The organism is Thiobacter sp. AK1 (assembly GCF_039822265.1).
Taxonomy (GTDB): Bacteria; Pseudomonadota; Gammaproteobacteria; order Burkholderiales; family Thiobacteraceae; genus Thiobacter; species Thiobacter aerophilum.
Window position 1 is genome coordinate 335,992 of sequence record NZ_JBAJEX010000001.1, and the last position, 112,311, is coordinate 448,302.

General features: G+C 63.5%; 111 protein-coding genes, 6 tRNA genes and 3 pseudogenes (1 of these 120 only partly in view). 52 read left to right on the forward strand and 68 right to left on the reverse strand.

Features of this window, described 5'->3' with window-relative positions:
* The 7 genes and pseudogenes from V6E02_RS01760 to V6E02_RS01790 all read left to right on the forward strand — a co-directional run.
* On the forward strand, nt 1-595 hold the 3' portion of the coding sequence (locus V6E02_RS01760) for a DegT/DnrJ/EryC1/StrS family aminotransferase (protein ID WP_347306547.1). 530 nt of this gene lie to the left of the window's left edge; only the last 595 of its 1,125 coding nucleotides appear in the window; its start codon lies off the left edge, out of view; the stop codon is at nt 593-595.
* Nucleotides 592-1,533 (forward strand): glycosyltransferase, encoded by a 942-nt coding sequence (locus tag V6E02_RS01765; RefSeq protein WP_347306549.1) that lies wholly within the window; start codon nt 592-594, stop codon nt 1,531-1,533. The genes V6E02_RS01760 and V6E02_RS01765 overlap by 4 nt, the downstream gene beginning before the upstream one ends.
* A complete protein-coding gene (locus V6E02_RS01770) occupies nt 1,530-2,450 on the forward strand; it encodes a formyltransferase (protein WP_347306550.1) in 921 nt (306 codons plus the stop codon). The genes V6E02_RS01765 and V6E02_RS01770 overlap by 4 nt, the downstream gene beginning before the upstream one ends.
* A 39-nt stretch (nt 2,451-2,489) precedes the next feature.
* Nucleotides 2,490-3,533 carry a bifunctional UDP-4-keto-pentose/UDP-xylose synthase gene (locus tag V6E02_RS01775; RefSeq protein ID WP_347306551.1) on the forward strand — a complete coding sequence of 348 codons (1,044 nt, stop codon included), beginning with the start codon at nt 2,490-2,492 and terminating at the stop codon, nt 3,531-3,533.
* 67 nt (nt 3,534-3,600) lie between these two features.
* On the forward strand, nt 3,601-4,515 hold the full coding sequence (locus tag V6E02_RS01780; RefSeq protein WP_347306553.1) for a polysaccharide deacetylase family protein: 915 nt from the start codon (nt 3,601-3,603) through the stop codon (nt 4,513-4,515).
* A gap of 84 nt (nt 4,516-4,599) precedes the next feature.
* Nucleotides 4,600-4,947: pseudogene (locus V6E02_RS01785) on the forward strand (peroxiredoxin); the annotation flags it as partial.
* Nucleotides 4,896-6,536 carry a PhoH family protein gene (locus V6E02_RS01790; RefSeq protein ID WP_430626758.1) on the forward strand — a complete coding sequence of 547 codons (1,641 nt, stop codon included), beginning with the start codon at nt 4,896-4,898 and terminating at the stop codon, nt 6,534-6,536. The pseudogene V6E02_RS01785 and the gene V6E02_RS01790, both read left to right, overlap by 52 nt.
* Before the next feature lie 178 nt (nt 6,537-6,714).
* Here the strand turns inward: V6E02_RS01790 and V6E02_RS01795 are convergent, their stop codons facing one another.
* Both V6E02_RS01795 and V6E02_RS01800 read right to left on the reverse strand, forming a co-directional pair.
* On the reverse strand, nt 6,715-7,068 hold the full coding sequence (locus V6E02_RS01795; protein WP_347306554.1) for a hypothetical protein: 354 nt from the start codon (nt 7,066-7,068) through the stop codon (nt 6,715-6,717).
* Between the two features lie 15 nt (nt 7,069-7,083).
* On the reverse strand, nt 7,084-7,986 hold the full coding sequence (locus V6E02_RS01800; RefSeq protein ID WP_347306556.1) for a LysR family transcriptional regulator: 903 nt from the start codon (nt 7,984-7,986) through the stop codon (nt 7,084-7,086).
* Between the two features lie 251 nt (nt 7,987-8,237).
* Between V6E02_RS01800 and lplT the strand changes: the two genes are divergently transcribed.
* Nucleotides 8,238-9,527: a lysophospholipid transporter LplT gene (gene lplT / locus V6E02_RS01805; RefSeq protein WP_347306558.1), complete on the forward strand. Its 1,290-nt coding sequence runs from the start codon at nt 8,238-8,240 to the stop codon at nt 9,525-9,527.
* A gap of 25 nt (nt 9,528-9,552) precedes the next feature.
* On the opposite strand, the gene V6E02_RS01810 is transcribed toward lplT, so the two are convergent.
* The 7 genes from V6E02_RS01810 to V6E02_RS01840 form a co-directional block, all read right to left on the reverse strand.
* Nucleotides 9,553-10,050, reverse strand: a complete 498-nt coding sequence (locus tag V6E02_RS01810) for a TPM domain-containing protein (RefSeq protein WP_347306560.1) — start codon at nt 10,048-10,050, stop codon at nt 9,553-9,555.
* Between the two features lie 10 nt (nt 10,051-10,060).
* Nucleotides 10,061-10,882 carry a TPM domain-containing protein gene (locus V6E02_RS01815; RefSeq protein ID WP_430626759.1) on the reverse strand — a complete coding sequence of 274 codons (822 nt, stop codon included), beginning with the start codon at nt 10,880-10,882 and terminating at the stop codon, nt 10,061-10,063.
* A gap of 28 nt (nt 10,883-10,910) precedes the next feature.
* Nucleotides 10,911-11,549, reverse strand: a complete 639-nt coding sequence (locus V6E02_RS01820) for a LemA family protein (protein ID WP_347306564.1) — start codon at nt 11,547-11,549, stop codon at nt 10,911-10,913.
* 22 nt (nt 11,550-11,571) lie between these two features.
* Nucleotides 11,572-12,255 carry a uracil-DNA glycosylase gene (locus V6E02_RS01825; protein ID WP_430626751.1) on the reverse strand — a complete coding sequence of 228 codons (684 nt, stop codon included), beginning with the start codon at nt 12,253-12,255 and terminating at the stop codon, nt 11,572-11,574.
* Complete coding sequence (gene rimI / locus V6E02_RS01830; RefSeq protein ID WP_347306565.1) at nt 12,252-12,713, reverse strand: ribosomal protein S18-alanine N-acetyltransferase; 462 nt, start codon at nt 12,711-12,713, stop codon at nt 12,252-12,254. The genes V6E02_RS01825 and rimI overlap by 4 nt, the downstream gene beginning before the upstream one ends.
* On the reverse strand, nt 12,710-13,378 hold the full coding sequence (gene tsaB / locus V6E02_RS01835) for a tRNA (adenosine(37)-N6)-threonylcarbamoyltransferase complex dimerization subunit type 1 TsaB (RefSeq protein ID WP_347306567.1): 669 nt from the start codon (nt 13,376-13,378) through the stop codon (nt 12,710-12,712). The genes rimI and tsaB overlap by 4 nt, the downstream gene beginning before the upstream one ends.
* A 95-nt stretch (nt 13,379-13,473) precedes the next feature.
* Nucleotides 13,474-13,851, reverse strand: coding sequence for a hypothetical protein (locus V6E02_RS01840; RefSeq protein ID WP_347306569.1), 378 nt, complete (start codon nt 13,849-13,851; stop codon nt 13,474-13,476).
* 211 nt (nt 13,852-14,062) lie between these two features.
* Here V6E02_RS01840 and earP point away from each other — a divergent pair, with 211 nt between their 5' ends.
* From earP to V6E02_RS01855, 3 genes are all read left to right on the forward strand, one after another.
* Nucleotides 14,063-15,211 (forward strand): elongation factor P maturation arginine rhamnosyltransferase EarP, encoded by a 1,149-nt coding sequence (gene earP / locus V6E02_RS01845; RefSeq protein ID WP_430626752.1) that lies wholly within the window; start codon nt 14,063-14,065, stop codon nt 15,209-15,211.
* A gap of 41 nt (nt 15,212-15,252) precedes the next feature.
* Nucleotides 15,253-15,810, forward strand: coding sequence for an elongation factor P (gene efp, locus V6E02_RS01850; RefSeq protein ID WP_347307098.1), 558 nt, complete (start codon nt 15,253-15,255; stop codon nt 15,808-15,810).
* A 156-nt stretch (nt 15,811-15,966) separates the two neighbouring features.
* On the forward strand, nt 15,967-16,209 hold the full coding sequence (locus V6E02_RS01855) for a hypothetical protein (RefSeq protein WP_347306573.1): 243 nt from the start codon (nt 15,967-15,969) through the stop codon (nt 16,207-16,209).
* Here V6E02_RS01855 and V6E02_RS01860 read toward each other — a convergent pair.
* Nucleotides 16,191-16,859: a response regulator gene (locus V6E02_RS01860; protein WP_347306575.1), complete on the reverse strand. Its 669-nt coding sequence runs from the start codon at nt 16,857-16,859 to the stop codon at nt 16,191-16,193. The genes V6E02_RS01855 and V6E02_RS01860 overlap by 19 nt on opposite strands.
* A 158-nt stretch (nt 16,860-17,017) precedes the next feature.
* Here V6E02_RS01860 and V6E02_RS01865 point away from each other — a divergent pair, with 158 nt between their 5' ends.
* Nucleotides 17,018-17,590 carry an RT0821/Lpp0805 family surface protein gene (locus tag V6E02_RS01865; protein WP_347306577.1) on the forward strand — a complete coding sequence of 191 codons (573 nt, stop codon included), beginning with the start codon at nt 17,018-17,020 and terminating at the stop codon, nt 17,588-17,590.
* A gap of 166 nt (nt 17,591-17,756) precedes the next feature.
* Here the strand turns inward: V6E02_RS01865 and V6E02_RS01870 are convergent, their stop codons facing one another.
* Complete coding sequence (locus tag V6E02_RS01870; protein ID WP_347306579.1) at nt 17,757-18,623, reverse strand: GGDEF domain-containing protein; 867 nt, start codon at nt 18,621-18,623, stop codon at nt 17,757-17,759.
* A gap of 92 nt (nt 18,624-18,715) precedes the next feature.
* On the opposite strand from V6E02_RS01870, the gene V6E02_RS01875 reads away from it, so the two are divergent.
* The gene (locus V6E02_RS01875; protein ID WP_347306581.1) at nt 18,716-20,338 is read left to right on the forward strand and encodes a nitroreductase family protein; all 1,623 of its coding nucleotides are present in this window, start codon (nt 18,716-18,718) and stop codon (nt 20,336-20,338) included.
* Between the two features lie 22 nt (nt 20,339-20,360).
* Nucleotides 20,361-20,759 (forward strand): peptide-methionine (R)-S-oxide reductase MsrB, encoded by a 399-nt coding sequence (gene msrB / locus V6E02_RS01880; protein WP_347306583.1) that lies wholly within the window; start codon nt 20,361-20,363, stop codon nt 20,757-20,759.
* Here msrB and V6E02_RS01885 read toward each other — a convergent pair.
* Nucleotides 20,722-21,525, reverse strand: coding sequence for a M90 family metallopeptidase (locus V6E02_RS01885; RefSeq protein ID WP_347306585.1), 804 nt, complete (start codon nt 21,523-21,525; stop codon nt 20,722-20,724). The two genes, msrB and V6E02_RS01885, sit on opposite strands and share 38 nt — an antisense overlap.
* Nucleotides 21,526-21,574: 49 nt before the next feature.
* The gene (locus V6E02_RS01890) at nt 21,575-22,081 is read right to left on the reverse strand and encodes a DUF1993 domain-containing protein (RefSeq protein ID WP_347306587.1); all 507 of its coding nucleotides are present in this window, start codon (nt 22,079-22,081) and stop codon (nt 21,575-21,577) included.
* A 270-nt stretch (nt 22,082-22,351) separates the two neighbouring features.
* Here V6E02_RS01890 and V6E02_RS01895 point away from each other — a divergent pair, with 270 nt between their 5' ends.
* From V6E02_RS01895 to V6E02_RS01930, 8 genes are all read left to right on the forward strand, one after another.
* Entirely contained in the window at nt 22,352-23,515 is a 1,164-nt protein-coding gene (locus tag V6E02_RS01895) for a hypothetical protein (RefSeq protein WP_347306589.1), read from the forward strand.
* 85 nt (nt 23,516-23,600) lie between these two features.
* Nucleotides 23,601-24,101, forward strand: coding sequence for a hypothetical protein (locus tag V6E02_RS01900; RefSeq protein ID WP_347306591.1), 501 nt, complete (start codon nt 23,601-23,603; stop codon nt 24,099-24,101).
* Between the two features lie 9 nt (nt 24,102-24,110).
* Nucleotides 24,111-24,452 (forward strand): DUF2934 domain-containing protein, encoded by a 342-nt coding sequence (locus V6E02_RS01905; protein WP_347306593.1) that lies wholly within the window; start codon nt 24,111-24,113, stop codon nt 24,450-24,452.
* An 89-nt stretch (nt 24,453-24,541) separates the two neighbouring features.
* Nucleotides 24,542-25,546, forward strand: coding sequence for a ribose-phosphate diphosphokinase (locus V6E02_RS01910; RefSeq protein WP_347306595.1), 1,005 nt, complete (start codon nt 24,542-24,544; stop codon nt 25,544-25,546).
* A gap of 310 nt (nt 25,547-25,856) precedes the next feature.
* Nucleotides 25,857-26,381 (forward strand): glutathione peroxidase, encoded by a 525-nt coding sequence (locus V6E02_RS01915; RefSeq protein ID WP_347306597.1) that lies wholly within the window; start codon nt 25,857-25,859, stop codon nt 26,379-26,381.
* Between the two features lie 218 nt (nt 26,382-26,599).
* Nucleotides 26,600-26,950: a hypothetical protein gene (locus tag V6E02_RS01920; protein WP_347306599.1), complete on the forward strand. Its 351-nt coding sequence runs from the start codon at nt 26,600-26,602 to the stop codon at nt 26,948-26,950.
* Between the two features lie 105 nt (nt 26,951-27,055).
* The gene (locus V6E02_RS01925) at nt 27,056-28,717 is read left to right on the forward strand and encodes a thiamine pyrophosphate-binding protein (RefSeq protein WP_347306601.1); all 1,662 of its coding nucleotides are present in this window, start codon (nt 27,056-27,058) and stop codon (nt 28,715-28,717) included.
* 5 nt (nt 28,718-28,722) lie between these two features.
* The gene (locus V6E02_RS01930; protein ID WP_347306603.1) at nt 28,723-30,531 is read left to right on the forward strand and encodes a hypothetical protein; all 1,809 of its coding nucleotides are present in this window, start codon (nt 28,723-28,725) and stop codon (nt 30,529-30,531) included.
* Nucleotides 30,532-30,541: 10 nt separating this feature from the next.
* On the opposite strand, the gene V6E02_RS01935 is transcribed toward V6E02_RS01930, so the two are convergent.
* On the reverse strand, nt 30,542-31,273 hold the full coding sequence (locus tag V6E02_RS01935; protein WP_347306605.1) for a hypothetical protein: 732 nt from the start codon (nt 31,271-31,273) through the stop codon (nt 30,542-30,544).
* 119 nt (nt 31,274-31,392) lie between these two features.
* Between V6E02_RS01935 and V6E02_RS01940 the strand changes: the two genes are divergently transcribed.
* On the forward strand, nt 31,393-31,635 hold the full coding sequence (locus tag V6E02_RS01940; protein WP_347306607.1) for a hypothetical protein: 243 nt from the start codon (nt 31,393-31,395) through the stop codon (nt 31,633-31,635).
* A gap of 74 nt (nt 31,636-31,709) precedes the next feature.
* Here the strand turns inward: V6E02_RS01940 and V6E02_RS01945 are convergent.
* The 3 genes from V6E02_RS01945 to gltX all read right to left on the reverse strand — a co-directional run bounded on the left by V6E02_RS01945 (nt 31,710) and on the right by gltX (nt 33,528).
* Nucleotides 31,710-31,785: transfer RNA gene (locus V6E02_RS01945), tRNA-Glu, on the reverse strand.
* Nucleotides 31,786-32,007: 222 nt separating this feature from the next.
* Nucleotides 32,008-32,083, reverse strand: a tRNA-Ala gene (locus V6E02_RS01950).
* A gap of 56 nt (nt 32,084-32,139) precedes the next feature.
* Nucleotides 32,140-33,528, reverse strand: coding sequence for a glutamate--tRNA ligase (gene gltX, locus V6E02_RS01955; protein ID WP_347306609.1), 1,389 nt, complete (start codon nt 33,526-33,528; stop codon nt 32,140-32,142).
* 102 nt (nt 33,529-33,630) lie between these two features.
* Here gltX and V6E02_RS01960 point away from each other — a divergent pair.
* A tRNA-Val gene (locus V6E02_RS01960) sits at nt 33,631-33,705 on the forward strand.
* A gap of 78 nt (nt 33,706-33,783) precedes the next feature.
* Here V6E02_RS01960 and V6E02_RS01965 read toward each other — a convergent pair.
* The 6 genes from V6E02_RS01965 to V6E02_RS01990 are packed head-to-tail and all read right to left on the reverse strand — an operon-like array spanning nt 33,784 to nt 40,683.
* Complete coding sequence (locus V6E02_RS01965; RefSeq protein ID WP_347306611.1) at nt 33,784-35,862, reverse strand: EAL domain-containing protein; 2,079 nt, start codon at nt 35,860-35,862, stop codon at nt 33,784-33,786.
* Complete coding sequence (locus V6E02_RS01970) at nt 35,859-36,764, reverse strand: ABC transporter substrate-binding protein (RefSeq protein ID WP_347306613.1); 906 nt, start codon at nt 36,762-36,764, stop codon at nt 35,859-35,861. Before V6E02_RS01970 ends, V6E02_RS01965 begins: the two co-directional genes overlap by 4 nt.
* Nucleotides 36,765-36,776: 12 nt before the next feature.
* Nucleotides 36,777-38,756 (reverse strand): TonB-dependent receptor plug domain-containing protein, encoded by a 1,980-nt coding sequence (locus tag V6E02_RS01975; protein ID WP_347306615.1) that lies wholly within the window; start codon nt 38,754-38,756, stop codon nt 36,777-36,779.
* A gap of 23 nt (nt 38,757-38,779) precedes the next feature.
* On the reverse strand, nt 38,780-39,484 hold the full coding sequence (gene dnaQ, locus V6E02_RS01980; protein WP_347306617.1) for a DNA polymerase III subunit epsilon: 705 nt from the start codon (nt 39,482-39,484) through the stop codon (nt 38,780-38,782).
* Complete coding sequence (gene rnhA / locus V6E02_RS01985; protein ID WP_347306619.1) at nt 39,459-39,944, reverse strand: ribonuclease HI; 486 nt, start codon at nt 39,942-39,944, stop codon at nt 39,459-39,461. The genes dnaQ and rnhA overlap by 26 nt, the downstream gene beginning before the upstream one ends.
* Nucleotides 39,937-40,683 (reverse strand): class I SAM-dependent methyltransferase, encoded by a 747-nt coding sequence (locus V6E02_RS01990; protein WP_347306621.1) that lies wholly within the window; start codon nt 40,681-40,683, stop codon nt 39,937-39,939. Before V6E02_RS01990 ends, rnhA begins: the two co-directional genes overlap by 8 nt.
* Nucleotides 40,684-40,820: 137 nt before the next feature.
* On the opposite strand from V6E02_RS01990, the gene gloB reads away from it, so the two are divergent.
* Complete coding sequence (gene gloB / locus V6E02_RS01995) at nt 40,821-41,591, forward strand: hydroxyacylglutathione hydrolase (RefSeq protein ID WP_347306623.1); 771 nt, start codon at nt 40,821-40,823, stop codon at nt 41,589-41,591.
* 98 nt (nt 41,592-41,689) lie between these two features.
* Nucleotides 41,690-43,318, forward strand: coding sequence for a lytic transglycosylase (locus tag V6E02_RS02000; RefSeq protein WP_347306625.1), 1,629 nt, complete (start codon nt 41,690-41,692; stop codon nt 43,316-43,318).
* A 24-nt stretch (nt 43,319-43,342) separates the two neighbouring features.
* Here V6E02_RS02000 and V6E02_RS02005 read toward each other — a convergent pair whose 3' ends face one another.
* From V6E02_RS02005 to V6E02_RS02020, 4 genes are read right to left on the reverse strand one after another with little or no spacing between them, the layout of a single operon-like run.
* Complete coding sequence (locus V6E02_RS02005) at nt 43,343-45,343, reverse strand: ABC transporter ATP-binding protein (protein ID WP_347306627.1); 2,001 nt, start codon at nt 45,341-45,343, stop codon at nt 43,343-43,345.
* Nucleotides 45,344-45,380: 37 nt separating this feature from the next.
* Complete coding sequence (locus tag V6E02_RS02010) at nt 45,381-46,781, reverse strand: ABC transporter permease (protein ID WP_347307100.1); 1,401 nt, start codon at nt 46,779-46,781, stop codon at nt 45,381-45,383.
* Nucleotides 46,781-47,758, reverse strand: a complete 978-nt coding sequence (locus V6E02_RS02015; protein WP_347306629.1) for an ABC transporter permease — start codon at nt 47,756-47,758, stop codon at nt 46,781-46,783. Before V6E02_RS02015 ends, V6E02_RS02010 begins: the two co-directional genes overlap by 1 nt.
* 3 nt (nt 47,759-47,761) lie before the next feature.
* Entirely contained in the window at nt 47,762-49,921 is a 2,160-nt protein-coding gene (locus V6E02_RS02020) for an ABC transporter substrate-binding protein (protein WP_430626753.1), read from the reverse strand.
* Between the two features lie 106 nt (nt 49,922-50,027).
* Between V6E02_RS02020 and fabI the strand changes: the two genes are divergently transcribed.
* The 3 genes and pseudogenes from fabI to V6E02_RS02035 all read left to right on the forward strand — a co-directional run.
* The gene (fabI, locus tag V6E02_RS02025) at nt 50,028-50,807 is read left to right on the forward strand and encodes an enoyl-ACP reductase FabI (RefSeq protein WP_347306633.1); all 780 of its coding nucleotides are present in this window, start codon (nt 50,028-50,030) and stop codon (nt 50,805-50,807) included.
* A gap of 182 nt (nt 50,808-50,989) precedes the next feature.
* On the forward strand, nt 50,990-51,877 hold the full coding sequence (locus V6E02_RS02030) for a CheR family methyltransferase (protein ID WP_347306635.1): 888 nt from the start codon (nt 50,990-50,992) through the stop codon (nt 51,875-51,877).
* Nucleotides 51,878-51,929: 52 nt separating this feature from the next.
* Nucleotides 51,930-52,553, forward strand: a pseudogene (locus tag V6E02_RS02035) (chemotaxis protein CheB); the annotation flags it as partial.
* Nucleotides 52,554-52,596: 43 nt separating this feature from the next.
* Here the strand turns inward: V6E02_RS02035 and V6E02_RS02040 are convergent.
* The 11 genes from V6E02_RS02040 to V6E02_RS02090 form a co-directional block, all read right to left on the reverse strand.
* Nucleotides 52,597-54,498, reverse strand: coding sequence for a SurA N-terminal domain-containing protein (locus tag V6E02_RS02040; RefSeq protein WP_347306637.1), 1,902 nt, complete (start codon nt 54,496-54,498; stop codon nt 52,597-52,599).
* Nucleotides 54,499-54,570: 72 nt separating this feature from the next.
* Nucleotides 54,571-54,647: transfer RNA gene (locus tag V6E02_RS02045), tRNA-Asp, on the reverse strand.
* Nucleotides 54,648-54,696: 49 nt separating this feature from the next.
* Nucleotides 54,697-54,772 (reverse strand) — tRNA-Val (locus V6E02_RS02050).
* Between the two features lie 90 nt (nt 54,773-54,862).
* The gene (locus tag V6E02_RS02055) at nt 54,863-55,153 is read right to left on the reverse strand and encodes an HU family DNA-binding protein (protein WP_488212599.1); all 291 of its coding nucleotides are present in this window, start codon (nt 55,151-55,153) and stop codon (nt 54,863-54,865) included.
* Nucleotides 55,154-55,365: 212 nt separating this feature from the next.
* Nucleotides 55,366-57,783 (reverse strand): endopeptidase La, encoded by a 2,418-nt coding sequence (lon, locus tag V6E02_RS02060; RefSeq protein ID WP_430626754.1) that lies wholly within the window; start codon nt 57,781-57,783, stop codon nt 55,366-55,368.
* A 457-nt stretch (nt 57,784-58,240) separates the two neighbouring features.
* Nucleotides 58,241-59,494, reverse strand: a complete 1,254-nt coding sequence (gene clpX, locus V6E02_RS02065; RefSeq protein ID WP_347306641.1) for an ATP-dependent Clp protease ATP-binding subunit ClpX — start codon at nt 59,492-59,494, stop codon at nt 58,241-58,243.
* A gap of 31 nt (nt 59,495-59,525) precedes the next feature.
* Complete coding sequence (gene clpP / locus V6E02_RS02070; RefSeq protein WP_347306643.1) at nt 59,526-60,155, reverse strand: ATP-dependent Clp endopeptidase proteolytic subunit ClpP; 630 nt, start codon at nt 60,153-60,155, stop codon at nt 59,526-59,528.
* A 24-nt stretch (nt 60,156-60,179) separates the two neighbouring features.
* A complete protein-coding gene (gene tig, locus V6E02_RS02075) occupies nt 60,180-61,481 on the reverse strand; it encodes a trigger factor (RefSeq protein ID WP_347306645.1) in 1,302 nt (433 codons plus the stop codon).
* 57 nt (nt 61,482-61,538) lie between these two features.
* A tRNA-Leu gene (locus V6E02_RS02080) sits at nt 61,539-61,623 on the reverse strand.
* 146 nt (nt 61,624-61,769) lie between these two features.
* Entirely contained in the window at nt 61,770-62,021 is a 252-nt protein-coding gene (locus V6E02_RS02085) for a hypothetical protein (RefSeq protein ID WP_347306647.1), read from the reverse strand.
* A gap of 15 nt (nt 62,022-62,036) precedes the next feature.
* The gene (locus V6E02_RS02090) at nt 62,037-62,333 is read right to left on the reverse strand and encodes a transposase (RefSeq protein ID WP_347307101.1); all 297 of its coding nucleotides are present in this window, start codon (nt 62,331-62,333) and stop codon (nt 62,037-62,039) included.
* 264 nt (nt 62,334-62,597) lie between these two features.
* Between V6E02_RS02090 and hpnC the strand changes: the two genes are divergently transcribed.
* The 4 genes from hpnC (at nt 62,598) to V6E02_RS02110 (ending at nt 66,469) form a co-directional block, all read left to right on the forward strand.
* Complete coding sequence (gene hpnC / locus V6E02_RS02095) at nt 62,598-63,416, forward strand: squalene synthase HpnC (RefSeq protein ID WP_347306649.1); 819 nt, start codon at nt 62,598-62,600, stop codon at nt 63,414-63,416.
* A 157-nt stretch (nt 63,417-63,573) separates the two neighbouring features.
* The gene (gene hpnD / locus V6E02_RS02100; RefSeq protein WP_347306651.1) at nt 63,574-64,404 is read left to right on the forward strand and encodes a presqualene diphosphate synthase HpnD; all 831 of its coding nucleotides are present in this window, start codon (nt 63,574-63,576) and stop codon (nt 64,402-64,404) included.
* Entirely contained in the window at nt 64,401-65,723 is a 1,323-nt protein-coding gene (gene hpnE / locus V6E02_RS02105) for a hydroxysqualene dehydroxylase HpnE (protein ID WP_347306653.1), read from the forward strand. Before hpnD ends, hpnE begins: the two co-directional genes overlap by 4 nt.
* Nucleotides 65,720-66,469 (forward strand): YciK family oxidoreductase, encoded by a 750-nt coding sequence (locus V6E02_RS02110; RefSeq protein WP_347306655.1) that lies wholly within the window; start codon nt 65,720-65,722, stop codon nt 66,467-66,469. Before hpnE ends, V6E02_RS02110 begins: the two co-directional genes overlap by 4 nt.
* On the opposite strand, the gene V6E02_RS02115 is transcribed toward V6E02_RS02110, so the two are convergent.
* Nucleotides 66,462-67,157, reverse strand: a complete 696-nt coding sequence (locus V6E02_RS02115) for an FHA domain-containing protein (RefSeq protein ID WP_347306657.1) — start codon at nt 67,155-67,157, stop codon at nt 66,462-66,464. The two genes, V6E02_RS02110 and V6E02_RS02115, sit on opposite strands and share 8 nt — an antisense overlap.
* A gap of 9 nt (nt 67,158-67,166) precedes the next feature.
* Complete coding sequence (locus V6E02_RS02120; protein ID WP_347306659.1) at nt 67,167-67,979, reverse strand: PP2C family protein-serine/threonine phosphatase; 813 nt, start codon at nt 67,977-67,979, stop codon at nt 67,167-67,169.
* A gap of 340 nt (nt 67,980-68,319) precedes the next feature.
* On the opposite strand from V6E02_RS02120, the gene V6E02_RS02125 reads away from it, so the two are divergent.
* Both V6E02_RS02125 and V6E02_RS02130 read left to right on the forward strand, forming a co-directional pair.
* Nucleotides 68,320-69,882: a serine/threonine protein kinase gene (locus V6E02_RS02125; protein WP_347306661.1), complete on the forward strand. Its 1,563-nt coding sequence runs from the start codon at nt 68,320-68,322 to the stop codon at nt 69,880-69,882.
* A 9-nt stretch (nt 69,883-69,891) separates the two neighbouring features.
* Nucleotides 69,892-70,308, forward strand: coding sequence for a TssQ family T6SS-associated lipoprotein (locus V6E02_RS02130; protein ID WP_347306663.1), 417 nt, complete (start codon nt 69,892-69,894; stop codon nt 70,306-70,308).
* A gap of 8 nt (nt 70,309-70,316) precedes the next feature.
* On the opposite strand, the gene V6E02_RS02135 is transcribed toward V6E02_RS02130, so the two are convergent.
* From V6E02_RS02135 to aroC, 17 genes and pseudogenes are all read right to left on the reverse strand, one after another.
* Nucleotides 70,317-71,081: an FHA domain-containing protein gene (locus V6E02_RS02135; protein ID WP_347306665.1), complete on the reverse strand. Its 765-nt coding sequence runs from the start codon at nt 71,079-71,081 to the stop codon at nt 70,317-70,319.
* 7 nt (nt 71,082-71,088) lie between these two features.
* Complete coding sequence (locus tag V6E02_RS02140; RefSeq protein WP_347306667.1) at nt 71,089-71,901, reverse strand: PP2C family protein-serine/threonine phosphatase; 813 nt, start codon at nt 71,899-71,901, stop codon at nt 71,089-71,091.
* 62 nt (nt 71,902-71,963) lie between these two features.
* Nucleotides 71,964-73,331: a DNA repair protein RadA gene (gene radA / locus V6E02_RS02145; RefSeq protein WP_347306669.1), complete on the reverse strand. Its 1,368-nt coding sequence runs from the start codon at nt 73,329-73,331 to the stop codon at nt 71,964-71,966.
* Nucleotides 73,332-73,333: 2 nt separating this feature from the next.
* On the reverse strand, nt 73,334-74,413 hold the full coding sequence (alr, locus tag V6E02_RS02150; protein WP_347306671.1) for an alanine racemase: 1,080 nt from the start codon (nt 74,411-74,413) through the stop codon (nt 73,334-73,336).
* Nucleotides 74,414-74,461: 48 nt separating this feature from the next.
* Nucleotides 74,462-75,826 carry a replicative DNA helicase gene (locus V6E02_RS02155; RefSeq protein ID WP_347306673.1) on the reverse strand — a complete coding sequence of 455 codons (1,365 nt, stop codon included), beginning with the start codon at nt 75,824-75,826 and terminating at the stop codon, nt 74,462-74,464.
* Between the two features lie 527 nt (nt 75,827-76,353).
* Nucleotides 76,354-76,800 carry a 50S ribosomal protein L9 gene (gene rplI / locus V6E02_RS02160; RefSeq protein ID WP_347306675.1) on the reverse strand — a complete coding sequence of 149 codons (447 nt, stop codon included), beginning with the start codon at nt 76,798-76,800 and terminating at the stop codon, nt 76,354-76,356.
* Nucleotides 76,801-76,811: 11 nt separating this feature from the next.
* The gene (gene rpsR, locus V6E02_RS02165) at nt 76,812-77,039 is read right to left on the reverse strand and encodes a 30S ribosomal protein S18 (protein WP_347306677.1); all 228 of its coding nucleotides are present in this window, start codon (nt 77,037-77,039) and stop codon (nt 76,812-76,814) included.
* 9 nt (nt 77,040-77,048) lie between these two features.
* Nucleotides 77,049-77,348 (reverse strand): primosomal replication protein N, encoded by a 300-nt coding sequence (gene priB, locus V6E02_RS02170; protein ID WP_347306679.1) that lies wholly within the window; start codon nt 77,346-77,348, stop codon nt 77,049-77,051.
* Between the two features lies 1 nt (nt 77,349).
* Complete coding sequence (gene rpsF / locus V6E02_RS02175) at nt 77,350-77,739, reverse strand: 30S ribosomal protein S6 (RefSeq protein ID WP_347306681.1); 390 nt, start codon at nt 77,737-77,739, stop codon at nt 77,350-77,352.
* 253 nt (nt 77,740-77,992) lie between these two features.
* Nucleotides 77,993-78,457: a DUF4870 family protein gene (locus tag V6E02_RS02180; RefSeq protein ID WP_347306683.1), complete on the reverse strand. Its 465-nt coding sequence runs from the start codon at nt 78,455-78,457 to the stop codon at nt 77,993-77,995.
* 24 nt (nt 78,458-78,481) lie between these two features.
* Nucleotides 78,482-80,503, reverse strand: a complete 2,022-nt coding sequence (locus tag V6E02_RS02185; protein WP_347306685.1) for a tetratricopeptide repeat protein — start codon at nt 80,501-80,503, stop codon at nt 78,482-78,484.
* Complete coding sequence (locus tag V6E02_RS02190) at nt 80,500-80,742, reverse strand: hypothetical protein (protein WP_347306687.1); 243 nt, start codon at nt 80,740-80,742, stop codon at nt 80,500-80,502. Before V6E02_RS02190 ends, V6E02_RS02185 begins: the two co-directional genes overlap by 4 nt.
* Nucleotides 80,743-80,753: 11 nt before the next feature.
* Entirely contained in the window at nt 80,754-81,284 is a 531-nt protein-coding gene (locus tag V6E02_RS02195; RefSeq protein WP_347306689.1) for a hypothetical protein, read from the reverse strand.
* A 35-nt stretch (nt 81,285-81,319) separates the two neighbouring features.
* Nucleotides 81,320-81,694: a hypothetical protein gene (locus V6E02_RS02200; RefSeq protein ID WP_347306691.1), complete on the reverse strand. Its 375-nt coding sequence runs from the start codon at nt 81,692-81,694 to the stop codon at nt 81,320-81,322.
* Nucleotides 81,695-81,991: 297 nt separating this feature from the next.
* Nucleotides 81,992-82,117 (reverse strand): annotated as a pseudogene (locus V6E02_RS02205) (IS256 family transposase); the annotation flags it as partial.
* A gap of 124 nt (nt 82,118-82,241) precedes the next feature.
* Nucleotides 82,242-83,405, reverse strand: coding sequence for an MFS transporter (locus V6E02_RS02210; RefSeq protein WP_347306692.1), 1,164 nt, complete (start codon nt 83,403-83,405; stop codon nt 82,242-82,244).
* Nucleotides 83,406-83,827: 422 nt separating this feature from the next.
* Complete coding sequence (gene aroC, locus V6E02_RS02215) at nt 83,828-84,928, reverse strand: chorismate synthase (RefSeq protein ID WP_347306694.1); 1,101 nt, start codon at nt 84,926-84,928, stop codon at nt 83,828-83,830.
* A gap of 62 nt (nt 84,929-84,990) precedes the next feature.
* On the opposite strand from aroC, the gene V6E02_RS02220 reads away from it, so the two are divergent.
* The 3 genes from V6E02_RS02220 to V6E02_RS02230 all read left to right on the forward strand — a co-directional run bounded on the left by V6E02_RS02220 (nt 84,991) and on the right by V6E02_RS02230 (nt 86,843).
* Nucleotides 84,991-85,380, forward strand: a complete 390-nt coding sequence (locus tag V6E02_RS02220; protein WP_347306696.1) for a cation-transporting P-type ATPase — start codon at nt 84,991-84,993, stop codon at nt 85,378-85,380.
* The gene (locus V6E02_RS02225; protein WP_347306697.1) at nt 85,374-85,766 is read left to right on the forward strand and encodes a P-type ATPase actuator domain-containing protein; all 393 of its coding nucleotides are present in this window, start codon (nt 85,374-85,376) and stop codon (nt 85,764-85,766) included. The genes V6E02_RS02220 and V6E02_RS02225 overlap by 7 nt, the downstream gene beginning before the upstream one ends.
* Nucleotides 85,767-85,841: 75 nt before the next feature.
* A complete protein-coding gene (locus tag V6E02_RS02230; RefSeq protein WP_347306699.1) occupies nt 85,842-86,843 on the forward strand; it encodes a zinc-dependent alcohol dehydrogenase family protein in 1,002 nt (333 codons plus the stop codon).
* A gap of 58 nt (nt 86,844-86,901) precedes the next feature.
* On the opposite strand, the gene V6E02_RS02235 is transcribed toward V6E02_RS02230, so the two are convergent.
* On the reverse strand, nt 86,902-88,356 hold the full coding sequence (locus tag V6E02_RS02235; RefSeq protein ID WP_347306701.1) for a M17 family metallopeptidase: 1,455 nt from the start codon (nt 88,354-88,356) through the stop codon (nt 86,902-86,904).
* A gap of 255 nt (nt 88,357-88,611) precedes the next feature.
* On the opposite strand from V6E02_RS02235, the gene pdhA reads away from it, so the two are divergent.
* The 3 genes from pdhA to V6E02_RS02250 all read left to right on the forward strand — a co-directional run bounded on the left by pdhA (nt 88,612) and on the right by V6E02_RS02250 (nt 93,678).
* A complete protein-coding gene (gene pdhA / locus V6E02_RS02240; RefSeq protein ID WP_347306702.1) occupies nt 88,612-89,613 on the forward strand; it encodes a pyruvate dehydrogenase (acetyl-transferring) E1 component subunit alpha in 1,002 nt (333 codons plus the stop codon).
* Nucleotides 89,614-89,623: 10 nt separating this feature from the next.
* Complete coding sequence (locus tag V6E02_RS02245; RefSeq protein WP_347306704.1) at nt 89,624-90,607, forward strand: alpha-ketoacid dehydrogenase subunit beta; 984 nt, start codon at nt 89,624-89,626, stop codon at nt 90,605-90,607.
* Between the two features lie 86 nt (nt 90,608-90,693).
* Nucleotides 90,694-93,678 (forward strand): FAD-dependent oxidoreductase, encoded by a 2,985-nt coding sequence (locus V6E02_RS02250; protein ID WP_347306706.1) that lies wholly within the window; start codon nt 90,694-90,696, stop codon nt 93,676-93,678.
* A 138-nt stretch (nt 93,679-93,816) separates the two neighbouring features.
* Here the strand turns inward: V6E02_RS02250 and V6E02_RS02255 are convergent, their stop codons facing one another.
* The gene (locus V6E02_RS02255; protein WP_347306708.1) at nt 93,817-95,178 is read right to left on the reverse strand and encodes a sigma-54-dependent transcriptional regulator; all 1,362 of its coding nucleotides are present in this window, start codon (nt 95,176-95,178) and stop codon (nt 93,817-93,819) included.
* Nucleotides 95,175-96,674 carry a sensor histidine kinase gene (locus V6E02_RS02260; protein WP_347306710.1) on the reverse strand — a complete coding sequence of 500 codons (1,500 nt, stop codon included), beginning with the start codon at nt 96,672-96,674 and terminating at the stop codon, nt 95,175-95,177. Before V6E02_RS02260 ends, V6E02_RS02255 begins: the two co-directional genes overlap by 4 nt.
* 196 nt (nt 96,675-96,870) lie before the next feature.
* Here V6E02_RS02260 and V6E02_RS02265 point away from each other — a divergent pair, with 196 nt between their 5' ends.
* The 5 genes from V6E02_RS02265 to V6E02_RS02285 all read left to right on the forward strand — a co-directional run bounded on the left by V6E02_RS02265 (nt 96,871) and on the right by V6E02_RS02285 (nt 101,121).
* Nucleotides 96,871-97,071, forward strand: a complete 201-nt coding sequence (locus V6E02_RS02265; protein WP_347306712.1) for a hypothetical protein — start codon at nt 96,871-96,873, stop codon at nt 97,069-97,071.
* 33 nt (nt 97,072-97,104) lie between these two features.
* Nucleotides 97,105-97,845, forward strand: a complete 741-nt coding sequence (locus tag V6E02_RS02270; RefSeq protein ID WP_347306713.1) for a DUF599 domain-containing protein — start codon at nt 97,105-97,107, stop codon at nt 97,843-97,845.
* Nucleotides 97,846-97,993: 148 nt separating this feature from the next.
* The gene (ettA, locus tag V6E02_RS02275; RefSeq protein WP_347306715.1) at nt 97,994-99,658 is read left to right on the forward strand and encodes an energy-dependent translational throttle protein EttA; all 1,665 of its coding nucleotides are present in this window, start codon (nt 97,994-97,996) and stop codon (nt 99,656-99,658) included.
* Between the two features lie 9 nt (nt 99,659-99,667).
* Nucleotides 99,668-100,516 carry a 23S rRNA (adenine(2030)-N(6))-methyltransferase RlmJ gene (locus V6E02_RS02280; protein WP_347306717.1) on the forward strand — a complete coding sequence of 283 codons (849 nt, stop codon included), beginning with the start codon at nt 99,668-99,670 and terminating at the stop codon, nt 100,514-100,516.
* Nucleotides 100,513-101,121: a class I SAM-dependent methyltransferase gene (locus tag V6E02_RS02285; RefSeq protein WP_347306719.1), complete on the forward strand. Its 609-nt coding sequence runs from the start codon at nt 100,513-100,515 to the stop codon at nt 101,119-101,121. Before V6E02_RS02280 ends, V6E02_RS02285 begins: the two co-directional genes overlap by 4 nt.
* A gap of 6 nt (nt 101,122-101,127) precedes the next feature.
* Here the strand turns inward: V6E02_RS02285 and V6E02_RS02290 are convergent, their stop codons facing one another.
* The 8 genes from V6E02_RS02290 to ccoS all read right to left on the reverse strand — a co-directional run bounded on the left by V6E02_RS02290 (nt 101,128) and on the right by ccoS (nt 106,798).
* Entirely contained in the window at nt 101,128-101,388 is a 261-nt protein-coding gene (locus V6E02_RS02290) for a hypothetical protein (RefSeq protein WP_347306721.1), read from the reverse strand.
* A 25-nt stretch (nt 101,389-101,413) separates the two neighbouring features.
* Complete coding sequence (locus tag V6E02_RS02295) at nt 101,414-101,905, reverse strand: FixH family protein (protein WP_347306722.1); 492 nt, start codon at nt 101,903-101,905, stop codon at nt 101,414-101,416.
* 8 nt (nt 101,906-101,913) lie between these two features.
* Nucleotides 101,914-103,290 carry a cytochrome c oxidase accessory protein CcoG gene (gene ccoG, locus V6E02_RS02300; protein WP_347307103.1) on the reverse strand — a complete coding sequence of 459 codons (1,377 nt, stop codon included), beginning with the start codon at nt 103,288-103,290 and terminating at the stop codon, nt 101,914-101,916.
* A 103-nt stretch (nt 103,291-103,393) separates the two neighbouring features.
* Nucleotides 103,394-104,299 (reverse strand): cytochrome-c oxidase, cbb3-type subunit III, encoded by a 906-nt coding sequence (ccoP, locus tag V6E02_RS02305; RefSeq protein ID WP_347306724.1) that lies wholly within the window; start codon nt 104,297-104,299, stop codon nt 103,394-103,396.
* A gap of 18 nt (nt 104,300-104,317) precedes the next feature.
* The gene (locus V6E02_RS02310; RefSeq protein WP_347306726.1) at nt 104,318-104,491 is read right to left on the reverse strand and encodes a cbb3-type cytochrome oxidase subunit 3; all 174 of its coding nucleotides are present in this window, start codon (nt 104,489-104,491) and stop codon (nt 104,318-104,320) included.
* 5 nt (nt 104,492-104,496) lie between these two features.
* Nucleotides 104,497-105,111: a cytochrome-c oxidase, cbb3-type subunit II gene (gene ccoO, locus V6E02_RS02315; RefSeq protein ID WP_347306727.1), complete on the reverse strand. Its 615-nt coding sequence runs from the start codon at nt 105,109-105,111 to the stop codon at nt 104,497-104,499.
* Nucleotides 105,112-105,130: 19 nt separating this feature from the next.
* Nucleotides 105,131-106,546: a cytochrome-c oxidase, cbb3-type subunit I gene (ccoN, locus tag V6E02_RS02320; RefSeq protein ID WP_347306729.1), complete on the reverse strand. Its 1,416-nt coding sequence runs from the start codon at nt 106,544-106,546 to the stop codon at nt 105,131-105,133.
* Nucleotides 106,547-106,621: 75 nt separating this feature from the next.
* Entirely contained in the window at nt 106,622-106,798 is a 177-nt protein-coding gene (ccoS, locus tag V6E02_RS02325) for a cbb3-type cytochrome oxidase assembly protein CcoS (RefSeq protein WP_347306731.1), read from the reverse strand.
* A 663-nt stretch (nt 106,799-107,461) separates the two neighbouring features.
* On the opposite strand from ccoS, the gene aat reads away from it, so the two are divergent.
* Genes aat through V6E02_RS02355 form a run of 6 tightly spaced genes read left to right on the forward strand, consistent with a single transcriptional unit; the run spans nt 107,462 to nt 111,890 of the window.
* Nucleotides 107,462-108,178, forward strand: a complete 717-nt coding sequence (gene aat / locus V6E02_RS02330) for a leucyl/phenylalanyl-tRNA--protein transferase (protein ID WP_347306733.1) — start codon at nt 107,462-107,464, stop codon at nt 108,176-108,178.
* On the forward strand, nt 108,172-108,891 hold the full coding sequence (locus V6E02_RS02335; RefSeq protein WP_347306735.1) for an arginyltransferase: 720 nt from the start codon (nt 108,172-108,174) through the stop codon (nt 108,889-108,891). Before aat ends, V6E02_RS02335 begins: the two co-directional genes overlap by 7 nt.
* Nucleotides 108,891-109,703: a hypothetical protein gene (locus V6E02_RS02340; protein ID WP_347306737.1), complete on the forward strand. Its 813-nt coding sequence runs from the start codon at nt 108,891-108,893 to the stop codon at nt 109,701-109,703. The genes V6E02_RS02335 and V6E02_RS02340 overlap by 1 nt, the downstream gene beginning before the upstream one ends.
* A gap of 16 nt (nt 109,704-109,719) precedes the next feature.
* A complete protein-coding gene (locus V6E02_RS02345; RefSeq protein WP_347306739.1) occupies nt 109,720-110,514 on the forward strand; it encodes a thymidylate synthase in 795 nt (264 codons plus the stop codon).
* An 18-nt stretch (nt 110,515-110,532) separates the two neighbouring features.
* Nucleotides 110,533-111,036: a dihydrofolate reductase gene (locus tag V6E02_RS02350; protein WP_347306741.1), complete on the forward strand. Its 504-nt coding sequence runs from the start codon at nt 110,533-110,535 to the stop codon at nt 111,034-111,036.
* Between the two features lie 32 nt (nt 111,037-111,068).
* Nucleotides 111,069-111,890, forward strand: coding sequence for a metal-dependent hydrolase (locus tag V6E02_RS02355; protein ID WP_347306743.1), 822 nt, complete (start codon nt 111,069-111,071; stop codon nt 111,888-111,890).
* Nucleotides 111,891-112,311 lie beyond the last annotated feature (421 nt).

Genomic DNA, 112,311 nt, shown 5'->3' on the forward strand with positions numbered 1-112,311 from the left:
CTTCCATGCCAACAAGAACATCACCACGGGCGAAGGCGGTGCGCTGGTGCTGCCGGATGCCGGACTCGCCCCCCTCGCGGAAAAACTGCGGCTGCAAGGCGTTACGCGCCACGCCGATGGGGAAATGAGCGTGGATGTGTTGGGCGGCAAGGCCAATCTCACGGACATCGCCGCCGCCATCGGCCTTGGCCAGCTGAAACACCTGCACGCCTTTACCACGCGTCGGCGGGCGCTCGCGCGGCGCTATTTCGAGCGGTTGGATCCGGCCCTTGAGCTCGGTCTGCCGCTGGCCGAGTTCGAGCAGAGCAACTGGCACATGTTCCAGGTGCTGCTGCCCCTTGCCCGCATGCGCATCTCGCGCGGTGAATTCATCGCCCGCATGAAGGCGCGCGGCATCGGCGTCGGTGTCCATTACCCGGCAATCCACCTTTTCCGACTCTATCGGGAGCTGGGCTGGCGAGAGGGCGATTTCCCGGTGGCCGAGGCGATTGGCCGCGCCATCGTTACGCTGCCCCTATTCCCGGCCATGGCGGACACGGACGTGGACCGGGTCTGCGCGGCCCTGGCGGAGGTGCTGACGGAGGCAGTGACATGAACCATCCGGAAGTCTCGGTGGTGATCCCGGTGTACAACGAGGCCGCCAGTTTGCCGGCTCTGTTCGCGCGTCTCTATCCGGCGCTGGATGCGCTCAGCCGCAGCTACGAGGTGATCTTCGTCAACGACGGCAGCCGCGACTGCTCCGCCGCTCTATTACGGGAGCAGTTCGAAAGACGTCCGGACGTGACCCGGGTCATCCTGCTCAATGGCAATTTCGGTCAGCATCTGGCCATCATGGCCGGCTTCGAGCACTGCCGCGGCGAGAAGATCGTCACCTTGGATGCGGACCTGCAGAATCCGCCGGAAGAGATCGGCAAGCTACTTGCCCGCATGGACGAAGGCTACGACTACGTGGGCTCCATCCGACGCCAGCGCAAGGACAGCGCCTGGCGCCGGTGGGCTTCGCGGGCGATGAACCGGCTGCGGGAGCGCATCACTCACGTGAAGATGACCGACCAGGGCTGCATGCTGCGCGCCTATAGCCGCCAAATCATCGATCTCATCAATGGCACCTCGGAGGTGAACACCTTCATCCCAGCCCTCGCCTATACCTTCGCCCACCACCCCACGGAAGTGGTGGTGGAGCACGAGGAACGGGCAGCGGGGCAATCCAAGTATTCCCTCTACAAGCTGATCCGTCTCAACTTCGACCTGATGACGGCCTTCTCCATCGTGCCCTTGCAGATGTTTTCCCTGTTCGGCATCGCGGTGTCCATCCTGTCGGCGGCATTTTTCGTGTTCCTGGTGATCCGCCGTCTGATCGTGGGACCAGAGGCCGAGGGGCTGTTCACCCTGTTCGCCATTTTGTTCTTCCTGATCGGCATCGTCCTGTTCGGCATTGGCCTATTGGGCGAATACGTGGGTCGCATCTACCAGCAGGTACGCACGCGACCGCGCTACCTGATCCAGGCGGTGCTGGAGCGCAGCGAAGCATGACCCGCGCAGTGGTCTTCGCCTATCACGACGTGGGTGTGCGCTGCCTGGCCGTGCTCTTGGGCCAAGGCGTGCACGTGCCTTTGGTAGTCAGTCACGAGGACGACCCCAATGAAACCATCTGGTTCGCGAGCGTGGCCCGCCTCGCCGCCGATTACGACATACCCGTCATCACGCCCCGTGATCCCAACACCGAGGAAGTCGTCGAGCAGGTTCGCGCCCTGGCGCCGGATTTCCTGTTTTCCTTCTACTACCGTCATCTGCTCCAACCGCCACTGCTGGCGATTCCATCGCGGGGCGCCCTCAACATGCACGGCTCGCTGCTACCCAAGTATCGCGGGCGCGTGCCCGTCAACTGGGCCATCATCCACGGTGAAACGCAAACCGGCGCCTCGCTGCACTACATGAACGCCAAGCCGGACGCTGGCGACCTGGTGGATCAGCAAGCCGTGCCCATCTTGCCCGACGACACCGCCCTAGACGTGTTCCGCAAGGTGACCTGTGCCGCAGAAGTGGTGCTAGAGCGCAGCCTACCGGCGCTGATCGCCGGCACCGCGCCGCGCCTTCCGCTTGATCTCACGACAGGCTCCTATTTCGGCGGGCGTAAACCGGAAGACGGGCGCATCGACTGGTCGCGCCCGGCGCGGGACATACACAACCTGGTGCGCGCGGTGGCACCACCTTTCCCCGGCGCCTTCTGCAACGTGGCAGGCCGACCGGCACGCCTGTTACGCACTCGCATCGCCGACACGCGCGCGTCCACGCTCACTGCCACCCTCTACGCAGACGGCCACCGCCTGTTCGCCCACTGCCATGACGGGGGCGTGCTGCGCGTGCTGCAGCTGGAGGTCGAGGGCAACGAGGTCGACGCGGTGACACTCACGGCCCTCTGTGGCCCGGGCCCCTGGCCCCTGGGCTGACCGTATAATTTTCCTCGATCGTTTCATCGAAAGGCCTCTATGCAACGCATCCTCATCCTCGGCGTCAACGGCTTCATCGGTCATCACCTCTCAAAGCGCATCATCGAAAACACGGAGTGGGAAGTCTATGGCATGGACATGATGAGTGATCGCGTGGCCGATCTCCTGGACAATCCCCGCTTCCGTTTCTTCGAGGGCGACATCACCATCAACAGGGAGTGGATCGAATACCACATCCGCAAATGCGACACGGTGATTCCCCTAGTGGCCATCGCCACACCTGCCACCTACGTGCGCGAGCCGTTGCGCGTGTTCGAGCTGGATTTCGAAGCCAACCTGCCCATCGTGCGGCAGTGCGTGAAGTACAACAAACGCATCATCTTCCCCTCCACTTCCGAGGTTTACGGCATGTGCCGGGACGCAGCCTTCGATCCGGAAAATTCGGAACTCGTCTATGGCCCGATCAACAAGCCACGCTGGATATATGCCTGTTCCAAGCAGCTCATGGATCGAGTGATCCACGCCTATGGCATGCAGGAAGGGCTGGACTACACCCTGTTCCGTCCCTTCAACTGGATTGGTGCGGGGCTGGATTCCATCTTCACACCCAAGGAAGGCAGTTCGCGCGTGATCACCCAGTTTCTCGGTCATATCGTCCGCGGTGAAGACATCAAACTGGTGGATGGCGGACATGCCAGGCGCTCCTTCACCTATGTCTCGGATGGCATCGACGCCCTGATGAGGATCATTGAGAACAAAAACGGCGTGGCGAGCGGCAAGATCTACAACATCGGCAACCCGGCCAACAATTATTCGGTGCGCGAGCTGGCGCAAATGATGCTTGATCTTGCCATGACCTATCCGGAATACCGCGACACCGCCAACCGCGTCAGGATGGTGGAGACCCGTTCCAGCGAGTATTACGGGCAGGGCTATCAAGACGTGCAGAATCGCGTGCCCAAGATCGACAACACCATGCGCGATCTCGACTGGGCTCCCAAGGTGAGCATGCAGCAAGCCCTCCGCCACATATTCGAAGCCTACAAGGATCAGGTGGCCGAGGCACGCAAGCTGGTCGAATGATCCGACGCCCAGGATGGCGAAAACGCTTGGCAGGTTCTGATTCCCGGCAGCCATGGGCGGTCGTTCCATGAAACTTGCGCTCAAGATCGACGTCGATACCTACCGTGGAACCCGCGAGGGCGTGCCACGCCTGGTGGAAATCCTCAAGCGTTACGATGCGAGGGCGACGTTTCTTTTCAGCCTAGGCCCCGACCACACGGGGCGCGCCATCAAGCGGATCTTCCGGCGGGGCTTTCTGCGGAAAGTGGCGCGCACCTCGGTCACTTCCCACTACGGACTCACCACCTTGCTCTATGGCACTCTGCTGCCCGGGCCTGACATTGGGCGGCGCTGCGCATCCATCCTGCGCCAGGTGCGCGACGCCGGTTTCGAGGTGGGCATCCATAGCCACGATCACGTGCGCTGGCAGGATCGCGTGTTGGACGCCGATGCCCAGTGGACTGCACGCGAGATGGAAGCAGCCGCGCAGCGCTTCGAGGCCATCTTTGGCGTACCCGCCACGGTGCACGGCGCGGTCGGCTGGCAGATGAACCGCCATGCATTCCGTCTCGAGCAGCGCATGGGCTTAAGCCACGCCTCCGACTGCCGTGGCACGCATCCCTTTATTCCTCTCTGGAACGCAGAGATCATCGACTGTCCGCAACTGCCGACTACGCTACCCACGCTGGACGAACTCATCGGCCGGGATGGGCTCACCGAGGCCAACGTCGCCGATCACGTGCTCGCGTTGACGGCGAAGCCCCCCGCCACCGGGCACGTCTATACCCTGCATGCGGAACTGGAAGGCATGAAGCTTGCGCCAGTGTTCGAACGCCTGCTCGCCGGCTGGCTGGACCAGGGCTATGAACTCACTGACCTAGCCGGCCTGCGGGCGGCGTTGGACGTGACACAACTGCCGTATCACGAGGTGGTACTGCGGGAGATTCCGGGCCGTTCCGGCCGGCTGTGCGTGCAGGGAGAGGCCTTCCCGGCGCACGGTTGACGGCCGCGGAAAAACGGCTTGCGTTTCTGCGTGAATTTGCAAACAATGCAGCCATGACTGCGCTGCCAAGAGGCCGCTGGGTCGATGGCTAAGCTGAGCGTCGGCCATCCCGTTCCCGATTTCGAACTTGCCGCGACCGGCGGCAAGTCTTTTCGCCTGTCGCAGCACAAAGGCCGCATCCTGGTGCTGTATTTCTATCCCAAGGACAGCACGCCCGGCTGCACCAGCGAGGCAGCAGATTTCCGCGATCTCTATCCTCAGTTCACCCGGGCTGGCGCCGCCATCTACGGCATTTCCCGGGACAGCATGAAATCGCACGAAAACTTCAAGGCCAAGCTCGCCCTGCCCTTCGATCTACTGAGCGATCCAGAAGAGCGCGTCTGCGAGCTGTTCGGCGTCATGAAGCTGAAAAACCTGTACGGCAAACAGGTGCGCGGTGTGGAACGAAGTACGTTCGTCATCAACCGCGACGGTTTGCTGGTGCGCGAGTGGCGCGGCGTAAAGGTACCGGGCCACGCCCAGGATGTCCTCCAATTCGTGCAAAGCCTATGACCCTCGACGACGCGCGTCCCACTTCCTCCGAACCTTCCAACGCCCACGCCATGGCCAAAACCAGCCGCAAAGGAACCCGCAAAGCCGCCTTCAGCAAGCTGTTCGTGCTGGATACCAACGTGCTGATGCACGACCCCTCCAGTCTTTTCCGCTTCGAGGAGCACGACGTGTACGTGCCAATGATGACCCTCGAGGAGCTGGACAACAACAAAAAGGGCATGACCGAGGTGGCACGCAATGCGCGCCAGGCCAGCCGTTTCCTGGACCAGATCGTCTCTGCGCCCCAGACGGACATCGAGCAGGGCATCCCCCTCGCTCCCTTCAGCGGCGAGGCCGCCACGGGCCGGCTGTTCCTGCAAACCAGTGCCGTAAGCGGCGAGCTGCCTGCCGGCCTGCCCGGCAGCACGGGCGACAACCAAATCCTCGGCGTGATGCTGCACCTATCGCGCCAATATCCGCAGCGGGAAGTCGTGCTGGTGTCCAAGGACATCAACATGCGGATCAAGGCGCGTGCCCTCGGTCTGCCCGCAGAGGACTACTACAACGACAAGGTGCTGGAAGACACGGACCTCCTCTACACCGGTACCCGTCCCCTGCCTGCGGACTTCTGGGAAACCCACGGCAAGGGGATGGAATCCTGGCAGGAGGGCGGGCGCACCTACTATCGCGTGCGCGGCCCGCTGTGCAAAGAGCTTCTGATCAACGAGTTCGTTTACCAGGAAGGCGAACGGCCGCTTTACGCGATGGTCAAGGAACGGGTGGGCAACATGGCACTGTTGCAGACCGTGCGCGATTACACTCACGCGAAGAACAACGTTTGGGGCATCACCGCCCGCAACCGGGAACAGAATTTCGCCCTCAACCTGCTCATGAATCCGGACGTGGATTTCGTCACCCTGCTGGGGCAAGCGGGCAGCGGCAAGACCCTGCTCACGCTCGCCGCCGGACTGACCCAGGTGCTGGAGGAAAAGCGCTACAACGAGATCATTATGACCCGCGTCACCGTGCCGGTGGGCGAGGACATTGGTTTCTTGCCAGGCACCGAGGAAGAGAAGATGACACCCTGGATGGGCGCGCTGGAGGATAACCTAGACGTCCTCAACAAGACCGACGACGACGCCGGGGAGTGGGGTCGCGCCGCCACCCAGGATCTGATCCGCTCGCGCATCAAGATCAAGTCCCTCAACTTCATGCGTGGGCGCACCTTCATCAACAAGTTCCTGATCATCGACGAAGCCCAGAACCTCACGCCCAAGCAGATGAAAACCCTCATCACCCGTGCCGGTCCCGGCACCAAGGTGGTGTGCCTGGGCAACATCGCCCAGATCGACACCCCCTATCTCACGGAAGGAAGTTCGGGGCTTACCTATGTGGTGGACCGCTTCAAGGGTTGGGCCCACAGCGGGCACGTCACCCTGATGCGTGGCGAGCGCTCCCGCCTCGCCGACCACGCAGCGGAAATTCTCTGAGCCCAGATTACCCATCCGGACGCGGGATTGGGGGCTGCCCGGCGCGCCTGGGTTGCGTAAGACGGTCGCAGCCCGGGTTGCATACTGGCTGAGGAGTCAAGCGCGCCGGGCCGCATGGGGCATGCGCCGGTCTAGTGGATAGGCTGGGGAGTACGCCCACCCGCCAAGCCGCGCCCTGCTACGCGTCCTCCTCGCCGGCCTTTAGCCGCTTCTCGTAGTGGGCGCGGAAAAGCAGTTCCAGCTCGTCGATCACTTCATGCGCGGGCCGGCCCTGCATGACGTGCTGGGTCATGAGCTGGGATACTTGGTTGAGCATCTTGCCGTGGTCCAGCATGGGGTAAGTCTCGCGCAGGCGACGGATGGCGTGCACCACTTTCTCTTCGGCGGGACGGGGAATGGCCAGCGGTGCCTCGGGCACGCTGGGTCGCGGCACGCGCCCGGCGAGGAATTCGGCGAAGGCCACCAAGGTGGCGCGGTCCTGTGCCGATAGCGTTCGCACTAGGCGCAAAAGTTTGCGTTCCTGGACATCCATGCACACACACCCGCCTCAACCCACCTGGGGACGGAGGGAGACCTTGACGAAATCCAGGAAGGTCTGCAGCAAGCGGGAGCGGAACTTTTCCTTGGCATACACCATGGAAAGCGGTCGGTGCAGGGGCGGATCCAGAGGCACGGCCACCAGCCCGCCAAGCTTGAGTTCCTTGGCGATGGTGGCGCGGGAGACGATGGCAATGCCCAGGCCCGCTTCCACTGCGCCCTTGATTGCCTCCCGGCTACCCAGCTCCATGACGATGTGCAAATCGTCCGGATGGATGCCGTTGGCGCGGAAATATTCGTCCACCACCTCGCGCGTCCCCGAACCATCTTCCCGGCTCACGTAGGGCAGTTCCGCGAGTTGCTGGGGTGTGACCGCCGCCTGCGCGGCCATGGCATGCCCGGGGGCGCAGATGGCCACCAACTCGTCTTCGCTACACACTTCGGCGGCAAGCTGCGGATGATGGGAAGGCGCCTCGATCAGGCCCACGTCCAGGGTGTGATCGGCCACCTTCGATTCGATCGTCTCGGAATTGGCCACCGTCAGCCGGCAATGCACGTGGGGATAACGGTTTTTGAAATCCCCCAAAAGGCGCGGCAGCATGTACTCGGCGATGGTGGTGCTGGCCCCCACCATAAGCGTGCCTGACACCTGACCGGTCAGCTCGCCCAGCCGAGTTTCCATTTCATTGGTGAGGGCAAGGATCTTCTCGGCGTACTGCAGGGCGAGCTCGCCCGCCGGCGTCAGGCTGATCTTGCTGTGGCTGCGCTCAAACAGACGCGTGTTGAAGTGCTCCTCCAGCTGCTTGACCTGGAAGGTCACCGCCGGTTGGGTCATGTACAAAAGCTCGGCCGCCTTGGTGAAAGACAGTTGCTTGGCGACGGTGTAAAAAACCTGGAGACGACGATCCGCCATGGGAAAACCTGCAACGAGATATCCAGCTTCAAAACCTGCCGGCGCGAGCCGGAGAGCGCGCCGTCTCTATACGGGGAAAGCATTTAAGCACAAACCACCGTCCAAGGCCACAAACCTCAGGCAGAGGCACGCAGAGAAAGGCCGTCTGGTGGAGGCAGAACACCTGCGCTGCCGCGCTTACGCCCGTCAGAGCTTCGTGGTATAAAGCCCTATTGTTTTTTCGACCGGCGCGCGCGCCGACTGTCTCACCCTTGACTTCCACGCAGCAACGTCTTCCGGGCGGCTTCTACGTCATCATGGCCGCCCAGTTCTGCTCGGCTCTCGCCGACAACGCCCTGCTCATCGCCGCCATCGTGCTGCTGCGGGACTTCTTCGCCAGCCCCCAATACGCGCCACTCCTGAAATTCTATTTCACGGTCTCCTACGTGGTCCTAGCCGCCTTCGTGGGGGCATTCGCCGACTCCATGCCCAAGGGCCGGGTGATGTTCATCAGCAATGGCATCAAGATCCTGGGTTGCGCCCTGATGTTCTTCCACGTGGATCCACTCTTGGCCTACGGCATCGTCGGATTGGGCGCCGCCGCCTATTCACCCGCCAAGTACGGCATCCTCACCGAGCTTTTGCCGCCGCGCCTGCTGGTCAAGGCCAATGCCTGGATCGAAGGTCTCACGGTATCGGCCATCATCCTGGGCACCGTCCTCGGCGGCTGGCTCTTGCTGCCCCCGGCCAGTACCTTTCTCACGGGCTTGCATCTTTCTGCACTGGACACGCCGAGCGCGGGTGCCATCGCCGTGATCGGACTGCTTTATCTGGCCGCGGCGCTGATCAACCTCTTCATCCCCAATACCGGCGTGGATCACGAGCCGGTCAAGCGCAATCCATGGTATCTGCTACGCGATTTCGGCCACTGCGTGAAGGTCCTGTGGACGGACAAGCTGGGCCAGATCTCGCTCGCGGTGACCACCTTGTTCTGGGCCGCTGGCGCTACCCTGCAATTCATCGTTCTGGACTGGGCCAAAGTAGCCCTAGGCCTGGACGTGGAACACGCCACCAAGCTGCAGGCGATCGCCGCCCTGGGCATGGCGGTCGGGGCCGTGGTCGCGGCGTGGCTCATTCCCATCCAGCGTGCGCTAGCGGTGCTGCCCGTGGGTGTCGCCATGGGGCTACTGGTGTGCGTGATGATCGGCGTAAAGGACCCCGTCACCGCGCAGGCCGTGCTGGTTATCATCGGCGCGGCGGCGGGCTTCTTCGTGGTGCCCATGAACGCGCTGCTGCAACACCGGGGCCACATCCTGGTGGGTGCGGGACACTCGATCGCGGTGCAGAATTTCAACGAGAACGCCGGCATCCTGATCATGGTCGCGGCTTACTACCTGCTGGGCCGGTTGGGCGTCTCGGTGAACGTCGCCATCGTCCTGTTCGGCCTGGCGGTCTCGGCCACCATGCTGCTGGTGATTCTATGGCAGCGCCGCAACTCACGGGAGCACGGCCCCGAGATTCAGCGCCTGCTGGAAGTGGCGCGCACCTCCAGCCATCCCTAGGCCCACGCGGCCCAGTGGCAGTGCGTCAGAGGAGTAGGGGCCAGTCCGGTAGTTCGTTGGCCGACGTCCCGCTGGCCGGAAAATGACGGGCGAGCAAGCCGCCAACCGCGGCGATGCCCGCCAGCGCCCCTTCCTCGAACCGGCCCTGGCGAAAGGCGCTTTCCATGCGGCGGGCAATGGCCTGCCACGCCTGTACCGGCACGTGCCGCGCAATGCCCCGGTCGGCGACGATCTCCACATCTCGGTCGGCGAGCAGCACATAGATCAGCACACCGTTGTTCTCCTCGGTATCCCATACCCCGAGCTGCGCGAACACCTCCAGCCCTCGGCGCCGCGGTGTGATGTCCCGAAGCAGGGCCGGCAGGGGAAGACTCGCCTCCACCGCGAAGCGGATCTGGCCACGATGGGTCTGCTCCGAGGCGCGAATCGCCTCTTTTATCGCCATCAGGGTGCGGCGAGGGAAGCGCACCCGTAGCCACCAGGGTGGAAAAACCAGATGTCGCAACAGGCGAGCAAGCTTCATGGTCTGACCCTCACCAACGACCAGAGGCACCGCCGCCTCCGCCCATGCCGCCCCCGCCGCTGAAGCCTCCACCCCCGAAGCCGCCCCCGCTGCTCCAACCGCCCCCAAGGCCACCCCAGCCGCCACCGCCGCCCAAGGTCGCCAGCAACAGGACGAACACGACGAAACCCACCGCGAGCCCCAACAGCAGGGAGCCCAGACTCAGCCAGACCAGTCCCCCCGCTAGCACGGCCCCGAGGGTCGCGCCCAAAAGTTGACCAAAGAGCGCGCCCAACAATCGCCCGGCAAACAAGACAACGAAGGCCAGCACCGGCAGCAGCTCGCCAAACCCGCCGTCCCGCTGCGGCGGTTTGGGCGGTGGTAGAGGCTCGCCCTCCACCAGCGCCACCATGCGTTCCACACCGGCGCGGATGCCGCCGGCGAAATCGCCGGCTCGCAAATGGGGTACGATGTCTTCCTCGATGATGCGCTTGGCCACCGCATCGGGAATCACACCCTCCAGACCGTACTGGGTCTCGATGCGCAGCCGACGGTCGTCTTTCGCCACCAGCAACAGGGCACCGTCGTCTATGCCCTTGCGGCCCAGCTTCCATTGATCCAGCACCCGCCGTGCGTACTGCTCGATGGTCTCCGGCTGGGTGGTGGAGACGATGAGCACGGCGATTTGCGTCCCTTTGCGCCTTTCCAGATCGGCCAGTCGCCGCTCGATGTCGGCCCGCTCCGCTGGCGAGAGCGTGCCGGTGAGGTCCATCACCCGTGCGCTTAAAGGGGGAATTGGCTGCTGGGCGTGGGCAAGCGGCAGCCAACACAGGGCGCACAGCCACAGGCGCAGAAGAATGCTCACGGATGCGGGCTCACGGTCAGTGAGGTGAATACTCCGCACCCGAGGGATTAGGCGCCGGCGCGGGCGCGCCGAAATCCACCCGCGGCGCCCTGGAAATGTCCTTCTCGTTGTCCACGGTGAAGTTGGGCTTGGGCTGGTAGCCGAACAGCATGGCGGTGAGGTTGCTGGGGAACTGGCGCACCGTGGTGTTGTATTCCTGCACGGCGCGGATGTAGCGGTTGCGCGCGACGGCGATGCGGTTTTCGGTGCCCTCGAGCTGCGCTTGCAGATCCCGGAACAGGCCATCGGCCTTGAGCTGGGGGTAGTTTTCCGCCACCACCAAAAGGCGCGCGAGCGCACTGGAGAGCTCGCCCTGGGCCGCCTGGAACCGCTGGAAGGCCTGGGGATCATTGATGAGCTCAGGCGTGGCCTGGATCTGGCCCACCCGCGCCCGCGCGGCGGTGACCTGGGTCAGCACCTCCTTTTCGTGCGCGGCATAGGCCTTCACCACGTTGACCAGGTTGGGCACCAGGTCGGCGCGCCGCTGGTATTGGTTGAGCACCTCGGACCAGGCGGCCTTGACGGCCTCGTCCTGGGCCTGCAACCGGTTGTAGCCGCAACCCGACAGGCCAAAGACCACCACCAGCAGAAACAATGACGATACGAGCTTGCGCATGAAGCCTCCTTCGTAAAGAAATTCAGGGCGTCGGCCGGGGCAGCGCCTGCAAGCGTTGCATCTGCTCCCGGATGAAACACAGGTCTTCCCAGGCGCGGGCCTTGTCCGCTGGATTGCGCAGCAGATAGGCCGGATGATAGGTGACGATCACCGGTCGTCCATGGTACGTCCACAGCTTGCCGCGCAGGCTGGCGATGCTCGCCTCCCGTCCCAGCAGGCGCACCGCCGCCACTTTGCCCAAGGCAATGATGAGACGCGGCGCGATCAGGTCGATTTGGCGATCGAGCCAGGGCGCGCAGGCGGCGATCTCGTCCGATTCTGGATTGCGGTTGCCCGGCGGTCGGCATTTCACCACATTGGCGATGTACACGCGCTCGCCGCGGTTAAGGTCGATGCTCGCCAGCATGTTGTCCAGCAGCTTGCCTGCCTGACCGACGAAGGGCTCGCCTTTGAGATCTTCCTCCGCGCCTGGTCCCTCGCCCACGAACAGCCAGTCGGCCCTCTCGTCGCCCACGCCGAACACGGTCTGCGTGCGGCTGGCGGCGAGCCTGCACGCCGTGCAGTGGGCCACCGCTGCCTTGAGGGTGGCCCAGTCCATCTGAGCGGCATCGAAAACGGCGTGGGAAGGGGAGGGTGTCGCAGCACGCAGCCGCCAAACCGGGGCGAGCTCCATTTCATCGAGCCAGGCGGGGGGTAGCGCCTTCATAGGGTGAGCGCCATCAGGATCGCATCCTCGCGGCCGCCGTGAGCGGGATAGTAGCGAGGCCGCAGCCCGATTTCGTTGAAACCCATGCCATGGTAGAGGCGACGGGCGGTCTCGTTGGAGGGCCGCACCTCGAGGAACATTTCCCGCGCCCCATAATCTCGCGCCAGGGCGATGAGATGCCGCAACAGGGCCGTCCCCAGGCCCTGCCGCTGCCACGCGCGAGCGATGGCAATGTTGAGCACGTGCGCCTCACCGGCCGCCAGCATCAACACCGCATAGCCGACCACCGCTCGGGCTCGCTCGCACACCCAGCAGCTGTAACCGGCCTGGAGAGAATCGCGGAAATTGCCTTCGCTCCAGGGAAAGGGATAGAGGTCCCGTTCGATTTCCATTACCCGCGCCAGGTCCTCCCGGCGCATGGGTCGGAACGCGGGCTTGCTCTCCAGCACGGCACTCATCGTTCACTCGTTTTCAGGGCGACCTTGTCGCGCAGGTAGAAAGGCGCCGCCTGCTCCGGGTCGATCCAGGCGGCAGGCCCCTGGGCCTCGGCCAGAGCGGCGATGTCGGCGGCGTGGGGGAACATTGTGCCATCCACCCGGACAAGCTGTCCGGCATAGCGGCGCGCAAGCGCTTCGTGATGCACGGAGAAGCCACTGCCCACACCTGTCCAATGGCCGCCTTCGACGCTTGGGCTTGCCTCTGGCGCACACAGGTTGGGGCCGACAAGGGTTTGCCAGCCCGCCTCGGCCTTGAGGAAGGCGGCATGATAGAGCTCCCCCATGCGGGCATCGAGACAGGTGATCACCCGGTCGGCGCGGCTGCCCGCCGCCAAGGCAAGCAGGGTGCAAACCGGCGCCACCGGCAAATCGGCACCAAAGGCCAAGCCCTGCGCAACACCACAGGCGATACGTAGTCCCGTGAAGGTGCCGGGACCTTGGCCGAAGGCGATGCAATCAAGCTGGTTGAGGGCGAGCCCTGCCTCAGCCAATAGCTCATGCACAAAATCCAAAAGCCAATCCGAGTGCTGCTGAGCCGCTTTGACATCCCGGCTCAGGGTGTCGCCTGCCACACGCAGGGCGACAGACAAGTATTCGGTGGAAGTATCGAAGGCGAGCACGCGCATGGCGCGATTATCCCAGATAATCCATTGAGCCGCGGACTACGTCCGGGCGCATGCCGTGGCGAACCTTGATGGGGAAACACTCGCGTTGTTTCCCGTTAGAGCAGAAGCGCCACCGACTTGATCAGCCCCCACGCGCCAAGCCCCGGAGAAAGGCGCAGCGTCGCCACCGAATGGGCCGTCGGCGAGGCCAGTCGCATGTTGAGAATGCTCACGCCCCTCGGTCGTTCCGTCACGAGCGCCAGCTCCCGCGCCAGGATCCGCAGACGATTGACCCCATGGGGGAATTGGCCTTGCCTGGAAGAGGAAAGGGATAGCCCCGCGTCGAAGCAAGCCAAACCGGGAAAGCCGCACCCCCACAGGCGCCCGTACCGCACCGTGACTGGCGCTTCCTCCGCGAACACAGGCGAGTCAGATCTCGCCAGCGCCTCCTTTAGCGACGCGATACGGGTGATGCGACCGTGGTCCATGAACATGACGCGCCTCACCAGCCGCTTGACCTGCACCGCCGGTGGGCGATAGCACAACTCGCCAACTCGCTTCGTTCGCGCCCCTTTGCTGGTGACCCTGTCGTTGGGCGGGCATCATGCGCGTTTCGTCTATCCCTAGCGCAGCCAAAAGGGAGCCAAGAGCGAATAACGCGCCCTTGCCCATGGCCAGTGCCCACAGCCCTCCATCTCAGTTAGCATGCGCGCCATGTCGTGCCAAAGCTGGGACATCTTCTGCACCGTCATCGACAACTTCGGCGACGCCGGCGTCTGCTGGCGCCTAGCCCGCCAGCTCGCCCGGGAATACGGCTTCGTGGTCAGGCTGTGGATCGACCGCCCCGCGGTGCTGTCACGCCTGGTGCCAGCCGTCCAGCCTGATGTTCCCGAACAAAGCGTTTCCGGCGTGGAGGTACGCCGCTTGACACACCCCTTTCCCCAGGTGCGGCCTCACGAGGTCGTCATCGAGGCCTTCGGCTGCGCGCTACCGGAAAACTTCGTCGAGGCCATGGCGCGCCGCACCCCAGCGCCGATGTGGATCAACCTGGAATACCTGAGCGCCGAGGACTGGGTAGCGCACTACCACGCGCTGGCCTCGCCCCACCCCCGTCTGCCCCTCGTCAAGTATTTCTTCTTCCCGGGCTTTGGTCCCAACACCGGCGGCCTGTTGCGTGAGGCCGATCTGTTCGATCGCCGCGCGGCCTTCCAGGCCGATCCCACGGCCCAGGCGGCCTTCTGGCAGGGGCTGGGTGTGCCGCCACCACAAGCCGCGGCCCAGCGCATCTCGTTGTTTGCCTACGAAAACGCCGCCGTGGCCGAATTGCTCCGCCTGTGGGTCGAGGGCCCGGACCCCGTCTTCTGCCTGCTGCCGGAAGGACGGCTCCTGCCCCAGGCGGCGGCAGCGCTCGGTGAGCCCCTCGCCACCGGACGCATCGTCCGCCGCGGCCGTCTTACCCTTCACGTCCTGCCCTTCCTGCCCCAAGACGAGTACGACCGCCTCCTTTGGGCCTGCGATTTCAACTTCGTGCGGGGCGAGGACTCCTTCGTACGCGCCCAGTGGGCGGCGCGTCCCTTCGCCTGGCACATCTACGCCCAGGACGACGAGGTGCACTGGCGGAAACTAAATGCCTTTCTCGCCGTCTATGGGGCCGGTCTCGCACCTGCGCCCGCGGCCGGCCTCGCGGCCCTGTGGCACGCCTGGAACCGGCAGGCAGGCGTAGCCCGCGCCTGGCAAGCCTACGTAGCCCACGCGGCCGCGCTCGCCGACCATGCCCGTCGCTGGGCGGCGCAGTTGGGCCGTCACCCGAGTCTGGCACAACGCCTGGTGCAATTTTGCGAGAAAAGGTTATAATCGAGGGTTTTTCGAACCAGCTTTGACATTGAGGCAGGATGATGAAGACCGCACAGGAACTGCGCGCAGGCAACGTGGTGATGATCGGCAAAGATCCGATGGTCGTCCAGAAAGCCGAATACAACCGCTCCGGTCGCAACGCTGCGGTGGTGAAACTGAAGCTCAAGAACCTGCTCACCGGCGCTGCCGCGGAAACGGTTTACAAGGCCGACGACAAGTTCGACGTGGTGGTCCTGGACCGCAAGCCCGCCACCTACTCCTACTTCGCCGACCCCATGTACGTGTTCATGGATGAAAACTTCGAGCAATACGAAGTGGAGGCGGACAACATGGGTGATGCCATCCATTACCTTGAGGATGGCATGCCGGTGGAGGTGGTATTTTTCAACGGCAAGGCCATCTCGGTGGAACTGCCCACCACGGTGGTGCGGGAAATCACCACCGAGCCGGCCGTGCGCGGAGACACCTCCGGCAAGGTGATGAAGCCGGCGCGGCTTGCCACCGGCTTCGAGATCCAAGTCCCCCTGTTCTGCGAAAGCGGGGACAAGATCGAGATCGACACCCGAACCCACGAATACCGACGCCGCATCACGTCCTGAGCGGCGTTTTTCAGCCACGAGAAAAGCCAGGGTCTGCCTGGCTTTTTTTGTCTATGCCTTTCGGAATATGCCGAAGGCGGGGCTCCCATTGCCGTCACCCACCGGTAACCTGGATGCGGTCCAATTGCGCGCATCGCGCGTGGCAAAGGAGGTCCCATGAAAATCACGCCATCCTCGTCACACACGCCGGTGCACGTGGAGGCGATCCATTCGCCTGCTGCCACGGGGATCCGGCTGACCGTAGGCGATGAAACCGGCTCGCAAATCCACCTCAGCATCGAACAGGCCCGTGCCCTTTCGCTCGCCCTGATCAGGGCGGTGAACCATCAGGAGCGCCAAGCACCGACGGCAGCGCCCACTGGTGCTCGGCGCAAGCAGGCTCAACCAGTGAGACGATAGGGTGCGAGATCCATTTCCTGGGCGGCGATCACCGCCTCGGTGCGATTTCTCACACCCAGCGTCTGAAAGATCGCCGCCAGATGAATTTTCACCGTGCCCTCCGTGATATCCAGTGTGCGGGCGATCACCTTATTGGGTTTGCCTTCTGCCAGCAAGGCCAGCACCTGCAGCTGGCGTTCCGTCAGGCCCCGTGTGCCGCGCCGCCCCGTCACGGACGTCTGCCGCGGCGGCGGGCTGGCTTGAGTCACCCCCTCGTGCGCCAATAGCAGCGTGGGCAGATAGACACCACCCGCCAGCACCAGCTTAATGGCGCTCAGCATCACCTGAGCCGTGGAGGATTTGGGAATGTAGCCCAGCACCCCCGCCTCTAGCGCCTGCCGCACGTCTTCAGGCGATTCGCTGGCAGACAGGACGATCACGGGAATCAGGGGAAAACGGCCGCGGAAGGTGCGCACGCCCGTGAGGCCATCCAACCCCGGCATGTTGAGATCCAGCAGGGCGAGATCCAGGTCGGGGTTGCGTTCCGCCACTTCCAGCGCGCCGGGGTAATCCGCCGCCTGCACCACGTCTGGTTCGGTGCCCAGCTCCTTGAGGACGTGCAGCAAACCTTCGCGAAACAAGGAATGGTCATCGGCTAGCAGGATGCGCATCGCTCTTCCTTTCCCAGTAGGACAGGACGCCGCAGTGGGATGCCGGCGCCATGGTACGCCCATGCCCCCGGTGTTGCCACCTGACGAATCATTCATCTGCCGCCATGGTGCCCGCCAGGTAGAATAGGCGCGTCGCTCCAATGACAGAAGGATAGCCGATGCCGACCCGCCTGCGTACCGTTCTGCTGCTTTTGGTCATGATGCTCGCCCTCCTGCCGCCGGCCGGCTGGGCCGATCCCCCCGCCCATGCCCCCGCCCATGGTTGGCGCAAGAAGCATGATCCCTATTACCTGGGCTATGCGGGCAAGAAGTGGCCGCACGACTATGGTGTGCTGGTCGGCCGCTGCGACTACGCGGCGGTGGGCGCCGTACTGGGTGGCGCGGTGGGCGGGGCCATTGGTAGCCAAGTCGGCCAGGGCCAAGGGCGGACGGTGGCCATCATCGTCGGCACGGTGGTGGGGGCCGTCCTCGGCGCCCAAATCGGGCGCGACCTGGACGAGGCGGACCGCGCTTGCATCGGTCACACACTAGAACTTGCGCCGCCTGGCCAGCGGGTGGTCTGGGTCAATCCCAATACCGGCATCGAGTACGTGGTCGTTCCCACCCGCAATTTCCAGCTCGACGATCGCGACTGCCGCGAGTTCGCCATGGAGCGCATCCGCGATGGACGGCGCGTGATGAGCAAAGGGCAAGCCTGCCGGGACGCTACGGGGAGTTGGCAGCCGAGCTAGACCGCGCGTCGCTACCTGCTTCATCACAAAGCCCTTGGATCTCGCAAGCCGACTGGCGCGGGCCAGCTGGAGCATCGATCGCGGCACAAGCCCTTCCCACAAGAGCCTTCTCCCGAGGCAGCCGGTCGTGGCACGCGCTCGAGGGGATGCGCATGGCCGCCTGCCCCTATGCTAGCTCCCGGTGGGCGGCGTAGGCGATACGATCCTTGCCGCCCTGCTTGGCCTGGTACATGAGCCGGTCGGCCAGTTCGATGAGCGCATCCACGTCGCGCGCAGGCGTATCGCACGCCGCGACCCCAATGCTGAACGTGACATCCCAGCCATGGGCCCGCATGGCGGCGTCGAGCGCCTTGTGCAGAGCCTGGGCCACGCCCAGCGCCGCTTCGCCGCCCGTCTGAGGCAGCAGCACGGCATATTCGTCCCCACCCAGGCGGGCGGGCAGGTCGGTGCTGCGCACGTTGCGGCCGATTTCCTGCGCCACGGTCTTCAAAAGCGCATCCCCGGCGCTGTGGCCCAGGCGATCGTTGATCTGCTTGAAATTATCGCAGTCGAGGTAGATGACGGCGAGCGATCCGCCATAGCGCCGCTGCCGTTCCAGCTCCCAGCCCACCACATCGTAGAAGGCGTATCGGTTGGGCAGCCCGGTGAGGAAATCCGTGCGGGACAGGGCGCACTCCTGATCGTAGAGACGGCGCATCAGCTTCGCGATCGCGAGCGCCACCAACAGATATACAGCCGTGCGCAGCAGGGCGCTCAGCATCAGCAGGCTGACGCCGGCATAAGGTTGGCCGAAGGCAAGGCCGCTTAAAACGGCCACCATCCCCGCTGCCACGGCGAAACCCGCCGCCCAGGCCGCGCCTGCATTCCAGGCCACCAGCACGATGGGCAAAAGAAACAGCGCATGGGCATTGAGGGCGGGCGGCGCAACGACATCCAGCACGGCGATCAGGGCGAATAGGAGCAGGCCCAAAGCCACGGCCACGGGCTTCTTTAGCCGGGTCAAACCGAACACGAGTTCACGGGCGCGCTTCAACGATATGCCCTCCTTGCCATCTTGCCATGCTACCGCTGCCCACTGCCCTTGACATCAGGGCGTGGTAAGGTGGCGTTTCGTTGCAGCATGCCATGACTTCCAACCTCGACATCGTGCTCGGCTACCACGCGCGTAGCAAACACCATCTCCAGCGCTATGCCGCTGGACCGCGCGGACTCGACTGGGCCACCCAGCCCGATCCCTTCCGCCACTTCATCGGCGCGCCACGCGTCGAGCTGCCGCTGCTCGCCCCCGGGCATCCCGCGACCACCTGGGCCGAGTCGCTTAAAGCGAGTGGGCTATCGCCGCGTCCGCTGGGTGTGGCCAGCGTAGCGGCCCTCCTGGAGCTCGCCCTGGGGCTTGCGGCGTGGAAAGCCTATGCTGGCAGCCGCTGGGCGCTGCGCTGCAATCCCAGCAGCGGCAACCTCCACCCCACCGAAGGCTACCTGGTGATCCAAGACTGCCCGGGCCTCGACGATGGGGTCTACCACTACCTGAGCCGCGATCATGTGCTGGAACGACGCGCCGTCCTTGAGGCGAGCGCCCCTCTGCTGCCGTCGAGCTGTTTGCTAGTGGGATTATCTGCCATCGCCTGGCGTGAGGCCTGGAAGTACGGAGAGCGGGCCTTTCGCTACTGTCAGCACGACGCCGGCCATGCGGCTGCCGCCCTGCGCTTCGCCGCAGCGACCCTGGGTTGGCAGGCACGCCTGCTGGAGGGCGCGGCGGATGCGGACATCGCCGCATTGCTGGGCCTTGACCGGACGCCGGATTTCCAAGACGCGGAAGGCGAACATCCCGACCTCGTCCTGCTGGTGGGACCCGGCCCCCTGCCCGCCGACTGGCCCCTCAAGCCCCTGATCGAGGCCACCCGCGACTGGCGCGGACGGGCGAACCGCCTCTCGCCCCATCACGCCCACGACTGGCCGGTGATCGAGGAAGTGGCCCAGGCCACCCGCAAACCGGCGACCCAAGCGTGGGTTTGGACGCCGCCACTACGCCCCCCGCCCGCCCCCGAAGGGGGTGACGTGCCCGCCGCCCGGCTCATCCGCCAACGACGCAGCGCCCAGGCTTTCGACGGGACCACCGGCGCGTCCCTCGCCGCCTTTCATTCCATGCTGGATCTGACCCTGCCGCGCCCCGACTTTGCACCCTTTGATGCCCTTAGCTGGGCGCCGCGTGTGCATCTGGTCCTGTTCGTGCATCGGGTGGAAGGGCTGGCACCGGGTCTCTACGTACTCCCCCGGCGGCCTGAGGCGGAGGCTGAACTGCGCACCGCCTTCTCGCCCGCATTCGCGTGGCAACGTGCGGAAGATACGCCCGCCCATCTGCCCCTTTACCGGCTGCACGCGGGCGATGCGCGCGCCGCGGCCCGCATCCTTTCCTGCCACCAGGACATCGCCGCCGATGGCGCCTTCGCCGTGGCCATGCTGGCCGAATTCGCTGGACCCCTGAAGGCGGGCCCCTGGATCTATCGTCAGCTCCACTGGGAAGCCGGACTGATTGGTCAGGTGTTGTACCTGGCAGCCGAAGCAGCGGGACTACAGGGCACAGGCATTGGCTGCTTCTTCGACGATGCCACCCACGAACTGCTGGGTCTTGCGGGTACTGCCCTACAGGACCTGTACCACTTCACCGTGGGCGCTGCACTGGAGGACAGCCGCCTACAGACGCTGCCGGCCTACGCCCACTTGCGGCGGCCAGCTGGGCTACCATAGCGCTTCGCGAGGAGGAAAAGCCATGAGTGAGAGAATCAGCAAAACGCCAGAAGAGTGGCGCGCCCAACTCACGCCGGAGCAGTATCGCGTGTGCCGCGAGAAGGGCACCGAGCGGGCCTTCACAGGCGCCTACTGGGACCACCACGAGGCCGGCATTTATCGTTGCGCCTGCTGCGGTGCCCCACTTTTCAGCTCGGCGACCAAGTTCGATTCCGGCACCGGCTGGCCCAGCTACTGGGCGCCCATCTCGGCCGAGCGCATCGCCACCGAGATCGACCACAGTCATGGCATGGTGCGCACGGAGGTCACCTGCAGCCGCTGCGGCGCCCATCTCGGGCATGTGTTCGAAGACGGCCCGCCGCCCACCGGCCTGCGCTACTGCATCAACTCGGTGGCGCTGAAATTCGAGAAGGCACCGTGAGGGCGCGGCGCGCCGCCGGATCCTGGCGATAAAAGCGCGCGAGCTGTTCATACACCGCCGGATAAGTTTGCAAGAGCGCCTCCGGCGTTTCGAAGAATATCTCGCTTAGCACGGCGAAGAACTCCCCCGGACTCTCCGCCGCGTAGGGGTCGATGGGCGTGTGCTCGTCTGCCGCCACGCGGCGGCAGAAATCCTCGTAGGCCGTGCGCCAAGCCTCGCTCCACGCCTGCCTGCTCATGTCGCGGTGCAATGGCGGAAACCCATTGGGCTCGCCGTTTTGCATGTCCAGCTTATGGGCGAATTCGTGGATCACCACGTTGTAGCCTGGGATACCGTGTCCGCCACCGACATCCCGCCAGGAAAGGATCACCGGACCGCCAAGCCACGCCTCGCCGCTCATGGGCTCGCGCACGTGATGCACCAGACCGTGTTCGTCGGTGTACTCGTACTCGGGCACGAACTCGTCCGGATAGACGATGACTTCCACCCAGCCGCGGTAGTAATCCAGATCCAGATTGAGGATGGGAAGGCAAGCCTGGATGGCGATGTTGAGGCGCATGGCCTCGGTGAGCACGAGACCAGCCGCCGCCGTGATGGCCTTTTCGTGCAGGAACAGCGTTACCCACTCCTTGAGTCGTGCCAGTTCCGCCTCGCTCAGGCCGGCAAGGAGCGGCATGTCCCGCACCGCCGCCTGCCAGAGCGCATCCGGCAGGGGATGATGCTTGAGCAGCCTTCGGCGCCGCCAGTTCCGAAAACTCCAGACCATGAATCAGCGTGTGTGATGACGCACGAAGCCCGATGCGCGCCCTTCCTCATCAGGCGGTACCCAGATAATCGCGCTTGCCCAGCGGCACACCGTTGTGGCGCAGGATGTCGTAGGCCGTAGTGACGTGGAAATAGAAATTGGGTAGGGCGCGGTTGAGCAGATAATCGTCGCCCCGATAAGTGACCACGCTCTCGCCGCGACGGATCACCACGTCGCGCTGCTGCGCTCCCTCGAACTGCTCCGGGCGCAAGCTCTCCAACCAGGCGATGGTCTTGCGCACCCTTTGCACCAGATCGGCGAAGCTCTGTTCGTCGTTGCCAAAAGCCGGTCCCTCCACACCCGCAAGACGGGCCGCGGCATTCTTGGCATGATCACAAGCCACCTGCACCTGCTTGGTGAAGTGGAACATGTCGGGAAAGAGGCGAAAGCGCAGCAACGCCTGCGGGTCGATGCCCTGTGCCTCGCAATGGGCCGCGGCCTTGTTTAGGATGACGGCCAGATTGTTCAGCATGCGCACCAGGGGCGGGATGGTCACTTGATAGACGGTGAAGCTCATGGGGTTTCTCCTTCTCGCATGGGGTCCCCTATGATAGGGCAAAGGCAAGCCCGCACCATGCGTAGATCGGCGCGCTGCCGTCGAGACTTCGTTGCGTCAGACGCTGCCTTACTGAGCATGACGAGAAAGCGTCCAAGCGCGTGGCTCATCATCCAGCGCAGCATGTCTCGATAGCGAGCAGCCCATGGTCGCGTGGCAAAGTGGCGCAGTTCTTCACCCTGTGTCGCGGATGGGCTACCATGGGCCGCTTGTCATTGGAGCCATGATGTCATGCAGTCTGGACCCCGCGAGATCATCACCCCTTTCCGTCCCATTCCCCTGGAAGTGCCGGAGGGCATGAAGCCCAACGAGTTCTTCAACAGCACCGAGAACCTCAATGATCTGGTGCACAACAACGGCCTGCTGCGCAACCCAGAGGACCTGCTCCTCTACCGCAAGGCCCTGGGGCACAGCAACGTGTTCGACGCCTCCATCATCTACAACACATCGCAGCGCATCCTCGACCCTCTGGGACGGCCGGTACGCCGTACCCAGGTGCCGGATCCGGTAAAGCACATCTGGAACCGCATGAACCAGATCCTCATCGAGTACATGCTGGAACGCTATCCCGACCCGGCGCGGCATCTGGTGCTGGCGGGCGAAGCCAGCCTGGACGCTACCTGGCCCCTCACCTCGCCCGGCGTGCCTTCCATCCGCATGCTGCACAATCATTTCATCGTGTTCGACAAGCAGGTGCTGGCAGAAGCGCCTCTGGCCGATCCCGAGAATCCCAACCTCACCGATGGCGGGCAACATTCCCTGTTCCAGGCCTATATGCGCGATGTGTACCGGGCTTTTTTCAGCGAGCTGGACTTCCACCTGCTCAAGCCCTGCGAGGACAGCGCCTGTCGCCTCGCCCTGACCGGGTATCCCCAAGGCCTACCCAGCTGGCAGGTGAGCGGCGGTGCCGCGGCGCTGCGCGAAGTGGCGTTCTGGAAGGACTATGACACGCTGCTCAAAGGCTTCCTGGATTTCTATCGCACCTTCTTCGGCCAGGTCTCCACGCGCAATTCGCCGCCTCCGCGCGACCTCTACTTCCCGCAACTGGTGGAAGAGAAGTTGCTGTTCAACAACGACTTCCTGCGCACCGCCAAGATGGTGCGCGACCGCTGCATCCGCGACGCGAAATATGCGAATTCCATCCGCTGGCAGCCGGCCTTCAAACAGCTCATCTATCGCAACGATCAGGGCGATCTGGTCGTCACCATCAGCCAGAACTCCATCGGCAACGCCATCACCGAGCTATTGGGGGTGGTGGTCAAGCGCGTGCCGGACGCGCAAGCCTACGCCCGCTTCGAACCGCATCTGATCGAACAGTTGCTGGACGTGCGCCGCCGCCTGGTGGAAGCCGACCTGGGCGAGCCCATCCCCACCCCCCACTGGGGCACGGACTGAGGCCCAGCAACCCCACCGTCAGCAAGGCTGCTATATTGCCAAGAGGCGGGCCCGTCGACCCGCCACGGCTTGACGAGGAACCATCATGATTCGAAATCCCCTGGACATCTCCACCCTGGTTTCGCCCCGGCTGTCCGCCCTGCTGGAAAAGCTGGTCAACGATCCCAATGCGGATGAGCCGCCTACCCTGGCCACCGCCCGTGACTTTCTCATGGGCCTGCTGCCCCCTTCCTTCACCGAGGCGGAGCGGCTACACCATTTCGACGTAAGCGAGTCGCTGCTCGACGAGCTCAACACGCTGATCGAGGAATATGGGCCGGACGCGCCCGCCGCGGACTTCGTACGCGCTACCGCCAGCGAAGCCTTGTCCCGCGTCATCGAGACGGTCATCAACGACGAGAATCGGGAAAGTCCGCCCACCCTGGAAACTGTGCGTGAGGCCATCGTGGACGGCATCGGCGCGCGCCTGGTGGGGGAAGGCGTGCTGGACGAGGATGAAGACGAGGGCCTGCTGGAGGAAATCGATGGGTTGATCGACGAATACGGGCCCGACGCCCTGGCCGAGAATTTCGTGCGTTACGAATAGGAGGACGCCATGCCGCAAACCCTGAAGGGCCTTGAGCCGCCCCCCGCCGGCGTCACCTGGCGCGGCCTGCCCCTGGAGGTACGCGAGGCGATGATCCGCGAGGCCGCCTATTACCTGGCAAAGCAGCGCGGCTTCGCCCCAGGCCGGGAGCTGGACGACTGGCTCGCCGCGGAGGCAGCCATCGACCGCGATTTCCCCTGCGGACCCGCACCGGACGCACCCATCCAGCAAAGTAGCGTGCTTAGCCCCGGCGTGGACGATGCCCTCAAGCGTATCGTGCGCCAACATCCCGCGAAGGCCATCCCCGAAGTGGAAGGCATTGAGCCGGAACTCGCCCCAAGCCGCGAGTGAGGTCCTGCGCCCTCTCCATGACCGCGAGTGAACCGCTGCTGTTCGCACCCGACGCTCTCGCTGTCCTTCCTGCGCGACAACGCCTCTCCATGACCGCGAGTGAACCGCTGCTGTTCGCACCCCAGGCCGGCCGTGGACTGGGCGAAGCGGTGGCCCAGCAATTGGGCCTCGAGCTCGCACCCCTGGAGGAACGCGCCTTCGAGGACGGCGAGCACAAGAGCCGTCCCCTCACCAGCGTGCGGGGCCGGGACACCTACCTGGTGCAGTCCCTGCACGGAGACGGCGCCGGCAGCGTCAACGATCGGTTGGTGCGCCTGCTGTTTCTGATCCAGAATCTCAAGGATCAGGGCGCGGCGCGGGTGACGGCAGTCCTGCCCTATCTGGCCTACGCGCGCAAAGACCGGCGCACCCAGCCGCGCGATCCGGTGAACACGCGTACCCTGGCGCAGCTATTCGAGGCCGTGGGCACTGACCGCGTGCTGACCCTCGACGTGCACAATCTTGCCGCCTACCAGAATGCTTTCCGCATCCCCGCTGAGCATCTCGAGGCCCGTCCCCTTCTCGCCCGTTATCTCGCACCCCAGCTTGCCGGCGAAGAGGTGGTGGTGGTCTCGCCGGACGTGGGCGGAGCCAAGCGCGCTGAAGCCCTGCGGCAAACCCTCGGCCGGCTGCTGGCGCGCCCGGTAGGCAGCGCCTTCCTGGAAAAATACCGCGCCCACGGTGAAGTATGGGGCGAGGCCGTGGTGGGCGACGTGGCTGGGCGCACCGCCCTGATCGCAGACGATCTGGTGGCAAGCGGCGACACCCTGGCGCGGGCCGCCCGGGCTTGCCGGGCGCACGGTGCGCGGCGCATCCTCGCCGCCGCCACTCATGGGGTGTTCAGCCCCAGCGCTGCCGAAAGCCTAGCCGAGCCCGCCCTGGAACGCCTCATCATCACGGACAGCGTGTGGCCGCCACGATCTCTGCCGCCAGCAGTCGCCACCAAACTCACCGTGCTGGAAATCGCACCTCTGCTGGCCGAAGCCATCCGACGCCTACATGTGGGAGGCTCGCTGGCAGCCCTGCTGGAACCAAGCCCCGCCCGGTATGCCTGATGCGGCCACAGCGCCCTTGCAGCCGAGTTCCACGACGCGAATTTTGGCCAGCACAGCTTTAGCCGCCGCTTCATGCGCAAACGGGCCGGTTGCAGGCCAAGGAGCCGCAGCACGCTTCTTAACCCGCTGCCCTTGGCTTGCACGCCACGCCCTCCAGCGCCGCCCGCGGGCAGCCGTCGCGCTTCTTTCTCTCAGCTAAGATACCGTGCTGGTCCACGCGCCGCATTGGCGATGCTGTCATGCTCAGAAACCGAAAGGGGTAAAAAACATGCTTCAATTGCTGTCCTCGATCATTCTTGTGGGAGCCGTGATGATCTGGCCATTTACCGCCCACGCAACCGATACCCAAGCGGGTAGCGCCTACGATTACAGCTTCACCACCCTCATTGGCAACAAACCCCTGCCGCTGGCGCAGTACAAGGGCAAAGTACTGCTGGTGGTGAACACCGCTTCGCAGTGCGGCTTCACGCCGCAATACAAGGGTCTGGAAGCCCTGTACGAAAAATACCGCGCCCGCGGCCTCGTGGTAATCGGGGTGCCCAGCAACGACTTCGGCAGCCAGGAGCCGGGTAGCAGCGAGCAGATCGCCAACTTTTGCCAGGTGAACTACGGCGTGAGCTTCCCCATGGCGGCGAAGGTCCATGTGAAAGGCGACGAGGCCCATCCCTTCTATCAGTGGGCACGGGAACGCTTCGGCTTGGCGGGCGCACCCAAATGGAACTTCCACAAATATCTGGTGGGTCCCGATGGCAGGCTGGTGGATTATTTCCACTCCACCACCGAGCCAGAATCGCCGCGCCTCATAAAGGCCATCGAAGCAGTCCTGCCGCGCTGATTGGGGATGCCTGAGCGGTGTGTAACAGTGTGGACAGAATCCCGGCCGATGGTGAGGAGAAGACCAAGCCATGACTGAAGCAAACTGCCCCCACCTGGGTAGCGGCTGATAGCCTTATCGCCCCCCTGCCTGGCCTTTTTCCCGCGGCCGCAACGGGGTGAAACCCCACGCATCGCTCAAGGGTCGAAACGTTCCCGGCCAGCGAGGAGGAAACTGCCATGCAAGATGCACGCCCCTACGCCTACGTCCTGGTTTTCATTGGCCTTGCGGCTGCAACCTGGGCCGCGCTCTTGCCCCATTACGATGCGGGCTTTCACCTCTATACCAGCATCCTAGTAGGACTTGCGTTGCCCTTCGTGGCCTATTTCAGCCTCAGCGAGCGCCTGCGGCCAGGCTGGTTGCTGGCCACCGGGCTCGTGATCACGGGCCTCACCCTCGGCTACGTAATCGCGCTGCGGGGCCTGGCGGCGGAACCGGCACGGGCGCTCTCGGCCTATGCCATCCCGCTGGTGGTCGCTGCCGTGCTGCTGCCCCTGGCCTATGGGCTGGGGAAACTTCGGGAGCCGTGAAGCAGTACGCGCTGGGCTTCTTGTGCGGGTTTCCTTGGCGATGGAAGCCCATTATCCTATCGCAGGTGCGGGTTTCCTGCCCTGACTGCTGGCGCTCCTTACCCGATGCAAATACCGGTCGCCGAACTCATTGTCCGTTTCATGGAGCGTCTAGGCATTCGCCGCATCTTCGGCCTGCCGGGCTCCCACATCCTCCCCGTTTACGACGCCCTCCGCACCTTAAGCATCCGCACTGTTCTGGCCAAACACGAGCAGGCGGCGGCCTTCATGGCCATGGGCCATGCGCGCGCCACGGGCGGCATCGGTGCCTGCATCACCACCGCCGGCCCAGGCGCCACCAACCTGGTCACCGCCATCGCCAGTGCCTACGCGGACCGCCTGCCCATCCTCGCCATCACCGGCGAAGCGCCCACCCATATTTTTGGCCGCGGCGGCTTGCAAGAAAGCTCGGGTGAGGGCGGCAGCGTGGACCAGGTGGCTCTGTTCGCCGGCATCACGCGCTATCACCGCCTGGTGGAGCGCACCGACTATCTCGCCAACGTGCTGATCCAGGCAGCCAAGTGCCTGCTTTCAGACACACCCGGCCCGGTGGTGTTGAGCCTGCCCTTCAACGTCCAGAAGGAAAGTGTGGAAGCCACGCTGCTAGACGAGATCGCCTTTTTTCGCGCGGCGCGTGCCTGCCCGGCCACGCCCGAGGACGTGCGCAGAAGCGTGGCTCTGCTCGCCCGGTCGCGTCGGCCTATGATCGTGGCCGGCCATGGCGTGATCCGCGCCCGTGCGTGCGCCACCCTGACGCGACTGGCGCAGCGGTTGCACATCCCAGTGGCCACCAGCCTGAAGGCCAAAGGCGCCATGGATGAACGTTCACCCTGGGCGCTGGGGAGCCTGGGTGTGACCTCGGCAGGGCACGCCCTGCGCTACCTGAAAGAAGAGGCCGACCTGGTGCTGGTGCTGGGTGCTAGCTTCAACGAACGCACCAGCTACGTCTGGGACCGGGGCCTGCTCGCCGGCAAGACCCTCATCCAGGTGGACAATGACACCCAGCAACTGGAGAAGGTATTTCGTGCCGACCTCGCGATCCATGCCGATCTGGCAGCCTATCTCGAGGCGCTGGACCACGCGACGCACCACCTGCCACCACGGGAGACGGTAGACGTCCCGGCCTTTATCGCCGCCAATGAGCGGCGCCTTAATGCCAGCGGCGAGGCCGTGTTCGATGCCCGCTTCGAGCACGTGCGCGCCTTCTTCGTTTGGCTGGAACAAAAGTTTCCGCAAGGGCTGGTGCTATTCGACGACAACATCGTGTTCGCCCAAAGCTTTTACCGAGTCTCCGGAAAGGACCATTTCCACCCCAATACCGGTATTTCCTCGCTGGGGCACGCCATTCCCGCCGCCATCGGCGCCGGTTTCGCGCTCAACAAACCTCTGTTCGCGCTGATCGGCGACGGCGGCTTCCATATGTGCGCCATGGAGCTGATGACCGCCGTGCACTACGGCATTCCCCTCAATGTGGTGCTGTTTAGCAACGGCACCATGGGGCTCATCCGCAAGAACCAGCAACATCTCTACGGCGGGCGCTTCATCGACTGCGACTTTCCCAATCCGGATTTCGCGCTGCTCGCCCGAGCCTTCGGCATCCGCCACTCTAAGCTGGCATCTGCCGACGATCTCGCGCATCTCGACGAGCTGGATTTCCAGGGTGGCATCAACCTCATCGAGATCCCCGTGGCACGCGACGCCTATCCCAACTACGCCTCGCGACGCTAGCGCCCATGCAAGCACCGAAGACTACCGCACTCGCCGCCTGCGTGGCCCGGCATGGAGCAGCCATCCCAGCGCTTACCGACATCGGCCGGCGACTTGCGATCCTGGGGGAGGCATCCACCACCCCGCTGCTTGCCCTCTACGAGTCGGCGCAAGCCTTGCTGGAGCGGGCGATGTGGTCGCGACCTCAGGCATTCGATGTCCTGTGTGCGGATTACGAAGCCCTATTCCGGGAACAGGAACATTTGATCGCGGCCCTAGGCGAGGATCATCGCCACGCCTTCCTCATCGGCATTCCGGTGGCAGACCGCCCCGGCCACCTGCGCGCTTGTCTCGAAAGCATCCTGCAAGTCTGCCGACGCTACGACTACGGCGGCCGGCGCGACGGCCAGTGGCAACGCATCCAAGTGGTGGTGGGGGAAGACAGCCGGGAGCCGGCCCATCGCCACGCACATCGAGAACTGGTGGCAGCCTACCGTGCCCAGGGACTGCGCGTGCATTACCTGGATTTCGACGAGCAATACGCGCTGCTCGAAGCCCTGCCCGCGTCCCTGCGCGCGCGCCTTGCGCGGCTACTCACGGATCAGCCCCTCGAGCGTTTCCATCACAAGGGCCAGGCCGCCAACCGGAACCTCCTCTATCTCAAATTCCGCGAGCTCACCGACAGGCCCGAGCACACGCTCTACGCACTGCTGGACAGCGACCAGTCACTCTACGTCAACCGCAGCACGCCAGACGCACGCGAGACGGTGCATGCGCCACCCTATTTCCACCTTTGGGACCGCATCTTCCGTCAGTCCGACATCTTGCTTCTCAGTGGCAAGATGGTGGGCGACCCGCCCGTGTCGCCAGCGGTGATGGCGGTGAATTTCCTGGATGACGTGATCGCCTTCTTCACGCGCCTTTCCGGCCTCGCCCCGGAGGAAGCCTGCCGCTTCCACGGCGGCGTCCAGGCCCCCGACGCGGCCTACCACGATCTGGCCGGGCTATTCGGCTTCACGCCGCCGGCGCACAGTTTCGATTATTCCTGCCGTCTCGCGGGTCGCCACGACCATCGTGCCTGTCTCACTGACTTCGCGCAGCGCCTCAACCGCTTCTTCCACGGCGAACACCTCACCCGTCGTACCTGGTTCCACTACGGCGATGGTTATGAAATGCTGCGGCCGGCACGCACCGTCTATCCCGGCAATTACGTGGCGCGCCATGCAGGGCTACGTTACGTCATCCCTTTCGGCCACCTGCGCCTGCGCATGTCGGGCCCAACCGCGGGTCGCCTGATCGCCGCCGAGATCGGCGCCCGCTTCGCCACTTGCAACCTGCCCAACCTGCACCAGCGGGGCGGTGGCGAGGACGATTTCCGCCCCGGCGTCGAAGAACACGCAGGTCGTATCGACCTCGCGGATGAATTCGAGCGCCAGTTCTTCGGCGACCTGATGCTGTTCTCGGCAGAGGCGCTGGTGCGAATCGATGACGTGCGCCAACCCTTCGCACCGGAAACGGTGCGCGCAGTCGTGGCAGACACGGAAGCGAAACTGCTGGCCCTCTACGCAGAAAAACACGCCGCCCTTCGCGAACGCCGCCTCGCCCTCAAGGCGCTCGTCTTCGATGCTCGCCACTGGTGGCGGCATGCGCCTGCGCTGGGCGAGGTGCGCCGCTTCCTCGACAATCTGCAACACAACTTCGGCGACAGCGCCCGCGGCTGGCTCGCCATCCAGTCAGCCGAACACCGCGCGCGCCGGGCGAGTCAGATCATCGATGCCCTAGTGCGCTATCGCGCCGAGCGCGACGCCTGGGACAGCCTGTTTGACGTTGCCTGAGACGAGCACGTCAGCCGCCCAGCACCACCCACGCAGCATGGGTGACGAGCACCGTGCGGCAGGCGTCGAAGGCAACCTGTGCTTCATGGAGGAGCGGTGTGGGCAATGCGACCTCGGCGTGGTCGTGGAGCGTGCGCTCGATGCGGCCACTGCGGATGCGCGGTGAGGAATCGCCGGCGCCCGGCTGACCCGTGAGGGAAAAGAGGCGATATTCCTCCCGCAAAGGGCTAGAAAGTTCCAGCCAGAGACCAAGCTGCGCCAGCAACGCCTCCGGTGCAACTTGCCACAAGTCCGCGTCGAAATAGCCGTAGCGGCCCGCCTGTTCCTGGGCAAAGCGCGCCAGCGTAGCCAGGCGCGCCCGATAGTAGGCCGCGGCCTGCTCCGGCTGGGCATAGCACTCGTAGCCCTTACGCCCGGCGAATAGTCGCACGATGCTAGCCAAGGTGGCAGCAGGGCGGCGCAGGCAGATGATGATCTTGAGATCCCGCTCGGCCAGCCGTTCCGGCAGCAGCCGGTATGCGTCGTGCAGGAGCTTATCGAACAGGAAACGGCTGCCTGGCTTGAGCCCTTCCTGGCGGGCCAGCGTCTCCCGCTGGTGGTCCAGGTCGGACGCCGCCTCATAGCTTTGGTGCAGCTCGTAATAGCCATTGATCTCCGGGTGCGAGCCCAGGACGTGCCCAGTCAGGCTGGTAAAGGCACGCATGTGGCTGAGCAGAAAGATGCGCCCGAAACGATCCGACATGGCAGAATTGTCCCTCAAATCCCGGTGCACGGCGGAAAGTCAAGCCAGCGCTGCGAAAGCCACCCGTGCCAGCAATCTAGGCCTTGTTCTCCCCGCGCCCAGCATGTCCGGAGTGAACCATGGATGCCGCGCTTGAAGAAGCCTTGGCCGCCGTCCGCAGGGGCGATTGGCACCACGCCCACCGCATCGCGCAGACCCGCGAAGATGCGCTAGCCTGCTGGCTTCATGCCATCCTGCATAAGATCGAGGGCGATACAGCCAACAGCCGTTACTGGTACGCCCGCGCCGGCCGGCGCTACGAGGATTTCTCCGACCCCGTCGCGGAACTGGAGGCATTCGGACGGGTGCTTGCGCAAACCTGAGAGGAAGCAAACCACCCCGGCTGCTGGGATGACCCCATTCAGCAAAAAAGCCACCGCGAGGTGGCTTTTTTGTTTGGCGTCCCCACGGGGATTCGAACCCCGGTTACCGCCGTGAAAGGGCGATGTCCTAGGCCTCTAGACGATGGGGACTAAACGCTGCGCTTAGTCGGTGCTACTTTCTGGTGAGCTGAGTCGCCGCGATGCCGAACAGCATCAGGGCGAACCCCAGGGGTACCAGGCTGAGCCACGGTCCGGCTTGGGCGTCCTGATCAGTGGCCAGTTCCATGAACCCGACCAACAGACCAACGGCGGTGGCCAGAATGCCGATCCAGACCGAGATGACGCCTAGCCGCTGCACCGTGTCTCGCAATTTGGTGGAGATGAGCGGGATCGAACCGCTGACCTCTTGCATGCCATGCAAGCGCTCTCCCAGCTGAGCTACACCCCCGGAAAGCGCGCCATTATAGGTAGCGGCGGCGCGCTTGTAAAGCGCTTCGGCCAAGTTCAGGTCGGATAACGGCCGAGATGATCCCGGATGCGGCGCAGGCTCTCCTCGCGACCGACGAGTTCCATCACGGCATCGATGGAAGGCGTCTGCGTCTCGCCGGTGATCATCACTCGCAGCGGCATCGCCAGCTGCGGCAGTTTCAGTTTGTGGGCGGCGACCGCATCTTTCAAGAGCCGGTTGATGGCATCCCGGTTCCACTCGATCGCCTCTAGCTTGCAGGCCAATTCCTCCAGCACCGGCCGGATTTCGGCAGTCAGGTACCGGGCGCGCAGCTCGGCATGGGGCTCGAGCTGGCGATAGAAATAGACCGCCGCATCGGCCAGTTCCTGCAAGGTATTGACACGGGCCTTGAGAAGATCCAGCACCTTGACCGGATCCGGTCCGTGGCTGGGGTCACAGCAGTCGGCCGCCATGAAGGGACGCGCAAGTTGCACCAACCGCGCGCTGTCGGTCGCCTTGATGTACTGGGCATTGACCCAGGTGAGCTTCTCCGGATCGAACTTCGCCGGCGACTTGCTGATGTCCTTGAGATCGAACCATTCGATGAACTGGTCCATGGTGAAGATCTCGTCATCACCATGGGCCCAGGACAAGCGCGCCAGGTAGTTGAGCAGCGCTTCTGGCAGATAGCCCTCGTCCCGGTACTGGGTGACACTCACCGCACCATGGCGCTTGGACAGCCGCTCGCCGTCATGCCCCAAAATCATGGGCACATGGGCGTACTGGGGAATGGGCGCACCAAGGGCCTTGAGAATGTTGATCTGCCGGGGCGTGTTGTTGAGATGGTCATCGCCGCGGATAACATGGGTCATGGCCATATCCCAGTCGTCCACGACCACGCAAAAATTATAGGTGGGCGTGCCGTCGGCGCGGGCGATGATGAGATCATCCAGTTCAGCGTTACTCACCACCACCCGTCCCTTGACCAGATCGTCGATGATCACTTCGCCATCGAGGGGGTTCTTGAAGCGCACCACCGGATTCACCCCTGGCACGGGCGCGGTGCGATGGCGACAGCGACCGTCGTAACGCGGCTTGAGCCCGCACGCGCGCTGCGTTTCGCGCATGGCATCGAGTTCTTCTTTGCTGCAATAGCAGTGATAGGCCTTGCCCTCGTCGAGCAGCTTCTGGATCACCTCACGATAGCGGGCCATGCGCTGCGTCTGATAGAACGGCCCCTCATCATAGTCGAGCCCCAGCCAGGCCATGCTGTCCAGAATGGCCTGCACCGATTCCTGGGTGGACCGCTCCAGATCGGTGTCCTCGATGCGCAAGATGAAACTGCCGCCGTGCTTGCGGGCAAAGGCCCAGGCAAAGAGCGCGGTGCGGGCGCCGCCGATGTGCAGATAACCGGTCGGACTGGGAGCGAAACGGGTGCGAACCATGACTGACCAGAAAAACGCGCATTGTACGTGAAAGGGTCGGCCACACCCAAGCTAGATTTGACCCGGCCTGCGCGATTGTGGTTAAATTGCGCACCCGCAAAGGGGCGGTTAGCTCAGTGGTAGAGCACTGCCTTCACACGGCAGGGGTCGCTGGTTCGAACCCAGCACCGCCCACCAATTCCCGATCCCCCTCACGTGCTTCACGCCCCTGCCCCGCTCCGGCAGCATGTTACGTCCTAAGGGCACTGCCAGCACTCACACGGCGAAGCCGCGGCCTCCCGTGATGTCCGTCAGTGGCACGGGGGCGGCCAGCCATTCGCCTTGCACATAATCCACGCCGATTACGCGCAGTCGTTCCAGGATGGTTTCGCTCTCCACGGATTCAGCGATGGTGGCAAGCCCCATTACCCGGCCGATCCGGTGGATGGCCTCGACCATGGCGTAATCCATGGGATCGACATCCATGTCACGCACAAAGGCGCCATCGATCTTGATGTAGTCCACGGGCAGGTTTTTCAGATAGTTGAAGGAAGACAGGCCGCTGCCGAAATCGTCCAGCGAGAAGGTGCAGCCTCGCGCCTTCATCGCCTCGATGAAATGAACCGCCTCGCGCAGATTGGTAATGGCGGCGGTCTCGGTGATCTCGAAGCAAATGCGCCGGTGTGGTATTTGGTTGAGCTCGAACTGACGGTGCACGAAGGCGAGGAAACTTTCATCGCATAGGGAATGGCCGGAGAGGTTCACCGTGCACACTGGCCCATCGCCCTCACTCCCAAAGCATTCGCGAAAAAGCGAGAACACCTTGCTCAACACCCAGCGGTCAATGGCCGGCATCAGGTTGTAGCGTTCCGCGGCGGGGATGAAGGCCATCGGCAGCACCAGTTCGCCCTCGTCCGAGAGCATGCGCAGCAAAATCTCGTGATGGGGCGCAAGCCCTTTGCTCGGATCGGCCGAGACGATGGGCTGCCGGAAAAGGCGAAAACGATTTTCCTCCATGGCCTGACTGATGCGCGTCGCCCAATGCATCTCGCCGCGCCGGCGCTGCACTTCGCCATCCTGTTCCTGATAGACGTGCACCCGGTTGCGGCCCCGATCTTTGGCGGCATAACAGGCTGCATCGGCAGCACTCAGCAGGCTGGCAAGACTACCGCTGTCGCGGTTTATCTCCACCATGCCGATACTGACTCCCACGCCGAAACTGCGGTCCTGCCACAGGAAGCGATAGTCCTTCACCGTCCGACGCAGCGACTCCGCCACGGGCTCAGCGGTGGCCAGATCGCAGTTTTCCAGCAGTACGCCGAACTCGTCTCCCCCTAGGCGTGCCAAGGTATCGCTCTCCCGCAACCGTGCCTGCAGCAGCGCGGAGAGCTGACGCAACAGTTCGTCGCCCGCCACGTGACCACAGGTATCGTTGACCACCTTGAACTGGTCGAGGTCGAGATAACAGAGGGTATGGATCTGGCCTTGGTGGCGGGCACCGGCCAGGGCGCGTTCCAGCCGGACTTCGAATTCGCGCCGGTTGATCAGCCCGGTAAGGGTGTCGTGGGCCGCCTGGTAGCTGAGACGCAGCGTGGCATCGGCGATGCGTTGCTGCAGGTTCTCGTGGGACGCTTGCAGGGACGCAGCCATGCGGTTGACTCCTGCCTCCAGCAGTTGCAGTTCACCGCCAGAGTCCTCCGGAACCCGCAGATCTAGCCGGCCTTCGCCCATCTGCCGCACGGCTTGTGCCAGACGCAGCACGGGACGCGTGACGCGATGGCTCATGCGGAGTGCCACCAGCGCCGCCAGGAACAAGCCAATGGCCGTGATGATGAGCCCGTTTTGCAGCACCGCTTCCTTGGCGCGCAGAGTCGGTGCTCGGTCAAGTTCCACGGTCACGCGCCCGATCACGCGCCGCGCCGGCGGCGCCTGGTACCACTCGTCTTCGACGGCCAGCTGCGTCACCACGATCGGCGCGCTGAAATCCAGCGCCTCGCGTGTTGCAGCCACTGCCACATTGAGGCCTTGCATGTCAGCTACCGCGGGCAAGGCCACATGCTCACCGCTCGCGGCCAGGATCTCGCCGTTGACATCGGTGATCGCCACCCATTTGACGTCCGCCTCCGCTGCGGCGGCCTCTGCGAGACGGCGCAGAATCTCACGGTTACCCGAGAACACGCCATATTCAGCTGCCGGCGCCAGTTGGCGCGCGATGGCCAGGCCACGATTGTGGAGGGCGGCATCCAGCTCGCTCAAGCCGCGCTGAATGAAGTACCACGCCAGCCCCAGCGCAATCAGCGCTGCCGGCAAGAGCGCCAGCAGCAGCACCTGCCACTTGATACTCCAGCCTTTCATTCCTCGCCTCCCGCTTTGCTCAGCTTCTCCCACAACACCCGTTCCGGCTCCAGCGGAATGCCTAGGGAGCGCGCTACCTGCGCATTGACCGCCACCGAAAAATAACGCGGATATTGGGGCTGCGGCAGGGCCGAAGGCGACGGCAGGGCGGTAATCAGTTCCGCCGTTTGGCGTGCGATCTGCGCAGGCGTGGAATAGACTGCCAGCAAGGCCCCGGCATTGACATAGGCCTGGGAATAGCCCACCACTGGTTTCTGCGCACGGTAGCTGGTAAGCAGAATGCCCTGCGCGGTGTTGCGGTTGAAGACAAGCGGGTCCGGCACCGCCAGCAGCACATCGGCCTCCGACAGCACGCGGTTGAGGGCAGGCAGCAGCGCATCGGCGTCGTCGATGCGCTCGCTCACCAATTGCAAGCCCCGCTCCCGTGCCGCCGCCTGCAGGCTGCGCAGTTCGGCTGCGGACTCGGGGCCGAGTACCGCGCCCACCCGCTTACGATAAGGGAATGCTTCGGCGATCAGGGCAAAGCGACGCGCCGGCGGCTGATCCAGGAAAATCGCCGAGAAGGGTTGTGCGCCACTCGAGCGGCGCAACTGTAGATAGGTTGCGCGCGGCAGCAGCACCGCCAGTACCGGTAAGGATGGATTGAGCCGTAACGCCTGCTCCGTGGCGCGCAAGCCGACCGCCACCACCAGCTCCGCCTGGGCCGAACCTGCCCCACCGGTCTGAATTTCGAGATGCACCGCACGCGCCTGCAGCTCGCGCCGCAATCGTTGCGCAAATTCCTGGTAAGGTGGGGTGTCGTCGCTGAGCCAAACGGTCAGGTTGATTGCGGCAGCGGCCGGCAAGACTATGCACAACGTGAGCGCGAGTAGAACAAGCCAACGCAGGCCGAGGATCGTCATCCGCCCATTCCGTCAGTACCCCACTTTGAGGGTGAACAGTGTCCGTCGCGGGAATTCGTTGCGCTGCAGGGGCTTGCTCGGATCCCAGGAAAAATCGTGGTAGGGCCCGTCCATGTTCTGGAACACCAAGGCGAGCTCCCCTTGGCCAACACCAAGCTTGAATCGTTTTGCCACGCGCAGATCACGCCGGGTATAAGCACGAATGTAGTCGCCGGTGTTGCCAAAGGGTGTCATATCGTCATAGTAGTAGACACCGACACTTGCATCGATGCCGTAGGGGAAACGGTGCGCAAGCAGTGCACCAAACGTGTGCCGGGGATCGGCCCGCTGTAAATCTCGCTCCGCATAGGCCACTGGCCCGCCCGCGCTGCGTATCTGAGTGAACGAATGGGCAAGCGTCAGACGCGTTGTCTGAACATGCCAGCTCAGCTGCGTCTCGACCCCTCGCCGCGTGAGCCAATTGCCATCCTTAAACGACCAGGATCCACCACCGATGGCATCAGCCAAGATGATGTTGCGGATGCGGTCCTCGTAGAGTCGCACGTCTAGCGCTAAGTGCAGATCGGGCCATGTGCCCAGGTAAGCGATTTCGCGTGTCGTGATGCGCTCGGACGACGCCGCGTGGGTGCCGACATACCACTGAAAAGGGGGAAACGTGCCGCCGCCAGGTTTATTCAGCGTGATCTTGTAGTCCGCTGCGTATTCCAGTAGCGTCGGTGTCCGTTGTGCCTGAGACACCCCCAGCCGCACGCTGTGCTGAGGAAGCACGTGCCACGTTGCAGCCCATCGGGGTGCGACGTCGGTGCCGGCCAAATCGTTGTGTTCGACCATGGCGCCAAGGTTGAACGTCCATTCTGGAACCGGTCGCCACTCGCCATGCCCAAACAAACGTTGCAACCCCACCACCCGGGTGTCGTCTGTTCCAAGATAGGCTGGCGCATGGATGCGGTCTTGGCGAATGCTGCCACCCCAGACGGCACGCAGGCGGGGACTCAGCGTTTGGGTTTTTTGCACTTCGATGTCATAGCGCTCCGAGTCCTCCACCAGCCGCAGGGTCGTGGGGACCATCGAATCCATGGTCACGAACTGTTCCCGGTTTCGGTCGAAGCTGTAGTAGAACTGCACGGCCAGTTCGTCCTCCGGCGACACCGTGCGCTGCCAACGGACTTGCGCAAAACCAGTCGCTGCATGGCGATCACGCGGCATGTCGAGGGTGTCTCCAAACCAGCCCACTCCCAGTCGGCCGCCACGGTAGCCCGCCTGCAACTGCACGCTGTTGGTGGTATCGAGCACGCGTTCGCCGCGGATCAGGACGAAATCCGTGTCCTGGCTGTCGTTACGCGTGTCGAAGCCCGTGTCCTCGCGATGCCCCGCGCTTACGCTAAACTGCCAGCCACCCCACTGTCCGGCGTGGCGCACCAACGCGTCCTTCAAATGCGGGTCGCCACCGGTCAGCGACACCACCGTGCCCCGATCCTGGGCTGGGTGACGGGTGATGATGTTGATGATGCCGGTAAAGGCGTTGGCCCCGTAGGATGCGGCGTTGGGACCCCGCGTCACTTCGATTCGCTCCACATCCTCCAAGGAGAGTGGCAACATGGGCCAGCGCACCTGCCCCCACGCCGGGGTATAAACCGAGCGCCCATCGATCAGTACCTGCAACCGGCCAAAATAGGCGTTGCTAAGACCGTGGCTCACGATCACGTCATTGCCGGCCGCATAGCCCACGTAAAAGCCCGGGACCAGGCGCATCAGATCGGCGATTTCCCGGAAGCCCGAGGCGACGATGGTTTCCCGGTCGATTACCGTCACCGCACTGGGCGCGTCCTGCGCCGGCTGCGCCAGCCGCGAAACCGAGAGCACCACCGGCACTTCGCCCAGAAAGTCGTCTTCCGAGAGTCGGGCGCCGGCAGCGTAAAGTCCCTGGCTCAGCGCGGCACAAGCCACGCAACCCCACCGGAGCACGGCCCGGCTGATGTGTCGTTTCCCCATCTTTCCTCCCCGCGCCGGGTGATTCACGTGGCAGAGGCTGCGCGCCACAGACACGCGCCCTTGCTTTCTTTGTCGAGTTCCGCAAGCAGCGCCTCGTGCGCGGCCAGTTCGTCTTCCGTTGCGTGCAGCACGATAAGGGGCGCATCACTCGCCCAGGCTTGCAATGCATCGGGGCACGCAGCGGGCGCATTGAGTTCGATCATCAGACTGTCCTGGCCGCGGGTGAGGGCGAGATACACCTCCGCCAGCAGTTCCGCATCCAACAGAGCGCCGTGCAGGGTGCGGTTCGAGTTGTCCACGCCATAGCGCTTGCAGAGGGCGTCGAGATTGTTCTTTTGCCCCGGGTGCATGTCGCGCGCCATTCTGAGCGTGTCCACCACACCCACGCAGTAGCGCTCCAGGGGTTCCAAGCCGAGCAAGGCAAGCTCGTGATTGAGGAAGCCCACATCGAACGGCGCGTTGTGAATGATGAGCTCCGCATCGCGGATGAAGGCGAGGAATTCCTCGACGATATCGGCGAAGCGCGGCTTGTCGGCGAGGAAGTCCAGGGTGAGACCGTGCACTTGCTGCGCGCCTTCGTCGATCTCCCGCTCCGGGTTGAGATAGCGATGGAAATGGTTACCGGTGAGACGCCGGTTCACCAGCTCCACCGCCGCCACCTCGATGATGCGGTGGCCGAGCGTGGGTTCCAGGCCTGTGGTTTCAGTATCGAGGACGATCTGTCTCATCTTCAGCGTCCTTTCTGGTGATGCCACTGGCACAGCCACGGTTAGCCAGGGCATCGGCGCGTTCGTTGCCATCGTGTCCCGCATGGCCGCGCACCCAGATCCATTGGATGTCATGGTTGGCGGCCAAGGCATCCAGCTCGCGCCAAAGATCGGCATTCTTTACCGGCTTGTTCTCGGCGGTGCGCCAGCCACGCTTCTTCCAGTTGGGGAGCCACTCGGTGATGCCCTTCTGCACGTATTGGGAATCCGTGTGCAAGCGCACCCGACTGGGTCGCTTGAGGGCCTTAAGGGCGCGGATCACCGCCGTCAGTTCCATGCGGTTGTTGGTGGTCGCAGGCTCACCGCCCCACAGTTCCCGCTCGTGATCGCCGTAGCGCAGCAGCACGCCCCAGCCGCCGGGACCGGGATTGCCTTTACAAGCGCCATCGGTGTAGATGTCCACCACCTTCGCGTCAACCATGGCCTTCGCATTTCGGCTGCTGGTTCAGGGTGGTGGCGCGCTGAGGGGCGGCCGCTAGGCGCTGACGCGCTGCCAGGCGCTCGTTCCAGCTGGGCAGAATAAGACGCATACCGGGCACGCGCTTTTTCGCCACCAGGAAATAAACGCCACCGCCCAAGGGCCACCAACGATCCCCCGCCTTCTCCATGAAGGCGAAACGCTCGCGCCAACGATTGCTGGCGAAGGGCGGCGCATAGCAACACATGCGCCCGCCGGTCATCTCGAAATTGAGCAGGGACAGCCAGTCCTTCATACGCGTGAGGGAGATGAAGCGTCCGTTCCAAGGATAGGCGCCGCTTCTCCGGTTGAAGAAACGTTTCACGCCCCACAGGCTGAGGGGATTGAATCCGCTCATCACCACATGACCTTCCGGCATCAGCACCCTTTCCACCTCACGCAAGATCTGATGGGGATCGGTGGCAAATTCCAGCACATGGGGTAGAAGCAAAAGGTCGATGCTCTGGCTGGCCACCGGCAGGAAATTCAAATCCGCCAGCACGCGCACACCTGGACCGCTGCCAATGCTGGCCCGTAATGGAATACGGCAGGCACGCAGGAAATCGAACTGGGCAAGCCCCAACTGCAGTGCATTGAACCCGAAAATATTGCTGACGGTCTCGTCGTAATAGGCCTGCTCCCGCGCCAGGAGATCAGCACCCAGGGGCGTGGCGAACCAGTCCGCGGCGGTGGAGGTTGACATCGAATGGCCCGGGTCGGATAGTTGATCGGAGGGTCGAATAGGTCCATCTCACGCATCGCGGCTGCGCGCCGGAGCTAAACGTTGGCAACGTCCGAGATCCTGCTCGCTGGGCCGGTTTTTCGCAATCAACGACAGCCATGCTGCACGTCATCCCGCTACCTGCTTTCCAGGACAACTACATCTGGCTTTTGCACGACGGCCGTTCCGCGGCGGTGGTGGACCCTGGTGATGCTACGCCGGTAATGGATTTCCTTGGCGCCCACGACCTGGCGCTCACCGCCATTCTGGTCACCCATCATCATCACGATCACGTCGGCGGCGTCGCTCTACTCGCACGCCGTTTCTCCGTGCCGGTATATGGGCCCGGCGGCGAACCCATTCCCGGGCGCACCGATGTGGCGGATCCTAGGCAGCCCGTCGATCTACCGCATCTAGGCATCGCGTTCCAGGTCCTGGCCGTGCCAGGCCATACCCGCGGGCACGTCGCCTATTATCGCCCAAAGCTCCTGTTCTGTGGCGACACGCTGTTCGGTTGTGGCTGCGGCCGGCTATTCGAAGGCAGTGCGGAACAAATGCACGCATCGCTAGCGCGTCTTGCCGCCTTGCCCGACGATACCGGCGTCTACTGCGCCCATGAATACACCCTGGCCAACATCCGCTTCGCGCTTCAGGTGGAAGCGGACAACGCGGCGCTCCACGCGCGCGAGCAAGAGGCCCGGGCGCGACGCGCGCAAGGATCCCCCACAGTGCCATCCACTCTGGCGCTGGAACGTCGCACCAATCCTTTCCTGCGCGTGACCGAACCCGCTGTGCGTGCCGCCGCCGAGGCCCATGCCGGCCATCCCCTTGCCGATGCCGTGGCGGTATTTGCCGCCCTGCGTGCCTGGAAGGATCGCTTCCGTGCCTGATCGCGCGGGACCAGCCGATTACGCTCGCTTGACCCGGCCCAGTGAGGCCGTTACCATGCCGCATCCCCGCAACGACAAGAACCACAAGCATTCCACCGATGCGAAACGGCCCTCATCGCCGCACGCAACTTGCCACGCTGCTCATCGCAGCCGGTTTGCTCGCCTCGCCCTTGCACGCAGCCGATGAGGCGCTGCGCCTGGCGCAAGTGAGCGGGATGACGCTGCCGGAAACCGCGGATGCCAGCGACGAGGCACCCAGCATCATAAGCATCGAATCCGCTCCCGACGGCATCGAACCGCTGCTCAAAGCCATCGACGAACAAGGTGACCCACGCACCGATCTATGGGCGCGCCTGCGCGCTGGCTTCGCGCTGCCGGAGCTGGACACGCCATTGGTGGCCGAAAACGAAGCGTGGTACGCAGAGCGTCCGGATTATGTGGCACGCATGCTGGAACGCAGCCGACGCTATCTCTTCTACATCGTCGAGGAAGTGGAGCGGCGCGGCATGCCCACCGAGATCGCGCTTCTGCCCATGATCGAGAGCGCCTTCAATCCCCATGCTCTGTCGCGCGCCAAGGCGGCGGGCATCTGGCAATTCATGCCTGCCACCGGCCGCACCTTCGGCCTGCAGCAGAACTGGTGGGTGGACGAGCGGCGCGATGTCCTCGCCGCCACCCGAGCGGCGCTCGATTATCTGCAAAAGCTCTACGCCATGTTCGGCGACTGGCATCTGGCACTCGCGGCCTACAACTGGGGCGAGGGCAATCTCTCCCGCGCCATCGCCCGCAACCAGGCCCAGGGGCTGCCCACGGACTACGTCAATCTGCGCATGCCCGTGGAAACCGCCAACTACGTGCCGCGTCTGCTGGCGGTCAAACATCTCGTCGAACGACCGCAGGATTTTTCCGCAAGGCTGGGGCCGCTACCCAATTCGCCCTATTTCGCCCAGATCACCCTCACCCGTCACATGGACGTGGCACTCGCCGCGCGCTTGGCGGAAATTCCCCTCACGGAATTCCTCTCCCTCAATCCCCATTACAACCGGCCGGTGATCCGTGCCCAGGAACCCACCACGCTGCTGTTGCCCGTGGACAAGGCCGAGGTGTTCGCCCGCAACCTGGAGGGGCATCAGCAGCCTTTGGTGTCCTGGCGCACCTACCAGGCGGGCAAAGGGGAACATCTGGAGGCCATCGCGCGACGTTATGGCATCAGCCCCACCCGGTTACGCGAGGTCAATGGCCTGGGACCGACCGTCCGCAAGCTGGGCCGCGGCCAGCTCCTGCTGGTGCCGGGCACGGCGAGCACCCCGCTTCAAGCTCCGCAGACGACGGCGAAAGCCGAAACGTCGCGGTTGAGCCATACGGTGCGCCGGGGCGAGACGCTCGCCGCCATCGCCCGTCGGCATGGCGTGAGTGTGGCCGAGCTCAAGTCCTGGAATCGCCTCGCCTCCAGCCACCTCACGCCGAACCAGAAGCTCCTGGTCAGTCCGCCGCAAGCGCACACCGAGCAGGCGCGGCGCGATGGTCGAACGCAAGTCGCCGCCGCCAAGTCTGCCAAGCGTGGGCCGCTGCGCTACACGGTCAAGCGGGGCGATACGCTCTACGGCATCGCCCAGCGCTTCGACGTGCAGGTGGATGATCTGCGCCGCTGGAACAAACTGGGCCGCAGCACCCAGCTGCGGCCCGGCGACACGCTGTTGCTCGCCCGAGCCGACCACAGCGGCTGAACCCCTCGCCCATTCATGTCCCACTCACGGGTAGAGGTGACAGGCAACCTTCCGCCCGTCGACTTCCCTTTGCTCCGGATAACGTTCCCGGCACACAGGCATGGCCTGCGGGCAGCGGGGATGGAAATGGCAACCCTGCGGCGGCCGGGCAGGAGAAGGCGGCTCGCCTGCAAGACGGATCACCGTCCGGCCAGTGGGCTCGAGGGTTGGCACGGCCGACAATAGCGCTTGGGTATAGGGGTGGGCGGGCGCGACCAGGACACGATCCACCGCTCCCTTCTCGACGATGCGTCCGAGATACATCACCGCCACCTCCTGCGCCATAAACTCCACCACCGCCAGATTGTGCGTGATGAAGAGATAACTAAGCCCCAGGCGTTGCTGTAGGTCCAAGAGCAGATTGAGGATTTGCGCCTGCACCGAGACGTCCAGCGCACTGGTGGGTTCGTCACAGACGATCAGCCGCGGTTGCACGGCCAGCGCGCGCGCGATGGCGATGCGCTGCCGCTGGCCACCCGAGAATTCGTGGGGATAACGCAGCTTCGCGTCGGCGGGCAGCCCCACCGCTGCCAACAGGCGGTCTACCTCGCCTTGCCGTGCCGCCGCATTCGCCCCCACACCCAGGGCGAGCATCCCTTCCTCTAGAATGTCCGCCACCGTCATGCGCGGATTAAGCGAGGAGAATGGGTCCTGGAAGACGATCTGGAACCGGCTGCGCAGGCGCCGCAGCACTGCACCATGTAGACCCATCAACTCGCGGCCTTCGAACGACACCGAACCGCCCGTCACGGGAACAAGCTGCAGGATGCCCTTGCCCACGGTGGTCTTGCCACAACCGGATTCGCCCACCAGCGCCAGGGTGCGGCCGGAAGCGATGTCGAGCGAGACGCCATCCACCGCGCGCACGTAGCCCACGGTACGTTGGAATACGCCCCGGCGGATGGGAAAATGCACCTTCAGATCGCGCACCGTCAAAAGCGGCCGCGCTTCGGCGGAGGGCGGCGCTGCCGTCTGCACAGTGGGCGCAGAAGCCGCCGCCTGCTGCGCGGCCGGTCCGGCAAGGCCGAGATGACAGCGCACGCCGTGTCCGCCGGCTTCCACCCAGGCCGGCGTTTCCGCCCGGCAGCGATCCCAGGCAAACTCGCAACGGGTCGCGAATCGGCAACCGACACGAGGCCGGTCCAGTGTCGGCACCATGCCCGGAATCATCGCCAGCGGCTCGCCCCGCCGAGAGCGGCCAGGTAGCGAGGCGAACAGCTTGCGCGTGTAAGGATGTCGCGGTGCGCGGAAGAAGGCTTCGCGCGGCGCGCTCTCTACCACCTCGCCGGCATACATCACCGCTACCCGGTCGGCCATCTGCGCCACCACACCGAGATCGTGGGTGATGAACAACAGACCCATGCCAGTGGTGCGCTGCAAATCCCGCATCAGCGCCAGCACCTGGGCCTGAATGGTCACGTCGAGGGCCGTGGTTGGCTCGTCGGCAATGAGCAATCGCGGCTCGCAGGCCACTGCCATGGCCATCATGGCACGCTGCTTCATGCCACCGGACAGCTGGTGAGGATAGGCCCGCATGATGCGCGCCGGATCCGGAAGGTTCACTGCCTCGAGCAGGGACTGCACCCGCGCCGACAGCGCCGCCCCGGAAAGCCCCTTGTGGCGCACCAGGGGTTCGGCAATCTGCTGGCCGATAGTCAGCACCGGATTTAGACTGGTCATCGGCTCCTGGAAGATCATGGCCACACGCGCGCCGCGCACGCGCCGCATGGCGACCTCGGGCAACCCCATTAGCTCCGTGCCATCGAGTCGCACGCTGCCACCGACGATGCGCGCCGCGGGGGGCAGCAGACGCATCACGGACAAGGCCGTCACCGATTTGCCGCAACCAGATTCGCCCACCAGCGCCACCGTCTCGCCCGGCGCGACGGTCAGGCTCACCCCATCCACGGCACGCAACGCCCGTCCCGCCGCGTTGAAGTGCACCCGCAGATCCTGGATTTCCAAAAGTGGAACCGTCATGGTCATGGCATCACCCAAGTCTTGCCTCAGTCATGGCCCTGTCTCATTCCACCCGTGGATCGAAGGCATCGCGCACCGCGTCGGCGAACACGTTCGCCGCCAGCACCAGCACGAACATGAAGGCGAAAGCCGCCGCCAGTAACCACCACACCACCGGCTCCCGCGCCAGTTCCAGACGGGCGCCATTGATCATGTTGCCCCAGCTCTGCATGGAGGGATCGACGCCCACCCCGACATAGGCCAGCACCGCCTCTGCCAACACCAATCCGCTGAATTCCAGGGTGATGGTGATGAGCACGATGTGCATCACGTTGGGCAGCACGTGGCGCAGCATGATGCGCGCCGGCCCCACACCGAAGGCCTGGGCCGCCTCAATGAACTCCATTTCCCGAAGCTTGAGGGTCTCGGCCCGCAGCAGCCGGCACAGACCCGTCCAGCTAGTGATGCCCAGAATCATGCATAAAAACAAAAGCCGCAGATCCGCCCGCTCCACCAGCGTGAGTTCCGGCAACTGATCCATGCGCACCTGCAGCACCAGCACCGCCGCGGCAATGAGGAGCACACCCGGAATGGAGTTGAGCGTGGTGTAGAGGTACTGGATCACGTCGTCCACCCAACCGCGAAAATAGCCGGCCATGATGCCCAACGCCAGGGCGAAGGGCAGCATCACCAGGGTAGTGAGCGTGCCGATCACCAATCCGGTACGGATGCTCTTGAGAGAGAGGTAAAACACATCCTGCCCGACCTTGTCGGTGCCAAAGATGTGCCACGCTGGTACCCAGTGGGCAGCCAGTGATGCCAACCAGAGAATCACACCCAAAGTAACCAGCATGGTGCGCCACGGCAGCTCGGTCTCCCCGCGCAGCAGCCGACGTCCCGCCTCGGCCAGGCCGCCGCTTTCACGCCCCTTGAGTCGCCACGCGACCAGAGTCAGGATGGCGAGCCAAACGAGGAGCGCCGTGAGAGTTCCACGCAGCGCCCGGTGCATAATGTCGGCAGTGCGCCGCTCGAGGTCTTCACCCAAATGGGCGCCACCGTAGCGCAGCCGCGGGTAGAGGCGCTTGATGCGCCCGTCCGGTTCCTCCACCGTTTCCATGGCATAGAGATGGGTGGCAAACGGTGCGGAATAGGTCTTTTCCTTCTGGTCGCGCAAGGGCTTGAGCGCGAGATCCAGTAGGCTCAGCGTCTCCGGCGCGTATTGGCGCGGCGCACCGGGGGCCTGTTCCGGCAGAGGCAGGCGCAAATGTACAGAGTCCGCAAGCCCCACCAGCACGAAGGCGGCCAGGATCACCGCCGCCGCCATCGCTGCCGGCCGGCGTGCCAGGCGGCGCCAGGGCGTGGCCAAGTGGGGGCGCCGCCGCGCCTGCCAGGCGTACAACCCCACCACCAGCAAGAGCAGGTAGATGAGCAGATCGGTCCACAGCAGGACGGGCTCGATGGGCATCATGAAAGCCGGATGCGGGGATCGACCAGGGTGTAGGAAATGTCCGTTAGCAGCAGGCCCACGATGTAGAGGAACGATCCCAGACACACCATGGCATGCACGATGGCGAAGTCCTGTTGACGGATGGCGTCGATGGTATAGCTGCCCAGCCCCGGGATGCCGAAAAAAGATTCCAGGATCAGGCTGCCCATGAACAGCGTCGGAATCACCACCACCGCACCGGTGAGAATCGGGATCATGCCGTTACTGAGCACGTGTCGGAACAACACCACCGATTCCGCCAGCCCTTTGGCACGCGCGGTGCGCACGTAGTCCTTGCCCATTTCCTCCAGGAAAATGGTGCGATACCAGCGCGTGCCGCTGCCAATCCCCGAGATCACGCCCACCGTCACCGGCAGCACCAGGAACTTGAAGGCATCGAGCCCATCTTGGTAGCCAGAGATGGGCACCAGATGCAAAAGCTTGCTCACCAGGAACTGACCGCCGATGATGTAAAAGAGCCCGGAAATGGACATCATGGCCACACATAGCACCACGCCTGCGGCATCGACATAGGTGGCGCGGAAGAAGGCAAGGATCAGCGCAAAGGTGATATTGACCAGCAAGCCGATCACAAACACGGGCACCGCCACGGCGAGACTGGGCCACATGCGGGTGCGGATCTCGCGGCTGATGTCACGTCCGTCATCGGCGGCGCCAAAGCGGAACGCGAACATGGGAACGGCGCGACTGGCGAAGATGGTGTCGGTGAAGCGGGCGAGCCCTTGCGCCTGTGGATTGAAGAACAGCGGCTTGTCATAACCCCGCTCCGCCTTCCACTTGGCGATCGCCTCCGGCGTCACGTGCTTGACCCCGAGATGCAGCCGCGCCATGTCGTCCGGCGTGTTCACGGCAAAGAACAGGGCGAAGATGAGCACGTTCACACCGATCAAGATGGGAATGGCGTAGAGCACGCGCCGGATGACGTAGGCAAGCATCGCCTAGCCTTTCTTTGGCGGGCGATGCTCGCGCCGCCAATAGCTCACGGCGGCGGGCACGAGTCCCGCCACCAGCAGGGCAAACCCCGTCCATACCGGCCAGAGTACGGGCTGGTTCCATTCCCGCCGGCTGCGTTCTCGCAGGGCGGGGTCGAGCCGCAGATACTTGAGCCCGTTGTTGGCCATGAGATTGGGCTTGGCATTCATGAGCCAGGCGTGATAAAGCCCAAAGGCCTTGGGATAAAAGCCCCACACCCAGGGCGCATCTCGCCGCACGATTTCGACCATCTGATCGATGATAGCCTGGCGCTGTGGGCCGTTGTCCATGTTCTTCATCTGCTCGAACAGACGGTCGAATTCCGGGTTTTCGTAGTTGGCGGCGTTCTCGCCGTTCGCGCCTACCTTGCGGTTTGGCCCGTAGAGCAGGAACAGGAAGTTCTCGGGATCGGGATAGTCCGCATTCCAGCCCCATTCAAAGATCTGCGCGGTGCCCTTGAGCATCTTGTCCTGGAAGCGGTTGTAGTCCGTGGCGCGAATCACCAGCTCGATGTCCAGCTTGCGGAACTGTTTCACCAACCACTCCAGGCGCGACTTGGAATCCGCCCCCACCGCTGCGGTGTCGAAATAGAGCACTAGGGGCCGCCCCGTTTGCGCATCGCGCCCGTTGGGATAGCCGGCCTCCGCCAGCAGGCGCCGTGCCTCGGCGATGGACTTGCGCTGGGCGTGGCCATTCACCCAGTCGTACACGTAGGGGTTGATGCCGGCGCGGCCCTCGCGGTAGCCGAAGATGCCCGGTGGAATGGGGCCATGGGCGGGAATCCCCCGTCCGTTGTTGAAAATGGAGATGCGCTCCTCCATATCCACAGCGATGGAAATCGCCTGGCGCAGCTTGCGCGCGCGTTCGCCAAGCCCGCCCACCACCGGGTCTTGCATGTTGAAGCCCAGGTAACCGATGGTGGTCATCACCGTGGTCACGAGACGGATGTTCTTCCGCTGGAGCGCTTCAGTCAACGCCGCATCGCCAGTGGCACCGATCCGGATGGCCTGATCGAAGGTATCCGAGCTGATGCCGGAACTGTCGTAATAGCCCTGCAGAAACTTGTTCCAGTAGGGAATGTCCTCCTTCTCCAGGCTGTAGACCGCCTTGTCGATGAAAGGCAAGGGCTTGCCGGCATCACGCAGCAGTCCGGCCTCGCGGTCGCCGGGCTCGCCCTCGGTGGGGTAGGTCTCACCATGGAAGTTGGGGTTGCGTTCCAGCACCATCTGCCGGTTGGGGTCATTCACCGTCAGCATGTAGGGGCCGGTTCCCACCGGGAACCAGTCCAGCACCAGATTCTTCTCCTGCATGCCAGGCTGCGCGTAGAAGCGATCTGCCTCCCATGGCACGGGGGCGAAGAAGGGCATGGCAAGCCAGTAGGCAAACTGAGGATATTTGCCGCGAATGCGGATCCGGTAGGTGTAGCGGTCCACCACCTCCGCTCCTGCCAGAGGGATCGTGCGCAGATCGAGCCAGCTTTCCGGTGATGCCTGCTTCAGGCGTCGGTCCAATTCGGCGGCGAATTCACGCAAGCCGACGATGTACTCGCTCATCAGCCCATAGATGGGTGAATTGAGCCGTGGGTGCGCCAGCCGCTTGAGCTGGTACACGTAATCCTCGGCGGTGAGCTCGCGCGTGCCGGTGACGGGGAAATCGCTGGGCTTGTCCACCCGTGCCAGCAGTTTCGGCGGAATGGGGTCATAAATCAGGCGCCCTGCAGCGTCCCGGGCAAAGGCCGGATGGGGTTGATAATGGATGCCCGGGCGAATGCGGATCTCATAGATGCTATAGGCAATGCGTGCCGCCGGCGCATCGGCGGGCAGGCGCCGCCCCTGGGCATCGTAATAGCGTGGCTGGGGCACTTCTACAGCGGTGAGGGGAATGAGCTGATAGGGCCGCTTCAGATAGTGATACTGCAGCGGCGGCTCATAGATCTGGCCGATGAACTCTACCTCGTTGGAGCTGTAGGAGCGAGCCGGATCGAGATGCTTGGGCCGTTCTGAAAATGCGCTATAGCGGATGTTCTGCCCGCGCTCCGCCGCCGGATAGGGATCATTCCAGGGCGGCTCGCCGCAGGCGGTCAATATCATTAGCGGAAGCAAGAGGGCCAAGCGCAGGACACTCATCGCCCGCAAGTGTAGCCCAAATGCCCCGCGGCGGGCGCCTCGGGCCTGGGGGCGATGCTTTATAATTTGCGGCTTCCCCGGTCATCCACTCGCAAAAGGACGTTTCATGGGATTCCTCGCAGGCAAACGCATTCTCGTCACTGGCATGCTGTCCAACCGCTCCATTGCCTACGGCATTGCCAAGGCCTGTCAACGGGAAGGAGCGGAACTTTCCTTCACCTATCAGGGCGAGCGCACGCGCGAGCGCGTGCTGGGGCTGGCCCAGGAATTCGGATCCGACCGGGTATTCGAGATGGACGTCGCCTCGGACGAGCAGATCGATCAAGCGTTCGCCCAGCTCAAGACGCACTGGGACGGACTGGATGGCGTGGTGCATTCCATCGCCTTCGTGCCCAAGGCGGCCCTGGCCGGCGATTATCTCAGTTCCGTGAACCGGGAATATTTCCGCATCGCCCACGACATCAGCGCCTACAGCTTCACCGCCCTGGCCAAGGCAGCACTGCCCCTCATGGAAGGTCGCCCGGGCGCCCTGCTTACCCTCTCCTACCTGGGTGCGGTGCGCTCGGTAGCCAATTACAACGTCATGGGCCTGGCCAAAGCGAGCTTGGAATCCAGCGTCTATTATCTGGCCCAAAGCCTCGGGCCCAAGGGCATTCGCGTCAATGCCATCTCCGCCGGCCCCATCAAGACCTTGGCCGCCTCCGGCATTACCGACTTCCACAAGATCCTGGAACACGTGGAACGCAATGCCCCCCTGCGCCGGAACGTCACCATCGAGGAAGTGGGCAACACCGCTGCCTTCCTGTTAAGCGACCTGGCTTCCGGCATCACCGGCGAAATCACCTACGTGGACGCGGGCTTCAATACCACGGTGGGCGCGGGCTGAGTAGGGCTCGGCCAGGCGTGGCGGGCTCAAGCCTTTAGGCCTGCGACCGATGTATTGTTCCATGGCAGCCCATCCGGGATCAGGCGTCCTGACCGGCTGGCGCAATCACCCCGCGGCCGGGTCATTGCGCCACCTGGCCCCGCCGCCAACAAGGCCCCCTTCGCGCGCGTGAGTGAAAAGCCATGAGCCGAGACCGCACAGCCGGCACGCAGCACTCGAGCGAGCCCCACGGCCAAGATGGTCGGGAGTTTCCCTTCACCGAACAGGATTTCGAGCGCGTCCGCAAGCTCATCTACGAGCGAGCCGGCATTTCGCTCTCACCCATCAAGCGCGAGATGGTGTATAGCCGGCTCGCGCGGCGCTTGCGTGCCACCGGCCATCGCAGCTTCGCCGAATACCTCACCCACCTGGAGCGCGGCTACCCGGAAGAATTGGAAGCCTTCACCAATGCGCTCACCACCAATTTGACGGCGTTTTATCGCGAGGCGCACCATTTCCCCATCCTGCAGGAATTCCTCCGCCCACGCATGCGCCAACCCCAGATCCATATCTGGTGTGCGGCCGCCTCGACTGGCGAGGAGGCCTACTCCATCGCCATGAGCGTGGCCGAGCTGTTTGGTAGCATCCCGCCCCATGTGAAGATCCTGGCCTCCGACGTGGACACTCAAGTGCTGGAAAAAGCGCGCGCAGGCATCTACCCACTCGAACGGGTGCAAAAGCTGCCCGAGCATCTGGTGCGCAAATATTTCCTGCTCGGCCAGGAAGGGGTGGCGCGGGTGAAACCCGAGCTTCGGGAGATGATCACCTACCGCCGCATCAACCTGCTGGATGAGCGCTGGCCCATGCACGGGCCCTTCGATGCGATCTTCTGCCGCAATGTGATGATTTATTTCGACAGACCCACGCAGCGGCGGATCCTGGAAAAATTCGTGCCCCTCTTGACCCAGGACGGATTGCTCTTCGCCGGCCATTCCGAGAGCTTTCATTACGCCACCGACCTGTTCAAGCTCCGCGGCCGCACGGTGTATGAGCTCGCTGCCGAAGCCCGCGCACGGGCCTGGCGAGGTTGACTATGGGTCCAACTTCGAGGCACCGAAGGCGATGAACGACGACGCTTTGCCAGCGCCGGTGAGCAGTGACCCCGCAGCTGAGATCATCGTAGTGGGCGCCTCCACGGGTGGCACCGAGGCGATCAAAGCCCTCCTCATGCAAATGCCCGCCGATGGCCCGGGCATCCTCATCGCCCAGCACATGCCGCCCGCATTCACCGCCGCCTTCGCGAAACGCCTCGACGGCTTGTGCAAGATCAGGGTCAAGGAGGCCGTCCACGGCGAGCGGGTACTGTCGGGCCATGCCTATGTGGCCCCTGGCCATTCCCATCTCCTGCTCGCCCGCAGCGGCGCCCATTACGTGTGTGAGTTGTCGCAGAGTCCACCGGTAAACCGGCACCGCCCTTCGGTGGATGTGCTGTTCCGCTCCGCCGCCAACTGCGCCGGCCCCGACGCCATCGGTATCATCCTCACCGGCATGGGCAAGGACGGTGCCCAAGGCATGCTGGAAATGAAACGCGCCGGGGCCTACACCTTCGCGCAGGATGAAGCGAGCTCTGTGGTGTATGGCATGCCAAAGGAAGCCGTCGCCCTGGGCGCGGTAGACGAAATCGTGCCCCTGGCGCAAATGGCGAGCCGCGTACTGATTCACCTGGCCCAGCGGGGTGAGCGCGCCATGCGTATTTCGCGGCCGTGAACAAGGACGCGCTCACCCCCGGGCTGGTGGTGTTTCGCCTCGCTTAGCGCTCGCTCTTGTCCAGCACGCCCTTGCGCACCGTCACCTTGGCCTGCTGGCGCAGGCTATCCACGTAAGCCTGGGTAAGCAAAGATGCCTGGGCACGCTTTAGCAGTGCGGGCGCGATCTGCTGCGCCGCTTTGAGTCGATCCTCCGCCCGGCTCACCCGGGAGATTCGGTAGATGACGTAACCGTCCGCCGTCTCCTGCCCCATGTAGCTCGGCAAAGTCTCGACAGGCGCGGTGAACACCGTGCGTAGGGCTTCGGCATCAAGTCCGGCCGGCGCGCGCCGATCCACGAAACGGGGTGCATCGAACTTGAGACTGGCCACGGCTTCGCCCTTGCGCAGGCGTTCTAGGAGCGCCTGCCCCTGTTCACGCGCCCGCTTCACGGCCTGCTCCCGCGCCAGGATGCGGCTAATTTCCGCGCGTACCTCCGCTAAGGGGCGTTGGCCTGCCGGCTTGTGTTCCAGCACGCGCGCGGCCACCAGGGTATTGGGTGCCACCTCGATGGCTTCCGTGTTGCGTCGCTCCTTGATCGCCTCCTCGGCAAACAGCGCAGCATGGAGACGCTCGTTGTCGAAAGGTGGAGGTGCTTTCCCTTCACGCGTGATCCAGTCCGTGGTCTGGATCTTCAGGCCATACTGCGTGGCAGCAGGTTCCAGGGAACCGAATTGCGCATACACCAGATCGCCGAATTTTTCCGCTTCCTCGTTGAAGCGGCGCTGCGCCGCCTCGCGCCGCGCGGCCTCCGCGACCCGCTCCCGCACCTCCTCGAAGCTGCGTGCCCGCGGGGGTTCCACGCTCTTCAACCAGAGGATGTGCAAGCCCGCTGGTGAACGCACCGGCCCAGCCACCTCGCCCGGCTTCATGCCGAACAGCACGCGTTCCACCTCCGGAAACAAGGAGCCAGGCGTAATCACGCCGAGATCCCCACCCAGCGCAGCGCTGGCGGGATCCTGCGAGTAACGCTTGGCCAGCTCGCCGAAGCGCTCAGGGGCAGCCTTGGCCTGGGCGAGAATGTCGGTCGCCTGCTTCTGCGCGGCCGCGATTTCCTCTGCCGAGGCACCCGGACCGAGACGGATCAGGATGTGGGCCGCATGGCGCTTCTCCGGCTCGCCGAATTCCGTGCTGTGACGTTGAAAATAGTCTCGCAGCTGCGCCTCGTTGATCTCGATGCCGGAAAGGAGCGTGTCTGGCGAGAACACCACGTACGCCGCGCGGATCTGCTCGGGCATGCGGCCGAGCTCCGGATGAGTCTGGTAGTAGGCCTCAATCGCTGCGTCATCCACGTGAACCTGCCCCATTAGCGCGTCCGCGCTCATCACCGCGCGGCTCACCTCGCGGCTTTCCGCCAGGGCCTGGGCTAGCTGCTCTGCCGCTACCTGGGGCACGATTGCCGACGCCACCGCCACGCCCAGCATTTGATTGGCCAAAGCCTCCTGGCGCAGGAGTTGTAGGAACTGGGAGCGGGACCATCCGCGCTGAGCGAGGAAGGCATTGAGGCGCCGCTCGGAAAATCGGCCCTCTTCCTGGAAAGCTGGCTCGGTAGCCAGCTGGGCGAGCAGCGTTTCCTCTGGAATGTCATAGCCGCGGGATCGCGCGGCCTCAAACAGCACGCGGCTGCGAATGAGCTCCTCCAGAACGCGTTGGCGCAGCTCGGTCGATTCGAGTCGGGCGTGATCCCGTTCCCCCAGCTCTCGCAGCCGCGCCTGCTCCCGCTTGAGCAAATCGTCGAATTCAACCGCGGAAATCTTCTGCCCGTCTACCTCAGCCACCCATTGTGCACCGCCCGTCCCGCGGAAATAGGCATCCACACCGAACAAGGCGAAAGAAATGATGATGAGGCCGAGCAGAATACGGGCGAACCAGCCCTTCATGCGCTCGTGAATGGTGTCGGACAGCATGGCTCCCATCCCGATGGGCGCGTAAAACGCGCCCCCAATAATGGAAAAGGGCGAGACTGGCTCGCCCTTGTTTGGCGGAGTGGACGGGACTCGAACCCGCGACCCCCGGCGTGACAGGCCGGTATTCTAACCGACTGAACTACCACTCCTGAAACGGTTGCACTGCGACGGCGCCCACTGAGACTAGCAGGGATGCCCTGGTGGGTGCTGACGGGCTCGAACCGCCGACATTCGCCTTGTAAGGGCGACGCTCTACCAGCTGAGCTAAGCACCCGCACCCGGCCCCAGCGCCGCCGGAACCCGGGTTAGCGCAACCCCGAGTTATCTAGACTAGGCCATCCACGCGGGGTTGCGCCAAAGCTCACTAGTTTATCGCATCTTTCAGCGCTTTGCCAGCGCGGAATTTCGGCACTCTGGCAGCCTTGATCTTGATGGTGGCGCCGGTGCGGGGATTACGGCCGCTGCGCGCTGCGCGCTTACCCACGTAGAACGTACCAAAACCCACTAGGGTGACGCTGTTGCCCTTCTTGAGTGTCTGCTGCACCGCCGCTAGCACCGCGTCCAGGGCGCGACCGGCAGCGGCTTTGGAAAGATCGGCGTTCTTCGCGATCGCCTCGATCAGTTCGGATTTGTTCACGTGAAGTCCCCTTTCGATTTGGAATGATGTGGCCGGAGTGACGCTGACTGCAAAGCGCTTTATAGCAGCGGGAAAAAAGGGGTGTCAAGCAATGGCCCCATGCATAACCAGCTTCGCCGATCCTGCGCATGCAACCCAGAAAGTGCATCAACAACGTGCGACAAGGCATTCAGCACGCACGGAAACGGGCGCCCAAGGCGCCCGTCTTTACCTTCACCGCGCGCCTGCGCTCAGTGCTTGATCACCGCCTCGGCTTCCACCTTGGCTTCTGGCTGGGTCACTGACACCGCCGACGCGGCGGTCTCGGGCAGCGGTGTGGGCTTGCGCTCAAGCGCCGTGTCCAGCACCTGCTCGATCCAGCGAACCGGCTGGATGTCCAGTTTGTTCTTGATATTGTCTGGAATCTCGCCCAGATCCTTCACATTCTCCTGGGGGATCAGCACCGTCTTGATGCCACCCCGGTGCGCCGCCAGCAGTTTCTCCTTGAGGCCGCCAATGGGGAGCACCTCACCGCGCAGCGTGATCTCGCCCGTCATAGCCACATCGGCGCGCACCGGGATGCCTGTGAGCACCGATACCAGCGCCGTACAGATGGCGATGCCGGCACTGGGCCCATCCTTTGGCGTCGCACCTTCCGGCAGGTGGATGTGGATGTCATTGTTCTGGTAGAAATCCACCGGGATCCCCAGCACGGCGGCGCGGCTACGCACCACGGACAAGGCCGCCTGAATGGACTCCTGCATCACTTCACCCAGCTTGCCGGTGGTGATGGTCTTGCCCTTGCCAGGCAGCCGTACTGCCTCGATGGTGAGCAGCTCGCCGCCCACCTCCGTCCAGGCCAGCCCGGTAACCTGCCCCACCTGGTTGCTTTTCTCCGCCATGCCATAGGTGAAGCGGCGCACCCCCAGGTAGTGCTCCAGGTTGCGGGAACTGACCGTGATGCGAGACGTCTTCTTCCCAGTAAGCAGCGTCTTCACCACCTTGCGGCAGATCTTGGCGATCTCCCGCTCCAGATTACGCACGCCCGCTTCCCGCGTGTAGTAGCGGATGATGTCGCGGATCGCGCTTTCCGTGATGTTGATCTCTTCCGGTTTGAGCCCATGCGTCTTCATCTGCTTGGGCAGCAGATAACGCGTAGCGATGTTGATCTTTTCATCTTCCGTGTAGCCGGCCAAGCGGATCACTTCCATCCGGTCCAACAGAGGCGCCGGAATGTTGAGCGAGTTGGCCGTTGCCACGAACATCACGTCGGAAAGATCGTATTCCACCTCCACGTAATGATCGACGAAGGTGTGGTTCTGCTCCGGATCCAGCACTTCCAGCAGCGCGGAAGAAGGATCGCCACGGAAGTCCATGCCCATCTTGTCCACTTCATCGAGCAGGAACAGCGGATTGCGCACGCCGACCTTGGTCATGCTCTGCAAAATCTTGCCGGGCATGGCGCCGATGTAGGTGCGCCGGTGGCCGCGAATCTCCGCCTCGTCGCGCACGCCGCCCAGCGCCATGCGCACGAACTTGCGGTTCGTGGCCTTGGCGATGGACTGCCCGAGGGAGGTCTTGCCCACCCCAGGTGGCCCCACCAGGCACAGGATGGGCGCCTTCAGCTTGTCCACCCGCTGCTGCACGGCTAGATATTCGATGATGCGCTCCTTCACCCGCTCCAGGCCATAATGATCCTGGTCGAGGATCTCCTCGGCCTTGCGCAGATCGTTACTGATCTTGGTCTTCTTGCGCCAGGGCAGGCTGACCAGCGTCTCGATGTAATTGCGCACCACGGTGGCTTCCGCCGACATGGGCGACATCAAGCGCAGTTTCTTGAGCTCAGCCATCGCCTTTTTATGGGCTTCCTTGGGCATGCGCGCCGCCTTGATGCGCTTTTCCAACTCGTCGAGATCGGCGCCTTCCTCCAGCTCGCCCAGCTCCTTCTGGATCGCCTTCACCTGTTCGTTCAGGTAGTACTCGCGCTGGCTCTTCTCCATCTGGCGCTTAACGCGGCCACGGATGCGTTTTTCTACCTGCAGAATGTCGATCTCGGCAGACAACAGGCTGAACAGATGCTCCAGCCGCGCATGCACGTCCATCATCTCCAGGATCTGCTGCTTCTGCTCCAACTTGATGGGCAGATGGGCGGCGATGGTATCCGCCAGCCGCCCGGCGTCGTCGATGCTCGCCAGCGAGGTGAGGATCTCAGGAGGAATCTTCTTGTTCAGCTTGACGTACTGGTCAAACTCCGACAACACGCTGCGCATCAGCGCCAGCGTCTCGTGGTCGCTGGGCGCCTCGATCTTGCGAATCACTGCTTCGGCGGCAAAATGGGTCTTTTCGTCGAGAAACTGCGTGATCTCGGCACGGTGGTTGCCCTCTACCAACACCTTCACGGTGCCATCGGGCAGCTTGAGCATCTGCAAGATGCTTGCGACACTGCCCACACGGTAGAGATCGTCGGTCGTCGGTTCGTCCTTGGACGCCGACTTCTGGGCCACCAGCAGGATGTGCTTGCCGGCCTCCATTGCCGCCTCCAGGGCCTTGATGGATTTGGGGCGGCCCACGAACAGGGGAATGACGATGTGGGGGTAGACCACCACGTCGCGCAGGGGCAGCAGGGGCAGGGTCACGCGTTCGGCGAGCATTTCGGGTTGGGCGCTCATGTCTAGGGTACCTAAAGTTAAGGGTTACGGCCCAGGGATGGGGGCAGGAAGGGGGAATTCAACCCATATTTCTTGGGACGCGGGATGGGGGTGGCCCCAGGCGCACCTGGGTTGCGCAAGACGGCCGCGGGCCAGATTGAACACCTGGCCGAGCAGTCGAGCGCGCGCCGGGCCGCCTGGGGCCGTCCGCACCCGCGCAGGCGCGGCTGGCATCTCAAAAAACGGTGATGAATGTCGGTTGCTGCGCAGTTCATCGGGCACGCGCCGGTCGAATGGATAATCTGGGTTCGAGGACTTTCCCGCCCTGCAGCTCCCGACAGGTAACAGAGATGCTCCCTGGTTAGCATCAAGGGCACGTCCCGTTCCTTGTTGACCACAAAGATCCGGAAACGTTCTCGGCGCACCGGGGAGAGGCCACGCCGTGCGGCGGCTGCGGCCGGCCCGTAACGAAATGCGTTCAGGCGACGCGTGGCTGGTCAGCGTAGATCAGCTTGGGCGGCGCGTTATGGGTGATGACGTCCTCGTCCACCACGACCTTGGTGACATCCTTCTTCGAGGGGAGCTCGAACATGATGTCGAGCAGCGCATGCTCGAGGATGGAGCGCAGACCGCGCGCCCCGGTCTTGCGCTGCAAGGCCCGCTTGGCGATGGCGGTGAGGGCCTCTTCGCGGAATTCCAGCTCGACCCCTTCCATTGCGAAGAGCTTCTGATACTGGCGGATGAGGGCGTTCTTGGGTTCGGTGAGGATTTGCACCAAGGCTGCTTCGTCCAGCTCCTCCAGGGTCGCGACCACCGGCAGACGGCCGACGAACTCTGGAATGAGGCCGTACTTGATGAGGTCTTCCGGCTCGACGCTACGCAGCACCTCGCCGATAGCCTTGCGGTTATCGCGGCTTTTCACCTCGGCGCCGAAACCGATGCCGCCTTTCTCGGAGCGGTTGCGAATGATCTTTTCCAGACCGTCGAAGGCGCCACCGCAGATGAACAAGATATTGGTGGTGTCCACCTGGACGAATTCCTGGTTTGGATGCTTGCGCCCACCCTGGGGCGGCACCGAGGCAATAGTGCCCTCGATGAGCTTGAGCAGCGCTTGCTGCACCCCTTCGCCAGAGACATCCCGGGTGATGGAGGGGTTGTCAGACTTGCGGGAAATCTTGTCGATCTCGTCGATATAGACGATGCCCTGCTGAGCCTTCTCCACGTTGTAGTCACACTTCTGCAGCAGCTTCTGGATGATGTTTTCCACATCCTCGCCCACGTAGCCGGCTTCGGTGAGGGTGGTGGCATCTGCCATCACGAAGGGCACGTTGAGCAGCCGCGCCAGGGTTTGCGCAAGCAAGGTCTTGCCGGAACCAGTGGGCCCAATGAGCAGAATGTTGCTCTTGGACAGCTCCACGTCGTCGGCCTTGGCCCCGGTCTTGAGCCGCTTGTAGTGGTTGTACACGGCCACCGAAAGGATCTTCTTGGCATGATCCTGACCGATCACATACTGGTCGAGGATCTTACGGATCTCTGCCGGCACTGGCAGCTCGGAGGCGCTTTTCGCGGCTTGTTCGTTTTGCACCTCCTCGCGAATGATGTCATTGCACAGATCCACGCACTCGTCGCAGATGAACACGGACGGACCCGCGATGAGCTTCTTTACTTCATGCTGGCTCTTGCCGCAGAAAGAGCAATAGAGAAGTTTTTCGTTGCCGGATTTGTCGCTCATGGCGTGGTCCTTCGATTACCGTTTGGAGACATTAAACCGAACTTTCGTTCCGGTTGACAAGCACCTTGTCCACCAGGCCGTAGGCGACAGACTGCTCGGCACTCATGAAAAAATCCCTGTCGGTGTCGCGTTCGATGACCTCCACCGGCTGGCCAGTGTGCTTGGACAGAAGCTCGTTGAGACGGGAGCGCAGATAGAGGATCTCGCGCGCATGGATCTCGATGTCGGAAGCCTGCCCCTGGAACCCACCCAAAGGTTGGTGAATCATGGTGCGCGAGTTGGGCAGGCAGTAGCGCTTGCCCTTGGCGCCCGCCGCCAGTAGAAACGCGCCCATGCTGGCCGCTTGGCCGATGCACAGGGTAGAGACGTCGGGCTTGATGAACTGCATGGTGTCGTAGATGGCCAACCCCGCCGACACCGACCCGCCGGGGGAGTTGATGTAGAGGAAAATGTCTTTGTCCGGGTTTTCCGACTCCAGGAACAAAAGCTGGGCCACCACCAGGTTGGCACTCATCTCGTTGACGGGACCGACTAGGAACACCACCCGCTCGCGCAACAGGCGGGAATAGATGTCGTACGCCCGCTCGCCGCGGCCGCTCTGCTCGATCACCATGGGGATATAACCGAGCCCCTGCGGTTCCATCCTGCTACGGTCGATCATGTCGAAATACCTGTCCTTGTCCGTTTACTGGGCAATACCCATCAATTCATCGAAGGTAATGGGCTTGTCCGTGACTTGAGCGATACCCAAAACCCAATTTACCACATTCCGTTCCAGCGCCAAGGATTCGGCCTCGGCCAGACGTCCCGGTTCCTGGTAGTACCACTGCACGATCCGTTCCGGCTGCTCGTAGCTTTGGGCGAAGTCTTCCACCACTGCCTTCACCTGCTCCGGCGTGGCGTGCAGGTCGTGGGCTCTCACCAATTCCGCCAGGATCAGCCCCAGCTTAACACGCCGCTCCGCCGATTCCCGGATCGCTTCCGGCGGCAGCGGCAGCTCGCCCTTGAAACCGCGACCCGCCAGGTCCTCGCGCATGCGCTGCGCCAGCCGCTGCGCTTCGAGCTCCACCAGCGCGCGAGGAAGCTCCACCGGCGTGCTATCCAACAGTGCTTGCATCACCTGCTCCTTGAGCCGAGCCTCGATGCGCTTTTTCACCTCGCGTTCCAGGCTGGCGCGAATCTCAGCCCGCATCTTGGTGACGTCGCCGTCCTCGATCCCCAGCGCCTTCGCAAACTCCGGACCCACCTCGGGCAATCCAGGTTCGAGCACGCGTTTGACGCGAAGTTCAAAAGTCGCGGTCTTGCCCGCCACGTCCCGGCCCTGATAGTCCTCGGGGAAACTCACCTGTACCGTCTTGGTCTCGCCGGGACGCATCCCCAGGATGGCGTCCTCGAAGTCCTTGAGGGCGCGCCCCGCGCCCAACACGAAGGGATAGTCCTGGGCCTCCCCGCCTGGGAAAGATTGGCCGTCTATGGTGCCGCGGTAGTCCACCTCTACGCGATCACCCGCCTGAGCAGGGCGATCCACAGGCTCGAAAGTCGCCCGTTGTTTGCGCATGATCTCGATGGTCTTGTCCACGTCCGCCTCGGTGATGGTCACCTGCGGCCGCTCGATGGTGACGCTGCTCAAATCGCCGAGCTTGACCTCCGGATAGATCTCGAAGGTCGCGCTGAATTCCAGCGCATCCGCCCCCTGCTCCGATACCGACTCGAGACGGGGATAGCCGGCCACCCGCAGCGACTGTGCCTGCAACACTTCGGCGATGCGGCGTTCCATGGTCTCGCCGATCACCTCACGTCGAACTTCCCCGCCGTATTGTTGGGCCACGATCTTGAGCGGCACCTTGCCCGGCCGGAAGCCGTGTACCTTGACCGTCTTGGCCAACCGCTTCAGACGCACCGCCACCTCGCTGTCGATTTCCGTGCGCGGCACGGTGATGCGGATGCGCCGCTCAAGCTGGCTAATGTTTTCCACGGTTGCTTGCATGTTGAATCCCCAAAGAATGCGGTTGGCTCGGTTGCGGACGGCCGGCGGCCCAAACGATGGTGCGAAAGGCGAGACTCGAACTCGCACGCCTTGCGGCGCTGGAACCTAAATCCAGTGCGTCTACCAATTCCGCCACTTTCGCTAAACTTTTCAATTTTACCCGCTCAGCCTCGCCCTGTCACTTTAGCCCCCGTCACGGGGCTATGGGGCGCACCGATGACTGTTTCTTGCCAAGGGTCGTTCCATCGTCTTCCCAGTCAAGAGCACCAGATGCCAGGACGCGAGGCGTTACACCGGCGAGCTGGGTTGACACCTTCCGAGCCTCTGGAGACGACGCGCTTTCACCGCGAGAAGTGGTTGCCGCCGCAGGCGCGGCAGCACGACCCCTTTGCGCACGCGCCAATCGAATCCGAGGCCGAAGTTCTGCGCCAGCCCAGCATAGGGATCCAGGGCGCGCCGCAGGGCGGCCGCGCGGGCGGTACTGGTCTTGTTCATGTAGGCGACAAAGACCCAGTAGGTGGCCCACCGCTTACTGAGCACTACATTAATAACGCCTCATACCGAGGCATAGGCACAAGACGGCGCATGGAACAAGGGGGCGACGATCCGCGGCATTTTCTGCAAGCTGCGCAACATACGCTGGACGGTGGTCTTCATTGCCTCCTTGGTCTGGGTAGTCGCCTGGGCGATGCGGCTTTTCACATGCGCCCAGGCAAACTGGTCGGGATTCAACTCCGGGGCATAGGGCGGCAGGAAGAACAGCTCGATTGCATCGGCGTTTGCGGCGACGAAGCGGCTGACCACTCTCGCCTTGTGCACCGGGTGGCCATCGACGATAAAGTCGACCTCAATCTCAGCCCGTCACCCCGCCGCCAATGCCCGCCGCGGAAAGTCACAGAAAAGGGGTTGCACACTCTTCTCGAAAATCTGTGGAACGGCATGCGCAGCCTTGCCGCTTTCATTGCACCAGAGAAACCCGCACGCATATGCTGCTGTCAGTCCACTAGAGCCGGCGGCCCGCGATCGATGGGCACGCGTTTTCCTCCCCTTGCGCTAAACGCGTCGCACGCCCTGGTGTAGTTTCCCTGGCCGGGAATCTCGGCTAAGCTGGCGCGGATGTTCAATACCGTCCACCACTACGAGAACTTTCCCGTCGCCTCGCTGATCCTGCCGCGCCGTCTACGCGAGCCGGTACGCCATATTTACGCCTTCGCGCGCCAGGCCGACGACATCGCGGACGAAGGCCATGCGACGCCGGCGCAGCGGCTTGCTCAGCTCGCGGCACTTAGGCAGGACCTTGACCGCATCGCCGCGGGCGAAACGCCAGGCTCGCCCGTGATGCAGACCTTGGCCCGCACCATCCGCGCCCACGCACTACCCATCGAGCCCTTCCACGATCTGCTGGACGCCTTTGCTCAGGACGTGGTCAAGAGCCGCTATGCCCACTTTGGCGAGGTGATGGCGTATTGCCGCCGCTCCGCCAATCCCATCGGGCGGCTGCTGCTCGCCCTCTACGGAGAGCAGGATAGACGGGCGATCGCCCAGTCCGACGCCATTTGTGCGGCGCTGCAGCTCATCAACTTTCTGCAGGACATCGCCGCAGATTACGCGCGTGGCCGGATTTATCTGCCTCAGGACGAGATGGAGAAATTCGGCGTGACCGAATCCCAGATCGCACGCGGGGACACGCAAGGCACCTGGTGGCCCTTCATGCGTCACCAGATCGAACGCGCGCGCAAGATCCTTGCAGCGGGCGCGCCGTTGGGCAAAAAGCTGCCCGGCCGGCTGGGGTTGGAGCTGCGGCTCATCATCCTCGGGGGCGAAACCATCTTGCGCAAGATCCACGCCGTAGCAGGCGATGTGTTTCGCCAGCGGCCGACACTCACGCCGGCTGACTGGCCGCGCATGCTCTGGCGGGCCCTGCGGGCAAAATAGTGAGCATTACGTAAGTCGGTGACAGCTTTGTGTCGTCCCCGCGAAAGCGGGGACCCAGGAACATGGCGAGGAATACCCTGGATTCCCGCTTTCGCGGGAATGACGTTTGACTTACGCACCCTGTCAACGACTTACGTAACGCTCAATAGGAAGTCTCATGACGCCCGACCAGTATTGCCAAGAAAAGGCCGCGCAGAGCGGCTCCAGCTTCTACTATTCGTTTCTCTTTTTGCCCAAGGAAAAGCGTGCGGCGATCACCGCACTCTACGCCTTCTGCCGTGAAGTAGATGATGCCGTGGACGACTGCACCGATCCGCAAGTCGCCCGCATCAAGCTGGCCTGGTGGCGGGAGGAACTCGCCAAGCTGTACCTGCAAAAGCCAAGACATCCGGTTACGCGTGCTCTCCTGCCCGCGGTCAAGCGTCATGATCTGCCCCGCGAGCAGTTCGAGGAAATCATCGACGGCATGGAGATGGATCTCCAACACAACCGCTATCCCGATTTCAAGTCGCTCAAGCTCTATTGCTACCGCGTCGCCTCCGTGGTGGGCCAGCTCTCCGCTATTCTGTTTGGTGTCAGCGACCGGCATACGCTCAAATACGCCCACGACCTGGGGCTCGCGTTTCAGCTCACCAACATCATTCGTGACGTGGGGGAAGATGCGCGCCGCAACCGCATCTACCTGCCGCTAGACGAACTCGCTCGCTTTGGTGTTTCTGAACAGGACATCCTAGCGCGTCGTCATACCCCGGCCTTCCGCGGGCTCATGGCCTTCCAGGTGGAGCGGGCACGCGAGTTCTATGCGCGTGCGTTGGCACAACTGCCCATGGTCGACCGCCGCAACCAGCGTCCTGGACTCATCATGGCGGCCATCTATCAAGCCCTGCTCACCGAAATCGAGCGCGACGACTTTCAGGTACTCAACCGGCGCACCGCCCTCACCCCCTTGCGCAAGTTCTGGCTGGCCTGGAAGACCTGGATCAAATGACCGCGGACGCGCAACCCCATGCAGTGGCGGTGATCGGCGCGGGCTGGGCCGGACTTGCGGCCGCCGTAAAGCTAGCCGCTCATGGCATGCCGGTGACGGTGTTCGAAAGCGCGCCTCACGCGGGCGGGCGCGCGCGCAGTGTGTGGCGACACAAACTCGAGTTGGACAACGGCCAGCACGTCATGCTGGGGGCCTACCGAGAGACACAGGCCCTGCTCGATCTCGTCAATCCCGGGTGGCGCGCTCAGGTCGTGCGCCTGCCGCTGCGGCTGCTAATGAAACCGGGGTTCTCGCTAAAAGCGCCCCGTCTGCCCGCACCTTGGCATCTGGCCGCGGCGTTGATCACCGCCCGGGGCCTTGCTTGGGCCGATCGTCTGGCCGCCCTGCGCTTCTTCACCACGCTCTCCCGGCAAAGCTTCCGCCTCGAGCGGGACCGGCCCGTGATCGAACTGCTCAGGCAGCACCGCCAGACGCGCGCTTTGTGTGCGTACCTCTGGCACCCCCTTTGTTTCGCCGCCCTCAACACCCCGCCCGCCGTGGCCTCGGCGCAGGTATTCGCGAACGTGTTGCGCGAAACCTTTGCCCACCGCCGCGCCGACAGCGATCTGTTGCTGCCGCGCGTCTGCCTCTCCCACCTGTTTCCAAAACCCGCTGCGGCGTTCCTGCGCCGGCATGGCGGGGCGCTGGCCTGTCGCCAGAAAGTGACACGCCTAAAGCCCATGGCCGCGGGTTGGCAGGTGATGACCGCAAACGGCGCAGCAGTCTTTCGGCACGTCATCTGTGCCCTGCCACCGGTCGCCGCCGCGCGCCTCCTCGAGACTCTGCCCGGCTTAGAGGAGACGGCCGCACGCCTTGGCAGACTCGAGTATGAGCCCATTTACACCCTCTATCTGCGCTACCGGGAGCAGGTCCGGCTCGACGCGCCCATGGTGGGACTTCTGCACGGGCCGGGACAGTGGGTGTTCGACCGCGGCCAGCTCACCGGTCCTGCCAATCTGCTGGCGGTGGTGATCAGCGCCCACGGCCCCCACGAAACGCTGGACCACACGCATCTGGGCCAGGCCGTGACCCGGCAGCTATGCGATGAGCTCGGCATTTGCGCCCCACCCCAGGACGTCTGGGTGATAGCCGAAAAACGCGCCACCTTCGCTTGCACGCCGAACCTTCTGCGTCCCGAAGCGCGCACGCCGCTTGCCGGTCTGTTCCTGGCCGGCGACTGGGTGGGCACCGGCAGGCGCGAGGCCGACTACCCGGCCACCATCGAGGGCGCAGTGCGAAGTGGAGTACAATGCGCGCGCCACATTCTGGAGTCCCCATGAATTCCTACCAAGCCCCGCCCGACCTGCTCAAGGACCGGGTCATCCTCGTCACCGGCGCGGGCCAAGGCATCGGCCAGGCCGCGGCGTTGAGCTTCGCCGCCCATGGCGCCACGGTGATCCTCCTGGGTCGCAATGAGCAGCGCTTGAACGCCACCTACGATCTCATCGCGGATGCCGGCCACCCCGAGCCGGTGTTGTTCACGCTCGATCTGGAGCAGGCCGGCGACCGGGATTTCGAGCAGATGGCCGATGCCATCGAGGGCCAGCTGGGGCGGCTGGATGGGATTTTGCACAACGCGTCGCGGCTGGATGCGTTGGCGCCGCTCGCGCTGGAAACGCTGGAACAATGGCTAGGTATTTTGCGCGTGAATCTGGTGGCGCCCTTCGCCCTCACCCGAGCCTGTCTGCCCCTGCTCAAGGCGGCACCCGATGCCTCGGTGCTGATGACCTCGGACACCCATGGCCGCAAACCGACCGCTTACTGGGGCGCTTTCGGGGTCGCCAAGTGGGCCCTGGAAGCCTTGGTGAAGACCTGGGCCCAGGAGCTGGAAATCACGCCCCAGGTGCGCATCAATGCGCTGGTGCCCGGACCGGTGCAATCGCCGCAGCGGCGCAAGACCCACCCCGCAGAGCTACCCCACACGTTGCCGCGGCCCGAAGCGATCATGCCCGCCTATTTGTATCTCATGGGGCCGGATAGCCGGGGCGTGAGCGGCCAGATTCTCGACGCCCAAGGCGTCACTTGAGGAAGAATTGCAGCCTCTCGCCGTCGATCTCGATCTGATCGAGATTGTCCAGGGCCTGGGGTTCGACTCCGATGCTGCGTCCGTTGACCAACGGCGGTCGCCGGCCACTGACATGGGTGATGAAATAGCCATGGGGCCTGCGGCTGATGATGGCGCGGTTGCCAGGCCGACCGAAGGCCGTGATGGGCCGGGAAAGCTCGATTTCTTGCCCCGCGCCTGCCCCCGACAGTAAGCGCACCGCCCCCAGCGGAAACACGTTCTTGACGGCACGTGCAGTGGCTACCGCGGTCTCCACCTGCAGCCCGGCGTTGATCGCCAGCTCCACCCCTGCCTCTTTGAGCCGGGTGCGATCGAAGGCGGGAATCAGCAGGGTCTTGTCGAAATCCATGTCCGGCAACGCCTTCTGGTTCACGTACTTGATCTTGTAGCGGCCCACCTCGATCACATCACCATTCTGCAGAATGTGCCGCTCGATGCGGCGGCCGTTCACCAGAGTGCCGTTGGTGCTCTTCAGATCCTCCAGGATCTGGTCGTTGCCCACGGTGAGGATCACCGCATGCTCCTTACTCACGCCCTGATCGTTGATCTGGATGTCACAGTTGGGCCGACGCCCGATCACGAAACGCTCCTTCTCCAAGAAGTAGTTGCCAAGCACCGTGCCATTGAGGCTTAAGACCAGCTTCGCCATGTATCCTCCTCAGCCGCGCCGCCAGGCGGAAAAGAACCGCCCCCAGAAGCCCCGGCGCGCGGGGAAGGGACGATCCACCCGGATCGCGGCCACCGAGATGTTGTCATGACCGCCGTTGTCGTTGGCCATGATCACCAGCTGTTTTACCAGTAGCGGAATGTTCTCTTGCAACGAGACCATGGCCAGCTCGATGTCTGCATCGTCCACCATGTCGTTGAGTCCGTCCGTGCAGAGCAGATAGATGTCGCCCGGCAAGGCGCGCTCCTGCCGCACGTCCACGACGATGTTCTGGTTCACGCCCAGAGCGCGAGTGACGAGATTGCGGTTGTGGGATACGCGCGCATCCTCGGCACTGATCAGGCCCATTTCCAGCTGCTCCTGCAGCAGGGAATGATCCACCGTAAGCTGCTCCAGCTTGTCGTGGCGCAGCCGATAGGCACGGGAATCGCCGGCATGGGCAATGGCCACCATGTCGTCATGGAACAGGGCCATCACCAAGGTCGCACCCATGCCCTGGAACTGGGCCCGGTTGTGGGCCGCGTGGTAGATGGACTGGTTGGCGCGGTTGACTGCGGCTCGGATCGCCTCGGCAGACACCGGGTTGCCGTTGGAGCGCCCCTCACCGAGCTGGGCCTTCAGCTCGTTGCCGACGATCATGGTGGCCATACCCGCCGCCACGTCGCCGGCCTTGTAGCCACCCATACCATCGGCCACGACGACCAGGCCGATGTCCTCGTCCACGGCCACGCTGTCTTCGTTGAAATTGCGCACCAAGCCTGCATCGCTCAGGCTGGCGATGGTCAAGGCATTCCGGATTTTCATCTCTTACGCTGTCCCGTATCTGGCTGCCCGCCGCGGGCGGCGCCCCTGCCCAAGACCGGCCCCCACTTTTCCTTGCAGGATATTACTGTCGCGCGCATGCGGCTGGGCTTAACTTTTTGTTCACTTTGACGCTATGGGCATGAAGCTTGCGCCAGCCGGTTTTCCCCAAGAGGGACCGACAGATGGCGCATGGCAGCCGTTAACGGCCGGAAACTGCCGGACTTGAGCCGGGGGATAAGGGGCACTTTGCCGCGCTTGACATCGGCCAGCGGGAAAAACTACCGTTAGTACCTTCACTTGCCGCGCCCGCGTGCCGGCGCACAACAAGGCATTGTCCGCCATGGTCATCGAAAAGCTGGGTCGTTACATCGTCGTTGAGGAGCTGGGTCAAGGCGCCATGGGTGTGGTGTACAAGGCGGTGGATCCTCTGATCGACCGCACCGTGGCCATCAAGACGATCAATCTCGACCTCTCCCGCGACGAGCTGGAAACTTTCGAAAAACGGTTCCAGCGTGAGGTGCAATCCGCGGGCAAGCTCAACCACCCCAACATCGTCACCATCTACGACGTGGGCCGTGCCGAAGGCGTGGCCTACATGGCCATGGAGTTCCTGGAAGGCAAGGAACTGCGGGAAATTCTCGATTCCGGCGTGGTCCTGCCCTTGGACAAGGTGGTACACATCGCCGCCCAGGTATGCGACGGGCTCGCCTTCGCCCACGAGCACGGCATCGTGCACCGCGACATCAAGCCGGCCAACATCATGGTGATGAAGAACGGCATGGTCAAGATCACGGACTTCGGCATCGCCCAAGTTTCGTCCGCCTCGCGCACCATGGCCGGCATGGTCATGGGCTCACCCAAATACATGTCCCCTGAGCAGGTGGTGGGGCAGACGGTGGATGGCCGCTCGGACATCTTCTCGCTGGGCGTGGTGTTGTACGAAATGCTCACGGGCAAGACGCCTTTCGTGGGCGACAACATCAGCGCCATCATGTATCAGATTCTCAACGAGGAGCCCATCCCGCCCAAAGCCTTCAACCAGAACGTGCCGGATTCCCTCAATTACATCGTCCTCAAGGCCTTGGCCAAGCATCCGGACGCGCGCTACCAGACGGCCAAGGAAATGGCGCGCGACCTACGCAAGTACAAGACACTGCAAATCCCTGCCCCCGGCGAAACGCCGCCGGCAGCACCCATGGAGCGCCGCAAGACGCCGCGCAACAGCCTAGGCGATGCCACCCAAGTGATCGCCCGTCTCAGCGACGATGGCGCGCCTGCGGCCCCGACGCCCGCGCCAGGCATCTCCGCCGTCCACTGGCCACGCTGGGCGCTGCTCGCGGGCGTGCCCCTGCTTTTCGCCGTGTTCGTGGCCGTGGTCCTGAGCCGATCGCCGGGGTCCCCAGCGCCAGCGGGCGCCCCCGCGCAACCAGCCGCGCCAGTGCAATCTCCGGCCGCGCCAGCAGCCGCCGCACCGCCCCACGCACTCGCCACCGCGCCCGGGCAAACGACGCCGGCAACCCCGCCCGACGCCCGCCGCGAGGAACGCTCCGAACCCGCGGCCGTCAGCGCCCGACCGCAACCGACGCCGGAACGCCAGGCAAAGCCAGCGGCCCCTGCACGACTCAAGGCTGCGCCCCTCACCTCCACGGCGCAAACGCGCGTGGTGGAAGAAGCCGCCACACCCATTACGGCCAGCGGAACCTTGCAGCTCGCCATCGCCCCTTGGGGCGAGGTATTCGTGGATGGCGTGCGCCAGGGCGTGAGCCCGCCCCTGCGGGAAATCAAACTGCCGCCGGGGGACCACACCATCTTGGTCGTCAACCAGACCTTTGCCCCCTATTCCCAGACCATGCGCGTGGAAGCGGGCGGCACCTACAAGATCAAGTACAAGTTCAACAAATAGGACAGACCCATGATGGAGATACGCTGGATTCCCTTGCTTCTGGCCGCATGTCTGGCCGCTGGTTGTGCCAGCCAGACCGCGCGCGAGCTGGGTGTGGACAAGCTCGCGCCCCGCAAGGCGGAGAAGCTCCTTTCGACGGGCATCAGCCAGTACGAGGACGGCAATTACAAGGCGGCCCAGAAGAACCTCAACGATGCGCTGGATGCGGGCCTCACCTTCCAATCAGACAAAGTCGCGGCGCGCAAATACCTGGCCTTCATTTACTGCTCGTCAGGTCAGGAACGGGCCTGCCGCGACGAGTTCCGGCGCATTTTCGAGCTCGATCCCCAGTTCACCCTCGACGCCACCGAGGAAGGCCATCCCATCTGGGGTCCCATCTATCGGGCGGTGAAGGCGGAGATGGCGGCGCGCAGCCGCGCCCGCTGAAATGGGCATCAACGATAGAAGAATTCCAAGCGGGTGCCGGCCACGTCCAGGATGTCATGATCCTTCAGGGGATGGGGCGCCGCACCCACCTCCACGCCATTGACCTGGGGATAGCTGTCACCTTCCGCGAAAGTCAGGAAATAGCTGCCGCCGCGGCGACTAATGATGGCCGTCTGAATGCCGGGCTTGCCCAGGGTGGTAACGGCGCGGGTCAGGGCCGTCTCCCGCCCCGCGCCCGGACCGGCCAACAGGCGCAAATGCCCGAGCCCACTGGGCCGAGCCTCACCCAGCAGCACAGTAGCACACTCGATTGCAGCACCCCCCTCGACCGCCGTGTCCACGAGTTCGCGTGTCAAGGGAAGGTCGCTGGGAACCGCCACGTGAAACAGGGTATCGCCCGCTTGCGGTGCCACCGCCCGCACCGTCTCCTCCTTGAGCGGGCCAGTGTCAGGCGCACGCCAAGAAGGCGCCGGTTCCACCCAGGGCTCGTGCACGTAGCGCAGGGTGAACGTGCCGATCGTGACCTCGTCTCCGTCCTGGAGATGGTGATGACGGATGAGGCGGCCGTTCACGCGCACCCCATTCATGCTGTTCAAGTCCTGGATGAAAGAATCGTTGCGAATGGTGATCACCAGCGCGTGCTCGTTGCTGACGGAGAGATCGTCGAGCACGAGTTCGTTGTCGGCGCGGCGGCCGATGCGGATGCGTTCCTGGTTAAGCACGCGCTCGCCGAGCGCATTGCCGCTGATATCGACGATGATGAGTCTGGACATGGCTGGCTCAGACGAGACGCACCACGATGACGGAGACATTGTCGTAGCCGCCGGCCCGGTTGGCGGCTGCGACCAGTTCGCGCGCCACCGCCTGCACGTCACCGGCGTTGGCCGCGAGGATTGATCCGATGTCGGCATCTGCAATCATGTCGAACAGGCCGTCGGTGCACAGCAGATAGAGATCACCAGGCAAGAGCGTCTGTTCCTGCACATCCACCTCCAGCCCTGGTTCGACCCCTAGTGCCCGCGTGATCAGGCCTCGCCCGCCCATGAGGCGCGCCTGCTCAGGGGTGAGCAGACCGAACTCGATCTGCTCCTGCAACACGGTGTGATCCACGGTGAGCTGTTCCAGCTGCCCGCCACGATAGCGGTAAACGCGGGAATCTCCGATGCTGGCGATGATGGCACGCTGGCCATAAAAGAGCACGGCCACCAAGGTGGTGCCCATGCCGGCGTATTCCGGCTCCTGCAGACTGGCTTCGAAGACGGCGCGGTTGGCCTTGAGGATGGCCGTGCACAGTCGCATCGCAGGCTGGCTCAGCACCGGCGCGCAGCCCTCCCGCGCCGGCAGCGACAGAGGCAACTGGCGGAACTCTGATAGCACCGTGCGCACCGCGAGCCGGCTCGCCACCTCGCCCGCATTGCAGCCGCCCATGCCATCGGCGACCAGGAACAGAGCCGCCTCGGCGTCCCATGCCAAGGCGTCCTCGTTGTTGCGACGCAGAAGGCCGGCATCGGTCCATGCCGCGCATTCCGCACGCAGGTTCTGGTGGGTTGAAGCCGGCTGCCCCATGCCTAGATGCATTTGTATGTCACGCAAGCCGATCGATCTCAGCGCCGGAAAAGCACCTGCCGGCATGACGGCATTATTACGTCGTCATTCTAGGATCCCTGCCGCAGGCTGGCAACCGCCTCTTCCACTCGCTCCACGGCGAGGATTTCGAGGCCGGCGGGCGGCTGGCGGGGAACGTTGGCGCGCGGCACGATGGCGCGCTCAAAGCCCAGTTTAGCCGCTTCCCTCAAGCGTTCAAGGCCACGCTGGACGGGACGCACTTCGCCTGCCAGCCCCACTTCGCCGAACACCACCAGCTTGGGCGGCAGCGGCTGGTTACGGAGGGAAGAAACGATGGCCAGCAGCACCGCCAGGTCGGCCGCCGGTTCGCTGATGCGCACCCCGCCCACGGCATTGACGAACACATCCTGGTCGAAGCAGGCGATGCCGGCGTGGCGGTGCAGCACCGCCAGCAGCATGGCCAGCCGGTTCTGTTCCAGCCCCACCCCGAGCCGGCGTGGATTGGGGGCATGGGCCTCGTCCACCAGCGCCTGTACCTCCACGAGGAGCGGGCGCGTGCCCTCCTGGGTGACCAGGACGCAGGAGCCCGCCACGTCTCGCCCATGGTGGGACAGAAACAAGGCCGAGGGATTGCTCACCTCGCGTAAGCCCCTCTCCGTCATCGCGAACACGCCGAGCTCGTTCACCGCCCCGAAGCGGTTCTTGAAAGCCCGCACCAGACGGAAACTGGAATGGGTGTCGCCTTCGAAATAGAGCACGGTGTCCACGATGTGCTCCAGCACGCGGGGGCCAGCGAGGGCCCCTTCCTTGGTGACATGGCCCACCAGGAAAACCGCCGTGCCTGTCTGCTTGGCATGGTGAGTGAGCTGAGCGGCGCATTCCCGAACCTGGGCCACGCTGCCGGGTGCCGATTGCAAGGCCTCGGAATAGAGTGTCTGGATGGAGTCGATCACGGCCACCTGTGGCGCATGGCTGCGCAGGGTGTCGAGAATGGGTTCCAGCGCGATCTCCGCGAGCAACGTGAGCCGCGTGGCATCCAGCGCCAGGCGCCGCGCGCGCAGGGCCACCTGCTGGGCCGATTCCTCACCGGTCACGTAGAGCACTTGCCGCTCGCCGCTGATGTGGGCGAGCGCCTGCAACAGCAAGGTGGATTTGCCGATACCAGGATCCCCTCCCAGGAGCACCACAGCCCCCGGCACCAGGCCGCCACCCAGCACCCGGTCCAGTTCCGCCACACCCGTGGACCAGCGCGGCGCCTCCGCGGCCTGCACCTCAGCCAGGCGTTGCAAGCGGCCATCGGCAGCGAGGGCTCGATAGCGGTGTGTCGCCGGCGCGGACGTCTCGGCCCGGGTTTCCACCAGGGTGTTCCATGCCCCACAATGGGGGCACTGGCCCTGCCACTTCACGCTCTGGCCACCGCACTCGGTGCAGATATGGACGGTCTTGGCTTTCGCCATGTTTACGCCTCCACCAGGGGCACGCGCTCGGCGCGTCCGGTGAGTAACTCGTAGCTGATGGTCCCCGCGGCCTGCGCCACCTCCTCCACCGGCAGCCCCTGTCCCCAAAGGGTGACAGGCGTCCCCACGCCGGCGTCAGGCAAATTCGTCAGATCCACACACAGCATGTCCATGGACACCCGCCCCACGGTGCGGCTGCGTTGGCCAGCCACCAGGACCGGCGTGCCGGTACCCGCGTGGCGCGGATAGCCGTCTGCATAGCCGCAAGCGACGATGCCGACCCGCATATCATCCGACGCCACGAAGCTCGCGCCATAGCCCACGGCGTCGCCGCGCCGCAGCCGCTGCACGGCAATGATGCGCGAGACCAGACTCATCGCCGGCCGCAGGCCCAGCGCCGCTGCCGACACGTCGGCAAACGGCGAGGCGCCGTAGAGCATGATGCCGGGACGCACCCAGTCCCCATGAGTCTCGGGATAGCGCAACAGGGCCGCGGAATTGGCCGCACTGAAAGGCATCGTGGCGCCGATGAGGGCGCGGAAACGGGCGAACTGTGCGCCCAGCCCCGCCGGCTCGTCCGCCGTGGCGAAATGGGTCATGCAGGTGATCCGTCCGACGCGTTGCGAAGCGAGTAAGCGTGCCCGCGCGGCGGCGAAGGCTTCCGGTGCGAACCCCAGGCGGTTCATGCCGGTGTTGACCTTAAGGAACACATCCAACGGTCGCGTCAGCGGCGTGGTCTCCAGCATGCTGAGCTGCTCTTCGCTGTGTACCACGATGGCAAGCCCCAGGCGCGCCGCCTCGACCAGATCCTCGGCGGCGAACGGCCCTTCCAACAACAGGATGGGATGAGCAAAGCCCGCCTCGCGCAGACGCACAGCCTCGTCGAGTCCCAGCACGCCGAAACCATCGGCCTCCACCAAGGCCCGCGCCACGGTGATCAGACCATGACCGTAGGCATTGGCTTTCACCACCGCGAGGACGCGGGCGGTCGGTGCGGCCTCACGGACGCGCCGCAGATTGTGCGCCAGCGCATCACGATGAACGAGCGCGGTGAGAGGACGGGACGAGGCAATACGGGACATGGTGAAACGCGGATGGCTGGCGACCGCGGCAGACACCCCAGTGTGGGATCAGTAGGCGCCCGGATGGGCCAGATTCTCGAAGCGGGTGTACTCGCCCAGGAAAGCAAGCTTGACGGTGCCAATGGGTCCGTTGCGCTGCTTGCCAATGATAATCTCGGCGATGCCCTTGTCCGGGGTTTCCGGGTTGTACACCTCGTCGCGGTAGATGAACAAGATGACGTCGGCATCCTGTTCGATGGCGCCCGATTCGCGCAGATCCGACATCACCGGCCGCTTGTTGGGGCGCTGCTCTAGGCTGCGGTTGAGCTGGGATAGCGCGATCACCGGCACCTCCAGCTCCTTGGCAAGAGCCTTGAGCGAGCGGGAGATCTCGGAGATTTCCGTGGCCCGGTTCTCGCCTTGGCCGCTACCCGACATGAGCTGCAGATAGTCGATCACGATCAGTCCCAACCGACCACACTGACGATGCAAGCGGCGCGAGCGCGCCCGCAGTTCCAGGGCCGTCAGCGCTGCCGTCTCGTCGATGTAGATGGGCGCGTCGTTGAGCTTTCCCACGGCATAGGTGAGGCGCTGCCAGTCCTCGTCATGCAGGCGACCGGTACGCACGCGATGCTGGTCCAACTTGCCTACCGAACCGATCATGCGCATCACCAGCTGGGTACCCGCCATCTCCATGGAGAACACCGCAACCGGCAGGCGCGCATCCAGGGCCACATGCTCGGCGATATTGAGGGAAAACGCGGTCTTGCCCATGGAAGGTCGACCGGCGACGATGATCAGGTCGCCCGGCTGCAAGCCCGAGGTCATGCGGTCCAGATCGGCGTAGCCGGTGGGGATGCCCGTGACATCGCTGGCGTTTTCGCGCTGGAACAGCATGTCGATGCGTTCCACCACTTGGGTGAGCAAGGGCTGGATTTCGCTGAAGCCCTGCTTGCCCCGGTTACCCATCTCAGCGATGTGGAACACCTTGGCCTCGGCGTCGTCGAGCAGCTCGGAGGCGGAGCGCCCGCCCGGGCTATAGGCCGAATCGGCGATGGCCGTGCCTACCTCCACCAGCCGCCGCATGATGGAACGGTCGCGCACGATCTCCGCATAGCGGCGGATATTGGCGGCAGACGGCGTGTTCTGCGCCAAGGCCCCCAGATAGGCGAGCCCGCCGATGGTCGCCAGCTCACCGGCGTTTTCCAGGGCCTCGGCCACCGTCACCACGTCCGCCGGCTTGTTTCCCTCCAAAAGCCGCGCGATATAACGGTAAATGAGGCGGTGATCGTAGCGATAGAAGTCCTCTTCGCTGATGAGATCGGCAATCCGCTCCCAGGCACCGTTCTCCAGAAGCAGCCCACCGAGCACGGCCTGTTCCGCCTCCACCGAGTGGGGCGGGAGTTTAATGGCGTCGAACTGTTGATCACCCATGGAAGCAAAAAACGCTGGTGGAAGGCGCAACCCGCCCCAAGCACCGGCCCGATCGTTGTCAAGACCGATGCACCTATCGAGAGTAAGCTCCGTGCGTCACATTTCCGTCGTCCGCGCGCACGCCGGGACGGGGACTACACCCGTGGAATGTTTCGTTGCCGCCAACGTGGGTGTGGCGGCCTGTCTCAGGCCAGGCGAGCGAAGCACAAGCCGGAATCGACAGACGAGCATGCCCAGTCAAGACACCCTGGGCGCTACCTTTCGTGGGCAGGACGGTCAACGCCTATTGAGCGCTGGGTAAGCCGATGACGCCTTTGCGTCGTCCCCGCGAAGGCGGGAGCCCAAGAAAATGCCTGGATTATTCTGGATTGCCGCTTGCGCGGGAATGACGGTCCGCCTACGCAGCCTGTCACCTACTGTAAAGCTCAATAACTGTCCCAGCTTTCGTCGGCCTCGATAGTATAGCCCGCACCCAGCAAAAAGGGCTGCACGGGGCAGCCCTTTTTTTGCCGGCGCCGCGACAAGCCTCACTGGGGCACAACGGTGACCGTGATCGCCGTGTGCACGTCCGTATGCAGGACCAGCTCTACCCGATATTCGCCGACGGCCTTGATGGGGCCAGCCGGCATGCGAATCTCGGACTTGGCCACAGCGATGCCTTTGCCCTTGAGGGCCTCGACGATGTCCACCGTCCCCACGGAGCCAAACAGCTTGCCATCCACGCCGGCCTTTTGGCCGATTTCAACGATCATGCCTTCCAGTTGGGCGGCACGGGCCTGGGCGGCGGCCAGCTTCTCCGCCTCCTGCCGCTCCAGCTCGGCGCGCCGCTCGGCGAAGGCCTTGAGGTTGGCCTCCGTGGCGCGCTTTGCCTTGCCTTGGGGAATCAGGTAATTCCGGGCGTAGCCGTCCTTCACCTTGACCACATCGCCGAGCTGGCCCAGCTTGTGGACTTTCTCCATCAGAATCACTTGCATGGCTCGACTCCTCAGTGCTGGTCGGTGTAGGGCAGTAGCGCCAAAAAGCGCGCCCGCTTCACGGCCGTGGACAGCTGCCGCTGATAGCGCGCTTTGGTGCCGGTGATGCGGGCGGGAATGATTTTGCCCGTCTCGCTGATGAAGTCCTTCAGGAGATTGACATCCTTGTAATCCACTTCCTTGATGCCTTCCGCCGTGAAACGGCAGTACTTGCGACGCTTGAACATTTGCCGGGACATGGTTCACCTCTATTCGGTCAATTCGATGGTTTGCACGTAGAGCGTAAGTTGCGCCTCCGTGCGGCTCTTTCTCGCCAGATAGCCTTCCACTTCCACCTGCGCATCGCGCGGCCACCGGGCAATGGTTTCGGCCAGGGCCTCGAACGCCACGGCCGGGATCACGCATTCCACCTTGCGCTTGCCCACCCCTGCCGGTTGTTCCGATCGGTGTACCAGGGTGAAGGTCAAAACTGGCACGCCGGCCGGCGTGTGGCGCAGACTATCCTTGTCGGCGATCCGGCCGCTGATGCGCGTCCGGTTGCTCGTCACCTCAGGCGCTGGCCGCGGGCGCCGCTTCCGCGGCGGGTTCCGGCTTATCGCCCGTGGACACAGCCTTGGCCTTCTCTTCCTTCATCATGGGCGAAGGCTCGGTCACTGGGCCCTTCATGCGGATGATGAGGTGGCGCAACACCGCATCGTTGAACTTGAATGCATGTTCCAGCTCGTCCAGGGTTTCCTGGTCGCATTCGATGTTCATGAGTACGTAGTGGGCCTTGTGCACTTTCTGGATAGGGTAGGCGAGCTGGCGCCGCCCCCAGTCCTCCAGACGGTAGATACGGCCGTTGCGGCCAGTGATGGTGGCCTTGTAACGCTCGATCATCCCCGGCACCTGCTCGCTTTGGTCCGGATGGACGATGAAGACGATCTCGTAATGTCGCATGCACGCTCCTTGTGGTTAAAGCCTGCCGCGGTGCGCACGGTGCAGGCAAGGTTCGAGGAAACTTTCCGGCCAGACCGGAAAAGCGCAGGATTGTACTGGATTTTACGGGGGAAGAGCAATGCGTCCGGGGACGACACGGACGCATGAGCCGCGGCCCAGCAAACGGTGGCAGCCAGTGGCCACCCGGGCCTGGATGTCCGCTCACGCGGCCACAAGGGGCCCCATGCAGCCGACCACCCCCATGCACGGCTGGTTAGCCCACCGGCATCGGTCGCCGGTCGAACAACGACACCCAGCCGCGCACGATGCGATAAATCCACCAGATGCCCGTGCCGATGAGAATCAGCCAGCCCAGCCCGAACACAAAGAAGGTAAGCAGGCCCAGTGCCGACCACAAAAGCCCGAACCAAAAAGTCCGGATGCGCCAGCGGATGTGGCTTGCCAGCCAGCTCTCCCCCGCTTCGCTTTGCTTGACGTAATCCAGAATCAACGCGGCAATCGCGGTGATAGGAAAAACCAGCGCCGCTGCAGCCAAACCGTAAGCGACATGCGAAAGCGTCTTCAGGTTGCCATCGGAAGCCGCCTCCGCCTCGGCCACCGGTGGTAGGGGCGCCTGACGCGCCGCGCGCACCCCCAGCCACACCGCCGTCGCCAGCGCCGCCAAGCCCAACAGCGGCACGAGGCCCATCATCCAGAACATCCCGGAAAATCCTCCCATTTTTTCTTCCTCCTTGAACGATGATCAAGCCGCCTGCCGCCAGGCGGGGTCATTGGCGGGCGCACGGCCCGTTTTGGCCGGCTGCGCCGGCGCGTTTTTCTCGATCGCCACCCCCAACACCTGGATCAAGCCACCGAGCCAGGTGCCGTGGCGCGCGAAGTAAAGCGGCTTGTCTTTCCAGCCCAGGGTTTGCCCGATCGATTCGAGCAGGACAAGCCCGGCCATCAGGTTTTCCCGACCGAAGGTATCGCGCACCGCGCGTAACTCTTTTTCCGCCGCAGCACGGTCTTCCGCATCGGCGATGGCATCCAGCGGTGGCGCGAGCGGGGTGTTCGGATTCTTTTCCAATCGCTCGCGCAGTTGAGCAATCTCCTTCAAGCGCAGCTCCACGAAAGATTGTCTGGCCTGCTCAGGGTGCAGCATGGTTGCCGCCGCCCACGCGGCCCCGCCAACGAGAACCACGGGCTCACGGTTGGCATAGGCCGGACGGCGCGCGACTTCGGCTTTGAGCTGGGGAAGCGCCGTGCGGCGCAGCGCAGCCTGTGCCGCCGAGCCAAAGGCTTTGCCGGCGGCCGCCGCTTCGGTGAGGGTCACCGTCCCAAAAGGCAAGGCGAAACTTTGCACCTCGGGCGTGTTCTTCACCGCATCCCTCGTCGCGTAGCCGATCTTCGTGTTGCCGCTGCCGACATCGACGAGCAGGCCCTTCTCCAGGAAAGCCGGGGGAATCGCGCCCAGGATGCCGAAAAGCGTTTCTTGACGCGCATCGATAAACAGCACCGCTTTGCCCAGATTGGCATTGAGGGGGGGCAACTCGGGCACGAGCGAAGCGATGCGGCTGGCCAGTTCCTCGCGGTTGGCCACCCCCTCGAAGGCGCTGGAAGCGGCGATCACCAGCGGCGCGTGATTGCGCGCGCGCATCTCATCGACCAGGGTTTTAACCGCCTGCGCGGTCTCTTCGATGGCTTCCGGGGTCAGCGCGCCCGTTGCGCGAATGCCGGCAATCGCGGTGGGATTGAGGCTGCGTCGAAAGAGGGTTTGGGCATCATAAAAGCCCGTGTCATTGAAACGCAGCCGCATGGCGAGCGCCTTCACCCCTTTCGCGCCGATCTCGATGCCGGCATAGACCCGCTCCACCAGCCCCGCCTCGACCATCGCCTTGAGCTCGGCGCGCACCGCCTGAGCCGTTCCAGCCTGCCCCAGCACATCGTATAGCCGCGCCGCCGCTTCGAACTGCTCGCGTGCCAGTTGGCGCTTGCCCTGATCGCGCAGGAGCTGGGCCTGAATCCATACCCCGTCAGCCTCCCAGGAACGGTCACCGACTTTGCGCACGACGGCAAGGCCCTCATCCAGCACCCGCTGGGCGGCCTCGAAGCGCTTGAGAGACCGGTAAGCGTCAGCAAGGTTGATGAGGTGGCGCCCCATTTCATGGTAGTTTCCGGCGCGGCGGAGCGCCGCAACAGCCCGCTCGATGTATTCAGCCGCCTTGGCAAAATCGCCCCGCCGGTAGTAGATCGACGCGATGTTGTTCCAGGTCGGCGCCTTTTCCGCATCGGTATCTTTGAGCCGGAGGGATTCCTCGTAATAGCGCAGCGCCTGATCGAGCTCGCCTTTGTCCTTCATGATCGACGCCAGGTTGTTGAGGTTGTTGGCCTCGAGTTTGCGGTCCTTGATCGCACGGGAAAGCCCCAGTGCACGCTGGGTGTAGTAGAGGGCATTGTCGAGATCTCCGAGATCATCATACGTCGAACCGAGCCAGTTGTAGATGACGGCCAATTCTTCCTGGCTGCGCGAGCGTTTTTCCGCCTCCTGAAAGGCGAAAAGCGCCGCGCGAAACTGCCCTTGGGCTTTGAGCGCGCGCCCGAGGCAAAGGAAAGTCAGGCGGCTAGGCTGGCTGCGCGTCAGGGATTCGGCCAGCGCCTGGGCGCGGGCGTAGTCTTGCGCCTGGAGTAAATCGAAACAGCGGTCAAGCTCGTCGGCGCGGACGGGTAGTGTCACGACAAGGAACACAGCCGTGAGAAAACCAAGGAGTCGAATCTTCAGGTTCATGGGTTTTCCTTTCGCATCGTCAAACCAGGGTGAGTCATCAGCCACAGCGCGAACGTCCCGAGCCAGACCCGCACGCCGCCCATCTGGTTGGCGAGCGTGATCAGCATGCCGAATTCCGAGCCTTGCACCAACCCCGTGGTGGCGCTGATTTCAAGGCTACCCTGCCAGATCAGGTTGAGAGAGAGCAGGACGAGCAGCGCGGTCAGAATGCGGTGCGTCCAAAGCATCAGTTTGCGCATCGCCGCCCCGCTCAGAATTTTTCCGCCTGCCGGCGGCGGCGTTCTACCTCTTCGGCGCTGGAGCCCTTGTTGAAGGCTTCGTTCAGCCGTTGAGACAAATAAAGCACCTCCATCGAAAACGACAGATGCGGCGCTTCCACCCGCACCAGGCTATCGCCCTGGCGATAGGTGGCGGAGGTATCGCCGACGAAGGGGATGTTCTCACGCACGGTTTTGTATTTCTTGCGCAACGCCGCCAGCACTTCCTTCAGGCGGTCTTTGCCCAGGGTCATCACCACACCGTCGAGCTTTTGATCCTGCCCGAAAATGAACAGGATTTCCTGCAAGCCCTCGACCTCCAGCCCGTCGCCATCGCTTCTGAGCATCGGCCCGCCGGTCCATTTGTTGGTGCCGGCATCGCGTAGCCGGGTTTGGCCGGAGAGCTTGGCCTTGACCGTGGCCAGATCGACCACACCCACTTCCAGACCCAGCGGCGCGACATTGCCGGCCCAGACAAGCGCCGGCAGAAAAAACAGGTACAACGACAACATCCAGGATTTCATCGATATTCTCACTGCACGGGTTGCGGGTTACGGGTTCAAACCTTCTTCTTCAATCGCGACAGCTTGCGCGTGGAGGCCAGTCCATAAGCACCCATCGCGGCAAAGAAGCCTGGAAACAAGGCGCCTGCAATGCTCCCAGAGAGCAGATTGACCAAGGCAATCAGTCCACCGCCGATAAAGAACAAGCCGCCCACCAGATAACCAATGAAAATACCCACCTTCAGATGAAAGCCGGCGTAGTTCTTGGCTTGTTCCGGGTCGATGCCCAGTTTAGAAAGTTCATTGAGCAACAAAGAGTCGTTTCCATCTTTCTTGCCGCCTTCTTGTGCAACCTCGGCCAGCAGTCGTTCACGAAGCTGCGGGTCTTTGACCTCGACCAAGATGGTTTCGATCAGCTTGCTTTTATCCATTCAATCCCCCTTCAATGCAGCCAGTGTCAGCAAGTAAAACCGAACGGACAACACTCATAACAGCGTCTCCCCTTTCGAGCGCAAGATGATGGGGTCGATCCCCGCGTCGCGGGGAAGTCGTATAGCCTTATTTTTCATTCGATGCAAGCGCAGGTCGATCCCCGCGTCGCGGGGAAGTCATTAGCGCACGTAAAAGATGCCGTACCGACTCGTAAAGTTGGCTGAGAGTCATTGGTAACCAAGAAGGATGAAGCACATTGCGCGAACACCTGTTCACCGAAGCTCGCGCCCACGGCCGGCTCTCTCGATCTTGGCAGCTTCATTGACGAGGATACACAGAACTTCGCCGGCGCCGTCCCGGCGATTTCCAAGCAGGACGGCATAAGCGGCTTCCAAAGGATTCGTTTCGACACGCATCGTCAAGAGGGATACACGCCTTTCAATCTTGGCGCCAGACTCACCTTCGTCGCGCCAATTGCATCGTCGCGCAGCAATCGCCGTGTGCCGGCGTGGCTCGATGCCGTGCGGCCAGGGACGCCATGGCCCATCAGCCCGGCGGCAGGCGCGGCTTGAGCTGCCAGAGCAGGAGCAGCAAGGCGAGCAAGGCACAGCCGGCGGCCAGCGTGTAGGTCACGGCCGGGCCCCAAGCATCCCAGCTATAGCCGGCGTAGAGGCTGCCCAAGGTGCCACCTGCCCCGAAGGAAAGGCTGTTGTAGATCGCCTGGCCCCGGGCTTGCAGGCGGCCCGGGAAGAAGCGATGGATCAGGGCGATGGCCGAGGCGTGGTAGGCGCCGAAGGTGGCGGCATGCAGCGTCTGGGCAAACAGGATGAGCAGCGGCTCGCCCACGCCCCAAGCGATGATGAGAAAGCGGACCACCGCCAAGGCGAAGCTCGCCTTGAGCACCGTTTCCAAATGAAAGCGCGCGAACAGGCGCGCCGCCCAGAGAAACACCCCGATCTCGCAGATCACGCCCAGTGCCCACAGCCAGCCGATGCCGCTCTTGCTGTAGCCATGGGACTCGAGATAGATGGAGTAGAAGGTGTAATAGGGGCCATGCGCGGCAGACATCAGGAAACAGGCCGCGATCAGGGCCAGCACGCGCGGCTGGCGCAGCACCTGCCAAACCGAATCGTGCCCGTCGGGGTGGAACATCACCTCCGCTTCCGGAATATGACGGGACAAGAGGGCCACGCCCAGCAGGGTCGCGAACACGATGCCCGGCAACCAGTGGATGGGAAGGTAGTCAAGCAGCGTGCCCACCCCCACCACCGCCAGGATGAAGCCCACCGAACCCCACAGGCGGATGCTGCCATAGCGGTCGGTGCGTTCCCCGAGATGACTCAGGGTGGTGGCCTCCACCAGCGGCAGCGATGCGCTCCAGAAAAAACTCAACAGCGCCATGGATGCAAACAGCAGCCAAAAGCCAGTGCCCAGGAAGACACCTGCGAAGGCAATCAGGCTGGCGAAAGCGGCGATCTGCACGATGAACACGCGCTTGCCGTACCGGTCGGCGAGATGACCCCAGACATTGGGCGCGAACATGCGCATCACGGCAAAGAGCGACATCAACACGCCAATCTGGAAGGCGCTGAAGGAAAGCGACTTGAGATAGAGACCCCAATAGGGGGAAATGACGCCGACGAAGGTGAAGTAAAAGAAATAGAAGCCGGACAGTTCCCAGTACGGCAGTTTAGGACGTGGACTTCGCATACGGGGGCTAAGCTGGGATCACGGGACGTACCGCCGGCGCAAAGCCGCGTTGGAATGCCGGCAAACGGGACAGCTCTTGATCGAGGATGACTGGCGGGAAATGCGTCAGTCCGTGACTCGTTTCTCTCATCCCCGCGCGTGCAGGGGCCCAAGACAGGGGGCTGGCAACACGCTCGCTTTCCGCCGTCCGGGCATGACGCCTAGGCCCTCATACCGGGCGCATAGCCGATCCCGCATCGAGGGCATGGGTACGCGGCTTGCGGCTTACACGGCAATCACGACGCGCATCATTCCCGCCAAGGGACGCGCAAGCCGCACGCCCCAAGCGGGCGCAGTCGTGGCCGCGACAGCCGGGACCCCACTTGCGCGGGCATGATGGTCCACGCATAGCCTTTCACCGACGTTTGTCAGTCTCCATACGCTCAGCTCACGTCACCAGGGATACGCGGCGTGGGGGTGACCACGTCGGCATTCTGGGCGCGGTGGCGAAGCGCATGATCCATGAGCACGATGGCAAGCAGGGCCTCCGCGACGGGCGTGGCGCGGATGCCCACGCAGGGGTCGTGGCGACCGGTGGTGGCCACCTGCACCGGCGCGCCGGACAGATCCACGGAGCGGCGCGCAATGGCGATGCTAGAAGTGGGCTTGATGGCGATGGCAACCTCGATGTCCTGCCCCGAGGAAATGCCCCCCAGAATGCCTCCCGCGTGATTACTCAGGAAGCCCTCGGGCGTGAGCTCATCCCCGTGCAGGCTGCCGCGCTGGGTCACGCTCTTGAAGCCGGCCCCGATTTCCACGCCCTTGACGGCATTGAGCCCCATCATGGCGTGAGCGATATCCGCATCCAGCCGGTCGTACAGAGGCTCGCCCCAGCCGGGAGGCACGTTATGCGCCACCACCCGCACCTTGGCGCCAACGGAATCCTTCTCCTTGCGGATAGCATCGAGATAGGCCGCAAGCTCCGGCACCATGGCGTTGTTGGGCGCAAAGAAAGGATTTTGCTCCACCTCGTCCCAGCTCACGAAAGGAATCTCTTTCTCCCCCATCTGGGCCAAATGCCCGCGAATGACGACGCCATATTGCTCCCTCAGCCACTTGCGCGCGATGGCCCCTGCGGCCACGGTGGGTGCGGTGAGCCGCGCCGAGGAACGGCCCCCGCCGCGCCAGTCGCGAATGCCGTATTTTTGCCAGTAGGTGTAATCGGCATGCCCGGGCCGGAAGGTGTTGGCGATGTTGCCGTAATCCTTGCTGCGCTGGTCTTCGTTGCGGATCAAGAGCGCAATGGGCGCGCCCGTGGTTTTACCATCGAACACGCCGGACAAAATCTCCACCGTATCCGACTCGCGGCGTTGGGTAACGTGGCGCGAAGTGCCGGGCTTGCGTCGATCCAGATCGTGCTGGATGTCCTCCGCCGACAGGCCCATACCCGGCGGGCAGCCGTCCACCACACAGCCGATGGCCGGGCCGTGGGACTCGCCGAAGTTGGTGACGCAGAACAGCTTGCCGAGGGTGCTGCCGGACATGAGTGGAGTTTTCGTTGGGGTTTTTCGGCTAAGTTTAACATGAGGCGTCCGCGTCCCCCGCCATGAAAATCCACCAGCTCGACATCGATCAGGCCCTCGCCAGCCTGGGCAGCACCGCCGCCGGTTTGAGTGCGGCCGAGGCGGCGCGGCGCCTGCGCGAATTCGGCCCCAACCGGGTGGAAGCCGTCGCGCGCGAGTCTGTGCTGCTGCGCCTGCTGCGGGAGTTCGTCCACCTCTTCGCGCTGATCCTGTGGCTGGCGGCCGCCCTCGCCTTCGTTGCCGAATGGCGCGCACCGGGCCAGGGCATGGCCACCCTGGGCATGGCCATCATCGGCGTCATCGTGGTCAATGGCAGCTTCTCCTTCTGGCAGGAATACCGCGCCGAGCGCACGCTCGAGGCCCTCAAGCGTCTGCTGCCCCACCGGGTGAAGTGCGCCGCGACGGCGTGGTGACCGAAATCCCGCCGGAAGCCCTGCTGCCCGGCGACATCCTGCTCTTGGCGCAGGGCGACGCGGTGCCAGCGGACTGCCGGCTCATTACGAGCTTCTCCCTGCGCATCAACAGCGCCACCATCACCGGCGAATCCCTGCCCCATGCCTGTGATACGGCACCGTCGACCGAGGACGCCATGCTCCATAGCCGCAACGTGGTCCTCGCTGGGACCTCGGTCGTGTCCGGCGAGGGTGCGGCGGTGGTATTTGCCGCCGGCATGCGCACCGAGTTCGGCACCATCGCCCACCTCAGCCAGACCGAGACAGACATTCCCTCGCCGCCATTGCGGGAGATCGCGCGGAAGCTCCGCAAGTGGCTGTGGCGCCGCTTCGGGCCGAAAGGCTGATTCCACATTGCGGAACGGCAATTCACAACGCCGGCGGGCACGTATACACTTTTGCCCTTCACCGGAGACGTCCCCATGAAAGCCATTCTCATGACCGCTCCCGGCGGGCCCGAGACGCTCGAGCTCGCGGACATCCCTATGCCGGAACTGCCGGGTCCGGATTACGTCCGGGTGAAACTCCATGCGGCGGGGGTGAACCCTGTGGACACCAAGCTACGCAAGACCGCCGCCTACTACCCCGACCGCCTGCCCTGCGTGCTGGGCTGCGACGGCGCCGGCGTGGTGGAGCGGGTGGGCGCCAACGTGCACCGCTTCACGCCTGGCGACGAGGTTTATTTCTTCAATGGCGGGCTGGGCGCCGAACAGGGCAACTATGCCGAGTACACGGTGGTGCACCAGGACTACGTCGCCTTCAAACCCCGCCACGTCACCATGGAAGAAGCCGCCGCCTTGCCCTTGGTACTGATCACGGCCTGGGAATCCCTGGTGGATCGCACGTGTCTGGCGGAAGGCCAGAGCGTGCTCATCCACGCCGGGGCGGGCGGGGTGGGCCACATCGCAATCCAGCTGGCGAAGCAGATCGGCGCCACGGTCATTACGACTGTCGGCACCCCGGAAAAGGCGGCCTGGGTAACCCATTTGGGCGCGGAACGCGTCGTGGCCTACCGCGATGCAGATTTCGTCCAGGCCGTGCTGGACTGGACGCATGGGCGCGGCGTGGATGTGGTGCTGGACACGGTGGGCGGCGCCAACCTCTGCCGTTCCTTCTCCTGTACACGCGTCTATGGGCGCGTGGTCACCCTCTTGCAGATGGACTGTCCCGCGGAAGCCATCCGGCTCGCGCGGCTGCGCAACCTTGCCCTGGTGCAAGAGCTCATGCTCACGCCCACGCTCCTCAATCTGCACGAGCAGCGGGTGCACCAGCGGCGCATCCTGGAAGAGGGCGCACGCTTGGTCGAAGCCGACAAGCTCAAGGTGAAGGTGTCCCATGTCCTGCCCCTGGAGGAGGCAACACGTGCCCACCGCATGATCGAAGAAGGCCATACCACTGGCAAGATCGTGCTGCGGATCGTCTGAAGTTGGATAGCGCGGCGTGGGTCGCCCTCGCGGCTGTCTGCGTGCGCGAGGAAATTGCCTACAGCCGGCTGAGCATCTCCACCCCCCACGCCACACCGAAGCCAGTGATCTCGCTTGCCACCGCGCCCAGCCCGCCTTCGCAGTCGTCCGCCGAGAGATCCATGTGCAGCCACGGGCGGTCGCCTGTGAAGCGCATCAAAAAGCGCGCGGCGAGAATGTGGTCGGCCTCGCCTTCCAGGGTGCACTGCTTGATGTCGGCCACCTTGCTCTCCAGCGCTACTTCGTAATCGGCATCGATGGGAAAGGCGCACACCCGTTCCCCCGTCGCCTGGCCAGCAGCGATGGCTGCATCCAGAAGCTGCGTGGAATTGGACAGCACGCCACTGTAGCGATTGCCCAGCGCCACTTTCATGCTGCCGGTGAGCGTGGCGAAATCGAGCATCCAGTCCGGTTTCTGCCTGGCCGCCAAAGTGAGGGTATCAGCCAGCACCATGCGCCCCTCGGCATCGGTGTGCACCACTTCGATGGTGGTGCCATTGAGCGCCGTGACCACGTCGTTCTGCTTGTAGGCGGCGGGGCTGATGTGGTTCTGAGCAATGGCCAACCAGGCGTCGATGCGCAGCGGCAGGCGCAGTTGTGTCGCCGCCTGCAGAATGCCCAGCACCACGGCGGAACCATTCATGTCCTTGTGCATGCCGTGCATGTGGCGTGCAGGCTTGAGATTGTGGCCACCGGTATCGAAGCAAATGCCCTTGCCCACGAGGGCGACGGTCTGCTTGGTGGCGCGCGGCGCATAGGTGAGATGCACCACGGCGGCATCGCGCGCAAGACTCCCCTGGGCCACGGCACAGAAGGCACCCGCACCCATCCGACGCAGGCGCTCGAAATCGAATTCCTCGACCTTCCAGCCCTGGCTGCGGGCCAGCGCGCGTATCTGCCTGCGATAGAGGGCCGGGGTGAGCTCGTTGGGTGGCAGCTGGGTCAGCGAACGGGTGAGCGCGTTGCCCTGCGCCACCGCGCGCACCCGTGCCAGGTCGGCGCGATCGTCGTAGCCGTGCAGCACAACACGTACAAGTCCCTTGGGTTTGTCCCGGCTCTTGTGGCTGGGAAGCGCCACGCCATTGACCAGAGCCACATAGGCGGCGCGGCACGCCGCAGGAGCACGCTGGGCGGGCGTGCCATAAATGGCCAGCGTCAACTCCTCTGGCCGTTCCGCCAGCAAGGCGGCCAGGCCCTTGCGCAGCAAAGTGTGTTGTTCGAATACTGGGCGCGTGTCATCCAGCATTACCCACGACACGAGCGTGCCCGTCGTGGTTTCGCTGGTCATGGCATCACGGCCGAGATCGGCAAGCTTGCCCCGCCGGCGCACGAGGGTGCGCTGCAAGCTTTCCGCGAAGGGAATGCGCGCCGAAAAAGGATCCATGCCCGCAGGCAGAACCATTAGCACATGCCGCGCACGCGCTAGTCGCTGTTCCGTGGCGGGCGCGGCGTCCGGGGCGAGACGGGGCAGCATGGGTGCTCCTTGGAATCACATGTAAATGCATGTAAATCCTGATGAATCACTTGACGCATCAGGACGATTTGGCGATGATAGCAGACTTTGTTCGGGCCAAATCCGGGGCACGAATAGCGCCGCCGCACGACAACGAATCGTTCCCGAAGCGCGATCACGGCACGGCCCCTGTCTCCCCTCTAGTTTTTTCGCATCCGCCGTGCCTAAGCGGCCGGATGCGCCCAGGAATCGGACTCAACTGTCAAGGAACCGCGTATGAAACTGGAAGACAAGAAACGCGTCCTGCGCGAGATGGTGCTGGCGCGCCGCTTCGAGGAGCGCTGCTACCAGGCCTACATGGAGCGCAAGATCGGCGGTTTTCTCCACCTCTATCCCGGGCAAGAGGCCTGCTGCATCGGCGTGATGGAAGCCGCGCGTCCTGGCTATGACTATGTGATCACGGGATACCGCGACCACATCCACGCCATCAAGTGCGGCGCCGATCCCAAGGAAGTGATGGCCGAGCTCTACGGCAAGGAGACCGGCTCCTCTAAGGGACGTGGCGGTTCCATGCACATCTTCGACGTGAAGCATCGCTTCATGGGTGGCTATGCGCTGGTGGGCGGGCCCTTCCCGCTGGCTGCGGGACTCGGCAAGGGCATCCAGATGAAAGGCGGCGACGAGATCGCCATCTGCTTTTTGGGCGATGCCGCCAACAACCAGGGCACCTTCCACGAGACCATGAACATGGTGGCGCTGTACAAGCTGCCCGTGCTGTTCGTTTGCGAGAACAATCATTACGGCATCGGCACTGCCATCGACCGCTCCACCGCGGTGGTGGACCAGTACAAGCGTGTGTGCGGCTATGGTATCGAATCCGCGCAATGCGACGGCCAAGACGTGGAAGTGGTGTACGAACACGCCCGGCGCGCGGTGGATTACGTCCGCTCGCGCAAGGGACCCTATTTTCTCGAGCTCATCACCTACCGCTACCGCGGCCACTCGATGTCCGATTCCCGCTCCTATCGCAGCCGGGAAGAGGAGGAAATGTGGAAGAAGCGAGACCCCATCTTCATCCTGCGCGACCGGCTGATCGAGGCAGGCGCCCTGACTCAGGAAGAATTCCACAAGCTGGAAAAGGAGATCGACGACTACATCGAGAACGAGGTGGTCCGGTTCGCCGAGGAGTCCCCGGAACCGGATGTGAGGGACCTGGAAAAATACGTGCTGGCGGACCGGGAGACGCAACTGCCCTGGCTGACCGGCAAAGTCGCATAAGGACGCAATCATGGCTGAGATGATGTACTGGGAGGCGATCCGCCGCGCCCACGACGAAGAGATGGCGCGCGATCCGATGGTGATCTGCCTGGGCGAGGACATCGGTGTGGCCGGCGGCACCTACAAGGCCACCAAGGGCCTGTATGAAAAATATGGCCCGCTACGGGTGATCGACACGCCCATCTCGGAAAACGGCTTCACTGGTCTGGCCATCGGCGCCTCCTTCATCGGTGTGCGCCCCATCGTGGAGATCATGTCGGTGAACTTCGCGTGGCTCGCCATGGACCAGATCTTCAACACCGCCGCCAAGGTGCGCTACATGTCGGGCGGACAGCTCGCCGCGCCGATCGTGATCCGCTCGCCCGGTGGCACGGCGCACCAGCTGGGGGCCCAACACTCGGCACGCATGGAAAAGGTGTTCATGGGTGTTGCGGGCATCCGCGTGGTGACGCCATCCAATCCGCGCCAAGCCTATGGACTGCTCAAGTCCGCAGTGCGCTGCGACGACCCGGTATTCATCAACGAACACGAGCTCATGTACAACATGAAAGGCGAGGTGCCAGACCAGGAATATTTCCACCCGCTGGAAGGCTCGGAAATCGCCCGCAGTGGCACTGACGTCACCCTGTTCGGCTACAACATTTCCGTTCACTGGTGCCTGAAGGCGGCGGAAATCTTGGACAAACAGTACGGCATCAGCGCCGAGGTGGTGGATCTCTACGCCCTCTCGCCCCTGGACCGGGAAGGCATTCGCCGCTCCGTCGCCAAAACCCACCGCGCCGTCATCGCCGAGGAAGATGAAGGCCCAGTCGGCGTGGGTGCGGAGATCATGGCCATCATCAACGAGGAATGTTTCTTCGATCTCGACGCGCCGCCGGTGCGCGTGCATTCCGCCAACGTGCCACAGCCTTACAACCACAAGCTGGAGCAAGCCGCCATTCCGGACCACGAGGACGTGGTCAATGCGGTGCTGAAATTGTTCGGAAAATCTTGATGAAGCGCCAAGGCACAACGGACGCAAAGACGGCACGATTCTCTTTGCGCAGTTTGCGTCTTTGCGTTGAAACAAAAGGATTCTAAATGTCCTCACATTTCGTCATCACCATGCCCCAGCTCTCGGACACTATGACCGAGGGCGTGGTGGTCACCTGGGAAAAGAAACCCGGTGACCGCGTGGAGCGCGGCGACATCGTGGCCACGGTGGAAACCGATAAGGCCATCATGGACGTGGAGGTGTTCAAGGCCGGTTATCTCGCCGGTCCCTTGGCCGAAGTCGGCTCCACCGTGCCGGTGGGGGGTGTGCTGGGTTACATCACCGACACACCCGGCGATCTGGCCATCGGCGCTGACGAGGTGGTAACCGAGCAAGCGCCTTCGGAAATGATCCCCCACCATGCTGGCACCGCCATCGTCATGCCCCAACTATCCGACACCATGACCGAGGGCGTGGTGGTGACCTGGGAAAAGAACATTGGCGATCCCGTCAAGCGCGGCGACATCGTGGCCACGGTGGAGACCGACAAGGCCATCATGGACGTGGAAGTGTTCCAGGAGGGCTACTTGTCTGGTCCCCTCGCCGATGTGGGGAGCACGGTGGAGGTGGGCCATCCCATGGGCTTCATCGTCAGCGACCCAGCCAAGGTGGTGGACACGGCGGTCACCATCACCGCCGATCACAAGGTCAAGGATGTGCACCACAAGGCACCCACGCCGCCCAAGGCGGCGGCAGCACCTGCCACTCCACCCAAACCAGTCGTGACGGCCACTCCCACTATCAGCGCGCAGGCCAAACCCGTGCCGCGCGTGCCCGGTCGCAAGGCGTCGCCCTACGCGCGCAAGGTGGCAGGCGCCCTGGGCGTGGACATTAGCACGCTCGCCGGCAGCGGGCCGGAAGGCGTGATCGTCGCCGCCGACGTACAGCGGGCACGCCCCAGCATGGCAGAAGTGGCGCACAGCCTGCCCCAGGTGGACGTGCCTGGCCAGGGCCGTCCCATGACCTCCATGGAAAAGGCCGTGGCCCATGCCATGACGGCCTCCCTCACCCTGCCCACCTTCCACGCCACCATGAACATCGACACCACGCGTCTGATCGCCGCCGCCAAGGCTAAGGGCGTGTCGGTGACCGTGGCCATCGCCAAGGCCTGCTCGGTGGCAATGCAGAACCATCCGCGCATGAACTGGGCCTACCAGCCGGTGGACAAGATCGTGGAGCGTGCCAATCATGATTTCGGCATCGCCGTGAAAAGCGACGATGGCGGCTTGGTGGTCCCCATCTTGGCTGGCATTGAGCGTAGGAGCTTGGAAGAGCTGCAGGCGGCGTGGAACGATCTCGTGCCGCGTGCGCGTATCCGCAAGCTCGCGCCACGAGAGTTCGCCAATCCCACCTTCACCATCTCCAACATGGGAATGTTCGGCATCACCCATTTCACCGCCATTCCCACCCCAGGCATCGCCGCCATCCTGGCCATCGCCGCGGCGGGTCCCCAAGGCACGCCCTTCACCATCACCGCGGACCACCGCGTGCTCAACGGCGCCGACGTGGCTGCCTACCTGGTGGCGTTGAAGGACATCATCGAGCGCCCGGAAACCTGGATGGAAACCGCCGGCACCAAAGCACCGCCAGCCGCGCCCATCCCGGCAGGCAAGTGGGACACCCAGGTGCTGGTGATCGGCGGCGGGCCCGGTGGCGAGGACTGCGCCCGGGATCTCGCCGACCATGGCATTCAGGTGGTGATGGTCAACGATGCGCCCCTGCCCGGCGGAGAATGCCTGTGGCGCGGCTGCATCCCCTCCAAGGCTTGGCGTCACGCGGCCGACCTCATACGCGAGCGCGCCCACGACGCGGCGAAGGGCGTGGCTGGCACGGATGCGCCGCGCCTGGTGTGGGACACCCTGGAAGCCCATCGCAAGCAGGTGCTCAAGACCCGTGGCGAGCTGGCTCTGAAGACGGATAAGGGAATGAAAATCGACGTGCGGCACGGCTTCGCCCGCTTCGTGGATGCCCACACCGCAGAGATCACGCCAGCCCAGGGCGAACCCTACCGCCTCACCTTCGGCGCGGGGGTGATTGCCACCGGTGCCCCGCCCTTCGTGCCGGCGATTCCCGGTGCCAAGGAGGGTTTGGCCAATGGTGGAGTGCTCACCTCAGACACCATCTGGAATCTGCAAAAACCCGTGAGCCGATTGGGCATCGTCGGCGGTGGCGTGATCGGTGTGGAAATGGCACAGATTTGGAAGGACTTCGGCGCCCAGGTCCTCATGCTGGAAGCGCGTGACCGCATTCTGGCCGAAGTGGAGGAAGAGATCGCCAAGCAGCTTGCTGCCCTGCTCGAGAAGGAGTTTCCCGTGGTGACCTCGGCCAAAATCACCGCCATCTCCGGCGAGCCCGGGGCCATGCGCATCCAGTACACCGACGGCACCGGCGCCAGCCACGAATATGCCTGCGACTACGTGCTCATGGCCACCGGCAAGCGGCCCGACACCTCGCGCTTGGGCCTCGAGCATGCCGGCGTGGAGCTTACCGGCGCAGCGATCAAGGTGGACGCCCACTGCCGGACCAGCCAGCCCCACATCTACGCTGTGGGCGACGTCATCGGCGGCTACATGCTGGCCCACACGGCCGCGACCCAAGGCCGCGTCGCTGCCCACAATATCACTGGCCATCCCGCGCAATACAACCCCGATCTGGATTGCGGCGTGACGTTCTCGCGACCCCAGGCCGGTTTCGTGGGCCTGTCGCTGGCGCAGGCCAAGGCCAAGGGCATCGATGCGGTGGAAGCCAAAATCCCCTTAAGCATCGACGCCAAGGCCATGATCAGCCTGGAGACCCACGGCATGATCAAACTGGTGGCCGACAAGGCCACGCAGAAGATCATCGGCGTGCATTTCCTGGCCGAGCACACCGATACCTTGATCGGCGCCGCGGTGATGATGGTGTCGGGGGGCATGACGCTGGCCCAGGTGGCGGAAGCCATTTTCCCCCATCCCACGCAGACGGAACTATTCGGCGAACTGGCGCGGCGGCTCTTGGCGAGGCTGCGGCGCACGGCCAAGGCACAGGCTTAGCAGGCACGAGCGATCATGGCGTTTAGCCATACCGGGTGAAGAAACCGCGCCTCGCCATGATCGTGATGCCTGCCTCTCCCAAGGGGCGCCAGGGAATGCTTCGTGCCGTTTCCCGCTGAAAGACCGCAGGCGCGAACCTCATTGGCTGCCCCGCTCCTGCCAGGCCTTCAGCTTACGCCACAACGATGCGCGATTGATGCCCAGAATCTGCGCGGCGGCCGACTGGTTGCCATTCACCTGTTGCAGCACGTGGCGCACGTAGGCCCGCTCCTGCTCGGCGAGGGTGGGCAGCCGCTGCGCGTTTTCCGGCGGTGGCCAGCGCGGGCTGTGTTGCAGCGCCTCCGGCAGATCGGCGAGTTGGATGGTGTCCCCATGGGCGAGAGCGGTTCCCCGCTCCATCATGTTCTCCAGCTCCCGCACGTTGCCCGGAAACGCGTACGCCATCAGCGCCGCCAGCGCCTCGGGGGCGATCTCTCGCACCGGTCTTTTCATGCGCGCCGCGGACTGCGCCAGGAAATGGCGGGCAAGCAGCGGGATATCGCCTCGGCGCTCGCGTAGCGGGGGAATCTTCAGGTTGACCACGTTGAGGCGGAACCACAGATCTTCCCGGAAGCGGCCTTGCCGCACGGCGGCCTCCACGTCCCGGTTGCTGGCGGCAATCACACGCACGTCACACTTCACCGGGCGGGTGCCACCGACACGCAATACCTCGCCCTCCTGCAGTACCCGTAACAGCTTGACCTGCATCGCTGGCGGCATTTCCGTCACCTCGTCCAAGAACAGGGTGCCGCCGTCGCTTGCTTCCACGAGCCCTTTCTTCAGGCCGGTGGCGCCGGTAAACGCGCCCCGCTCGTGGCCAAACAACTCGTTTTCCAGCAACGTTTCGGAAAATGCCCCACAGTTGACGGCGAGATAAGGCCCTGCTGCCCGTGCGCTGTGACGATGGATGTATTTCGCAAGCAATTCCTTGCCGGTGCCGCTCTCCCCGGTGATGAGTACGTTACAGTCGGTGGGCGCGACGCGACGGGCGAGCTCCAAAAGACGTTGCATGCCCGCATCCTGGGTGACGATGCCATCGCCTGCGCGGTAGCGGCTGAGTTCACGTTGCAGCGCATCATTCTCCCGGCGCAGAAGGACCTTCGCCACGGCCTCCGCCACCACCTTGCGCACTTCCTCCAGACGAAAAGGTTTGGCGATGTAGTAAAACGCACCCTGCTTGAGCGCCTGCACCGCGGACTCCGCCGTGGCATGGCCAGTGATGACGATGACCTCGGCCGAGGGTTGCAACTCGCGGCTCTTGGTCAGCACCTGCATGCCATCCACCCCTTCCATGCGCAGATCGGTGAGCACCACGTCGAAGGTTTCCCGCTCTAGAAGCGCTACAGCCTTGGCACCGCTGGCCACTGCAGTTACCTGGTAACCCTGCCGCTCCATCACGTGGCGCAGGTTGTCGAGGGCGATGGGCTCGTCGTCGACGATCAGCAGTTTCGCTGGCGTCATGGCTGAGCCGCCTTTTGGGGCAGACGGATGCGGAACGTGGTCCCGACCCCGGGTGCACTCTCGACCGCGATGCATCCACCATGTTCTTCGATGATCTCGTACACCACGAACAGCCCAAGCCCCATCCCGTGTCCCACCTCCTTGGTGGTGAAAAAGGGGTCGAAGATGCGCGGCAAGATCTCCGGGGCAATGCCCGGCCCGTCGTCGCTGACGCTGATCTCCGTTTGCACGTCGCTCCGTTTGCAGCCACTACCCCAGGCCAGGCCCGAGGGCAGCGGCGCGCCTTGTATTTGCCTCGCGCCGATGACGATACGCGCCTTCTGTCCGCCGGCTTCGAGCGCGTTGCAGATTAGGTTCACGAACACCTGCTGCAGGCGCTGGGCGTCGGCATACACCACCAGATCTTCGGGAATCTCCAATCGCACCGCCCGTTTCGCCGGAACCGGTTCGCGCACGAAGCCAACGGTCTGCTCCACCAGCGCCCGCAGCGGCACCGGCTGGCGGGTAAAGCCTCGATCCCGGGAAAAATCCAGCAGTGTGCGCACGATGTGGCGGGCCCGTTCGGTTTGTTGGTCGATTTGCTCCAGGTAGCGCCGGATGGTCATCACATCCGATTCGCCAAGCTCTTCCTGGAGGATCTGGCAAGAAGTGGAAATGTTGGACAAGGGATTGTTGAGTTCGTGGGCCACGCCCGAGAGCATGGTACCGAGAGCGGCCAGCCGCTCCGAGCGCATGAGCGATCGCTGGCGCAGCTCGATCTCCTGCAGCAGATGATTGATGGCATCGACGGTGGAACGGATCTCGCGATCCTTGGAGGCCAACACGAGGTTTGCGCGACGGTCGGCGCGAATCGCTTCGACCCCCGCCTCGATTTCCTTTAGCGGCTGGACTACCTGCCGTGACAATGCCCGGCCAAGCCCGATGACGAACAGCGCGAGAGCGCCGATCATGCCCAAAAGCAGGACACGCAAAGTACCGAGGGTGGACTGGACCTGCTGCCGTTCGCTCACCGCCATTTGCTGCGCCAGCTCCACCAGCCCCTTGCCTAGCTCGCGCACTTGTGGTTCCAGTAGGCCCCGTTGCGCGGCATCGGCAGCCACGTAGGCCTCCATTTTCTCGCGATAGGCAAGAAGCAGATGGTCGAGCGCCACCAGTTTGTCCTCCGCTGCGATGGCCCGAAAACTATCCCGATGAACCGTCAAAAGCTCACGCGCCGCCGCGACATAGCGCGCGTTTTCCACCTGGTCCGCAGGCTGCCCATGGAGAAAATAGTTGCGCTCGAAACGGCGTATGCCCAGCACCGTGTCGAACAGATCGCTGGCGCGCTGTCCCAGCATCACTCGGGCCTCCAGGGTGCGCAGCTCGCCCACGAAAAACAACGACACCGCGAGCATGATGACCGCCACGGCGTAATAGCCCAGCATCAGCCGGCCCCGCAGGGAACGGGTGGTCAGGGCAAGCCCAAGCGACTTGAACATTTTTGCATAGTGCAACATATTGTTTCGTTTTGCAACACATGGCGATTTGCGATTTCTTTTCAAGGCATTGGTGCTGTATTGGAGCACCTGCCCGTTGCAGGCTATAACGGCGTCAACCAGCACCGATGGCGTCAACTCCGCTAAAACAACGCGTTATCCTCTTGGCACGGATGGTGCTAGAGAGGACTCAGAATCACAGGAGACCCACGACACCATGACAACCCTAGACCGCATCCTCACCGCCCTTGCCTTCGCCAACGCCGGCAATTTCCGCGAGTTCACCACGCTGCTCGACACCATATCGGAACCCGCTGCCGGCTCGCCAAAGAAGTCCAGGCAGTTGCGCCTGGTACCTCCGGCTCGAAACGACGACGCACCGGGGCCGGTGGCCAACATGTGGCCCTCCCATCGCTGAGCCGCCATCTCTGATCACCCATGGGAAGCGTCCATGAATAGCTTTGCCGAACTTAAGCTGGACATTATTGCCTTTACCGTGAGTGCCGCAATGGTGGCGGGCTATTACCTGTTCTTGCATTTCAAGGGGCGCAGCGACCCCACCTACACCATTCATCGCGTCAATGCGCTGGCGCGCAGGTTGTGGGTGGAAAATGTCATGCGCAATCCCAACAAGGATGTCATGGCTGTGCAAACCCTGCGTAACTTCATCATGGGGTCCAGCCTCATGGCATCCACCGCCGCACTGCTGGTCATGGGAACCCTGACCCTGTCCGGCCAGGCCGACAATATTGCCCAGAGCTGGCACGCGCTCAGCCTGGGAGGCTCCTATTCCAGCCAACTGTGGATCCTCAAGGTGATGCTGCTGCTGGTGGATTTCATCGTCGCTTTCTTCGCCTTCGCCCTCTCCATCCGGTTGGCGAACCACGTGCTATTCATGGTCAACATTCCCGCGCACGATGCCCATCACAGTCTCGCCCCACGGGCGGTGGCGCGGCGTCTGAACCGAGCCGGGCACATGTTCGCGGTGGGCATGCGCGCCTTCTTCTTCGCCATTCCCCTCGTGTTTTGGCTATTCGGCCCCTGGTATTTGTTGCTCGCCTCGACAACGCTGGTGTTCACCCTGCACCACCTGGACCGCAGCGACTCACTCGAAGAGCTGGAATCCGAGAGCCTAGCCGAACCACGCCAATCTCCCGTCATCTCCATGCAACAGGCGAAGCGGGCAACCTAGCCCCTCGCTTGGGTGTCGTTTCGGGCCGCGTCTGCGGCCCTTCTTTTTTGACTGCGCGCCACCTTTGGGCCAGCCCGCCGCCGGGGTAGAATAGTGTGCCAGGGCCGCGTCTGCGGCCCGCATCGTTTTCTTCAGCCGAGGTAACCGCATGGCCCAATACGTCATGTCCATGCTCCATGTGAGCAAGACCGTGCCGCCCAAGCGGCAGATCATCAAGGACATCTCCCTCTCCTTCTTCCCGGGCGCCAAGATCGGGCTATTGGGGCTCAACGGCGCCGGCAAATCCACAGTGCTGCGCATCATGGCCGGAGTGGACAAGGAATACGAGGGCGAGGTGCAGTGGCAGCCTGGCATTTCCATCGGTTATCTGCCCCAAGAACCTCAACTCGACCCGGAAAAGACCGTGCGTGAGGAGGTGGAAGCGGGTCTGGGTCCGGTGCTGGAAGCGCGCCGTAAGCTGGATGAGATCTACGCCGCGTACGCAGAGCCGGATGCAGACTTCGAAAAGCTCGCCGAGGAACAGGCCAAATACGAGGCCATTCTCGCCGCCGCTGGCGCGGACCTGGAAAACCAGTTGGACATCGCTGCCGATGCCCTGCGCCTTCCGCCCTGGGAGGCGAAGATCGCCCATTTGTCCGGGGGTGAGAAGCGGCGCGTGGCGCTGTGCAAGCTGCTATTGTCCAAGCCCGATATGCTGCTACTGGACGAGCCCACCAACCACCTGGACGCGGAATCGGTGGAGTGGCTGGAGCAGTATCTCGTGCGCTTTCCAGGCACCGTGGTGGCAGTGACCCATGACCGCTATTTCCTAGACAACGCCGCCGAGTGGATCCTGGAACTGGACCGTGGTCAGGGCATTCCCTGGAAGGGTAACTACTCGTCCTGGCTGGAACAGAAAGAGCAGCGTCTTGAACAGGAGCAAAAGCAAATCGATGCCCACATGAAGGCCATGAAACAAGAGCTGGAATGGGTGCGCAGCAATCCTAAAGCCCGTCAGGCCAAGTCCAAGGCGCGCCTGGCCCGCTTCAACGAGCTCGCTTCGGTGGAATACCAGCGCCGCAACGAAACCCAGGAAATCTTCATTCCGGTGGGCGACCGGCTGGGCGATCAGGTGATCGAATTCCGCAACGTGAGCAAGGGTTATGGAGATCGGCTGCTCATCGACAACCTTTCCTTCACCGTGCCACCTGGCGCCATCGTCGGCATCATCGGCCCCAATGGGGCTGGCAAATCCACCTTGTTCCGCATGATCATCGGCAAGGAAAAGCCGGACGCGGGTGAGATCGTCATTGGTCCAACGGTGAAAATCGCCGCCGTGGATCAAACGCGCGAGGGACTGGAAAACGACAAGACCGTGTTCGAGGCCATCTCCGGGGGCTCGGACGTGATCACAGTGGGCAAGTACCAGACGCCTGCGCGCGCCTATCTCGGCCGTTTCAACTTCAAGGGTGCCGATCAACAGAAACTGGTGGGCAATCTTTCCGGAGGCGAGCGGGGGCGCCTGCATCTGGCCAAGACCTTGATCGCCGGCGGCAACGTGTTGCTGCTGGACGAACCCTCCAACGACCTGGACGTGGAAACCTTGCGCGCGCTGGAGGAGGCGCTTCTGGAATTCGCTGGCAGCGTACTAGTGATCTCCCATGACCGATGGTTTCTGGACCGGATCGCCACCCACATCCTCGCCTGCGAGGGCGATTCCCAGTGGGTGTTCTTCGCCGGCAACTATCACGAGTACGAGGCCGACAAGAAGCGTCGCCTGGGTGAGGAAGGGGCGCGGCCCAAGCGCATCCGCTACAAGCCCCTGACGCGCTAACGCACGCCGGTGCTGAGTTACCGTCATGCCTTTCACGCAGGCAACCACGCAGACGTGCTCAAGCACGTGGTGTTGGTGCAGATCCTGCGTCATCTCGCGCGCAAGGATACGCCCTTCTGGGTAATCGACACCCACGCCGGCGCGGGCCTCTACGCCCTGAACAGTGAACCTGCCGTGCGTCTGGCGGAATACCGAGAGGGCATTGGGCGTCTTTGGCAAATGCAGAAGCGACCGGCCGCCGTGGCGGAATACGTGGCAGAAGTGCGGGCGGCGAATCCGGATGGCCGCCTCAGGGTCTATCCCGGCTCGCCCTGGCTCGCTTGGCGGGCCCTGCGCGCCAAGGACCGGCTGCGGCTATTCGAGCTGCACGGCACGGACAGCGCCCTGCTCGTGTCGCACTTGCGGGAAGCTGGCCGTCAGGTAAGCATCACCGCCAGTGACGGCTTCAGTGGCATGCAGGCACTGCTACCGCCCCCGCCGCGGCGCGGCCTGGTCCTGATCGACCCGGCCTATGAGCGTCGCGAGGAATACGGGCGCGTGGTACAAACGCTGCGCGAGGGGCTCAAACGCTTCGCCACCGGCATTTACGCCATCTGGTATCCTCGCTTGGCGCGGGTGGAATCCCAGCGCCTGCCGCAGCGCCTCAAAGCTGCGGCCGGAGGGCGCCCCTGGCTTCACGCGAGCCTCACGGTGTGTGCGCCGCGCGAAGACGGATTCGGCCTGTCTGGTAGCGGCATGTTCGTGGTCAACCCGCCCTGGACCTTGCGCGCGCCACTCGCTGAGGCCCTGCCTTGGCTTGCCAAGGTGCTGGGCCAGGATGCCACGGCCACCTACGGGCTGGAGGAAACTTCATCGTGAACCCCGAGGACAACCGTTCCGTTGCGTTCTTCGAGCGCCAGTTCAGGCAACAGGCCGAGAGGGGTGATTACACCCTCAATTCTTTCGAGCAGGCGGTGCTGCCCTTTCTCACCGGTGAAGTGCTGGACCTGGGCTGTGGGTTGGGAAATCTCAGCCTCGCGGCGGCGGCGCGCGGCTGCCGAGTGCATGCGCTCGATTTGAGCCCCACCGCAGTCGCGGATCTCGCCCGCCGGGCGACCCAGGCGGGGCTTCCGGTGCAGGTGGAGCAGGCCGATCTGTGCGGCTGGCGCGCCGAGCGCCGTTATGACTGCGTGGTATGCATTGGGCTGCTGATGTTTTTCGCCCCCGAGCAAGCGACTTTGGCGCTTGAGTCGATCGCCGAAGCGGTGCGTCCTGGCGGCATCGCCGCCGTGAACGTACTGATCGAAGGGACCACCTTCATGGATATGTTCGATCCCAACCACTACCACCTATTCGGCGAGATGGAGGTGGAAGCGGCCTTTCCGGGCTGGCATCTCAGATATGCGCGCACCGAGTCCTATCCGGCACCGGGCGGCACCGAGAAGCGCTTCCGCACCGTGGTGATGCGCCGTCCGGCCCCGTGACGAGCTTCAGGCACTGGGCGGGGGCTGGCAGCCCCCCGCCTCATCCTTGCGCAGCGTGCTCTGTAGATAGCAGGTCAGGGCACTGGAGCCGGCCGCAAATAGCCAGAAGACGAAGAAGCCGACGCTGTAAGCGGCCAACCGGTTTTCAAACACAGGCTCACCGCCATAGGCGAGCTCCAGGGGATCGAAGCTGGAAAACAACACCCCATCCATGGCGATGGCCACCAAAAACGAAGGCCACAGCACCCACATCAGACGTTTGAGCATGGCGGTCTCCTCCCGGCTTTTTCGCCTATTGTACCGGCGCAAGGCGCGCGGTGCGCTCGCCAGGCTCAATCTCACCTGCGAGCCGCCACTGCCGGCCGGCATCTTCCAGCACCAGTTTCCATTTGCCGCCCCCCAGGCCGCGGTAGGGCCCGTCATAACGCCCTCCGCCCTCGCCCCTCAGCATCACGGTCTGATCCCGGCCGGCCCGTGTGGGGTGGAGGATGCGTAGCGTAAGCTGCTCCGGCCAAGCGGCGGGATGGCCGGACAATCGTAACGTTACCTTCTCAGCGCCGAACTCGGCTGTACCCGCCAGCCCCGCCGCCGCAGCGGCCTGGCCCCGCGCCAGCACACGGTTGATGGCGAGTCCCTGCTTGTAATAGTCGTCGTCCACCACGCCGTCGTCGCTTTGCGCGGCGATGCGCAAGGTGATGAAGCCGGCCACCACCGCGGCGGCCGGAAACAGCATCAGGAACCAGGGCCAGAATTCGCGATACCAGGGGCGAGGCGGCTTGTCCATGGCGTGTACTAGCGGGCGAAAAAGGTGGATTTTTGGACGCGTACGACGTGCGGATCTTCCCGTGCCACCAAACGGAATTCCACGCGCGCGGTGCGGCCCGGCACCGCCGCAGGATCCGCTTTGACGCGCACCGACACAAGACGGGAGGATAGGGCCGGGACCGCCAGCGGCACCGCGTCCACCTCCACGCGCGCGCCATCGATCCCGCCCACCGCAAGCTCATAGGTGTGGTCCTCATCGTCCATGTTGATGACGTTGAGGCGATAGCTGTTTTCCACCAGGCCGTCCGCGGTCTCCCGCGCCAGCGCGTTGCGGTCGCGCATCACATCGAATTGCAGGGGAATACGCAGCGTGAGCGCCCCTAGCCAAAGGCCGATCACGGTGAGCAGAATCACCGTATAGACGATGACCCGCGGCCGAAACACATGTTTGACGATGTCCTTGTCGTCATACTTGTGTTTCATCACGTTCTCGGTGGAATACCGGATGAGCCCGCGCGGATAGCCCATTTTGTCCATCACCTGGTTGCAGCCATCGATGCAGGCACCGCAGCCGATGCACTCATACTGCAGCCCATTGCGAATGTCGATGCCAGTAGGGCACACCTGCACGCAGATGCCACAATCCACGCAGTCGCCTAGCCCCTTGGCACGCGGATCTTCTCCCTTGCGGCGCGGCCCACGCGGCTCGCCACGGGTTGTATCGTAGGTGATGATCAGCGTATCCGGATCGAACATCACCCCCTGGAAGCGCGCATAGGGGCACATGTATTTGCACACCTGCTCGCGCATGAAACCGGCGTTGCCATAGGTGGCAAAACCGTAGAAAACGATCCAGAAGGTTTCCCACGGTCCCAGATTGAAATGCAGCAACTCCAGGGCTAGCGTCTTGATCGGGGTGAAATAGCCGACGAAGGTAAAGCCAGTCCAGAACGCCACCGCGATCCATGCCGCGTGCTTGGCGAACTTGATGGCAAATTTGCGCGCCGACATGGGCTGCTGGTCCAGCTTCATGCGTTTCGGGCGGTCGCCCTCGATCACGCGCTCGAGCCAGAGAAAGATTTCCGTATAGACCGTCTGCGGACAGGCGTAACCGCACCATAACCGCCCGGCCACCGCGGTGAACAGGAACAGGGACAGCGCGGCGATCACCAAGAGCCCCGTCAGGAAGATGAAATCCTGGGGCCAGAGCACCAGCCCGAAGATGTAGAACTTGCGGTTGACCAGATCGAACAGGACGGCCTGGCGCCCATTCCACTCGAGCCATGGTAAGCCGTAATAGAGGGCCTGGGTGAAGAAAACGGCCGCCCAGCGCAGATTGGCGAACAGGCCGGTGACGGCACGCGGATAGATTTTCTGGCGTACCGCGTAGAGCGCCTGCTCCATTTCCTGTTTGGCGGCGGTATTGGCTGTGGTTCGGCTCACGTCCTTTCCTTCACAAAAAAGCCGCGGCATGTAGTGACGCCGCGGCTTCATTATCGGCAGTCAATCAGTGTTTGGACAGTCCGTATACGTAAGCTGCCAGCAAATGGATCTTGGCCTCGGATAGTTTATCTTTCTGGGCGGGCATCAGCCCGCTACGACCCTTGGTGATGGTCTCAATGATGGCGGCCTCGCTGCCCCCATACAGCCAGACGTTGTCCGTGAGATTGGGCGCGCCGATGGCCTGGTTACCCTTGCCATCTGGACCATGGCAGGCCGCGCAGACGGTGGTGAACTTCTCCTTGCCTGCAGCGGCGAGCGTGGCATCGTGCGGCCGGCCGGACAGGGAGAGCACGTAGTTGGCCACCTCCTTCGCGCCCTGCTCACCGCCCACCGCTGCGATCATGGGCGGCATCACGCCGTTGCGACCTTCGGTGATGGTGGTTTTGATGGTCTGGGGATCCCCACCATAGAGCCAATCGTTGTCGGTGAGATCGGGGAAACCCCGTGCGCCGCGCGCATCCGAGCCATGGCACTGGGAGCAGTAAGTCAAGAACAGCCGCTGCCCCATCTGCCGCGCTTCGGGATCCGCCGCTACCGCCTTGAGATCCTCTTGCAGGTACTTGTTGAAAATGGGTCCGTAAGTGGCTTCGGCCCGGGCCATCTCCTCCTCGTACTGGCCCCGCGAGGACCAGTTGCCCATGCCGTTGAACACGCCGAGCCCAGGATAGTAGGCGAGATAGCCCAGGGCGAAGATCACCGTGAGGTAGAACAGCCAGGCCCACCACCGTGGCAGCGGGTTGTTGTACTCGGCCAGGTCCTCGTCCCACACGTGGCCGGTGGTGGCCGCCTTTTCCCCAGGGGCGAGCCGCCGGATGCTCATGGCCTTGAGGAAGACCGCGCAACCGATCACGCTGGCCAGGGTGATGACGGCGATATAGGGTCCCCAGAAACCACTAATGAAATCTGCCATTTTCGTTCTCCTCGCTTCTTAGCGGCGTACCGCCGGGCGGTTTTTAACGAACTCGTCTTCCTCGTCGAACACCAGGCGGGCGGCCTCGTCGAAGGCAGCCTTCCTGCGGCTGCTCCAGGCCCACAGGACGATGCCCACGAAGGTCAACAGGGAGACGACGGTCATGAGGCTGCGCAGATCGTTGAGATCCATAATGCTCACCTCGAGGTCTTGAGGGCGGTGCCCAAGCTCTGTAGATAGGCGATCAGAGCGTCCTCCTCGGTCTTGCCAGCCACCGCCTCTTTAGCGCCGGCGATGTCGGCATCCGTGTAAGGCACGCCCACCAGACGCAGGCCCTGCATATGCTTGGCGATGGTCTCGCCATCCACCATCGCATTTTGCAGCCATGGATAAGCCGGCATGTTGGACTCGGGGACGACGTCACGGGGCATGCGCAGGTGGGCCCGGTGCCAGTCGTCGGAGTAGCGTCCACCCACCCGGGCCAGATCAGGCCCCGTGCGCTTGGAACCCCACTGGAAGGGGTGGTCATAGACAAACTCCCCGGCAACCGAATAGTGCCCGTAGCGCTCGGTCTCGGCGCGGAAGGGACGGATCATCTGCGAATGGCAGACATAGCAACCCTCGCGCTGATACACGTCTCGCCCAGCTAGCTGCAGCGCTGTATAGGGCTTGAGCCCTGCCACCGGCTCGGTGGTGGATTTCTGGAAGAACAGTGGAACGATTTCCACCAACCCACCCACGCTCACCACCAGCAGGATGAGCACCATCATAATGCCGATATTCTTTTCGACGATTTCGTGTGTCGTACTCATCTCATTCTCCCTCTCGCAATCAGGCGTGGGCCGGCGCCGGAATGGGGGCATCCACGGCTTTCTGGCCGGCGATGGTCTTGACCACGTTGTAGGCCATGATCAGCATGCCGACGAAGAACAGCACCCCGCCCAGCAGACGGATCATGTAGTAGGGATACATGGCCTTCACCACCTCGGCAAAGCTGTACTTGAGCGTGCCGTCCACGTTGAAGTCACGCCACATCAGGCCCTGCATCACACCGGCGATCCACATGGCGGCGATGTAGAGCACGACACCGATGGTAGCCACCCAGAAGTGCACGGTGATCAGCCGCGTGCTGTACATCTCGGTCCGACCGAACAGACGCGGAATCAGATAGTAAAGCGAGCCAATGGACACCATGGCCACCCAGCCCAGCGCGCCGCTGTGCACGTGACCGATGGTCCAGTCGGTGTAATGAGACAGGGCGTTCACCGTCTTGATGGACATCATCGGTCCTTCGAAGGTGGACATGCCGTAGAAGGACAGCGAGGTGATCAGGAACTTCAGAATGGGATCGGTACGCAGCTTATGCCACGCGCCCGACAACGTCATGATGCCGTTGATCATGCCACCCCAGGAGGGGGCCAGCAGGATCAGCGAGAACAGCATACCCAGGCTCTGCGCCCAGTCCGGCAGGGCAGTGTAGTGCAGATGGTGCGGACCCGCCCACATGTAGGTGAAGATCAAAGCCCAGAAATGCACCACCGACAACCGGTAGGAATACACCGGTCGCTGCGCCTGCTTGGGCACGAAGTAATACATCATGCCCAGGAAGCCCGCGGTGAGGAAGAAGCCGACCGCGTTGTGGCCATACCACCACTGGATCATCGCATCCTGCACGCCGGCATAGGCCGAATAGGATTTCATCGGCCCCACTGGTATCTCGATGTTGTTGACAATGTGCAGCAGCGCGATGGTGATGATGAAGGCGCCGAAGAACCAGTTAGCCACGTAGATATGCGGCGTGCGACGCTTGGCGATGGTACCGAAGAAGACGATGGCGTAGGCCACCCACACCACGGCGATCAGGATGTCGATGGGCCATTCCAGCTCTGCGTACTCCTTGGACGTGGTGTAACCCAGGGGCAGCGTGATCGCCGCCAGCAGGATGATGAGCTGCCAGCCCCAGAAGGTGAACGCCGCAAGCCCGTCCGAGAACAGGCGCACATGGCAGGTGCGCTGCACCACGTAATAAGACGTGGCAAACAGGGCGGAGCCACCGAAGGCGAAGATGACCGCGTTGGTATGCAATGGTCGCAGACGCCCGTAACTCAACCAAGGGATGCCGTAAGTCATGTCCGGCCAGATGAGCTGGGCGGCGATGAACACCCCCACCAGCATGCCGACGATGCCCCAGACCACCGTCATCAAGGCGAATTGCCGGACCACCTTGTAGTTGTATGTGGCTTCCATGCGCACCTCTCCTTTTGTTGTCAGGTCATACCGTGCAAGCGGCGGCCTGCCACCGCCTGCGCGCTATGGCCTTGTTCAGTGGTTGGCAGACGGCGGGATCGCCGGGGGTGGCGTGTCGTCGTCCATCACCACGCGATAGGCCGGTCCTTCCAGGTCCTCGAACTGCCCTGCTTTGACCGCCCACCAGAAAGTGACGCCCACCACGAGCACCAGCACCAGACTCAGCGGGATCAGCAGGTAAAGAATCTCCACAACCGGTTCCTAACGGGATAATCGTATCTTCTTTTCGTGAATATTAGGCAATGTGGCGGAATGTCGCAAGGCCTTTTATCTATAGCACCGATTTTGTCCTAGCAAAGCGATCGGGTTTTCTGGCGCGACGAATACGTAGCCAGGCCGCTGAAAAACGCCAGTAGGATGGCCGGATGCTAGGCGCAGGGCGTTTAGCGACCGGTGCCTAGCGGGTGGCTAGGTGAGTAAGGGAAAAAGAAGTTTCGGCGTAGGCTGACCTCGGCGCCGCCCGGTTAGGCGAAGCGGCCGAAGCGAACACCAGTAAATGCCGCAGATGGCCCACCGTTGGAAGTCGCCGCTAAGGCGCTTCCCCAGAGCGGCACGAAATCTGTGGGAGGGGCTCGTGGGAGCGAGCTCGAGCCGCGACACGACCGCTGCCGTCCTTGCAGCGTCATTTCCGAGCTAGGCGGGAAGTAGGGCCGGGTGGCCATGACCGTCCGTGGGTCTAAAATTTCGGCGCTCGCTGCGCGCGGCGGCATTGACGTGTCCGGGTCGCCTACGGCGTCCGCAAAGAGGACAGGGGTGTTGGCCCCGCGCGGCGCGGGTGGCCTACCAACAAACGGAGGCGAATGTTATGTACAGCGCCGTTAACGGGGCGTACGTCGGTCTAATGGGTAATCTGGGATGATTACTTGGCTCAAGAAGGACATGCCGTTTCCACCGGTGAGCACCGCCCTGCGCGACCCCAACGGTCTGCTCGCCGCCGGCGCGGATCTCAGCCCCGAGCGCCTGCTCGCCGCCTACACCCACGGCATCTTCCCCTGGTTCAATCCAGGCGAGCCTATCCTTTGGTGGAGCCCAGACCCGCGTATGGTGCTATTTCCAGATGAACTGCGTGTGACACGTTCCCTCGCCAAGGTGCTGCGCAACCGGCCCTACGAGATCCGCTTCGACACGGCTTTTACTCAGGTCATAAAAGCCTGTGCTGCACCGCGTCCGGGTCAGGCCGCCACCTGGATCGGGCCTGCGATGATCGAGGCTTACACGCGCCTAAATCACCTGGGTTATGCCCATTCGGTGGAGACGTGGATCGACGGTGTGCTGGCCGGTGGGCTCTATGGCGTGGCCATCGGTGGGGTGTTCTATGGCGAATCCATGTTCCATCGCGTGCGCGACGCCTCTAAGATCGCTTTCGTGCATCTGGTCTGGCATCTGAAGCACTGGGGTTTCGGTCTCATCGATTGCCAGATGAAGACGGCGCATCTGGCCTCCTTCGGCGCGCGCGAGATCCCGCGCGCCGAGTTCGTGCGGCTGGTGCGCAAGCTGATAGAATCCCCCCATCACCCCGGTCCCTGGCGGCCGGAGGTCACCTGGAAGGATGCAGCCAGTCTCCGATGCTGAATGACTTTCCCGCCCACAAGCTCCAGTTCTACCTAACCTCGCCCTACCCCTGCAGCTATCTACCAGACCGGGTGGCGCGGTCCCAAGTGGCCACGCCCAGCCAGCTCATCACCACACCCCTCTATAGCCGGCTCATCCATCTCGGCTTTCGCCGCAGCGGGACCTATGTCTATCGGCCCCTGTGCGACCGCTGCCGGGCCTGTGTGCCGGTGCGGGTGCGCGTCATGGAATTCACGCCCAACCGCGCGCAGCGCCGTGCCTGGATACGCCATGGTGGACTGTCCGTGCGCATGACGCCGCTATCCTACGAGGATGAACATTTCGCCCTCTATCGACGCTACCAGGCCCGGCGCCATCCCGGTGGCGGTATGGATCACGACAACAGCCACCAGTACCGCCAGTTTTTGCTGGAAAGCGGTGTCAGCACCACGCTGGTGGAATTTCGCGAGCAGGGCGTGCTGCGCATGGTGAGCATCGTGGACGAGGTGGCAGACGGGTTATCGGCGGTCTACACGTTCTACGATCCCGACGTGCCACGGGCCAGTTTCGGCACCTACAACATCCTCTGGCAGATCGAGACCTGTCGCCAGCGCGGACTGCCCTATCTGTACCTCGGCTACTGGATCGCACACAGCGACAAGATGGCCTACAAGATCCGCTTCCGCCCCCTTGAAGGCTTGGTGGACAGCACCTGGCGCCTGTTGGAGACCTGATGTCGCTACGCCTTGCGGCGGCGTGTCTGGCCGCCAGCCTGCTCAACCTGGGCTGCGCCACGCAGCCTCTGCGCTCGCCGGTTTCCTTCGCGGTGCTGGAAGATGAGCCCCGTGTGCGCTTCGAACCTGGCGCAGAAGCCTATGCGCGCCAGGTCGCAGCGCTGCTGCCCCAGGCGGTGGCACAGGTGGAAGCGGCCCACTACCTGCCCTTCGCCGATCTAGTCATGGTGCACGTGTGTGGCAGCGAAACCTGCTTCGCTGCCCATGTCACCAGCCGCAACGTGAGTGGCGCCACCGTCCCGGACAATCAGGTCTTTCTCGCGCCACGTCTGTTCGATCGCGAGACACAGCGGCTATCCATGATCCTCGCCCACGAGCTCTCCCACCTGCATCTGGGCCAGCGTCTTGGCCACTACACCCACGAGGTGCCGGTTTGGTTTCACGAGGGACTGGCCGCCTTGGCCTCCGGCGGTGGTGGTGCGGATTACGCGAGCGAGGCAGAGGCACGCGCGGCATTCGCGGCCGGCCGGGCCTTTTCACCCGCCACCCTGGACACGCCGGATCACCGCCACCGCGCCGAGGACTGGGGGCTTTCGCCCCATCTCTTCTACCGTCAGGCCATGATGTTCCTCCAATACCTGAAGCAGGAAAGCGAGACGCGCTTTCGCGAGTTCCTGTTGCGCGTGCAAGACGGCGAAAATTTTACCGAGGCCTTCGGCCGCACCTACAATAGGTCCCTGCTCGAGGCCGGGCAGCGTTTCCTCGAAGCCGTCGTGCCTGTGGCAGCGGCGCCTGCCCCGCCCACCGACTGAAAACCGGGAGCCCCCCATGCAGCAGTATCTCGACCTCATGCGCCACGTGCTCGAACACGGGCACCGCAAAAACGATCGCACCGGCACCGGCACCCTGTCGGTGTTTGGCTACCAGATGCGGTTCGATCTCAGCCGTGGCTTTCCCCTCCTGACCACCAAGAAGGTGCACTTGCGCTCCATCATCCACGAGCTGCTGTGGTTCCTGAAGGGGGACACCAACATCAAGTATCTGCACGACAACGGCGTCACCATCTGGGACGAGTGGGCGGACGAACAGGGCGATCTCGGCCCCATCTACGGTTATCAGTGGCGCTCTTGGCCCACCGCGGACGGTCGCCACATCGACCAGATCAGCCAGGTGATCGAAGAAATCCGCAGCAACCCGGATTCGCGCCGGCTGATCGTGTCGGCCTGGAATGTGGGCGAGCTGCACAAGATGCGCTTACCACCCTGTCATGCCTTCTTCCAGTTCTACGTGGCGGAGGGCAAACTGTCCTGCCAGCTCTACCAACGCAGCGCCGACATTTTCCTGGGCGTGCCCTTCAACATCGCGTCTTACGCCCTGCTCACCATGATGGTGGCCCAGGTATGCGATCTCGTGCCGGGCGAATTCGTGCACACCCTGGGTGATGCCCACCTCTACCTCAACCATTTGGAGCAAGCACGGGAGCAGCTGTCGCGCACACCGCGCCCGCTGCCCACCATGAAGCTCAACCCCGCGGTGAAGGACATCTTCGCTTTCCGCTACGAGGATTTCACTCTCGAAGGTTACGATCCCCACCCGCCGATCAAGGCCCCCGTCGCTGTCTGAACGCCACAGGAGCACCCCATGCCCGCCAACACACCCCGCGTGTCCATCATTGCCGCCATGGCGGCCAACCGCGTCATCGGCAAGGGCAACCGCCTGCCCTGGCACCTGCCGGAGGACCTGCAGCATTTCAAGACCCTCACCATGGGCCACCACATCGTCATGGGCCGCAAAACCTACGACTCCATCGGCAGGCCGCTGCCGGGCCGGACTACGGTGATCGTCACCCGACGGCCGGACTACGCCGCGCCCGACTGCATCGCCGTCAATTCCATCGACGCCGCCTTGAGTGTCTGCCATGGCGATGCAGAGGTATTCTTCGTGGGCGGGGCGGAAATCTACGCACAAGTGCTGCCCATCGCCGACCGCCTGTATCTCACGGAAATCAAGCGCGACTTTGCAGGCGATGCGCGCTTCCCCTCGTTCGATTCAGCCGACTGGCAGGAGGTCTCGCGGGAACGCCATGTCAAAGAAAACGGCGAACCCTTTGAGTACCATTTCGTGATTTATGACCGCAAACGCTGAAGGCAGCCGAAACCATAGCGAAAGGAGACATCATGTTATCGAGACTGCGTCTATTTACCGCCACTTGCTTTCTGCTCCTGGTCCAAGCCGCATTCGCGGCGGGCCAGACGGAGCTCGTCTGGTATGGTCATGCCGCCTTCAAGCTGAAAACGCCGGGCGGCAAGATCCTGCTCATCGACCCTTGGATCACCAATCCCGCAAACAAGAACGGCAAGGAGGACCTGGCCAAGCTCGACAAGGCGGACCTGATTCTGATCAGCCATGGTCATTTCGACCACGTGGGCAATGCCGTGGAGATTGCGAAGAAAACCGGTGCGCGGCTGGTTTCTACCTTCGACCTGGGGCGCGCCCTCGTGCAATATGGCGGCTATCCAAAAGACCAGATGGGTTTCGACACCCAAGGCAACTTTGGTGGCACCCTCACCCTGCTTGATGGCGAAGTGAAGATCACCTTCATTCCCGCCGTGCACAGCTCCACGGTGATGGCGCCGGAGGGGAGCCCCGACAAGGACATCCACGATGGTGGCCATCCCGGTGGCTTTCTCATCGCCGTCAAGGGCGGCCCAACCCTCTACCACACGGGGGACACCGACGTCTTCTCGGACATGGCCCTGATCAGCCGCTTCGCCAAGGTGGACCTGATGCTCGCCTGCATCGGCGGCCATTTCACCATGGATCCAGAGCGCGCTGCCCATGCCGTGCGCCTAGTGGGGCCCACGACCGTGATCCCCATGCACTACGGGACCTTCCCCGTGCTCGCCGGCACGCCCGAGCGCTTGGCCGCAGCCCTCAAGCGCCAGGGCTCGAAAGCCCGGGTGGAAGTGTTGACACCGGGTCAGACACTGCGCTTCTAAGCCAGACGCCCTGGACTGGCGCGACCGGACCGCGGCCGAGATGCCCGTCGCGCCGCCCAGGGATGCCATTGAACTTGACGTGAGTGCGCGACACCCTTCCCTCGCGAGGATGGGGCATAGGCACGGCAATGAAACAGTCGGGATTCCCGCTTGCCCAGGCTTATTGAGCGTTACGTAAGTCGTTGACAGGCTGCGTAAGTCAAACGTCATTCCCGCGAAAGCGGGAATCCAGGGTCTTCCTCGCCATGTTTCTGGGTCCCCGCTTTCGCGGGGACGACACAAAGGTGTCACCTAATTACGTAATGCTTAATAGGATGAAATGGCGGCAGTCGGCATGTCGCGCCTAAAGCCCCTGCTGCAGATCTTCCCCATCAGGCTGGGGAGGCGCTTGCGAGGCGATCGTCGTCGGCCATTCGGCCAA

Coding starts and splice junctions, on each gene's coding strand:
- V6E02_RS01765 (WP_347306549.1), top strand. CDS start 592: ATGAACCATCCGGAAGTCTCGGTGGTGATCCCGGTGTACAACGAGGCC.
- V6E02_RS01770 (WP_347306550.1), top strand. CDS start 1,530: ATGACCCGCGCAGTGGTCTTCGCCTATCACGACGTGGGTGTGCGCTGC.
- V6E02_RS01775 (WP_347306551.1), top strand. CDS start 2,490: ATGCAACGCATCCTCATCCTCGGCGTCAACGGCTTCATCGGTCATCAC.
- V6E02_RS01780 (WP_347306553.1), top strand. CDS start 3,601: ATGAAACTTGCGCTCAAGATCGACGTCGATACCTACCGTGGAACCCGC.
- V6E02_RS01795 (WP_347306554.1), bottom strand. CDS start 7,068: ATGGATGTCCAGGAACGCAAACTTTTGCGCCTAGTGCGAACGCTATCG.
- V6E02_RS01800 (WP_347306556.1), bottom strand. CDS start 7,986: ATGGCGGATCGTCGTCTCCAGGTTTTTTACACCGTCGCCAAGCAACTG.
- V6E02_RS01810 (WP_347306560.1), bottom strand. CDS start 10,050: ATGAAGCTTGCTCGCCTGTTGCGACATCTGGTTTTTCCACCCTGGTGG.
- V6E02_RS01820 (WP_347306564.1), bottom strand. CDS start 11,549: ATGCGCAAGCTCGTATCGTCATTGTTTCTGCTGGTGGTGGTCTTTGGC.
- V6E02_RS01825 (WP_430626751.1), bottom strand. CDS start 12,255: ATGAAGGCGCTACCCCCCGCCTGGCTCGATGAAATGGAGCTCGCCCCG.
- rimI (WP_347306565.1), bottom strand. CDS start 12,713: ATGAGTGCCGTGCTGGAGAGCAAGCCCGCGTTCCGACCCATGCGCCGG.
- tsaB (WP_347306567.1), bottom strand. CDS start 13,378: ATGCGCGTGCTCGCCTTCGATACTTCCACCGAATACTTGTCTGTCGCC.
- V6E02_RS01840 (WP_347306569.1), bottom strand. CDS start 13,851: ATGTTCATGGACCACGGTCGCATCACCCGTATCGCGTCGCTAAAGGAG.
- earP (WP_430626752.1), top strand. CDS start 14,063: ATGCGCGCCATGTCGTGCCAAAGCTGGGACATCTTCTGCACCGTCATC.
- efp (WP_347307098.1), top strand. CDS start 15,253: ATGAAGACCGCACAGGAACTGCGCGCAGGCAACGTGGTGATGATCGGC.
- V6E02_RS01855 (WP_347306573.1), top strand. CDS start 15,967: ATGAAAATCACGCCATCCTCGTCACACACGCCGGTGCACGTGGAGGCG.
- V6E02_RS01860 (WP_347306575.1), bottom strand. CDS start 16,859: ATGCGCATCCTGCTAGCCGATGACCATTCCTTGTTTCGCGAAGGTTTG.
- V6E02_RS01865 (WP_347306577.1), top strand. CDS start 17,018: ATGCCGACCCGCCTGCGTACCGTTCTGCTGCTTTTGGTCATGATGCTC.
- V6E02_RS01875 (WP_347306581.1), top strand. CDS start 18,716: ATGACTTCCAACCTCGACATCGTGCTCGGCTACCACGCGCGTAGCAAA.
- msrB (WP_347306583.1), top strand. CDS start 20,361: ATGAGTGAGAGAATCAGCAAAACGCCAGAAGAGTGGCGCGCCCAACTC.
- V6E02_RS01885 (WP_347306585.1), bottom strand. CDS start 21,525: ATGGTCTGGAGTTTTCGGAACTGGCGGCGCCGAAGGCTGCTCAAGCAT.
- V6E02_RS01890 (WP_347306587.1), bottom strand. CDS start 22,081: ATGAGCTTCACCGTCTATCAAGTGACCATCCCGCCCCTGGTGCGCATG.
- V6E02_RS01895 (WP_347306589.1), top strand. CDS start 22,352: ATGCAGTCTGGACCCCGCGAGATCATCACCCCTTTCCGTCCCATTCCC.
- V6E02_RS01900 (WP_347306591.1), top strand. CDS start 23,601: ATGATTCGAAATCCCCTGGACATCTCCACCCTGGTTTCGCCCCGGCTG.
- V6E02_RS01905 (WP_347306593.1), top strand. CDS start 24,111: ATGCCGCAAACCCTGAAGGGCCTTGAGCCGCCCCCCGCCGGCGTCACC.
- V6E02_RS01910 (WP_347306595.1), top strand. CDS start 24,542: ATGACCGCGAGTGAACCGCTGCTGTTCGCACCCCAGGCCGGCCGTGGA.
- V6E02_RS01915 (WP_347306597.1), top strand. CDS start 25,857: ATGATCTGGCCATTTACCGCCCACGCAACCGATACCCAAGCGGGTAGC.
- V6E02_RS01920 (WP_347306599.1), top strand. CDS start 26,600: ATGCAAGATGCACGCCCCTACGCCTACGTCCTGGTTTTCATTGGCCTT.
- V6E02_RS01925 (WP_347306601.1), top strand. CDS start 27,056: ATGCAAATACCGGTCGCCGAACTCATTGTCCGTTTCATGGAGCGTCTA.
- V6E02_RS01930 (WP_347306603.1), top strand. CDS start 28,723: ATGCAAGCACCGAAGACTACCGCACTCGCCGCCTGCGTGGCCCGGCAT.
- V6E02_RS01935 (WP_347306605.1), bottom strand. CDS start 31,273: ATGTCGGATCGTTTCGGGCGCATCTTTCTGCTCAGCCACATGCGTGCC.
- V6E02_RS01940 (WP_347306607.1), top strand. CDS start 31,393: ATGGATGCCGCGCTTGAAGAAGCCTTGGCCGCCGTCCGCAGGGGCGAT.
- gltX (WP_347306609.1), bottom strand. CDS start 33,528: ATGGTTCGCACCCGTTTCGCTCCCAGTCCGACCGGTTATCTGCACATC.
- V6E02_RS01965 (WP_347306611.1), bottom strand. CDS start 35,862: ATGAAAGGCTGGAGTATCAAGTGGCAGGTGCTGCTGCTGGCGCTCTTG.
- V6E02_RS01970 (WP_347306613.1), bottom strand. CDS start 36,764: ATGACGATCCTCGGCCTGCGTTGGCTTGTTCTACTCGCGCTCACGTTG.
- V6E02_RS01975 (WP_347306615.1), bottom strand. CDS start 38,756: ATGGGGAAACGACACATCAGCCGGGCCGTGCTCCGGTGGGGTTGCGTG.
- dnaQ (WP_347306617.1), bottom strand. CDS start 39,484: ATGAGACAGATCGTCCTCGATACTGAAACCACAGGCCTGGAACCCACG.
- rnhA (WP_347306619.1), bottom strand. CDS start 39,944: ATGGTTGACGCGAAGGTGGTGGACATCTACACCGATGGCGCTTGTAAA.
- V6E02_RS01990 (WP_347306621.1), bottom strand. CDS start 40,683: ATGTCAACCTCCACCGCCGCGGACTGGTTCGCCACGCCCCTGGGTGCT.
- gloB (WP_347306623.1), top strand. CDS start 40,821: ATGCTGCACGTCATCCCGCTACCTGCTTTCCAGGACAACTACATCTGG.
- V6E02_RS02000 (WP_347306625.1), top strand. CDS start 41,690: ATGCGAAACGGCCCTCATCGCCGCACGCAACTTGCCACGCTGCTCATC.
- V6E02_RS02005 (WP_347306627.1), bottom strand. CDS start 45,343: ATGACCATGACGGTTCCACTTTTGGAAATCCAGGATCTGCGGGTGCAC.
- V6E02_RS02010 (WP_347307100.1), bottom strand. CDS start 46,781: ATGCCCATCGAGCCCGTCCTGCTGTGGACCGATCTGCTCATCTACCTG.
- V6E02_RS02015 (WP_347306629.1), bottom strand. CDS start 47,758: ATGCTTGCCTACGTCATCCGGCGCGTGCTCTACGCCATTCCCATCTTG.
- V6E02_RS02020 (WP_430626753.1), bottom strand. CDS start 49,921: ATGAGTGTCCTGCGCTTGGCCCTCTTGCTTCCGCTAATGATATTGACC.
- fabI (WP_347306633.1), top strand. CDS start 50,028: ATGGGATTCCTCGCAGGCAAACGCATTCTCGTCACTGGCATGCTGTCC.
- V6E02_RS02030 (WP_347306635.1), top strand. CDS start 50,990: ATGAGCCGAGACCGCACAGCCGGCACGCAGCACTCGAGCGAGCCCCAC.
- V6E02_RS02040 (WP_347306637.1), bottom strand. CDS start 54,498: ATGCTGTCCGACACCATTCACGAGCGCATGAAGGGCTGGTTCGCCCGT.
- lon (WP_430626754.1), bottom strand. CDS start 57,783: ATGAGCGCCCAACCCGAAATGCTCGCCGAACGCGTGACCCTGCCCCTG.
- clpX (WP_347306641.1), bottom strand. CDS start 59,494: ATGAGCGACAAATCCGGCAACGAAAAACTTCTCTATTGCTCTTTCTGC.
- clpP (WP_347306643.1), bottom strand. CDS start 60,155: ATGATCGACCGTAGCAGGATGGAACCGCAGGGGCTCGGTTATATCCCC.
- tig (WP_347306645.1), bottom strand. CDS start 61,481: ATGCAAGCAACCGTGGAAAACATTAGCCAGCTTGAGCGGCGCATCCGC.
- hpnC (WP_347306649.1), top strand. CDS start 62,598: ATGTTCAATACCGTCCACCACTACGAGAACTTTCCCGTCGCCTCGCTG.
- hpnD (WP_347306651.1), top strand. CDS start 63,574: ATGACGCCCGACCAGTATTGCCAAGAAAAGGCCGCGCAGAGCGGCTCC.
- hpnE (WP_347306653.1), top strand. CDS start 64,401: ATGACCGCGGACGCGCAACCCCATGCAGTGGCGGTGATCGGCGCGGGC.
- V6E02_RS02110 (WP_347306655.1), top strand. CDS start 65,720: ATGAATTCCTACCAAGCCCCGCCCGACCTGCTCAAGGACCGGGTCATC.
- V6E02_RS02115 (WP_347306657.1), bottom strand. CDS start 67,157: ATGGCGAAGCTGGTCTTAAGCCTCAATGGCACGGTGCTTGGCAACTAC.
- V6E02_RS02120 (WP_347306659.1), bottom strand. CDS start 67,979: ATGAAAATCCGGAATGCCTTGACCATCGCCAGCCTGAGCGATGCAGGC.
- V6E02_RS02125 (WP_347306661.1), top strand. CDS start 68,320: ATGGTCATCGAAAAGCTGGGTCGTTACATCGTCGTTGAGGAGCTGGGT.
- V6E02_RS02130 (WP_347306663.1), top strand. CDS start 69,892: ATGATGGAGATACGCTGGATTCCCTTGCTTCTGGCCGCATGTCTGGCC.
- V6E02_RS02135 (WP_347306665.1), bottom strand. CDS start 71,081: ATGTCCAGACTCATCATCGTCGATATCAGCGGCAATGCGCTCGGCGAG.
- radA (WP_347306669.1), bottom strand. CDS start 73,331: ATGGCGAAAGCCAAGACCGTCCATATCTGCACCGAGTGCGGTGGCCAG.
- alr (WP_347306671.1), bottom strand. CDS start 74,413: ATGTCCCGTATTGCCTCGTCCCGTCCTCTCACCGCGCTCGTTCATCGT.
- V6E02_RS02155 (WP_347306673.1), bottom strand. CDS start 75,826: ATGGGTGATCAACAGTTCGACGCCATTAAACTCCCGCCCCACTCGGTG.
- rplI (WP_347306675.1), bottom strand. CDS start 76,800: ATGCAAGTGATTCTGATGGAGAAAGTCCACAAGCTGGGCCAGCTCGGC.
- rpsR (WP_347306677.1), bottom strand. CDS start 77,039: ATGTCCCGGCAAATGTTCAAGCGTCGCAAGTACTGCCGTTTCACGGCG.
- rpsF (WP_347306681.1), bottom strand. CDS start 77,739: ATGCGACATTACGAGATCGTCTTCATCGTCCATCCGGACCAAAGCGAG.
- V6E02_RS02180 (WP_347306683.1), bottom strand. CDS start 78,457: ATGGGAGGATTTTCCGGGATGTTCTGGATGATGGGCCTCGTGCCGCTG.
- V6E02_RS02185 (WP_347306685.1), bottom strand. CDS start 80,503: ATGAACCTGAAGATTCGACTCCTTGGTTTTCTCACGGCTGTGTTCCTT.
- V6E02_RS02190 (WP_347306687.1), bottom strand. CDS start 80,742: ATGCGCAAACTGATGCTTTGGACGCACCGCATTCTGACCGCGCTGCTC.
- V6E02_RS02195 (WP_347306689.1), bottom strand. CDS start 81,284: ATGAAATCCTGGATGTTGTCGTTGTACCTGTTTTTTCTGCCGGCGCTT.
- V6E02_RS02200 (WP_347306691.1), bottom strand. CDS start 81,694: ATGGATAAAAGCAAGCTGATCGAAACCATCTTGGTCGAGGTCAAAGAC.
- V6E02_RS02210 (WP_347306692.1), bottom strand. CDS start 83,405: ATGCGAAGTCCACGTCCTAAACTGCCGTACTGGGAACTGTCCGGCTTC.
- aroC (WP_347306694.1), bottom strand. CDS start 84,928: ATGTCCGGCAGCACCCTCGGCAAGCTGTTCTGCGTCACCAACTTCGGC.
- V6E02_RS02220 (WP_347306696.1), top strand. CDS start 84,991: ATGAAAATCCACCAGCTCGACATCGATCAGGCCCTCGCCAGCCTGGGC.
- V6E02_RS02230 (WP_347306699.1), top strand. CDS start 85,842: ATGAAAGCCATTCTCATGACCGCTCCCGGCGGGCCCGAGACGCTCGAG.
- V6E02_RS02235 (WP_347306701.1), bottom strand. CDS start 88,356: ATGCTGCCCCGTCTCGCCCCGGACGCCGCGCCCGCCACGGAACAGCGA.
- pdhA (WP_347306702.1), top strand. CDS start 88,612: ATGAAACTGGAAGACAAGAAACGCGTCCTGCGCGAGATGGTGCTGGCG.
- V6E02_RS02245 (WP_347306704.1), top strand. CDS start 89,624: ATGGCTGAGATGATGTACTGGGAGGCGATCCGCCGCGCCCACGACGAA.
- V6E02_RS02250 (WP_347306706.1), top strand. CDS start 90,694: ATGTCCTCACATTTCGTCATCACCATGCCCCAGCTCTCGGACACTATG.
- V6E02_RS02255 (WP_347306708.1), bottom strand. CDS start 95,178: ATGACGCCAGCGAAACTGCTGATCGTCGACGACGAGCCCATCGCCCTC.
- V6E02_RS02260 (WP_347306710.1), bottom strand. CDS start 96,674: ATGTTGCACTATGCAAAAATGTTCAAGTCGCTTGGGCTTGCCCTGACC.
- V6E02_RS02265 (WP_347306712.1), top strand. CDS start 96,871: ATGACAACCCTAGACCGCATCCTCACCGCCCTTGCCTTCGCCAACGCC.
- V6E02_RS02270 (WP_347306713.1), top strand. CDS start 97,105: ATGAATAGCTTTGCCGAACTTAAGCTGGACATTATTGCCTTTACCGTG.
- ettA (WP_347306715.1), top strand. CDS start 97,994: ATGGCCCAATACGTCATGTCCATGCTCCATGTGAGCAAGACCGTGCCG.
- V6E02_RS02290 (WP_347306721.1), bottom strand. CDS start 101,388: ATGCTCAAACGTCTGATGTGGGTGCTGTGGCCTTCGTTTTTGGTGGCC.
- V6E02_RS02295 (WP_347306722.1), bottom strand. CDS start 101,905: ATGGACAAGCCGCCTCGCCCCTGGTATCGCGAATTCTGGCCCTGGTTC.
- ccoG (WP_347307103.1), bottom strand. CDS start 103,290: ATGGAGCAGGCGCTCTACGCGGTACGCCAGAAAATCTATCCGCGTGCC.
- ccoP (WP_347306724.1), bottom strand. CDS start 104,299: ATGGCAGATTTCATTAGTGGTTTCTGGGGACCCTATATCGCCGTCATC.
- V6E02_RS02310 (WP_347306726.1), bottom strand. CDS start 104,491: ATGGATCTCAACGATCTGCGCAGCCTCATGACCGTCGTCTCCCTGTTG.
- ccoO (WP_347306727.1), bottom strand. CDS start 105,111: ATGAGTACGACACACGAAATCGTCGAAAAGAATATCGGCATTATGATG.
- ccoN (WP_347306729.1), bottom strand. CDS start 106,546: ATGGAAGCCACATACAACTACAAGGTGGTCCGGCAATTCGCCTTGATG.
- aat (WP_347306733.1), top strand. CDS start 107,462: ATGATTACTTGGCTCAAGAAGGACATGCCGTTTCCACCGGTGAGCACC.
- V6E02_RS02335 (WP_347306735.1), top strand. CDS start 108,172: ATGCTGAATGACTTTCCCGCCCACAAGCTCCAGTTCTACCTAACCTCG.
- V6E02_RS02340 (WP_347306737.1), top strand. CDS start 108,891: ATGTCGCTACGCCTTGCGGCGGCGTGTCTGGCCGCCAGCCTGCTCAAC.
- V6E02_RS02345 (WP_347306739.1), top strand. CDS start 109,720: ATGCAGCAGTATCTCGACCTCATGCGCCACGTGCTCGAACACGGGCAC.
- V6E02_RS02350 (WP_347306741.1), top strand. CDS start 110,533: ATGCCCGCCAACACACCCCGCGTGTCCATCATTGCCGCCATGGCGGCC.
- V6E02_RS02355 (WP_347306743.1), top strand. CDS start 111,069: ATGTTATCGAGACTGCGTCTATTTACCGCCACTTGCTTTCTGCTCCTG.